The organism is Paraburkholderia sp. BR14320, assembly GCF_040948665.1.
Taxonomy (GTDB): Bacteria; Pseudomonadota; Gammaproteobacteria; order Burkholderiales; family Burkholderiaceae; genus Paraburkholderia; species Paraburkholderia youngii.
Map to the genome: position 1 here is coordinate 172,256 of NZ_JBFPKG010000003.1, position 115,343 is coordinate 287,598.

Consider the following 115,343-nt stretch of genomic DNA (forward strand, 5'->3'; position numbering starts at 1 on the left):
ACGGGCGCCGACTGCACCGGTGTGGTGGTGTGCGCAATCGTTGGCTGCGGCGGCGCTTGAACCGGCACTTCGGGCGGCGGCACAAAGGGCGGCGGTGGCGGCGCAAACTTCGGCGGCGGCAGCTTCACCTCGGGCAGCGGCGGCGGAGGCGGCGGCTTGACCGGCTCGATGATCTTCGTTTCGATGGGATGCTGAATGACTTGTACGACCTTCGTCGCGAGGCCGTTGAGCAGCGCATAGACCAGCACGATGTGCAGGACGATGACGACAGCAATGCCGCCGAAGCGGCGAGCCGGATTTTGCTGCTTGCGCCCGAATGCGCGCGGGCGCCCGGGCCTCGCGACCCCGCCCGCGTTCACGGATGATGTCGGAGTCACACGTGCTTCTACTTTCATACCTTCGATCCTCGCAGCGTGATTCGCCTGTTCCATGTTCGAGGCGCTGTCGCGACTCGAACGGCGGATGAGGCTGTTCACAAGGGATTACTTGCCACTGCCATTACTCGCGGGCCGGCGCATCACCGTGCGTCGCACGGTCGGGCGCCGGCCTGCCGCGATCAGAAACGATAAGTCGCACCCACCTGGAAGAAGCGGCCCAGGTTCGTGTACAGCGATTGGTCGTAACCCGTGATGTCAGGAGTCGACTGCCATTCGACGTCGAACGGCGGCTTCCTGTCGAACAGGTTCTGGATACCGCCATAAACGGTCCAGTGCTTGAAGCCGCGATAGGTGGCCACGAGGTTGAACTGGCTGTACGAGGCAACCGACAGCGTGCCGCCATCGCCGAACTCGGCCGCAACCGCGTTCGTGTAGGGGCCCGTGTACTGCCACGTGAGCGTGGTGGTCAGTTGGCGGTAATCCCAGCTCAGGCTCGTATTGCCCTTCCAGCGCGGGTTGCTCGCGCCGAACGGCTGCAGCAGCGCCAGGTTGTTGCCCGCGAAGTCTTGAGTCTCGCCGCCGCCCTTCAGCTTGAAGTGCCAGACGTAGGCCCAGTCTCCGGACAGCGTGAACGTGCCGTACTTCGTGCCCACGCTCTTGCGGAAATCGAGGTCGAAGCCGTCCGTATCGAGCGAGCCCAGGTTCTGGAACGGCATTTTGATGTAGCGAATGGTGCCGTCGGAGTTACGCACGACGAAATTCGGATCGTTCGCCTGCAGAATCGCGTTCGGATCCGGCGTGCCGATGACGCTGTCGATGTGCACCTTGTAGAAGGCCGCGCCGAAGTCCGTCGTCGCGTCCGGCGAGAGCGTAAAGCCGATGTTGTAGTTCTTCGTGTGCTCAGGCTGCAGGTTCGGATTGCCGGTCGTCTGCTCCGTCGTGAAATGCTTCGTGGGCGTACCGCTCGGATCGTTCGGGTCCACGAGGTTCTGGTGGCCCAGATAAACCGATTGCGAGTTCTCGACCGCCGTCGGCGCGCGGAATCCCCGGCCGTACGATGCGTACGCCGTCAGCATGCGAACCGGCTGGAAGCGGAGCGCGAAGCTCGGCGAGAAGGCGCCGCCGAAATCGCTGTAGTGGTCGTAACGGCCCGACTGCGTGAACGTCAGGTTGCGGATGATCGGAATGTCGATCTGATAGAAGGCGGCCGCGACATTGCGCTCGCCGTCCACGGTCTGGACGTTGGCGGGTGCCGTGATGCCTTGCGTCGCATAGGTCTGCGAGTTGATGACGGTCGACTCGTGACGGAACTCACTGCCGACACCCAGACCCACGCCGCCGGCCGGCAGCGTGAAGAGGTTGGTCGTCGAGGCCTTCGCCAGCACCTGGTCGAGCTTCGTGATCGACAGCTGGTTGTCGTCCTGGAACACGCCGTTCAGACCATTCGGCGTCGAGCCCGGGTTCGAGAAGTTATAGGTACCGTTCGCGAGCATGTTCTCGAGGCCCGCCACATTGAGCGTGTTCCCGAAGGTGCTTGCGACGGTACTTTGCGAATGGCCGTACTCTGCCGACCAATCCCAGTTGCCGAACTTCGCCGTGTCGAACGAACCTTTGATGCCTGTGTTGGCCATCAGGAACGTCGAGGTTGTATCGGTGACTCGTGTGTTGTTCGGGAACGTCAGGTTGATCAGCGTCGGAACGCCGTACGGGTTGAACGGGTTCGAAGCCGAGACGGTGCGCGGGACAGGCGAGACCGTACCCGTCGACGGGTCGAACACGTTCGTCGTGCTGCTGAGCGACGCCGGACCGTTTAACTGCACGGTTTCATTGCGGCTCGCCCAGAAACCTGCATAGGCTTGCGTGGTGTCGTCGATCTTGAATGTGGCGCGCACCTTCGCGTTCAGCCGCGTCGTCGCCGGAATGAGCGACGTGGTGTTCGCAACGTTGTAAGTACACGACTGGCCACCCGTCGCCGTCGCGTTGCTGCCCGGCGGACAGGGGCTGAGCGCCTGATGGGTGCCGTCCGCGAGTTGCCAGTACGACTGCTGGTTCGGACCCAACGGCGCCGCGTTGCCGCCCGGAAACTGCGTAAAGTCCTGGTTTTTCGTCATGTCACGGTCGGCGAGCGTCGAACCGCTGTCACGATAGTAGCTGGCGGCCGCCGTGATGTTCCAGCGGTCGGAAGCCAGGTTGCCGACACCGCCTAAAACGCTGAAGCTGCCCTCGGCATTGCCGGGATGCTGCGCCTTGCCGAGCATGGCGTCGAGCTGCAAGCCCTCGAAGTTCTTCTTCGTGATGATGTTCACGACACCCGCGATCGCGTCGGAACCATACACAGACACAGCGCCCGTCTTCACGATTTCAATGCGGTCCACGATGTTCATCGGGATCGTGTTGATGTCGAAGAACGTGTCGGTGAAGTTGACGGCCTGCGCGTAGTTGGCCACGCGCTGCCCGTCGACGAGCACGAGCGTGTACTTTTCGCTGAGGCCGCGCAGTGCGAGGCCTGCACCGCCCGGGGCCGAGCTCGAAGCCGTCGATTGCGACCAGCTGCTTGCGGAGTTGACCGCTGTGCCGCGCAGGAAGTCGGCCACGGTTGTGTAGCCGCTTTGCTGAATTTCTTTCGCGGTGATGACTTGAACCTCAGTGCGGCCTTGTTTGTCTGCGCTGCGGATCAGAGAACCCGTCACCTCGAACTTCTGCAACTGCTTCACCGACGTCGTTCCCGCCGCGGCGCCCGATGTTATGGTCGGTGCGGCCCCCGCCGCATTCGCGTCTTGCCCATCGGGTTGAGCAGAGGCCGTGTCAGTTTTCGCCGCTGCGGTGCTCGGCGATTGAACCTGTGCAAACGCCGTGGTTCCAAGCGCAGCCGTCAGCGCAATCTCTGCCCACACTATTTTCCTTATGGTAGATCCCAAAGCCGTGAGTTTCATTTTTCCCTTCGTGTGTCATTGACCCAAATCGACATGCCAGAGAACACCTTTGGCACTTTCCCCCGAGCGGTACCCGTCCGAGACCGCCCCGTTACTTCATGACCTCCGCCCACCACCGACTATGCGAACGCCAAAGTCATCCCTTATCCATTTCGGTGATCAACGAGGATGACAAAATGTCCTGATTCTTGTCACAAGAAGTTTCAGGCAAAGCGAATCCCCAGCCATCGTTCGCACGGATACGATGGATCCTTTTGTATTCACACATATTCATACACTTAGGAGAATCGAATGTATGAAACGAAGATGCGCCGCGAATGCGGCAAAACCAACAATGGTTAAAACAATCTCGGCGAACCTACCCAGACAATCACGGTTTCTTCGGTAGCCGCATTGGCCCAGCCGTGTGGGACCGTCGACTCGAAGTGCGCGCTGTCACCCGGATCAAGCATAAAGGTACGACCCTCCAGGCTCAGCGAAACCCGACCGCTGAGTACATAGAGAAACTCCTCTCCAGCATGTGTCGTCACTTCCGACGGCGGCTGACCGGCAGGCATTCGGACGAGAATCGCGTCAAGCTGCCTGCCGACCGCTGCATTGGTGAGGCGAGCAAACCGATTCGCCGAGTCGGCAAAGCTGAAGTACTGCCCTTCGGCTGCGCGGCGCACGGACTTCGCCTCGGTCGGCGTTTCGACGAAGTACTGCATTGTTACTCCAAGCGCTTGCGCAATACCGGCCAATGACGAAATGGACGGTGTCGCCTGCCCCCGCTCGACCTGGGAAAGGAACGGCTTCGAGATTCCGGCCGCCGTTGCAGTTTCGTCCAAGGTACGCTCGAGTCGCTTGCGCAGCGCTCTTATCTTGCTGCCCATCAATGGAGGGGCGTTGCTTTTTCTGTCATCACGTTTCATATCTGTAACCAAAGATATCAGTAAAAAAACAGTGTCAAAATTTGTTTGACGACAGCAAAATTTTTTTCCTTTAGGCCACGCTACGCCAATGCGCCGTATTGGTGCTTGCACTCGTTTCACTTCAGCGCGTCGCTCGGACTGTGAAAGGTAAAGCGGCATTGCGCCACCGCTGATGAAGATTGCTTTGTTTATCAAATGACTAGCGTCGACGGGCGGCAACCGATATAAAAACGTTGGCCGAGAAAATGTAAAGTTCCGGCTTTCGGAAATTCGCCGCCTTGGCGCAACGACCTTATACACAATTCCCCTAAATGCATCGCATTGGGGATTTCGCACCAAAAATGTCATGGCGTTCTCTATGCACAGAACGTCGCTTTAGATTACTGCCTCTAGTCAGCCCTTCTTGCTAGTTCTGGCATTTAGATGGCTAGCACCCTCCGTTCGAGCCAAACGGAGGCTTAGAGTCATGGTGCGAACACCGCCGGCATGGACAAGTTTAGTGGAATGGAGCTTCGCCCAAAAAAAACAGGAGCGGGATCCTGCATAGCTTGTCGTTGAGGAATTGAAGTGGCTAGCGTAAGAGCCCTTAACAAAGTGAATGAACGAGCTATGCAACGGCATCGCTCATGATCACTCCAGTCGTTGTTGACCGGAAGTCATGGTTGTTCGCCGACACCGTTGCCGGGGCGCAAGCCAGTGCTGATCTTTACTCGCTCGTCGAAAGACGCCGACGACTATGCCGCGCTCATGGCATAAGCACTCCCCGGCTGCGCCTGGCCTCCGAGAGACGTCGTCAAAAGACCGCTTACGATCTATCGTCGCAGCAGGAACTTCCGGGCTGTGCAGTTACTGCGTGGCCACACAAACTGGAAAGTACGGTCCGCTGCCTCGGCATCGAGGTAGACGACGCCCCTGAAATGGCAGAACAGACTGAGCAGTAGGATGATGGCCCGTCAGCGAGGGGACGCTGACCGGCTAGTTGCAGAGATTCACGACGCCCCGCGGGTTGTTGATCAGTTGCAAATCGACATTGACGACATTTTCTTCGAAAGGCAACATGCTTCAATGAACTCCGACGCGCTCAATTTCATCCTGTGCACCATGACCGCCAGTGGCGAGGCGTGGGGATCGCGACGTCCATACACTGTACACAGCTTTTTCCAACGGCCCCGCGAATCATGACGGGGCCGCGTCTTTTATGCCGCTCCGAATTGCGTTGGCGCAAATAGGAATGATTGCATGCATGACAGAGTACGTGTTTCCGTTCTCGGTGACGTTGCCGACGTGCCGTTGTGGCCGCTCGAATCAAGGAGCGTTGCGTGCTGACGATACGAAAAGCGAATCGCGATGACGCGTTCGACGCGTGGGATATCCGTAAAACATCGGTGCATGCTGCGTGCGCTGAGCATTATCCCAGAGCGGCCCTGTCGGCGGATTCAACCAGTCGATGCATGTTTCTAATTCGTCGACATATGAACAAACCTCGACGGAAGCCTGAGATGCTGCAGCGGCCGACAGAAATCCAGATTGAATCAACCCGGCTCCTGATTAAACCGTTCACGGCCAGCGACGCCGATGCCACGTTCGCATGCATCACCCCTTCGCTCACCCGTCACATGGCCTGGGAGACGCCGGCATCCCGGCAAGACTTCGACGAGGTCTGGCAATCGTGGATACCGTCGATAGACGACGGGTCAGACTATGTATTCGCGATACGGCACCGCGCAGACGGGAGTTTTCTTGGGTTGGCCGGACTGCACCGCGTACGCATGGAGAGCCCGGAACTCGGCATATGGATTCGTGAAGATCGTCATCGAAATGGCTTCGGCCGCGAGGCCGTAACTGCCGTTGCGCAATGGGCAACGCGAACCATTGGCTGTGCAAGCTTCACCTATCCGGTCGCAGAAGAGAACCGCTCGAGCCGGCACATTGCCGAATCGTTAGGCGGCGTCATCGTGGAAAGCCGCGTGACGCCAAAGTACACATCCTGCGTTTACCGAATTCCACGCCGGCCAGTCACAAACCAGGTGTAAGCGGTTCGGCCTTCAGATCGACATTCTTCGGCACAGACGTCGCTCGGCTTTGTGTTGCAAACCGATGTTTGATACGTTTTCAACAAGCTCCACGATTCCATTCGATGAAGATGCATCTCAGAGTCGCTCGGCCCGTTTCCGATCTTGCCCGTACTGAACGCATGTATTGCTCAGCGCTTGGTCTGGCCGTGCTCGCCAGATTTCAGGATCATCAGGAATTCGACGGGGTGATGCTTGGAAGTCCCAGCACGGACTATCATTTTGAGTTTACCCATTGCAGCGAACATCCTGTGATGCCTCGCCCAACGAGTGAGGACTTGCTGGTGTTTTACATACCGGATCGACAAGTGTGGAGGGCGATGTGTGATCGCCTTGTCGAAAATGGATTTGTTTGCGTAAAGTCGTTCAATCCTTACTGGGACGTGTCGGGTCGAACATTCGAGGATCCTGACGGCTATCGGCTCGTCTTGCAAAATGCAGCGTGGAGCGCCTGACCCTATCGCGTATCGGTCTTCTTACCGGCGGTCCGCACGTCGCTTGTGGGGTCGCACTGAGGCGACCGCCCCCGAAAATTTCCCTCATCAGGGCTGACGATGACCTATCCGATAAGCTATCGACGCGCGACAATCGAAGACGTTCTGACAATCTGCGAATTGGGTCAAATTTTGAATGCGAGCCACCACTTGGCACGCCCCGACATCTACGCAGATGCCACCACAGAATTCGGCCGAGACGAGCAGCACTGGCTCGCCAGCCTCCAAGGAGAAGATCGAGCGACGTTTCTTGCCGAGTTTGGCAGCAACGCCGTCGGTTTCATTACGATACAGGTGGTGAAGCCGATAAGCCCGCTATTGCAGCCGATGGTCGTCGGTCGCATCGGTTCCGTCGCAGTTTTAGAACAAATCAGAGGACGCGGGGTCGGCAGCTCTCTTATTAAACTCGCAGAAGAGTGGGCGCGGAAGCAGGGTGCCACCGATATCAGACTAGCCGTCTGGGAGTTTAACGAACAGGCGGTCAATCTGTACCGAGAATTGGGCTACGAGATTCGCGCGTTCGAGATGGGAAAGCGGATTCGGACCTCGTTGGATATCCCGTGCGCCTGAGCCGGCGACCGGCGACTGCGGCCCGGACGTGACGAAATGGATCGCTGACGATGAAGATCCGTTGGGCCCGTTTCCGGTAGGCTCAACTTATTTCCGCCCTTCCGACGGCGCCGCCAGCTTTAAGTCCGCGAAGATAGAAAGGTAGAAGCGAAAGCTGCCAGACTGGTTCAACGTTCTCGAATGTGGTTGATGAGCGATGTGAGAACGTGGTCGACCCATACCCCATTGATCCTCAGATAGGAACGAGCCAAGCCTTCACGCTCAAACCCTAGCCGCTTCAATAGTTGTTCGCTACGAACATTTTCAGGTCTAAAATTCGCCATTATTCTGTGCAAGCCGATTTCGTCAAAGATATAGGTGATCGCAGAGGTCAATGCTTCGCGCATCAAACCTTGTCCCTCAAACCGTTTGGCAAGCGAAAACCCAAGATGACATGCCTGAAACGGGCCACGCACGATGTTGGTGAAGTTGCATTCACCGACTATTTCGCCGGTTTCAAGCGAAAATAGGAGTAGATGCACTGCGACTCCCGAGTTGTTGTTGTGCGCCATCATGAACAGCCGTCGGCGAACTGATTTTTTTTCAAAGAAACTTTCGGCTCTAAGCGGATCCCAAGGCTGCAGGTGAGCGCGATTTTCAATGGAGTATTCGTGCAACTCATGCGTGAATTGCTCACATGCCGGTACAAGGTTCAGGCGTGCCGTTAAAATTTCACGCGGTAGTACATCGATGTGAACCCTCGTCACGTCGTCCTCCATTGAAAGCACGGTGAAGTAGTGTAATCAGAAATTGTTCGTCAACAAATCGGCCGGCGACATATTGATTCAATGTCCGCGGTCGAAAATCCACGAGACGGCCTCCGGTCGTGTCATACCGTTTGTATGGACTGCGGACCCGATGTGATCGCCGCACTCGGCCATCGGGCGCTAGTCGACCACAGTCCGTCGTCCGCATCGCCGCCAAAATCCGCGACCATCGTGACATCACCAACATGTGCCGGTTGAAAATGAAATTGCCTTTCGGAACACCGATGACCGCCAGCACGTCGCGTCGCGATGAAATGGTCTGTTCCTCGTTCTATTCGTACACACATCGAATGACGAAGCGGATCGCAGTTGGATCAGGATCATCGGCGGGCGAGTACTTTTTCAGCAGAACGGACTTGGCGACAAGGTTCTTGATGGTGTGAAGGCGCTCTTTGACGCAGGACCTGACGATGTGCCAATCCCGAAATTAGAAGTAAGAAAAATCTGGGCAGAGAAGATGCTTGAGCGAGCAGCCAAAGGGGACGTGGAGGGCAACTTCCGTCTCCACTGGCTTTTATTCGTTTTGCTCGAGGACTACTTTCCCTCGTCGCGGGAGCGAAGTATCGCGGCGAATTCGAAGAGCGTGTCAAACAGATTATGGCCGAAATCGTTGCTAACCGCGACGACCTGTTGATTTTCATCGGCGAAGTGCACACGATTGTCGGCGCGGGACAAGTTGGCAACGAAGGCGGGCTCGACATAGCGAACACCTTCAAGCCCGCGATGGCCCGCGGGGAACTGAATCTGATCGGCGCGACGACGCTCGCGGAATACCAGAAGTACATTGAGAAGGATGCCGCACTGGAGCGGCGCTTCCAGCCTGTTCTGGTGCCCGAGCCGAGTGTCGACCAGACGGTGAACATCTTGCGTGGACTACGCGACCGGTTGGAAGCGCATCACAAGGTCACGATTCAGGATATGGCGCTTGTCGCGGCGGCCGAGTTGTCAGATCGCTATATCAGCGGTCGGTTTTTGCCCGACAAGGCCATCGATTTGATTGATCAGGCCGCCGCGCGCGTACATCTGTCGACGACCTCGCGTCCCATCGAGATTCATGAGCGCGAGGCTGAGATCGAACAGTTAAAGCGCGAACAGAGCTATGCGGCGTCACGAAAGATCGCGCGAAAGAGATCGAGACGAAAACCCACGAACTGGAGATGGCGCTCGCGCAGACGTCGGCCCATCCAAGCGCGGTTCCTCGCGCGTCAAGACCGATGATCAGCACGCCCTGCCGGTTCTGAATCGCATATGTCGGAAGCCGCCACATGGCCTCAAGTACGAGCGGGAGATTGTCAGCCCGCTGATAGGCCCTTCGACCTTTCAGCGTTCCTTATCAGAATTTCCAAAAATGGACTTGTAATACGAAACACCTGTTTCGAGGTGAGGGCGAAATGCGAATTCCTGATCGAGCATTGACTGCATGTCAGGATACTCGATTCGCATCACGTAACTGCGGGCGTTGGTAACAAGCCTGCAGCCATCTGCAGGCACATTGGCTGCCCTGAACCACTTGCCCGGGTCTGCGTGACCGCTCGGATACGTCTCGCCCTTGAACTCAATCTGCCATCCTCCGTCGAGCAGGATCCAGTACGGAGCGCCATGGTCCGCCATACCCTCGCATTTCGCGATGACCGCCCCGCTGTCCGCTTCCCACTCGCGCGAGTGATCAATGACCCATTGCAGTTGACTCTTTGTCAGTGCGGTAAAAAACGGCGTGTGCTTCAGGAGGTGCAAGTATGTAATGGATGGTCTCATCGTCATGTTCCCGTTTGCATCCGGTTCACGCTTGCCGCTGCACGAAGCGATGCCAAGCACGGAGATGATCGCCAGCAAACGGACCGGAACGCGTCTACACCACCGTGCCAGTCGATCCGGTTCGTCTTTACATCGCTCGTTGCGATCGGTCATCAAATTGGCGCCGGGATCACGCGACGATTGCGCCGCTCGTTCGCCGCGTCACCATCAGTTGCAGCGGTGACGACCGGAACGCGAGACTGATTCTTTGAACTCATCGAGCACCCATTGTTCGGCGTGGATTACAGACAGCATGATGGCCCAATTGGCGGTCGAGATAATTAGCAGCGCCCCGCCATCACAATTCCATTCTCATCAACGATCGTGACAGTCCCCTCGTGAGTCGTCTTTCCGAAATGCACGGTTTTCCGTATCGCCACGCGCAGCGTCTCCCAGCTTCCGACGACCTCTATATCCTTGCATCCGTAACCCCATATAGGGCGAATGCTTATGCAAAGAAGCGCTTGGTTTGATAATAATGAAATAGATTTGTAGTTCATATTCTCTTATTCGCAGAGCTACCGAACATGAAACATTTCGCTACAGTCTGCACGGCCACAGTCCCGTCCGAGGGACAAGCGTCAGAATGGTCGCGGGCGATTGGTGAGTGCTTCAGCGAACGTTTTGGCGGGGGGCATTCCTACCCGGAGCTCGGCAAGGCATTTGCGGGCAAGATCGAATATGCCGACGTAGGCCAGATCCAGCTATGCCGGCTTGCGGCGCAGGGGCACCGAGTAGAGAACACGCCCGGTAACAAGGTGAGTGCCAGCAGGTACAAGCTTACGATCCAGCTGGAGGGCACCGCCGAATTCGAACAGGACGGTCTAAGGGCGAGACTTTCACCCGGACACTGGGCGATCTATGACACCGCGCGCCCCTACCTGATGAACGCACCTCATGCGATTCAGGTAGCCATCGCGACGATTCCAAAGGAATTGATGCATCTCACGCTTACCGAGCGTTGCGCACTGGTTCATCCGCTGACATCGCATAGCGGTGCCGGCCTGACGCTGTCCCGGTACATCATTGATCGTCTGCGGGCGCTCGAACATTCGCCAGAGCTTGCTACCGATGCATCAGCAGTCACTGTTCAGCAAGAACTTGCCTCACAGATCAGGATCGCGCTGCAGGATCAGGTTTCAGAAACAAGACGGCATCTTCACCCGAGGATGCTACGCGCCCGCATCATCGAATACATCGAGCAGAACCTGTCGGACCCCGACCTATCTGTGGACAGGATTGCGCATGACCTCAACTGCTCGAAGCGTTACCTTCACACGGTATTCGATAACGGAAGCCACACCCTCGCCCGGTATATCCTGCGGCTGAGGCTCACGCATGTCTGTCGTGATCTCGCGAACCCTGCGCTGCAGGAATGCTCGATTACAGGGCTGGCGATGAAATGGGGCTTCGTGAGCCCCGGCCATTTCAGCCGAACCTTCAAGGAAGCCTTCTACGTTACGCCCCGCGACTATCGGGACGGCATTGCTCAGAGCAAACCGCTCGACTGACACAATATATTTGCGGCCATCCCGCCATCGCACGGAATATTCACACCGCGCAACCATCGGCTGCCGTCCCCACATAGGAACGCCACGAGTGGCGCAACGTCGTCGGGCCGCCCTGCACGCTCGACGAGCAGCATATCTTCCTCGGCACGCTTGCCCAGCGTCTGCAGAAAGTCCTGATGAATTGGCGTTTCCACTGGCCCAGGGCTCACCGAATTCATGCGGATGCCGCGATCACGCCATTTCCAGCGCATCTGGAGAGTCCATGCGACCAGCGCCTCCTTCGACAGAAAGTACGCGCGCGCGTCGTCGACGCCATGCTGTTCGCAGAACGCATCGACGTCCTCCAGGCTATCGACGGCGAGTAGCGCGCGGACCTGATCGATCTGATCGGCCCAGCCGAAGCCCGTCAGCGACGCCAGATTAACGATCGAGGCGCGGTCATTCAGTACTGGCAGCAAGTTCAGCGTCAACTGGCGCAACCCGATGAAATTCACCTGCAACACGGGTGTACGACCTCTCGTCGGCGGCAGTCCAGCGATGTTACACAGCGCATCCAACCGTCTGCCGATCTGTCCTGCAACGGAATCGATGGAATCGTTTTGCGAAAGATCGGCTCGAATGAACTGATCGAATAGAACTTCGGGCGGCTCGTTCCGGTCGACCGCGATTACATACGCACCCTGCTCCCGGATAGTCGCAGCGCACGCGGCGCCGATGCCCGAAGCGGCCCCGGTGATCAGGACGGTTTTGCCTTCCAGCGACATATGCATGTCTCCTTGATTTTATCTCGATGGCACCTGAGGTCCGGTGCCGACCAGCCGACTCTAATCCCCTACTGACTACGCGTCTTGCCTGAGAGTGCAGTGTCGGCACGACTCTCTCATGCGAACCGGCAACGAAATTGCACTGTCAGGCAAGTGAAGCAATGCCTGTTCTCCTACATTCGAGTTCACGCAGTCCAGTCCTAACAAAACGGAGACACCTCTTGAGAGCTGTTCAGTTGCTCATCGCAGGATGCCGGCAACCGGCCGTAGCCGGCATGACGTTTGATCGCGCCAATCCCCAATCGAACCAGGTCGTCACCCGCGCCGCCTCCGCCGGCATCGAGGACGCCCGGCGGGCAGCCGATGCCGCACAAACCGCATTTGCAGATTGGTCCAAGACCGGACCCTCCATCAGACGGGCGGTTCTTCTGCGCGCCGCGGAACTGATGAAGCAGAAGAAGGACATGTTCGTCGAAACAATGCAGAGCGAAACCGGTGCGACGCGCATCTGGGCAGAGCACAACGTCATTGCGGCGGTCGCGATTCTCCAGGAGGCCGCGAGCATGACGACACAGATCTCTGGCGAAGTCGTTCCGTCAGACGAGGGGCGTCTGTCGTTTGCAGTACGGCAGCCTGCCGGAGTCGTGCTCGGCATCGCGCCCTGGAACGCTCCGATCGTACTTGGCGCCCGGGCGATTGCGATGCCACTCGCCTGCGGCAACACCGTCATCCTGAAAGCGTCGGAAGTATGTCCTGCGACCCATGCGCTGATCGGGGACGTCCTCGTCGAGGCCGGACTTGGAAATGGCGAGGTCAATGTCATCCTGCATACGCAGGAAGCGGCCGGTGAGGTGGTCGGGACACTGATTGCGCATCCTGCCGTGCGACGTATCAATTTCACCGGTTCGACCCGAGTCGGCCAATTGGTCGCCGAGCAGGCGGCGCGTGTGCTCAAGCCCGTGCTGCTTGAACTGGGCGGCAAATCCCCGCTGATCGTTCTAGACGATGCAGATGTCGAACGCGCCGTCGACGCCGCCGCGTTCGGTGCGTTTTTCAATCAAGGGCAGATCTGCATGTCGACCGAGCGCATTGTCGTTACGCCCGGAATTGCGCAGGATTTCGTGGCGCGCCTCGCCGACAAGGCTAGGCGTCTGACCGTGGGCGATCCGGGCGCGGGACAACCGCCCCTGGGCGCGCTCGCAAGCGCCGGCTCTGGACTGCGAATCAACGAACTGATCGACGACGCGCTCGCGCAGGGCGCAACGCTGCTCGCAGGCGGGAAGGCCAAAGGCGTATTCATGCCGGCTACGGTGCTCGACGGCGTCACGCACGACATGTCGATCTACCACGAGGAAACGTTCGGCCCTGTCGTCTGCGTCATGCGCGCGACCGACGACGATCATGCGATCGAGATCGCCAACGATACGGAATTCGGTCTGTCCGCCGCGGTATTCAGCAACAGCATCGAACGTGCCTTCGCGGTGACGAAACAGATTCGCTCAGGCATTTGCCACATCAACGGCGCGACGGTCAGCGATGAGCCGCAGATGCCGTTCGGCGGCACCGGCCGCAGCGGCTACGGACGCTTTGGCGGCAACGCTGGCATCGCTGAGTTCACGGAACTGCGGTGGATCACCGTTGCCTCGACGGCCCCCTGTTTTCCGATCTGAGCGGGCGGGACATCAAACCCGGCACGCCCTACATGCCGGCAATCAATCCATTGAGGAGATGACACATGGCCATACACCCGACGAACGATCGCGCGCATGCTCTGCAGGCGGGCTGGACCCGCTTCGATCTCGGCAGCTTTCAATGCACGGTCGTCACCGACGGCCTGCTACACCTGGGCCCACCGCGCGACACTTTTCCGAAAGCGGACGTCGATGAAATCGACGATCTGCTGCTTCAGGCCTTTCTCCCGACCGAGACGATCGCACTCGATCAGAACGTGCTGCTGGTCAACACCGGTGACCATCTGGTGCTGTTTGACACTGGGGCGGGCATCAACTCCGCTCTGGGCGTCAAGACGTTCGGCCCCAATACCGGTCGCGCCATAATCAACATGCGTGCCGCAGGGATCGAGCCGGAAGACATCGATATCGTCGCCCTAACGCATACCCATCCGGACCACTGCTGGGGGCTCGTCGACGACGACGACCGCAAGCTGTTCCCGCACGCACGCATCGCAGTTAGCCGGGCCGACGTCGACTACTGGACGAATCTCGACAACATCCGCGATTCGATGTCCGAGCATATGAAAGACCACTTCTACGGCGCACACAAGAACCTCACACCGTATCGGGGGCTCATTACGTATGTCGAGGACGGTCAGGAAATTGTGCCCGGCATCCGCGCCCACGCGACGCCCGGACACAGCCCAGGCCACACGATCTATGAGATCGCAAGCGGGGGGCATACGCTGGTGTGCTGGGGCGACCTGTGCCATCACCAGGTACTGCTGCTTCGCCGGCCGGAATGGGCGTTTCTTTTCGACTACGACAGTTCCACTGCCGCAGCCACCCGAATAAAGGTTCTGGACTGGATCGAGAAGCAAGAACATCAGGTGCTCTCATATCATTTTCCGTTTCCCGGACGTGGGCATCTGCGCCGCAATGGCGATGGTTACGATTGGCTTCCTTCACCGATCCAGCTCGAGCGAGCTTGATTGCACACCTCATCACGACGCCCATTCAATCATGAACACCGCTTACCGCTGCACGTGTGGTCTCATCGACGTCCACGCACACTGCCTGCCTGCGGCATACCGCAAGGCGCTCGACGACGCCGGCCTCGCCACGCTCGACGGCGGATACCCCATTCCTGCATAGAGTCCGGAAAAGGCCACCGCAATCATGGAGCAGAACGGCATCGACACAATGATACTTTCCGTTTCCTCTCCAAGCGTGAGCTTCCTCCCTGAGCGCGAAGCACGCGTGCGGCTTGCCCGCACCATCAACGAAGACATTGCGCAATTCCGGCGTGACTACCCGGGACGCTTTGGTGGCTTCATGACGCTGCCGCTGCCGCACGTTGCCGAGTCCCTGGTCGAAATCGACCATGCATTCGACCAGTTGGGTCTCGACGGCGTGATCATCGAGACTAACAGCGACGGCAAGTACCTCGGCGACCCCGCGCTCGCACCGATATTCGGCCGGCTCAACGAACGGCATGCAACGATCTTTCTGCATCCGACCGCGCCGGCCTGTTTTTCGGCAGTCGGACTCGGACGCTTTGCGCCACTGTTCGAGTTCCCGTGCGACACGGCACGCACAGTAATTGACATCGTGTTCTCGGACACGTTAAAGCGCTGCGCGAATCTCAAGCTTATCCTGCCGCACGCGGGCGGTGTGCTTCCGGCGATCGCACAGCGAATCGCGTTGCTCTCGCCGATGCCGGCTATGAAGCCGGCGCCCAAGTCATCGGCCGAGGTCATCACGGAATTGAAGGGGCTGTATTACGACCTCGCGATGTCAGCCAACCAGCCAACCTTTGACGTGCTCCGCACGCTCGCCCCCTTGTCGCAAATCATGGTCGGCACTGACTTTCCGTTCCAGCCCGCGGCAAACGTCGCACGCAACATCGCGGATTTCCGCGCTCTCGGCGGCCTCAGCCCGGAAGAACATCGAGGTATCGCGCGTGAGAACGCCCTGCGGCTCTTTCCGCACTTCGCACGTGTAGATGGGGAGGCTGGCTGACCAGCAAGATAAGTCGTCCGGAATCCGTCGCGCGGCACGCGACGTCAGTTCGCGCCGCCGTAGCAGCGCACGTTTCGTGTGCCCAGCAAGCTCGCGCTGATGAAACAGGCGCCCATCCGGAATAGAACACATCACATAACATCAAGGAGACAAGCATGAAAACCGTGCTCGTAGACGATCTCATCGATGAGCGCCCATTCGGCCTCTTCCAGGCGTCGATCTTCGCGATCTGTTTTCTGATCGCATTGATGGACGGCGCCAACGTACAGGTCATGGGCCTGAGCGCGCCATTGCTGGCAAGCGACCTGAAGCTCACACCCGGTCAACTCGGTCCCGTCTTCGCCGGCTCCGAACTCGGTTTCATGATCGGTGCGCTTTTGCTCGGTCCGGTTGCCGACCGCGTCGGTCGCAAGACCGTGCTGATCGCCTGCGCGTGTCTGTTCGGCCTGGCGTCGCTAGCCATGGTCACGGCACCAGGGTTCGTCGCGCTACTCGCGCTGCGCATCGTAACGGGTGTCGGACTCGGGGGCGCGGCGCCCTGCCTTGTCAGCTTGACAACAGAATACGTCGCGCAGCGCCATCGTGGCCGGGTAGCCTCGCTGTTGTGGGCCGCCATGCCAGCCGGTGGCGTCATTGCCGGCTTCGCAGCTAGCATCGTGATTCCGCAATACGGCTGGAAGGCAATGTTCTATCTAAGCGGCATCGTGCCGATAGCCGCCGCGGTGCTGGTCTGCATCTTCGTGCCCGAATCGGTGCGCCTGCTGATCCTGTCCGGCGCGCAGCACGATCGCATCGAGCGGATCGTCGGGCGGCTCGCCCCCTCTTCGAGGACCGTTGAGCCGAAGCGTTATGCCACCCACGAGCGTCAAGAGAAAGGGCTGCCGGTCAAGCAGCTATTCATTGATGGACGTGCGTCGCTCACGGCCCTGCTGTGGCTCGCATTCTTCCTCAATTTCCTCGCGCTGATCGCTACACTGGCCTGGACCAGCACGCTGCTGCGCAGCACAGCCATGTCGGTCGCAGCCGCTTCAACCGTCCTTGCCTGGAACAACATCGGGGGAACGCTAGGCGTAGCCATCGCCGGCGCGGTAATGGAACGCTTCGGCACCTGCCGTTTTCTCGCTGTCATCTATGCGCTCGGCGCACTCGTTCTTGCCGTCACAGGCATCAGCGCACCCAACACCGCACTGGTTTCGGCTTGCTCCGGGCTAACGGGCCTGTTTGTCGGCGGTGCCACGTCGGGCCTGATCGCCATTGCGTCGATGACCTATCCGACCGCAATCCGTTCAACCGGCGTTGGCTGGGCGCTGGCTGCCGGGCGCCTCGGGGGGGCGGTCGGCCCCGTAACCGTCGGCGTCCTGGTTGCCGCAGGACTGCCCGTCACACATATCTTCGTCGCTGCGGCGGCCCCGGTTCTGGGTGCATCAATTGTGATGCTTACGATGAGCCGCCTTGGCGCCGCTCACACGGTCGATCGGGAGGCATTTGCCACACATTGAACGAGGGGCTGTCCAGCTTCACGCCGCTCTGGTCCTGTGCCTCTGCCACCGATGACGACCGCGGCGGCTGGCCCCATAGCCAGACGCGCCGCGCCCCCACCGTTAGTGCCCTGCATAGATCGAACGCTCGCCAGCGTACGCCACCACCGGCGCGCCGGAATCCGAACTGCCGTTCATCGACACGCCGCCCACCGCGGCACTTCCCGGCAGCGCCGCTTGAGCCTGCTGGTGCGCGACGATCGCCTCGGCATGCTGGATGTCGGCGGGATAGTTCGGATCCGAAGCCACGGGCCGATAACCCGCCTGCTCCAGACGCACCAGGTCGGCCACCACCTGGGCGTGTGTGACCGGTGCCTCGGCGGTCTGTGCGAACGCCGCAACCGGTGCAGCCAGCGCGCAGGCAACGAGCATTGCGGAAACGAGTGCTTTCATGATGTTCACCTCTTAATGAATGGCCGCCGCATCGGAAGCGATGCCGCTTCAGCCGCCCTCGGCGATGTCGCGAAGGTTGACTGCATTCTGGTCGCGCCGCGCTGACCTAAAGCTGACCTGTTGATTACGAGTTCGTTATCTGGGCGGCACATCCATAGATGACGAATCCGTAATGTCGAGGTCAGCAACGGGTAAGCGCGCAATCCCGATACTTGCGTCCATCTCGCCGCGTCGAGCGCGGCTCTTCCTGCCTCAAACCGGACAAGTCATGTGGATCGTCAAACTAGCTCTCAAGCGGCCCTACACGTTCATCGTCCTCGCCGTGCTGCTTTTCATCGTCGGCCCGCTCGCGATCATGCGCACGCCCACGGACATCTTTCCGAACATCAACATCCCGGTGGTCAGCATCGTCTGGAGCTATAACGGCTTCTCGGCCGAAGACATGGCTCATCGCATCACCTCCAACTACGAGCGCGCGCTGACTTCGGACGTAGACGACATCGAGCACATCGAATCGCAGTCGCTAAACGGCGTTGCCGTCGTGAAGGTGTTCTTTCATCCGGGCGCGGACATCAACCGCGCGATTGCCGAGGCGGCATCGAATGCCGCGTCGATACTGCGCATCCTGCCGCCGGGCACCTTGCCGCCGAACATCATCACGTACAACGCATCGACGGTGCCGGTGCTGCAATTGGGTCTGTCGAGCACGACCTTGCCCGAGCAGACGCTTTACGATCTCGGCAACAGCTTCATTCGAACGCAGCTTGCGACGGTGCAAGGCGCGGCCGTGCCGCTGCCCTATGGCGGCAAGATCCGGCAGATCATGGTGCAACTCGACCCGAAGGCGCTTCAGGCGAAGGGGCTCGCGCCCATCGACGTCGTCAACGCGGTGAACGCGCAGAATCTGATCCTGCCAGGCGGCACCGCGAAGATCGGTTCGCGCGAGTACAACGTCGAAATGAATGGCAGCACGCAAACGGTGGCCGTGCTCAACGATCTGCCAATCAAGACCGTCAACGGCGGTGTGGTGTACGTGCGCGATGTCGCACACGTGATCGACGGTTACGCGCCGCAAACCAATATCGTGCGCGCCGACGGCAAGCGCGCGGCGCTTCTTACCGTGGAGAAAACCGGCAGCGCCTCGACGCTCACGATCATCGGCCAGGTCAAGGCCATGCTGCCGAAGATCGCGGCGGGTCTGCCTCATGCGTTGAAGATCGCGCCGCTCGGCGATCAGTCGGTGTTCGTCAAATCCGCGATCACGGGTGTCGTGCGCGAGGCGCTCATTGCGGCGGGCCTGACCGCCGCGATGATCCTGCTGTTTCTCGGCAGCTGGCGCGCCACGCTCATCATTGCCGTGACGATTCCGCTTGCCGTGCTCACTTCGCTCATCGCGCTTGCGGCGCTCGGCGAAACGATTAACATCATGACGCTCGGCGGCCTCGCGCTTGCCGTCGGCATCCTCGTCGACGACGCCACGGTCGCGATCGAGAACATCACGCACCATCTCGAACGCGGTGCCCCGCTGCACGACGCGATCCTCAACGGCTCAGGCGAGATCGCGGTGCCGACCTTCGTCTCGACGCTGTCGATCTGCATCGTGTTCGTGCCGATGTTTCTGCTTTCCGGCGTCGCGCGTTATCTGTTCGTGCCGCTGGCCGAAGCCGTGGTGTTCGCGATGTGCGCCTCGTACTTCTTCTCGCGCACGCTGATTCCCACGCTCGCAATGTATCTGCTGCGTGCGCGCTCACGGAACACCGTACCCGCGCGCGGCATAGGCGGTGCGTTGACGCGCTTCCAGGCGGGCTTCGAAAAGCGCTTCGAGGCCATGCGCAGCCGCTATCGCGCGGTCTTGCAGGCAGCCATCGCGCAGCGCTGGCGGTTCGTCGTGCTATGGCTCGGGCTCTGTGTGGGCTCGCTCGCGTTGTTGCCTTTCACCGGGCGCGATTTCTTCCCGGCAGTCGATACCGGCGAGATCCGCCTGCATGTGCGCGCGCCCACGGGCACCCGCATCGAGGAAACGGCCCGCATCACCGATGAGGTCGAAGCGAAAATCCGCAGCGTCATTCCGCCAGCGGAACAGGCCGCGGTGCTCGATAACATCGGCGTGCCGGTCAGTGGCATCAACCTCACTTACGATTCGTCGGACCCCATCGGCCCCGAAGACTCGGACATCCTCGTCACCCTCGAGCCGAAGCACAAGCCCACCGCGCAATACGTGGCGAAGCTGCGCAATGTGCTCGACACCGCGTTTCCGGGCGTGACCTTCGCGTTCCTGCCCGCCGACATCGTGAGCCAGATCCTGAACTTCGGCCTGCCCGCGCCGATCGACGTGCAGATCGTCGGCAACAAGCTCGCGCAGAACCGGCAGGTTGCCAACCGCCTGCTCGATCAGATGCGCGGCGTGCGCGGGCTCGTCGATGCGCGCATCCAGCAGCCCGGCGACGAGCCGACGATCAACGTGAACGTCGATCGCACCAAGGCCATGCAAGCCGGCCTCACGCAGCACGACGTTGCCCAGAACCTGCTGATCGCGCTGTCCGGCAGCTCGCAGACCTCGCCAAACTTCTGGCTCGATCCGAACAACGGCGTCAGCTATCCGCTGATTGCGGAGGTGCCGCAATACGACATCAATTCGCTGCAAACACTCGCCAATGTTCCGTTGACCACGCCATCGGCGTCGGTCAATCCGCAGAACCAGTTGGGCTTGCTGGGAACCGTCTCGCGAAGTTCGCAGCAGGCCGTCGTCTCGCACTACAACGTGCAGCCCGTGCTCGACATCTTTGCGTCAACGCAAGGGCGCGACCTCGGCGGCGTCGCCTCGGACGTGAACCGCCTCGTCGATGCCGCGCGCACGCAGTTGCCGCCCGGCTCGTCGATCGTGGTGCGCGGCCAGGTGCAGTCGATGAACACGTCGTTCAGCGGCCTCGCCGCGGGCCTCGTGTTCGCGATTGCGCTCGTCTATCTGCTGATGGTCGTGAACTTCCAGTCGTGGCTCGATCCGCTGATCATCGTCAGCGGCCTGCCGGGCTCGCTGGCCGGTATTGCGTGGATGTTGTTCGTCACGCAAACCACGCTCAGCGTGCCAGCGCTGACAGGCACGATCCTGTGCATGGGCATCGCGACGGCCAACAGCATTCTCGTCATCAATACGGCGCGCGAGTCGCTCGCCGCCGGTATGGCGCCGCTCGCCGCCGCGCTGGACGCGGGCTTCAATCGCTTTCGCCCGGTGCTGATGACGGCGCTCGCGATGCTGATCGGCATGTTGCCGATGGCGCTCGGCCTCGGTGACGGCGGCGAGCAGAACGCACCGCTCGGGCGCGCAGTGATCGGCGGCCTCGCCATCGGCACGCTGTCGACGCTCGTGTTCGTGCCGGTGATCTTCGGCATGGTGCACAGCTGGCTCGCGAAGCGCCGCGCCACGCGCGACGCCAGCGACGATGCACGCGCCTGCGCTACCACCTTCGTTGAATAAGGACCGAATATGAATCCGCAACTTCCGCCCGAGCCTCGCGACGCCGAAGCACAGCACCCCGCCCGCGCCAGTTTCGCCGCACGGGGAACCACGATCGCCATCGGCCTCGCCTGTGTTGCCGGCGTGTTACTCACCGCCGGCATCGCGCCGCGCCTCGAAGCCCGCACGGCGCAGAAGCATCAGGTCGCAGCGCAACGTGAGCTGGTGGTGTCGACCGTCACCGCGACGCGCGCGCCGTCGACGCAAGACCTGTTGCTGCCCGGCTCGGTCACTTCCTGGGCCGACGCATCGGTCTACGCGCGCACGAGTGGTTACGTCCAGCACTGGTACACGGACATCGGCGCGCACGTCAAAGCCGGCCAGACGCTCGCCCAGATCGACACGCCGGAACTCGACGCGCAACTCCAGCAGGCGCGTGCCGACGAAGCGACGGCCGAGGCGAACTATCGCTTTGCGAGCACCACCGCACAGCGCTGGCAAACGATGCTGCAGACGCAATCGGTTTCGCAGCAGGACGCGCAGGCAAAATCCAGCGACGCCGCGGCCAAGCTCGCCACGTTGCAGGCGGCGCAGGCCAACGTGGCGCGGCTGCAGGAGCTCGTTTCATACCAGAAGGTGACGGCACCCTTCGATGGCGTGATCACTGCGCGCAACGTGCAGGTGGGTGCGCTCGTCACGGCGGGTGGCACACCCGGCCTCGCCACGATGCCGGGCGAGCTGTTCCACATCGCCCAGACCGACCGGCTGCGCATCTACGTCGACGCTCCCCAGGACGACGCTAGCCTCGTCGGCGCCGGAACAGCGGTGTCGGTGACGACGCAACAGTATCCGGGCCGCCGCTTCGAGGCGAGCGTCGCGCGCAGCTCGAACGTGATCGACCCGGTGAGCCGCACGTTGCGCGTGGAAGTCGATATTGATGACCGCGACGGCGCGTTGATGCCCGGCGCCTATGCGCAGGTGCATCTGTCGCTCACCACGGCGACGCCCGCGCTCGAACTGCCCGTGAGCGCGCTGCTGTTTCGCCCGGACGGCGTCACGGTCGCGGTGGTGGACGCCCACGACAAGGTGCAGCTTCGCAAGGTCACCATCGGCCGCGACTTCGGCACCTACGTCGAGGTCGCAACGGGGCTCACGGCGACCGATCGCGTGATCAACAACCCCGGCGACGCGATCGCCGACGGCCAAAGCGTGCGCGTGGCGGCAACGGCCGCTCCGGGCGGCAAAGCTTAGACGGAGAGATCCATCATGTTCGACAGCCCTCTCACGTCACTGCGCAGAATCGTCGCTGCATGCACGGTGGCCTCGCTCGCGGCATGCACCACGTTGCCGCATTACCACGCGCCGTCGTTCGAGGTGCCCGCGCACTTTGCGGCGCAATCGGCAGCCTCCGGCTGGACGGTCGCCTCCGATGCCAACCCGCGCGGCGCGTGGTGGACGCTTTTCGGCGACAGCGAACTCGACGCGCTTGAAGCGCGCGTCGACGTGTCGAACCAGACCGTGCGCGAGGCCGTCGCCAACCTGCAGGCCGCGCGTGCCATGATCGATTACCAGCGCGCGGGCTATACACCTACCATCACGGCCGGTGTGGCGGCGCAGCGTTACCGCACCTCGCAGAATCTGGTCGACCATTCGCTCGCTGGCAAGACGGTGCCCGATTATTCGACGGGCGTTGCGGCTAGCTGGGAGCCGGATCTGTTCGGACGTGTGAAGGACGCCACCGTCGAGGCCCACGCCAACGCGCAGGCAAGCGCCGCGGATGTCGAGTCGGTGCGCCTGTCGGTCGCGACCCAGCTTGCCGCGGACTACTTCGCGTTGCGCACGCTGGATCGCGAGAAAAGACTCCTCGACGGCACCGTCACGGCATACGCCGCCGCGCTGCGCATTGTGCAACAGCAGCTCGCCGACGGCGCGATCGACGCCTCGGCTGTCGCACAGGCGCAAACGCAACTCGAAAGCGCACGCACGGCGGACAGCGACGTCGACGTGCAACGCGCGCAGCGCCAGCACGCTATCGCCACGCTGATCGGCGTGCCCGCCTCGTCGTTCGCGCTGCCAGCGCAAGTCGAACCGGTCGTCGTGCCGTCGATTCCCGCCGGCCTGCCCTCGGCGCTGCTCGAACGGCGCCCCGACATTGCCGCCGCCGAGCGGCGCGTGGCGGCCGCGAATGCGAGAATCGGCGAGGCGCATGCTGCGTTCTATCCGGACCTCACGCTGTCCGCCTCGGCCGGCCTGGAAAGCACCTTCTTCGCGCCGTGGCTTACGGCGCCCAGTCTCTTCTGGTCGCTCGGCTCGCAACTCGCGGGCACGATCTTCGACGGCGGCCGTCACAATGCCACGCTCAAAGGCGCGAACGCGCAATACGACGCGGCGGTGGCCGGCTACCGGCAAACCGTGCTGACGGCGTTCCAGCAGGTCGAAGACAGCCTGAGCGCGCTGAACACGCTAGCCAACGAAGCCGACAGCCAGCAGCGCGCAACGGCTGCCGCGCAACTGTCGCTCAAGCTGACGACCAATCGCTATCAGGCCGGCGCGGTGGACTATCTCGACGTGGTGACGGCCCAGACCATCGCGCTCGCGAATGAGCGCAACGAAGAGCAAATCGCCGGGCGACGGCTCGATGCGAGCGTGCATCTGCTCGAGGCACTGGGTGGCGGATGGGACCGCGCGTCTTTGGCCAACCTGGGCGCAAAGGCTATGGCCGCGCAAACATCAAAATGAATCGCGTGCCTGCCTGATCGCTTTCCGCGCGTGCCGAGCCACCGTGCAGGCCCATGATCGTGCGAACGATGGCGAGCCCGAGCCCTGCCGAAGCGCCCGTGCCCGGTTCGTTGCGCCGCGAGGCGTCGGCGCGATAGAAGCGGTCGAAAATGCGCTCCAATAACTCAGCGTCGATCGGCGCGCCCGGATTCGTCACCGTCACCTCGACCGCGGTTGGCGTCTCGCGCACGCCCAGCGTGATCTCACCGCCGCGCGGCGTGTAGCGCAGCGCATTGGCGAGCAGATTGCCAACGGCGCGCCTGAACAACTCCTTATCCGCACGCAGGCGCCCCCGGCCCTCAACGCGAACCCGGACGCCCGCGTCATCGGCGAGACCTTCGAAATAGTCGGCGATCTGCGCGAGCGCCTCCTCGGCGTCGAACTCCGCGAGCGTCGTCATGAACTGCGGGTGCTCCGCGCGCGCGAGGAATATCACGCTCTCGATCATGCGCGAAAGCCGGTCGCACTCTTCCAGATTCGATTCGAGCAGCGCCTCGTATTCGGCCGTGCTGCGCGGGCGCGTCAGCGCGACTTCGGTCGCGCCCCGCAGGTTGCCGAGCGGCGTGCGCATGTCGTGCGCGAGGTCGGCCGTGTATTGCGACATGCGCTCGAAGCCGCCGTGCAGACGGTCGAGCATCGCGTTCAGCGATTTCGCCAGCGCTTGCAGCTCGCTAGGCGCGTGCTCGACTTCGATAGGCGTATCGAGCCGGTCGACCGTGACCGTGGCAGCGCGTGCCGCCATTTCGCGCAGAGGACGCAGCGACTCGCGCACGAGCAGCCAGCTCATCAGGAAGGCGAGCGCCATGCCCGCGAAGCCGAACACGTAAAGCCGCTCGCGATAACGATCGAGCAGCAGCCAGCGATCGGTCATGTCGCGCGCGATGACGATCGTCACTGGCGTCCCGTCGGTGAGCGCCGCTTGCGCGGCGAGTCCACGCACCGGAACGCCGCGCGCGTTGCGCCAATCCACGATGTCGCCTTCGGTAATCCGTTGTGCCGAGCCCAGACGCCGTGCGAGGATGGCCTGCGGAAAACCGGCATCGGCGATGCCTTGCATGTTGTGCTCCACCAGCTTCGCGCCCGCCGCGTCGAGTATTTTCATGGATAGCGCGGCATCGCCCAGCACCTGACTCGTCAGCCGGTCGGCGTGCTCGCGCACCTCCTGCGCGCTGTGCAGCTCCTGTGCGAGGCGGCGCGTATGCCGCGCGATCAGGACGATGTCCAGATCGTCCTGCCGCTTGACCTCGCGGCCGAGCGTGAAATAGAGCGTGCTGCCCACTAGCGCGAACACCGCCAGCGTCGTGCCCGCGAAACACAGCGCAAGCGTGGCGGTCAGCGAACGAGCGGCCATCAGGCGGACTCTCTGATTTCGGCCACGTAGCCTACGCCGCGCACCGTGTGAATCAGCTTGACCGGATATTCGTCGTCCACTTTGCCGCGCAGGCGGCGAATGGCCACTTCGACGACGTTGGTGTCGCTATCGAAGTTCATGTCCCACACGTACGACGCAATCTGCGTGCGAGTGAGCACTTCACCCTGGCGGCGCACTAGCAGTTGCAGCAGTGAGAACTCCTTCGGCGTGAGGTCGATGCGCTTGCCGCCGCGCTTCACCCGCCGGCGCGTAACGTCGACTTCGAGATCGCCGAGCGTCAGCACGTCGTTCTCTCGCGGCGGACCGCGTCTTGCGAGGGTGCGCACTCGCGCGAGCAGTTCGACGAACGCGAACGGCTTCACCAGGTAGTCATCGGCGCCCAGCTCCAGGCCCTTTACTCTGTCGCTTACGTCGTCGCGCGCTGTGAGGAACAGCACGGGCGTGGTTTGCGTGGCGCGTAGTGTCTTGAGCACCGTCCAGCCGTCGATGGAAGGCAGCATCACGTCGAGCACGATCACGTCGTACTCCGATTCCTTTGCGAGAATCAGGCCTTCCGCGCCGTCCGCGGCAATGTCGACCGCATAGCCGGATTCCTCTAAGCCCTTCTTCAGGTAGGCGCCAGTTTTCGCCTCGTCTTCAATTACGAGAATTCGCATCGCCGTCGAAGTTTCAGTGTGTTGGGTGGATTGTAAGCGCTCGATTGTTCCTGATGCACGAGTGCCCTGGCTCACTTGATTCCACGCCCGCCTACTATCGTTTTTGTCCCGAATCTGCCGAGTCTTCATTGCCCGTGCAATTAACGAAAATTGTACTCACGGTGCAATCGTGCTTTGGACAGAATGTTGAGAATAGCCCTCGATTCGCCTCCGCCGGTCCGGGAAGTCACGTCGTTGGGCGACTCGGAACTTGCTCAGGCAGCGCAATCGCACGCTTCCGCGCCCGGTCGGATGCGGCACAACTTGTCTAACATCGCCGTGGAGGCACACCGTGAATGGATACCCGAAGACCGCGCGCAGAACCTTGCTCAACCCTGCAACAGTCGCGATTGGAATGTGCATTGCCATTGCCGGTTCGATAGCGGTCGGACCGGGGCTCAGGTCGGTGGCATTGCAGATCGGCCTCCAAACACAACTTCCTCTGGAGGAAGTCGCGCTGGGTGCCGGTGCTCCGTCAGCGGCGACCACCTCAACAATCGCGATGCCGTCTTCAAGGATCGTGCCCTCATCGACGATCGCGCATAAGCGCTTCCTTCGCCTGCAACACTCGCCCGCGGTTCGGCATCTGCGCGGGGACTTTAAAGACTGGACCTGAATCGTAAGGGGGCTCTCGCTAGTGCCGGGATGCCGGCGCACGAGAAGACCTCACGGATAAAACGCCGATCGCCGGCTCGCCCAGGTCCAGACGCAGGACGTCGCAGAGCGCCAGTAGCACGGATGAAGCGGTCGCATACGGGGCCGCTCCGGTGCGGCCGTCTCCCCCAACCCATTTCAAACACGTCTATTCCGACCGAACCGTTACGCAGGCCTCGGACGTCTGAAGCAGGAACGTGAAGCTCTCCTGTAAATAGAGGTGCACGGTTTGGTCATCATGGCTCAAATAACCAATCGACACATCCTGCCCAAGGTGGAGCGCGAAATCGCCACCGCGTGTGCTGAGGATACAGCCCCCAGCGATGGCCGGTGCCCAGATGATCTCGCCGCTGACGAAGCGACGAATATGCTCGAGCAGAGGATAGCCTTGCTCGTTAGCCTCGCTCACGGTTGTATAGGCGTTCGTGCCAAGGACCAACGCATACGGTCCATCCACGCCCTGAAGGCGCAGTTCTTCGAGCGCCTTCGCGATCACGCCCGGATAGCCTGCGGCGTCAGTGGGCAGAAGCAGCGCCTGGTTCGACGCAGCTTCGCGGATGCCTGTGATCTGCGCGGCCCGGTAGCCGTCGAAGATCGCGCGGTCTTCCGCAAACGCGAGCCGCGTGGCCGCGTCCTTAGCGGGCTGCCAGTCGGAGCCTTCAGCGCCGCGTTCGACGTCGTCGACAGCGTGGCGTGACAGCGCGAAAGGCACCCGCAGCTCGACGAGCGGTTTGACTTCGCGTTGGCTCGCGCGAATTCCTTCGAGCGGCGCCTCGATGCCGTTCTGATGCCCCGTGCCGACGCCTGCCAGATCGGCGCCGCCCAATCCCGTAACGTCTACGACTCGGCGGCCTGCGACCAGGCGCTTGAACGTGCGCGCGACTTCATCTTCGATCTGCGACCAGGCCGCGCTGGAGATGGGCGCCAGCTCGCGGTGGAGATTATTCATACCTTGGTGCTCCTTTGAGTGATCTGATGGCAAGGGAGCCGTCGCCGGACGGCATGTTCTGGGTTGTCTGCGCGTCCGCAGTGTCCCGGGAGGATGCGGACGCAACGGTGATGGTGTGAGCGATTCCTGGTTCGCGCTCGGCAAGCGCCTTGAGCAGAGGCTCGGACGGCACGAAGAACAGTCCGCCCGTCACGGCGCGGCTGAAGTCGAGCAGGCGGTCGTAGTTGCCAGCCGGTCGGCCGACGAACATGTTTTCCAGCATCTGTTCGATGGGCTGCGGCGAGCGTGCATAGCCGATGAAATACGTGCCGAATTCGCCAAAGCCGGGCCTGCCGAACGGCATGTTGTCCCGGAGAATCTTGATCTCGTCCCCGTTGGCGTCTTCGAGCGTCGTCAGGGAACTATGCGACCAGCTCGGCTTCACCGAATCGTTCAGCTCGATGTCCCGGAGCTTCGTGCGGCCGATGATGTGCTCCTGCGCTTCTACTGACAGCGCACCCCAGCGTCTCATGTCGTGGAGGTACTTCTGCACGAGCACGTAGCTGCCGCCCACGAAGTTCGGGTCTGTGTCGCCGATCACCGTGAAATGCACGGCCTCTTCACCGACCGGATTTTCCGTGCCGTCGACGAAGCCGATCATTGCGCGCATATCGAAGTTGCGAAAGCCATGGACTTCATCCACGGTCGTCGCCGCTCTTTCGAGGCGGGCCATCAATTCTGTGGCGAGTTCGAAGCAGAGGTCCATGTGGTTGGCACGAATGTGCAGGAGCAGGTCCCCCGGTGTCGCCATCGCTACACGCCCACCGGCGCCGAATTCGCGGAACGGGTGGAGTTCAGCCGGACGAGGCGCACCGAAAAGCGCGTCCCACGCATGCGAGCCGAACCCAACGACGCATGTGAGATTGCCTGATGGCACACGCTTGCCGATGGCGCGCGTGAGAGTCGCGACATCGGCGCACCAGGCGCGCACGTTGGCCCGGCTCACGGCGTCATCGTTGATGGTCGCGACGATGAAAATTGCGTTGCGCGCGACCGGCGAGAAGACGGCTTGCGGAAACGGCGGTACTGAGGATCGCGTCATTTTCTGATGTACTGTTCAGTGGACGAAGACACCGGACGACCGGTGCGCCTGGGACTGGCTTCAGCAATTTTGCAAGAGCCCCTCATCGCGCGGTTCCGCTGAGTGCGCCGTTCATCGCGGCCGCACCCCCACTCTCCTCTGGTCCGGTATATAGCGGCAGCGTGATGCGGAAGACAGCGCCCACTACGGACGCAACGTCGGCGCCGATGTTCCCGCCGTGAGCTTCCACGATTGAACGGCAAATGGAAAGACCCATGCCCATACCGTTCGCCTTGGTCGTGAAGAACGGACGGAAAAGCTGTTCGCGGTCTTCAAAAGCGATCCCGGGACCGCTGTCCTGAATGCTGAGCCGAACCTCGCGTCCCTCCAGCACCTCTGTACAGATGCGGATCAGCCGAGGTCCGTTCTCAAGCCCTGACATTGCTTGCATGGCGTTCATCAGCAGATTGATGACGACCTGCTGTAGTTGCACTTCGTCAGCGAGCAAGCGCGGTCTTTCGATCGGACGGTGAACCTCGCATTGCACGCCCTGACGCTGAAACTCCGGCGCCATCAACTGCACCATCCCGTCCACCGCATCGTCCAAAAATACTTCGCGACGCGGTGCCGGTCGTTTTTGTGCCATCGCGCGAATCTGCCGCACGATCTCGTTGGCGCGTTTTACCGATTTGATCATCTGACCGACCGAGCGCTCCACCTCGTCTAGCTTTGGCCGATCGCGCCGGAGCCATCGCAAAGCCGCATCGCCTGAAGTGACCACAGCGGCAATGGGCTGTGTCACTTCGTGCGCTATCGAAGCCGCGAGCTCGCCGAGCGTAGTCATACGCGTGACATGCGCAAGCTCCGCCATAGAGCGCGCAAGTGCTTCCTGGGTCTGACGTCCGTCGGTGATATCCATCAGTGCACCGACATAAGCAAGATCGGTTGAGGCGGGTGGTCCGAGATGAGCTACGTAGTGCACGTACTTGAGCAAGCCGCCTGGCAACAGTAAGCGATATTCGATGTCGATGAGCGGTGCGATTGCATCGCTGTATTGGTGGGCGGCTTCGACTTTTGCGCGGTCGTCAGGATGAGTACGCGCGAGGATCAGTTCCAGACTCGGTTCGATCTCGGGGCGCTGCTCATACCCGAAGATGCGATAGGCCTCGCTTGACCAGAGCATCTCGCCGTTCACCGGCGAAATGCCAATGCTGCCTGTTTTGCTCAAGCGCTGAGCATCGACGAGGAATGCCTCACTGCGCATCAAGGCCTCCTCAGCAATCTTGCGCGCCTCGATATCAGTGTTCACGCCATACCAGCGTCGCACGGCACCGCCAGCGTCGTATTGGGGCTCTGCCGCGATATGCATCCAGCGATAGTCTCCATCGCGTTGCCGCACGCGCGAAACGTTGTCGAGAGCGCGCCCAGAAGCCACGGATATTTGCCAGTCCCAACGCATGCGATCCAGATCGTCGGGATGCACGATTGCCTGCCATAGGTCCGCGCCTTGAGTTCCCGTGTCCATACCCGACTCCTCCCAACGTCGGTTGACGAACACTACTTCCCCTTCGTTTGATGCGCTCCAAACCATTCCCGGAATCGTGTCGATCGCCGCACGCAACTCCTGTTGTCGTTGGCTGAGGGCCATTTCCATACGTTTATGCAGCGTTACATCGTTATTCGTCGCAAGGATCGCCCTTGGCTTTCCCTTCGCGTCGCGCCAAAGTGCGATACGGCTCACAACGGTAACGTGGCGGCCATCACGGCACACGCGTTGCAATTCGCCGGCCCAATGTCCGCGATCTACCAGTGCAGCGTAGATCTCGGTCTCTGAATTTGGGAAACGCGTTTGCGTCAGTTTGTCGATGTGCTGGCCGATTGCATGCTCCGCGGGCCAGCCATAAAGCGTCTCGGCGCCGTGATTCCAAAACGTGATCGATCCGCTCAGGTCGTAGACGAATATGGCGTCGTGCGTCAGGTTGAGCAAGTCGATCAGTTCACGCAGCTGTGCCGTGTTCGTAAGATTGCGAAGCGAAAGGAGCGATGTCGTGCCGATAGCAACCAAGCTAACGACGCAGCGTGCAACTGCATCCCAGGAATAATCGGTATCGTGCGAAAATCCGAACCCAGCCAGCGTAAGGATCGCGACCGCTGCCCCCGTGCTGAGCACGGCCGCGCGCGAACCAGTAGATGCAACGAGCAGTAGGACCACCACATAGAACACCGCCACTGCAATATCGAGCGCCGTAAATGCGTCGATCATGAATACCGCGACCGCCACCAATGCCGCGATCAGCAGAATACATACGTCCATGTGTCGATACGGCCGTGAGGCGTGCTCACTGTCAAAAACATTCATGGGCAGAGATGTTGCCGACAGATAAGTCCAGTTAAAGAAAATCTGCTCCAGGCGATCGCGACAGGCAATCGTGAATCGCGCAAATGGATATTGATATTCAACGAGTGTGGCCTAGCCCTTCGAGGCATGCCAGCACCGCATCACCATTCAGTGGCTTGTCGAGAAAGCACAGTGCCCCGTTGTCGAGCGCCTCTGTACGTGTGGCATGTGAATCAAACGCGCTAAAAAAGATAATCGGTAACGCGGCGTTCATTTCGTTTAGCTTGCGCTGCATTTCTATACCACCCATTCCGGGCATTTGTACGTCAGATATCACGCAACCCACATCGCCAAGACGCCCGGAGTCCAGGAATGCCTCAGCTGAAGAATACGCGCGGACGTCACATCCCAGTGACCTCAAGAGATTGCAGGTGGCAAGCCGTACATGCTCGTCGTCATCGACTATGGAAACAATCATGGGAGTTTGTAAGAAAAATGAACTCGTCCTGAGCACAGTTTCTGGCGGGTCATCTAAATACTGGTCGATCATGTTCGGTCCCCTGGCTGAGTCAATACACGCCGGGGCTGACGATGATGCCGTAAGGTACGTCCGCCTCGCGGCCCGGTTTTCGAAGGCTGGGTTTGGTTCTGCGTTGCACAAGGCGACAATTTGCCTGCACTTACGATCACATGCTTGCGTATTTGCACGGCTACGCAACCTCTGTCCATAAGTCATGCAAGATCTATATCGTTCGAAATTCAGCTCACGGCTCCAGCTCACGCCAGTGCGCAATGGTGCGCCCGTGCCATACATTGCTCTTAAGCGATTTTCGTTCTGTGCACGCCGGCGCCTTCCGTGACAACGATACGGACACCATCCTTGAGCAGATCATTAAAGCTGCGAATGTTCTTCGGATTTCCCTTCTTTACTGCAATTACGGCACGCCTAATGTAGATTGGCGCGACGTCGTCCCATCGGAACGTCGTATATGTTTCAAGCAACGCAGTCATATCCTCTTCTGCGGTGCCCCACAGAATGTCTGCATCAGCCTCCACGAGGTCACTATAAAACCGCGAATGAACTTCTCGCGTGCGTCATCACTTTCCACCACCCATTTTGTGAGTAACGATGGGCGAAGCGCTGCCGATCGTAACGAGTGAGCAGCGAATTTTCTTTCTAAATCGCACGGTGTTTCGCAACCGCAATTGTTCCGGTTTTACAGACGCACGATGCGCAATCGTCGTTCTTATTCGCAAAAAAGAATCACGCGTAAACACCCGCACGTCGCGCGCAGAGGAAGATGTAACCGTCGGTGGACCTTGTAGGCCAACTGTTCTTGCACCACACGTAAGACCGTAGGTAATTTCGACAACACTTGAACCCCACGTCCATCGACCCCTCAACCTAAACAGAACAAGAGGATCTCTCGTGAAGATTCATAAACCCTTGCTGATTGCCGCCGCCATCGTTGCATCGACTACATCTTTTGCTGTTGGTCCAACCACGAGTGCGACACCCGACGCCGCCACAACGCATTTCCTCGACGCACTGAACAGTCAGAAGGGCCCCGGCCTCGAAACGCTCACACCCGAGAAGGCGCGGCAGGTGCTGACTGACGCACAAAACAGCGTGAAAGTCGACCTGTCCGGCATCGACGTATCCGAGCGAACGATCGAGCAGGACGGTATCAGTGTTCCGGTGACCATCGTGCGTCCGCAAGGTGCAATCGGTTCGCTGCCGGTGTTCATGTTCTTCCATGGCGGCGGCTGGATTCTCGGCGATTTCCCGACGCATGAACGGTTGGTTCGCGACCTTGTCGTGCAGTCGGGTGCGGTGGCCGTGTTCGTGAATTACACGCCGTCGCCCGAAGCGCACTACCCGGTTGCAATCAACCAGGCTTATGCAGCGACGAAATGGGTGGCCGCGCATGGCAGCGAAATCGGGGTGGACGGCAGCCGGCTCGCAGTGGTCGGCAACAGCGTCGGCGGCAACATGGCGGCGGTCGTGTCTCTGATGGCGAAGAACAAGGGCGCGCCAGCGATCCGCTTCCAGGGGCTGCTTTGGCCGGTGACCAACCACGACTTTAACGACGGGTCGTACGACGCATATCAGCATGGCTATTTCCTGACACGTCCGATGATGAAATGGTTCTGGGACGCTTACACGAAGGAGGAAGCGCAGCGCAGCGAGATCTATGCTTCGCCGCTTCGGGCAACGATTGACCAGTTGAAGGGGTTGCCGCCGGCGATGATCGAGGTGGCCGAGTTCGACGTGCTGCGCGACGAAGGTGAAGCGTATGGACGCAAGCTCGACGCGGCCGGCGTCGAGGCCGCAACGGTACGCTACGACGGCACGATTCATGACTTCGGGTTGCTGAATGCCCTGGCCAACGACGCAGCGACCAAGGCCGCGATCAAGGCAATGGCCGGCGAGCTGAGGTCGCGGCTCGCGCAGTGATTCCCCACAAAAGTATCAGCCTGGGACGCAGTAGCGAGGTGCGTAGTGAAAACGAACGCGCCTCGCTTCGGCGGGAGGTCGCACCCCGGCTTTCTCAGTCATCCATACTGGAAAACCTCATGACGCTCAACGAATCGCGCCCACCCTTTCCGCCTTTCACGCTTGAAAGCGCAACTCATAAAGTACGGGCGGCCGAGGACGGCTGGAACAGCCGGGACCCGGAGAAGGTCGCCCTCGCCTACACCGTGGACAGTCAGTGGCGCAACCGTGCCGAATTCGTCACCGGCCGAGAGGAGATAGTCCAGTTTCTAGCGCGCAAGTGGAGCCGGGAACTCGAATATCGACTGATCAAGGAGGTGTGGGCGTTTGATGGCAACCGTATCGCAGTGCGCTTCGCCTACGAATGGCGAGACGATGCCAACAACTGGTTCCGATCCTACGGAAACGAGAACTGGGCGTTTAACGACCAAGGCCTGATGCAACGTCGACTAGCTTGCATCAACGACATGCCGATCAAGGAAACCGATCGCAAATTTCACTGGCCGCTGGGGAGGCGTCCCGACGGTCATCCTGGGTTATCCGATTTCGGCTTCTAGATTTGCAACCTCAATCGCGATCTTCCGCTTCCCCGCTTCACTTATTCGGTACGTGAAACAACTGTTTGATTTCCTCTATTAACCACGCGTCAATTACTTTCATGGAACGCCAATGAAAACCGCAATCGCAAAAGCAAAAATGGTCACGGCTCTCGCCGTTTGTGGGGCCGCCCTACTCTCGAGCCAAGCGTCCGCGCAACTGGCCCCGAACCCAGCGACCGATCCGCACATCGATCCACAAGTGCGCCAATTCCTCGACCAGATAAACAAAGACAGCAGCCCGTTTTGGACGCTGCCGCAACCCCAGCCGCAGGACATCCTGACGAAAATCCAGAATCAGACGCCTGTCGATATGTCCGGGGTCACGACGACAGAACAGACGATCAACGAAGATGGACGCTCTGTGAAGATTTACATCATGAAGCCAAACCATGTGGAAGGCAAACCGGGCGTACTTCTGTTTATACACGGCGGCGTCTGGATTGTCGGCAACTTCGAGAATCACAAGCGTTTGTTGCGCGATCTCGTCGTCGGGTCGGGCCAGGTTGGCGTATTCGTCGAATACACGCCGCTTCCCACCGCACGCTTCCCGACGCAACTTGACGAGTCCTACGCCGCCCTCGAGTGGGTATCGCAGCACGCTGCCGACTTCGGCGCCGACGGCTCCCGCATCGCAATCGCCGGCAACTCGGTCGGCGGCGACATGACCGCCGCACTCACGCTGATGGCGAAGGATCGAAATGGCCCCAAGGTCAGCTTCCAGGTGCTGATGATTCCTGCCACAAATGCAAGCGTCAATACAGACTCCTACGAGAAGTACGCGACCGGCCGGTTCCTTGCTCGCGACTTCATGAAATACGGGTGGGACCTGTATGCACCGGATGCGAAGACACGCGAAAATCCGTACGTGTCACCGCTGCGTGCTAGTGCTCAAGAACTCACGGGTCTACCGCCAGCGCTCGTCATCACAGCCGAGAACGACCCGCTGCGCGACGACGGGGAAGCTTATGCGCGTCGCCTCAAGGAATCCGGCGTAAGTGTTACCGCCGTGCGTTACAACGGTACCATCCACGACTTCGTTTTTCTGAATGCGCTGCGCAACGTTCCGTCGACACAAGCTGCATTGCAGCAAATCAGCGAAGAGATCCGCGCACACTTGAGCCAATGACCGCAGGCAAACCACTGTGACAGACCGGCCAGCGTACCGAGGTATCTGGCCGGAATTGGTCTGTTGAAGTGCTAGTCAATAGGTGTTGTTTGATGGATCATCGCCGCCTGACCCCGACACGCGCCCGAATCGTCGATCAATTGCCACACGACCGCGTCTTCGATCCAGAAACGCTTACCAGATTTCGTGACGCGCACGCCACGATATCCGCGGGCGAAGCCGTCGCTCTTCACTTTGTCGAGAAACGCCTCACGTTCACTACGCTCCGAGAACCCAGCTGAAAGCCGCGATGGCAACGCGGTAATCTCGCTCCAGTCGTATCCAAAGATCGTCTGGGCACGCCGGTTTCCGTACATAAAAACTGGATCGGCCTGTGTGCCATGGGCAAGCAGTGCAAAAGGCGCTGTCTCGTAGAGCCATGTTGCGCCTTCTACGCCTGTCAAGCCCGCTGGTACCAGGGATTCGCCGATAAGCCTACTGTAGCTGTTCGACAAAAGGTGAAAGACATCAACATCCACGCCTGAAGACATGAGCGAGCACTCCCTGAATAGTTCGTAAAAGCGCGTCAATCTCTAATCGATAGGATTGGCCGCAGCCTGGGTTACTGACTCCGCAACGCGCCGAACATCATGCCGATTGCGCGATGTTTCGTGTCAGAAGACCGATGAAAAGCGCACCTTTCAACGCGCTCTCGATGAGAGAGAACCAGAATGCGAGTCTGTAAGTTGCGTACTCGGCGGGCAGTGCTGGTACGATCGCGACGACGCTCAGCGCGCAGAGAAAGGCAAATGCGCTGCGTGCGATCCCGCTCCCTCTGAGCGCAAAGAAGGACAGAACGAGCCAAAGCGCTGCGGAAATTCCCAGCGCAAACCGTTCTGCGATATCTTGTGCGCCCCAGTATTCTACGGGCAGTTCGATCAACGCCCAAAGTGCGATCAGTTTGATGAGGCGTCCGCTCCAGCGAGTGCGCAACGAAACGGCAATGCGGCCGGGAACCGGCGCATTCATCATGGTTTCCGCCTTCTCGATTACCGGGAATCCGGGATCTCCATATTCCATGGCCATTCCTCTCGCGGGCCTCCACGCGATCCGCGTGCAGGCGATCCCTGCGTTCGTCAGTCTTTGAGGAATGCGAGCAGATCCGCGTTGACCATCTCCGCGTGCGTCGTGCACATGCCGTGCGGTGCGCCTGGGTACACCTTCAGCACGCCATTCGGCAACCGCTTTACGGACAGGCTTCCGGAGTCTTCAAGCGGCACGATCTGGTCCGCATCGCCCTGGAGAACAAGCGTGGGGATGGTCATCTTTTCGAGGTCGTCGGTGAAATCGGTTTCCGAAAACGCTTTAATGCAATCGTAGGCGCTCTTGATCGAGCACTGCATGCCTGTGTACCAGAATGCGTCTATCGTCCCTTGCGATACCGACGCGCCGTCGCGATTGAATCCATAGAATGGCATCGCCAGATCCTTGAAGTATTGAGAGCGGTTGGCGAGCACAGCATGGCGAATATCGTCAAACACGGCGAGGGGCAGGCCGAGCGGATTCGCTGCGGTCTTGAGCATCAACGGGGGTACGGCGGCAACCAGCACGGCCTTTCTTACGCGATGCGCGCCGTGACGACCGATATAGCGCGCCACTTCCCCTCCGCCGGTCGAGTGTCCGACGAGTACCGCATCCCGCAGATCAAGGTGTTCGATCAATTCAGCGAGATCATCCGCATAGCGGTCCATGTCATTGCCGTCCCACGGTTGGCTTGATCGCCCGTGACCGCGGCGGTCGTGCGCGATCACACGATAGCCCCGCTCCGCAAGATGGATCATCTGCGGGTCCCACGCGTCCGAATTCAGCGGCCAACCGTGCGAAAACACGACCGGTCGGCCCGCGCCCCAATCCTTATAGAAGAGTTCGGTATTGTCCTTCAGCGTCAGCTTCATGTTGAAATTTCCTTATCCAGTTGAAACCATGATTAGTGAATGGCACAGCGCTCGGCGGGCGATGTACCGCAAAAATGCTGCGCATGCGCATTATCGGAGTTCGATCGGGCGTACTGTTCGACGATCAGAAAGCCTGTGTCGGAATTGCACGTCCGCGCACCGCAGCCGGGGATGTGGCATGCCAGCGATCAGCAGTCCGCGCTGTGGTCCAATGCGTCCATGCTGATCATCTCGTCTGCATTGAGTGGCTGTGGCCTCCGAGGCCGTGGCCGATAGACATTCTCGCCGCGCCGGATCTCGCGGCCGCTCACCGCACATACGCCTGAACGGGGGGCGCGAGCCAGATACCACTCCTGATCTCCATACGCGCACCGTAATGGATCTCGCCACGCGAGCGTTACCCGGGTTGCGGTTGACCGCTCCACGACGCGAATGGTGACGCAACGCACTGCATTTCCAGGCGTGCGGTTCAGCCCGGGCGCCACGGCTGGTGCGGCCAGGTAGTCCGCGTCTGTTTCACCTGACATTGATCCGAGCAGGCCGATAGTCATCAGCCACGGGTCGACAGCATTGGAGTGCAATTCCATGATATTGATTCCTTTATGTCTGTTTGACTGCTGAAAAGCGACCACTCCGACTCAAGCATCCGGTTTCCGGGCGCACGTTCCGCCCACGATAAGCCGAACAGATATTCCGCGCTGTGCAAGAGGAACTGCCGCACGTTGCTATCAATGCTCATGAACTCTCTTTCTCCATGCAAGCGGTGCCGCCCCGACGAAGCGCTTGAAGACCGTGGTGAAATGCGCCTGTGAGCGAAAGCCGCAATTCAGCGCAATGTCTAGCATGTTCTGTCGCGTCTCGAGCAATAGAGACTGGGCGTGTTCAATCCGACGACGCAACAGATATTCGTGTGGACGCAGTCCGCAGGCAGCGCGAAATTGCGCCGCGAAGTGCATGCGCGTCAGTCCCGTACTTTGCGCCATTTCCTCGAGACCGATGGGCTCGGCAAGGTTCGCATCGATAAATTCCATCACGCGCGTCATGCGCCATTTTGGCAATTCGGAGCTGGTGCGTTGATTGCGCGGCTGCTTCGCGTATTGGCGGCTCACAAGCCGTGAAACAATCGCGAGACTCACACTTTCCATATAGATCTTGCCCAGGGCTGCGTCGCTACTCTGCGAGACTGCGAGCGCTTGGCCCAGGCGTTCGATCGCCGGATCCCGCAGCAGGCACTCGCCAGCAAGCGTGAGGTCGCCGTTTGGTGCGCGATTGAACAGGTCTTCGTAGCATTCGCCCAGTGCCTTCTGGGATGCATACAGGTGCAGGACGTCACCCTGCATCGAGTAACTAGCCCTTGCGCTCGTCCCAGGGGCAGCCACGTGGGCGACGCCCGCAGGCACGCGCCCGCGAATCACCGGGCGCCCAGCGTATTCAAACGTCAGGGACGTGCACTTCAAGTTCAGCGCGATGCAGTGCAACGCCGGATGCCCGTCGCTCGAGACATCAAGCGGCGCGCTCTCCGTGTGGGTCCATCGCTGGACGAGTACATCGGGGGAGGGCTGAAGCCTTGCCTCGGGATTCCGCCAGCGATCTTCTTGATCGATTCGCCTGCGAGCTCCGAGAGGCAACTCGCTGGTTACAGGTTGAGGACATTCGAGCACGCTACTCATGGTTTATCTCCGTTCCCGGCCGCCTCGGTCTTTCACAGCGGCGCGATGATGAGCAATTTTTCAGGTTCAAAGGTAGCCCACAAGCCCAATCGCCACTAGCCCTACAATCGATTCGCCGATTGGCCATACGGTTTGGTATGGTTAATACCGCCGACAGCAGAGAGGCCGCTTTGCTGGCTTGACGTACTATGCAATTACCGATTGGTTGATTTTTAGGTTCATTTTTCGGGAAGTTTCTGGCTATTTGTATCTCGAACCTATACTTCGGTATTTGTCGCAACATATAAATGTTTTCGCTCGCTTTCTCGAGCCGGGTTCGCGTTCTTCGCGCAAAAAAAAGGCGGTCCAGAGACCGCCATCAAGAACACACGAGTGACCGGTGAGCACCGGCCACGAAGGGATGCATTCACGTCGGATTAGGCAAAGCCTCCATTCACGCGCAGAACCTGTCCGTTCACCCACTCGCCGTCTTTGCCGACCAGAAACGACACGGTGCCGGAGATATCCGCCGGCTCGCCGAGCCGCTGCAGCGGCGCAAGCTGCGCGAGCTGATGAATCTGTTCCACCGTTTTTCCTTTGAGGAATAGCTCCGTGGCAACCGGGCCCGGTGCCACGGCGTTCACGGTAATGCCCTTCCCGCGCATCTCATTAGCCAGTACCCGAACGAGCCCCTCAACACCGGCCTTCGATGCGATATACGCGCCATATCCTGGAAACGACTTGGCGATAACGCTGCTCGTGAAGGCCACGATGCGTCCGCCCGGTCCCAAGTGCTTCGCCGCGTGAGCCATCACAAGATAGCTGCCACGCAGATTCACGTCGATTACGCGATCGAAGATCTCGATCGCATCAGGCTCGATCGGTTTGAGGGGCATGATGCCTGCGCAGTTTACGACCGCGTCCAGACGTCCAAACTCGGAAAGCGTGCGGCTAAAGAGGTCTGCAACTGCGTCGGCATTGGCGAGGTTGGCAGGCACTGCGATCGCACGACTGCCACGGCTAATGATTTCCGTTACCAACTCATCCGCATGGGCTGGGTTACCAGCGTAATTGGCTACGATGGCGAATCCGTCTTCTGCAAGGCGCAGAGCGACTTCCTTACCGATGCCACCGGAAGCGCCGGTCACCAACGCCACTTTGATCGATTCTGTCATGACATGCTCCTGGACTGTGGAAAAGACGCTAACGACGAACAGGCCCGCGCTATCGCCTCGCACCGTTGCTGATGAAATTGCGTCGGACTCGCGTTATTCGCAGTCCGGGAGACCCATGTCGGTTGCGAGCAAACGCGTGCTTCGCTCTGGTCTCCAGCATCCAGTAGTCGGAACGATCTCGAGCGTAGGCGCCGCTCTTTCGTGCCTGAGGAAGTATAGGGACTAGGGTCGACGCGGGCCATCGAGCCGTGGCATAACCGGGCTATACGATGGCGCTAGGGGATGGACCGATGGTGTATGCCACTGGCGTGGCCGAAATTCTCAGCTCTCGTCGGGGCTGATTCCGATTCCAAGTGCCTTGGCCTTCAGTACGAAGTCGGCGAGCGTGCTCGCCTCCATTTTCCGCATCGCCTGCCCGCGATGGATTTTGATGGTGATTTCGCTGAGTCCCATCTCCGCGGCAATCTGCTTGTTACGCAAGCCTGATGCGACGAGCGCCATAACTTCGCGCTCCCGTGGAGTAAGCGATTCGTAGCATCTCCTGAGCGCCGAAGAGGCGCGCTCCATGTTGCGACGCTTTTCGTCGGCTGCCAATGCCTGATCGACGGCGTCGAGCATGTCCTGGTCGCGAAACGGCTTCGCAAGAAAGTCGGTCGCACCTGCCTTCATTGCCTTGACGGTCATGGCAATGTCGCCGTGGGCGGTCATAAAGATGATTGGAATACGGAGGTTGCTCGCAGCGATCTGCTCCTGCACCGCAAGTCCGCTCTGCCCTTTGAGGCGCACGTCGAGAATCAGACAGCTCGGTACTTCTGGCTTCTCGAACGCCAGGAAATCTCGCGCCGACAAGAACGCTGCGACGGGCAGGTCCACGGATCGCAGCAGAGTACTCAGAGCCTCCCGCATCGAATCGTCGTCGTCGACAACGTAGACGATCCGATTCAGCGCTTCCCCCGTTTCGTCATACTGTGAACTCATGCCCCGCTCTCCTGATGCTGCCGTGATTCATGTTTTTTTGCCTATTTTTTCGAGGCACGCGAGTATGTCGGCGCCAGTTACAGGTTTGTCGAGAAAGCACACCGCGCCGTTGGCGAAAGCTTGCTTGCGCATCGCGTCAGAACCGAAAGCGCTGATAAAAATAATAGGAAGCGCAATCTTCTTTTCGATCAGCTTGCGTTGCATTTCGAGGCCATCCATTCCGGGCATCTGCACGTCCGAAATCACGCAATCAATATCACCGAGTCGGCCTGAGTCGAGAAACGCGGCAGCCGACGCGAATAGCAGGACATCACAGTCCAGTGACATCAAGAGCATGCCAGTCGCGAGACGCACGCTTTCGTCATCGTCAACGACCGAGACAATCATGGCGGGAGGCAAGCGAATGGTCCTCGTGCGGGCAGCGTTTTGAGCGGGGCGCTTGCCAGCTATTCTAGACGGCTAACGTCGCAGTCAACACTATATCTCCCGGTGTGGCAACTATATCTACGTATTAGTTTTGATTGCTCCGCATATGCGCACCGGGTACGGCACTGTTTCCACGTCAGTCTGGCAGGCGCGCATTTGGGGCGGCCGGCTGCTCTGCCCCGAAACGGAGCGCGCAAATGTATTTCTGCTGCCGTGCGGATTTCAAAAAAGGACCGTTGACTTCGACAGCGATCGTGGTCTGGTAGTGGCACGCTATCCCCGTCGCCATCGCGTATTGGACGGCTGCTTTCGGTATTCGCCGGGGTCTGCCCGGGTGCCACGAGTACGAACAACGCAAACGCGCCAGATTCCCTCACGACCCACAGGATAAAACCATGTCCCACCATTTGGATTCCCCTATTGCGCGCCAGGATATTCGCCTGGATATCACCGACCTTTACTGCTTCAGAGGGCAGACTGGCACGGTGCTCGTCATCAACGTCTGTCATTCGTTTTTGGGCGAGGTCATGGTTCCCGGCTACCATCCGGAAGGCATGTACGAATTCAAGATTGACACGAACGCGGATGCCGTTGAGGACATTACATATCGCCTGACGTTTGGCGACCGCGAAGCGCAGGGCAAGCAACGCTTTATATTGCGCCGCATTGCCGGCGACAAAGCGGTGGACCCGCACGCACCGGGAGAGGTTGTCGTTGAAGGCGCCACCGAAGCGGTGGTTACCGCTGCGTCCGGGCTGCGGGCGTGGACTGGCAAGGCAGGCGATCCGTTCTGGATCGAGGCCGACGTACTGCACGCGGTAGGCCACGCCTTCCAGGATGGCACACCGCTCGAGCTGGGCGCATGGACGCCGAAAGATGCTCGCAACCTGTTCGCCGGGCATACTGTGTATTCGATCGTCATCGAGATTCCCGATGCAGAACTTCTCGCGCTGGCTGGGCCGGACCATCGCATCGGCGTGTGGGCGGTCGCCTCGCTGGCCACTGACGCGGGCGGCTGGCGCTCGATCAACCGCGTTGGCCTCCCGATGATCCATCCGCTCTTCACGCAGTTCAACGAGGATCTCGGTAACCGGCTGAACGCGGGCAACCCGGCAAACGACTTCGCCACGTACGGCGAAACGATCATCAAGGCCGTCGCAAGCGCGGTCAAGGCCAATGGGACGGCCGAAGACCCGGACGGATACGCTACCGCCGTCGCACATCGCTTCCTCCCGAACATCCTGCCTTATACGGTCGGCACCCGGGCAGTCTTTGGCATGGCCAGTTGGAACGGCCGCTCATTGACTGACAACGCGCCGGACGTCATGTTCACGATCGCGGCGAATACGCCTGTCAGCCAACATATCGGCAAAGAATCCGTATCCCGGAAGCCGAACGCCAGCTTCCCGTATGTGCCCATGATCTGACGCGCGGTGTGAACCCGCCCCGCGCGGGTTCGCACTTTCCGGCCGCTTTGCGAGAGACGTCCATGCCCTCCGATTTCCGACTGAAGCATTCCGAGGCTCGCCCCTCGATAGCATTACTGCCCTCCACGCCGGCCCAAGGCGCAACGCTGCTTGCGCTGCTCGTCTTCATCGCGCTACTTCACGTTGTCGGGTGGGGCACGCTGATCATGCTCGTCGATCCATTGCATCTCAGCATGGGTTCGAAGGCGTTCGGCATCGGCGTTGGCCTAACCGCCTACACGCTAGGCATGCGTCATGCGTTCGACGCGGACCATATCGCCGCGATCGACAACACGACGCGTAAGCTGGCCGGCGAGGGCAAGCCGGCAGTATCGGTCGGCTTCTGGTTTTCGCTCGGTCATTCGACAATAGTGTTCGCGCTGACCCTTCTACTGGCGCTCGGTGTGCATTCCGTTGCCGGATACATCAATCGCGAGAATTCCGCCTTTCATGCGCTCACCAGCGTTGTCGGTACTAGTGTTTCGGGCGCGTTTCTCTATTTGATCGCTGCGTTCAATCTGGTTACGCTGATCGACATCGTGAAGCTGTTCAGGCAACTTCGACATGGACACTTCGACGAAGCATCCCTCGATGCGCTAAGCGAACGGCGTGGTTTCCTGAACCGGCTGCTTGCACCGTTCATGCGAATCGTCAGCAAGTCCGCGCATATGTATATCGTAGGCTTGCTGTTCGGCCTCGGCTTCGATACGGCGACCGAAATCGCGCTTCTCGTGATCACCGGTTCCGGCGCGGCGTCCGGCCTGCCGTGGTACGCCACGTTGTGTCTGCCCGTGCTCTTCGCTGCCGGAATGCTGCTGTTCGACACGATCGACGGCTCGTTCATGAACGTCGCGTATGGGTGGGCGCTCTCGCGCCCCGTGCGCAAGATCTACTACAACATCGTCGTGACCTCGCTCTCGATCGGCGTGGCATTGCTGATTGGCACGCTCGAAATACTCGGCCTGTTTCGGGAGTGGCTCGATCTGCATCACGGCGCATTCGCGTGGCTCGTCGAACTGGACCTGGACAAGATTGGCTTTGCGATCGCCGGCTTGTTCGTCGCGACCTGGCTCGTGTCGATTGCCGTCTGGAAGCTAGGCCGCGTCGAGGAAAAATGGGCACCGCGAGCCCAGCGCGCGGCAGCGTCGCGCGATTGAAGCACACACTACTCATTCACTGTGGAGAACGCAACATGAAAACGCGTACCCTGGGCCGGCATGGCCCGACGGTGTCGGCGCTCGGCCTCGGCTGCATGGGCATGTCCGATTTTTACGGACCGGCCGACCGCACGGAAAGCATCGCCACGTTGCACGCCGCGCTCGAAGCCGGCGTCACGCTGCTCGATACCGGCGACTTCTACGGCATGGGTCACAATGAGTTGCTCATTCGCGACGCACTGTCGAGCATCGCGCCGTCGCGTCGGGACTCGGCCATCATCAGCGTGAAATTCGGTGCGTTGCGCGATCCCGCGCGAGGCTGGCACGGCTACGATGGCCGTCCCGCGGCGGTGCGCAACTTCCTGGCTTATTCACTGCAGCGGCTCGGTGTCGACCATGTGGATATCTATCGGCCCGCGCGACTCGATCCCAGCGTCCCGATTGAGGACACGGTGGGGGCAATCGCGGACCTGGTAAAGGCGGGATATGTGCGCCATATCGGTCTGTCCGAACTCGGTTCCGAATCGATCCGTCGCGCGGCGGCCGTCCATCCCATCAGCGACCTGCAGATCGAATACTCTCTGATTTCGAGGGGCATCGAGGACGAGATCCTGCCGACCTGCCGCGCCTTGGGTATCGGCATTACCGCCTATGGCGTGCTCTCGCGCGGACTCATTAGCGGGCACTGGCACGCGGGCACGCGCACGAACGATTTTCGCGCGATCAGCCCTCGTTTTCAGGGAGAAAATGCGGCACATAACCTTGCACTCGTCGAGGCATTGCGGGCCGTCGCCGATCGTAAGGGCGTGACTGTCGCTCAGCTCGCGATTGCCTGGGTCGCGTCACGAGGCAACGATATCGTGCCGCTCGTCGGCGCCCGCAAGCGCGAGCGGCTGAACGAGGCACTCGGCGCGCTTGACGTCGAACTCGACGCGAACGACATCGCCGACATAGAGCATGCGGTGCCGAAAGGCGCAGCGGCTGGCGAACGTTACGCACCCGCGTTGCTCACTGAGCTGGACAGCGAAAAGCGTAACCGCTGACGCAATGCATTCCTGGCGGTGGCCGGCGCGCGAGGCAGCCGATCACCGCCCGCCGCGTCGACTTCGGTCTCCCGGCGCAGTCGCTGAAGGCCGCATAGCAGCCGTTACAAGCAGTCGGCCACCTTCGGAAGATCAACGGCGCATTCGAGTCGGCTAAACCAGCGTTTAACGCTTTAAGCAAGAGCGAAAGCGGCTTATACCATGGTGTAGTGGCTATCGCGCCCTCGTGCTGTTATTGTCGAAGACAGTACAGGAACCAGCCACAACCTTATCTGTTGGCTGCGCAGAACTTCGAATCGGTTCGAAATCCGTTCAGTCGTATTTCCAGATACAGCGATGATCAAACCTGGACCGCCCGCTTCGCTCGATGGCCCCTCCAGCACGATCGATCCGACCGCTGCGACGACCTCCTCTCAAGCAATGCCGAACCCCGTCAACGCTGCCGGCATTGCGGGAGCCGTGCCTCAGGAGCTGTTCCGTCTCGCCCCAATCCCTGTCCTTGTAGAAGACTGGTCGGAGGTCAAACGGCGAATCGACGCTCTGCGAGAAAGCGGCGTTACGGATCTCGATGCGTACATAGAAGCGAATCCGGGGTTAATCGACGAACTGCGCCGCCTGCATTCGATCGTAGATGCTAACGAAGCCACCCTTTCTCTTTTCGAGGCCGACTCAAAGGAGATATTTCACGCGTGGTCGCGTCAGTTGTTGCCGGCCGATCGATTCAGTAACTCACAGGTCTTGCGCGGGATGCTGCTCGGCCACACGTCGTGCCAGGGCGAGCGCACACTCACGTCGCTGAAAGGACGGAAGGTACCGATCGTCTGGCGCTGCGCATTGCCCGACAAGATCGAGCAATACCGACGGCTTCACTTCTACGCGTTCGACGTCACGGAGTACAAGGAAAACAGCGCTCGGCTCGATGCGCTGCGTGCCGAGATGGCGCACACGCAACGGGTATCGACGGTCGACCAGTTGGTCGCATCGATTACCCACGAGATCGGTCAACCGCTCGCTGCGATCCGCACGGCGATCGAGGCCGCGATTCGCTGGCTTGGCCGCAAGGAACCCCACGTGACGGAGGCGGTAGCCGCGCTGCGCAATGCAGCTCGCTGGACCGACGACACGACCGAGATTTGCCGCCGGCTGCGTGGTTTTCTCGGCAACGCACCGGTACAAGCGCGGCGTCTCGACTGTGCGGAGATCATCGAATCAGCGATGCTCCTCGTTGCGCCGGAAGCGAATGCCAAGTCGATTTCGCTGCGCAAGGAGGTCGAACCCGGGCTAACGGCATTCGCTGATCACATCCATGTCGAGCAGGTTCTGACCAATCTGCTGATCAACAGCGTGCACGCGATCGATGCACGCGGCCGGGATGGCGAGGCCTTTGTGCGAGTCAGGGCTGTAAGTTACAGCGAGATGCACGTGCTGTTCGAAGTCGTCGACTCCGGTTGCGGAATCGACAGTGCCGATCCACAGGCCGTATTTCAGCCTTTCCTCAGCACGAAGCGCGATGGCATGGGGATGGGCCTGCCGATTTCGAAATCGATCGTTGAATCGCACGGTGGCAAGATCTGGGTGGGGTCCACGGGGAAAACCGGGACCCGCTTCTGCTTTACGCTGCCGCGTCCCGAAACAGCCGCCAACGATGCCGTGGATGTCCATGCTAACGATGCGGGAACGCTCATCCGCGATTCCTGATGACAGAGTGCCCAGCATTGCATGGGTCAGCCAACGCCATAGAAATCGACATGCCCACCTTCTGCGAGAATCCCCCAGTTGAGGCCGCACACATGATGACCAAACGGGCTGCGGCGACCGTGGTAATTGCGAACGCACTGGAATTCTTCGATTACTTTTCGTATGCAACGTTTATCGCGTTTATAAACAAGGCGTTTTTCCCGCACTCCGGTAATGCTGTCGGCATGGTCTATTCCTTCGGAATTTTCGCCGCGGGATTCCTGGCCCGTCCGCTCGGCGCGATCTTGATCGGCATGCATGCCGATTCCGCGGGCCGCAAACCGGCTTTGCTTCTGACTTCGCTACTGATCACCGTAGGCACGCTCGGCGTCGCAGCGGTGCCGGGTTATTCGACCATCGGATTGGCCGCTCCGACGCTGGTGCTGCTATGCAGGCTAGTTCAGGGTGTCGCAATCGGCGGGGAAATGGGCGTATCCGCGTCGCTGATGATGGAGTCTTGCCCCCCGCAACGGCAATCCTGGTACGCCGGGTGGCTCATGGCCGGTCAGGGGTTGGCACTGATCGCGTCCGGCCTCTGCGGGATGGCGATTTCCCAGATGCTGCCGCCAGCCGAAGTCGAGCGGTGGGGATGGCGGCTGCCGTTTGCGCTCGCCACCGCGATCGTTCCACTGCAGTATCTTTTGCGTCGCCACATCAAGGAAGATTGGCGCAAACCAACCACGGTTCTTCCAGTGAGGACATACACGTCCGGCCATGGCAAACAATGGTTGATTGCGCTCCTGCTCATCTTTGGCGGCACAGTGCCGACGTACATGGCAGCGTACACCGCTGCTTTCGGCGTCGGCGGCGCAATACCGACCGCGAAACTCACCGCCACTGCGACGATGCTGGTCGGCCTGATCAGCGTCGTGGCGTCGGTGGCCGGCGGCTGGCTCGCGGATCACTTCGGCAACAGCCGCATCATTGCAGTGTCGCGGGTCATGACAATGATCGTCGTATTTCCGGCGTTTCGGTTCGCAGCGTCTGCGGGCAGTGACTCGTCCCTGCTCGCCGCGATCATGCTGTTCGCCGGCCTGTCAATGGCAGGCGGCGGCCCTGCCATCGTCGAAATTCTGAGCATGTTTCCGGAGCGCCAACGGGCGCTGTCGCTGTCGCTGGTGTATTCCGTCGGCGTCGCGCTATTCGGTGGAACAGCACCGTTAATCGTCGCGTCGGTGAGCCTCTGGGCCGGCAGCCACTACGCCCCGACCTGGTACATTCTGCTCGCCTGCGTTGCGAGTCTGTTCGCTCTGCTTCTCCTTGCTGGGTCAAGATCGGAATCCGCTATTCATCCGGCGCAAACGAATTGAACGAGCCTTTGGCATGCATTTGAGGCATCACGTTCGAATTCGAAAGAATCCACTCGATCTCGCAATCGAGGTCGGACCGCCGGCAAGAAAATCACCTGGCTGACCACAACACGGTCATCGATCTACCACTCTGGAGAAATCATGAGCAAGACAGTACTCGTCACCGGGGCATCCAGCGGATTCGGCCGTCTGATCTCCGTCGCACTCGCGCGAGCCGGATACACGGTCTATGCGTCGATGCGCGACATCGCCGAACGCAATGCCGAGGTGGCCGCGCAACTGACCAACCTCGCGCAAAGCGAACAAATCGTTCTCCGCCCAGTCGAGATGAACGTGCAATCCGAGCCCTCTGTAGCAGCGGCCGTCGCGAAGGTCATCGACGACGAGGGCAAGATCGACGTGCTGATTCACAACGCCGGTCACATGGTGTTTGGTCCCGCGGAAGCCTTCACGCCAGAACAGTACGCGGCGCTGTACGACGTGAACGTCGTCAGCACGCAGCGTGTCAACCGTGCGGTTCTGCCACATATGCGTCATCAACGGCAAGGCCTGCTGGTCTGGATTTCGAGCAGCAGCTCTGCCGGCGGCACGCCGCCGTGGCTGGCACCGTACTTCGGCGCAAAGGCCGCCATGGATGCGATCGCCGTTCAGTACGCGCGGGAACTCTCGCGTTGGGGGATCGAGACATCCCTCATCGTGCCCGGCGCGTTCACGAAAGGCACGAACCACTTCGCCCACGCGGGGCTACCTGACGACAAGGACCGTGCCACCGAATACGACAACGGTCCATATACCGGCTTTGGCGAACAGGTGCAGACGGCGTTCTCGGCGATCGTGCCGCCCGATGCAGATGCGGGACTCGTGGCAAGCGCGGTCGTCGATGTCGTGAATGCGCCGTTCGGCAAGCGCCCCTTCCGAGTTCACATCGATCCCACCGAAGACGGCGCGAACGTCGGTTTCACGGTACTCGACCGTCTTCGTTCGGAAATGCTGCGCCGAGTCGGCCTCGCCGACCTGCTCAAGCCGCGGTCGTTCAAGTAAGCATCCGCGCGTGGGACGGAGCGCAGACTCCGTCCCGCACGCTTGCAGATCGCGCGTCCGGCTCGATCGAGCGGGACAGTTACCCGGCTTGATACATCCAATGGTGCGACGCATCAATCGCACTCGAACACTGCATCCACCGGCCGTGCGGCCGTCGGTGGCAACACATCACTGCGCAGCTAGCGTTAGTTCCTCTTTTAGGCTATATAAGGCGATTTCTTGCCATACGTTTTGGCTAGAATGTCGAATGTCGATCGGAACGACCCACGCGGGAATATTCGGGCACCGGTCTCGCCTTTGAGCCTAATGACGGGGAACGCAATGACGAACATGCCGGACGATGCCATCGACTCTATCGTCTATGTGATCGATGACGACAGCGCGATGCGCCAAGCGGTCGAGACATTGTTGGACTCCGTCGACCTGACCGTCAAACTATTTGCCAGCCCAACAGAGTTCCTGGCGATGGATCTTCCTGAGGTGCCCAGCTGCGTTGTTCTGGACGTTCGGCTCAAAGGACAAAACGGGCTCCAGGTGCAAGAGCAGATTGCCCGCCAGCTTGGGCTGCCCGTGATTTTGATGACCGCGCACGGCGACATTCCGATGTCGGTTCGCGCAATGAAGACTGGCGCAGTCGACTTCCTGCCGAAACCTTTTCGCGGTCAGGATATGGTCGAAGCGGTCACTGCCGCTTTGGAGGTGGATCGGGAAAGGCGCGCGAAAGAGCAAACCGCGGTGGCATTGCGCAAGCAGTATGAATCGTTGACCCCGCGTGAACGCAAAATCATGGAATTGGTGGCCGCCGGACTGCTCAACAAGCAGATCGCCACCGAACTGAATCTCAGCGAAATCACGGTCAAGCTCCATCGCGGCCAGGCGATGAAGAAAATGAAATCGGCATCGTTCGCCGATTTCGTATTGAAGGCCGAGGCATTGGGTCTCGTCAAAGGCCCTGCCGGATCTGCCGCGCGCGATTGAAACGGGCCACTGCGAGCCAAATGCGCCCAGCCATGAACAGACCGACGACTCTGCGTTCTTCAATCACTGAGGCCGCGGCCTCGCCGGCAGTCCAATTCACCCAGATCAGTATCGCGGACATTGTTCAGGAGGACGCTGACGTAACCTATTGCACGGCGTCAGCCTCGGGCCCGGATGGAAATCGCAGATGTCTGCTGGTAGCCCGACCGACAAGCGCGGCACCCGATATCGCCACATTCGAGCGCCTGTCGAACGAGTATCGGCTGAGAGATAAGCTCGGCGAGAGCTGGGCCATCCGTCCGCTCGAATTGCAGCGCCAAAACGACCGGCCCATTTTGCTCCTTGACAACAATGGGGCGGAGCCGCTCGAGCATTTGTTGACCGGTGCGCTACCTACCAGTCGGTTCTTGACGCTGGCCATCAGTGCCGCGGCCGCCGTTGGACGCATGCATCACTGCGGTATCGTGCACAAGGACCTGAAGCCTGCTCATCTTTACGTCGACACAGTCAACGCCACGATCAGACTCACCGGCTTCGGAATTGCTTCTGAGATTGCGCGTCACCAAGAGCCAGCCACTCCCCCCGATGTGATCGCAGGCACGATGGCATACATGGCGCCAGAGCAGACAGGCCGCCTGCGGCGCGCCATTGACGCTCGCAGCGATCTTTATAGCCTCGGCGTAGTTTTCTACCGCATGCTGACCGGAACGCTGCCTTTTTCGGCCAATACGCCAATGGAGTGGATTCACAATCACACGTCGAGAAAACCCGTGCCGCCGCACGTGCGATCACCGTGGGTGCCAGTCCAGTTATCGTCGATCGTCACCAAACTGCTGGAGAAGGGTCCCGAGGAGCGCTATCAAAGTGCAGCCGGCCTCGAATGCGACCTTCGCCTTTGCATGAAAGAATGGTCCGCTCACGGTGACATTCGTCCATTCAACGCTGGCGAGGCCGATCTGCCAGACCGGTTCGCTGGACCGGCCAGACTGTACGGCCGAGAGCGAGAATTGGCCCGACTGGTGAGTGCATTCGAGCGGGTGCTGCTTGGCGGTTCCGCCGAAGTAGTACTCGTTTCCGGGTACTCTGGCGTCGGCAAGTCCTCCGTGGTATGGGAACTGCGGCGGTCCTTCGTCGTCTCGCAACGGACATTCGCCGCTGGAAAATGCGACCAGCACAATAGCGACGTGCCCTATGGGGCCCTCAGGCTAGCGCTGAAAGATCTGGTCAAGCAGTTGCTCACGAGACAGGAAGACGAAGTAAGCCACTGGCGCAACGCCATTCGCGAAGCGCTAGGGCCCAATGGGAAACTCGTTACCGACCTCGTTCCTGAGCTGGCACTGCTCATCGGCGAACAGCCTGCTGCGCCTGAGCTACCGCTTCAACAGGCTCAAAGCCGGTTCCAGCTTGTGCTGCGCCGCTTCATCAACGCTTTTGCACGCGAGAACACCCCGCTCATACTGTTCATCGACGATCTACAGTGGGCAGACGCCGCTACGCTCGATCTGTTGGGCGACATCGCCGGGCAAGCCGATATGGGCCATCTGCTGCTAATTGGCGCCTATCGCGATAACGAGGTCGACGAGTCCCACCTCCTCGCGCAGAAAATTGCCGCGACCAGGGCAATCGGTGCTGACATCGAGGAAGTAAAGCTCGCGCCACTGGAGCCCGGACAAGTCGTGTCGCTGGTTGGCGACGTGCTGCGTTCCAACGACGAGCTCGTTGAACCGTTGGCAAATATCATTCATACGAAAACTGCCGGCAACCCGTTCTTCGTCATTCAGTTTCTTCACACGCTTGCCGATGAGCAATTGATTGTCAGAGACAACGCCGCGGGTCGCTGGTCATGGGACATTCAGCCCATTCAGAGCGCCGGCTACACCGACAATGTGGCCGACTTGATGAGCGCCCGACTCCAGCGCTTACCGCGTGATTGTCTTGACATTCTTCGCGACCTCGCATGCCTCGGCAACACTGCAACGGCTCACAGCCTGGCAATCGTCCGGCAAGCTACCGAAGATGCAATCCATCTCAGCCTGCGAAGTGCTGTGCAACAGGAACTCATTGAAAGGATCGGCAACGCATATCGGTTCTCGCACGACCGCGTTCAGGAGGCAGCCTATTGCCTCACACCCGACTGCGCACGCACTGAAACTCATCTCATGCTTGCCCGGCGATTGTCGAGCCATCTCTCAGACGAGAACGACGACGGACTCTTTGAAATCGCCAGCCAGTTCAATCGTGCCCTGGACGGTGTCACATCCAATGAAGAGCGAGGCAGTTGCGGAGATTAATCTTCGTGCCGGCATACGTGCCAAGAGTACTGCAGCCTACGACGCTGCGCTGCGTTACCTGAACGCCGGCGCGGCACTCTTCGCCCACGGCCAAACCGAGCGGCAGTCCGATATCCGCTTTCGGTTTGAACTGGAGATCGCGGAGTGCGAATTTCTTACCGGCAAGCTCTCGGACGCAGAACGCCGCTTGACGGTCCTGTCAACGAAACCCATGAGTCTGCCTGATCAAGGCCGAGTTACAGTGAGCCGAATGGATGTCTGCACCACCCTGGACCAAAACGATCGTGTCGTCTCCATAGCCCTCGAATTTTTGCAGAATGCAGGCATATCATGCTCGGCCCACCCCGCCGACGATGAGGTCAAACAAGAGTACGAAGAGCTTCAGAGAAGAATGGCCGGTCTTTCAGTCGCGGATATCGTCAAACTCCCGCCGATGACCGACCCGACTACGCTAGTGACGGTGGAAGTGTTGACGCGCCTTTTGTCTGCGGCCTGTTTCACCGACTTCAATCTCAATTCGTTTATCACGTGCAAGGCGATCAACCTGAGCCTCGCGAACGGAAACTGTGAGGCCTCCTGCGTCGCTTACGGAACACTGAGCAGAATCGCCGGCCCCCGTTTTGGTGATTTCGAAATTGGAGTTCGTCTCAGCCAGGCTGGCTACCAGATCGCCGAGCTCAATGCGCATCACCGTTTTCATGCGAGCACTTGTCTCGTGTTCGCAGCTTTCACATTGAATTGGATAGAACACGTCCGCCTTTCAGAACCTTTATTTAGACGGACTTTCGCGTCTGCGAATCAAGCCGGAGACCTTCTGTACGCGTCGTTTTCCCGCAATCACCTCAATACGAATCTACTGTTTTCGGGCGAAGCGCTGCAAAATGTCCAAAGCCACGCCGAAGACGGCCTGATCTTCGCCGAAAAGGCGCAATATGCGCTTGTCGTCGACATCGTCTCGACGCAGCTCGCTTTTATCCGCTCGATGCGTGGCCAAACTCGCCTCCTCGGATCGTTCGATTACGAGCATTTCGAAGAACAGGCGTTCGAATCGCGTCTGGCTCAGAACCCTGGTCTAGCCATTGCGGAATGCTGGTACTGGACGCGAAAAATGCAGGCGCGCTATCTTGCCGGCGACTACGAGACGGCGATTGCGGCGCTATCAAAAGCCCAATCGTTGTTGTGGACCTCGTCGATGTTCATCGAAGAGGCGGAATTTCATTTCTATGCCGCGCTTACGTTGGCCGCACGCGCCGAACATGTATCCGTTGGAGAACGTGATGAGCATTTGAAGCGGATCGTTCATCACCATACCCTTTTGAAGCGTTGGGCGAGCAACTGGCCCAAGAATTTCGAGGATCGTGCAGCGTTGGTCAACGCGGAGGTTGCGCGTCTCGAAGGCGCGATCATCGAGGCGGAGCAATCCTACGAACACGCGATCCGGTCAGCCCGCCGCAGCGACTTTCCGCATCAGGAAGCAATCGCGAGCGAACTCGCGGCAAGTTTTTATCGCGCGCGCGGCTTCGAAATCATCTCGGATGCCTATCTTCGCAACGCACGCTACTGTTATCTGCGTTGGGGTGCGACGGGCAAGGTCCAACAGTTCGACAAGACATATCCGCAGCTTGCCGCCGGCGAACACCGCAGCCTCGCCCGCGACACGATAAAGTCGCAGGCGGGCGACCTCGATTTCGGTCTGTTGATTGAGGTGTCGCAACACATCTCGTCCGAAATCGTGCTGGAAAATGTGATCGACACATTCATGAAAGCGGTCCTGACGCACGCGGGCGCCGACCGTGGCGTGTTGATCCTCACCTCGCCGCCAGGCGGACCACGAATAGAGGCGGAAGCGACCGTTCGTCAAGACACGGTCATCGTCGAGCAGGAAAGCGTCGCCGTTGGCGAGCGCCACCTTGCGATGCAAATCGTGAACTACGTGTTGCGAACGCGGGAAACTGCCATCGTTAGCGATAGTGCTGCCGACCCTATATTCGGGGCGGACCCATATCTCGCTGCGCACAGTGTCCGTGCGGCGCTATGCATTCCTCTTTTGCGCCAAGGCCAGTTGGCGGGAGTTCTGTACCTCGAGAACAGACTCGCCGCTGGCGGCTTCGTCGACTCTCGCATCGCGGCACTCAATGTTCTGGCATCGCAAGTGACAATTGCGCTGGAAAACGCACGCCTCTACAGGGAATTGTCCGACCGCGAGGCGAGAATCCGGCGCCTCGTCGATGCAAATATCATCGGCATTTCGATCTTTTCGCTCGATGGAACATTGCTCGATGCTAATGCCGCCTTCCTTGACTTGCTCGGATACAGTCGAGAGGAACTACAGCGTGGGGAACTGAACTGGAAAGTTCTGACTCCCGTCGAATGGCTGGAGCGAGACCTTTCCGTTCACGAGCCGATACTTCGCAAAGACGGCGTGCTGCCGCCACTCGAGAAGGAATACTTCCGGAAGAACGGCAGCCGCGTTCCGGTTCTGGTTGGCGCCGCAATGTTTCCGCCATTGCACGAGGAAGGGGTAGCGTTTGTTCTCGATTTGGGCGCGAGCAAACTCGCGGAGGCGGAGGCGCGAGAAAGCGAAATCCGCTTTCGCGAAGTGCAGCGTGAACTGGCCCATGCGAATCGGCTGTCCACGATCGGGCAACTGACTGCAACGATCAGCCACGAGGTGAAGCAACCCATCGCGGCGATGGCTGCGAACGGCGACGCAGCATTGCGCTGGCTATCCGCGACTCCCGCAAATGTCGACAGGGCTCGCGACGCACTGAACCTGATTGTCCGAGACGCGATGCGAGCGGGCGATATCATCGATCGCATACGAAATCTGGTCCGCAAGGCACCAGCCCGCGAGGAGACGGTTGATATCAATTCGGCCATCAACGAAGTTCTGTTCATTACTCGACGTGATTCGGAAAAGAACGGCGTTACTATCAAAACAAAACTGGCTGCCCCTGCACCGTTCGTTAGTGGAGATCGGGTTCAACTTCAGCAAGTCGTGCTCAACCTGATTGTCAACGCGATTGAAGCAATGAGCGCGGTCAATGAAGGCAGACGAACGCTGGACATCGAGACATCTGTGATCGACGGGGGCGACGTCCAAATACGCGTATCGGATTCGGGACCAGGTCTTCCCGCAGCGCACGTCGATCGGCTTTTCGAGCCATTCTTCACAACGAAGGAAACAGGGATGGGCATCGGCCTATCCGTTGCACATTCCATCGTTCACGCCCACGGCGGAAGTGTGCTTGCAGTTCCCAATCAATCCTGCGGCACCACTTTTCGGGTCACGCTCCCGTCTGCGGACAATGAGCCACGGTTGCAGTCGTGACACACGCAGTCATCCTCGCCAATCCGACATGACCGACTAGCGTCGCCAGACGATATATCAGCCGCCATGCGATTGCACAAAATCTGATCTGGCGACGCAACGAAACGCACCGAACCGCCCCTAAGCTGCGGGTAGCGCATCACTAATGGCGCTATACACAAGTTAGGAGAAAAACGGTGGCAAAGATCCTGTGTGCGCTCTTCCCTGATCCCGTAACTGGCTATCCGCCGAGTTACGCCCGCACAGACCTTCCGTCGATTACATCGTACCCGGGCGGGCAACGTCCACCCTCGCCTCAGGGGCCGTTGGGGTTCAAGCCCGGGGAATTGGTCGGCTCCGTGTCGGGAGAACTAGGTCTGCGTCATTATCTCGAAAGTCAAGGTCACGAACTGATCGTGACGAGCGACAAGGACGGGCCGGACTCAGTCTTCGAACGCCATCTCTGCGACGCGGAGATCGTTATCTCACAGCCCTTCTGGCCGGCCTATCTGACCCGCGAACGCATTGCGAAAGCAAAGAAGCTGAAGCTCGCGCTAACTGCAGGCATTGGATCAGATCACGTCGACCTTCAGGCAGCGGCAGAACGGGACATTACTGTCGCCGAAGTGACGTTTTCAAACAGCATCAGCGTAGCGGAGCATGTCGTGATGACGGTGTTAGCGTTGGTGCGCAACTACTTGCCCTCCCATCAGTATGCAGTGAATGGCGGCTGGAACATCGCCGACTGCGTCGCTCGCAGCTACGACCTCGAAGGGATGCACTTCGGTACGATCGGAGCCGGCCGCATCGGGCTTGCCGTGTTGAGACGGCTCAAACCGTTCGACGTGCACCTGCACTACTACGATCCGCATCGACTCTCCCCGGAACTCGAGAGGCAGTTGAACGTCACCTTTCATTCGAGCGCTGAGTCGTTGGTCCGGGTATGCGACGTGATCAATCTTCAGAGCCCCCTGTATCCATCGACCGAACACATGTTCAACGAAGCAATGCTGGCGCAAATCAAGCCGGGGGCTTATCTGATCAATTGCGCGCGAGGAAAGCTGTGCGACGCCGATGCGGTCGCGCGCGCACTCGAGTCCGGCCGTCTCGCCGGCTACGGTGGGGATGTCTGGTTCCCGCAACCGGCTCCGGCCGAACATCCATGGCGCAGTATGCCGAACGAGGGGATGACGCCGCACATTTCAGGGGCGTCGCTGTCGGCACAAGCGCGGTACGCGGCCGGTACGCGCGAGATCCTCGAGTGTTTCCTCGAAGGGAGGCCCATCCGTCCGGAGTACCTGATCGTCAACGGCGGAAAACTCGCGGGCACTGGAGCGGCCTCCTACAAGCTGGGTTGATTTCTGTATTGCGCCATCGCTGACCTCGTTCCGATCCGGTAACTCGCTACTGAGCTCCCAGGATCGGCAACGATACGGTCGCAGGTATTGCTGAGAATTCCTCGATGGAACTTCACATGACGACGCGACGAAACGTGCCGGGCATCCGCCCTTATAACGGATCCGCCGGCGGCTGGGGTGCGCTGAAAGCCACCGCACAGGCCATCCGCCGGCAGATGGACAACATATCAGCCCCGATCACGCTGATGAGGGTGAACCAGCCCGCCGGCTTCGATTGTCCTGGCTGTGCATGGCCTGACAAGGAACACCGTTCAACTTTCCAATTCTGTGAGAACGGAGCAAAGGCGGTCACATGGGAAGCGACAACCAGGCGTGTTTCGCCGGAGTTCTTTGCGCGCAACACCGTGACGTCCCTACTGCAAAAAAGTGACTTCGAGTTGGAGGATCTGGGCCGTCTCACCCATCCCCTCGTCTACGACCGCGCGACCGACACGTACCGTGCGGTGGAATGGGAGGACGCGTTTGCGCGCGTCGGCGAAATTTTGCGGGGACTCTCGCCGAACGAGGTGGAATTCTATACGTCAGGTCGCGCGTCGAACGAAGCTGCGTACCTGTACCAACTATTCGCCCGTGAGTACGGCTCGAACAATTTTCCGGATTGTTCCAATATGTGCCACGAGGCAACCAGCGTGGGGCTGCCACACTCGATCGGCATCGGCAAAGGGACCGTGTCGCTGGACGATTTTGAATCGACTGAACTCATCATTTCGATTGGCCACAACCCGGGCACGAATCACCCGCGCATGATGGGAACGCTACACGAAGCGTCACGCCGCAACGTCCCCATCATCGTCTTCAATCCGTTGCGCGAGCGAGCGCTTGAACGATTCACGGATCCGCAGAACCTGGTCGAAATGGCAACCTATGGTTCGACGCGCATCGCATCGACCTACTATCAGGTCGCTGCCGGCGGCGACGCGGCGGCACTGAAAGGTATCATGAAGGCACTGCTGACGATGGAGCGCGAACAAGGCCAGGTACTTGATCGTGCGTTCATCGCCACACACACGCAGGGATTCGATGCATTCGCCTCCAGTATCGAAGCGGCCCCGTGGGACCGGATAGAGAAGGAAAGTGGCCTCTCGCGCGCGGATCTCGAAGAGGTCGCGCTCGCCTACGCCAAATCCAATGCCACGATCGTCACATATGGAATGGGGATCACTCAGCATTGCAACGGCACAGCAAATGTACGTCTGATTGCTGACCTTTTGCTATTGCGCGGTAACTTTGGCAAGCCGGGTGCCGGCATCTGTCCTCTACGTGGACATTCAAATGTCCAGGGGAATCGCACTGTCGGCATCACCGAGAAGCCATCCGCAGAATTTCTTCGGCTGATTGAAGAGACGTGTGGGTTCACCCCGCCGTCGGCTCACGGTCATGACGCAGTTCAAGCGGTTCAAGCGATGATCGACGGCAAGGCAAAGGCGCTGATCGCTCTCGGCGGAAACTTCGCAGTCGCATTGCCCGATGCGCAGAGGTCGTTCCCCGCCATAACGGGACTCGACCTGAGTGTACACATCGGCACAAAACTCAATCGCACCCACCTGCTCGTCTCGAAGGAGGCGTACCTGTTCCCATGCCTTGGCCGCACCGAAGTCGACGTGCAGGCAGGAGGCCATCAGTCAATCACCGTCGAAGACTCCATGTCGATGGTCCACGCGTCTGCTGGCAAGCTCACTCCGGCGTCGGAGCACCTGCGCTCCGAGCCCGCCATCGTTGCTGGCATCGCACGCGCGACGTTGCCCGACAGCAAGGTAGCGTGGACGGATCTGATCGCCAACTACGACAACATCCGCGATCTGATCGAACGCACCGTACCTGGATTCGAAGCGTTCAACGAGCGGATCAGGCACCCGGGCGGATTTCGTCTCCCGATACCCCCAACCGAACGGCAGTGGCATACATCTTCCGGGAAGGCCGAGTTCTCCGTCTACGAAGGTATCGGGCGTGGCACAGACGCTCCGGATGACATCAAGGCGCTTCGCCTCATCACCATTCGCAGCCATGACCAATACAACACCACGATTTATGCGCTGGATGACCGGTATCGCGGCGTATTCGGCCGACGCGACGTATTGTTCATGAATGAGACCGATCTTCAGGAGCACGGACTCGAGCACGGCGATCTCGTCGATATCGAGACGGTCACTTCGGGCCGGCAACTTCGACTGAAAAACATCACCGCGATCGCGTACGCGATCGCGAAGGGCTCAGTCGCTGCGTACTATCCGGAAGCCAATGTTCTGGTGCCGCTCGACCACATCGACAAGGAATGCGGCACGCCCGCTTACAAGTCGGTGCCAGTCCGGGTGATACCTGCCGCCCGCTGAATACCAGTAGAAGTGTCATCAAGGACGGCCGTGAGACCGTGGCGCCCGCCGCTTCGCGTTGCCACGGGACTCCGTCCATTACCCGGAAGCACTAGCTCATCATGGAAATCTTCGACGCCTATCACCTTGCGAGAATGCAGTTTGCGTTCACGGTCTCGTTTCATATCGTCTTTCCAGCGATTAGCATCGGCATCGCGAACTTTCTCGTTGTGCTCGAATGGCGCTGGCTATCCACGGGCGATACTTCGTACAGGGATATGTTCCAGTTCTGGTCGAAAATCTTCGCCGTTGGCTTCGGGTTGGGAGTCGTCTCCGGCGTCGTGATGGCTTATGAATTCGGGACTAACTGGGCCGGGTTCGCGAACGTGGTGGGTAACATCACGGGACCGCTCCTTACCTATGAAGTGTTGACGGCGTTCTTTCTCGAGGCCGGCTTTCTCGGTGTGATGTTGTTCGGTTGGGATCGCGTCAGTCCGCGCGCACATTTCTTCGCGACGCTAATGGTAGCGGCCGGCACCCTCATTTCCACGTTCTGGATTCTGGCCTCGAACAGCTTCATGCAAACGCCGCAAGGATTCGCGGTCGTAAGCGGTCGCATCGTGCCCGTCGACTGGTTAAAGGTGATCTTCAACCCTTCGTTTCCGTATCGCCTCGCGCATATGACGATAGCCGCCTTCGTGGTGGCCGCGTTCATCGTCGCAGCCTGCGGGGCGTGGCATTTGTTGCACGGCAGACGCGATAAACCCATCACACGTAGCTTCTCGATGGCGTTATGGATACTACTTTTGCTGACACCGATACAGATCGTCATTGGTGACGCACATGGCATCAACACTCGCAAATATCAGCCGGCGAAGATCGCGGCCATCGAGGGACTCTGGGATACCGAAACAAACGGTACTGCGCTGAATCTTGTCGGACTACCCGACATGAATGCCCAGGTGACACGATACGCGCTTCAGGTACCGCATCTCGGCAGCCTCATCCTGACGCATAGCTGGAACGGGACAGTTCGGGGCCTCAAGGAATTTCCCCCTCAGGACCGCCCATACTCGCCAGTCGTCTTCTGGTCGTTCAGACTCATGGCCGGCCTCGGTTTTCTGATGCTGCTTACCGCGCTGGCAGGTCTGCTGCTAAGGATACGCGGTCAACTCTTCGAGGCACGCTGGTATCAGCGTTTGGTGTTCGTCATGGGGCCTTCGGGAATCGTGGCGCTGTTGGCGGGGTGGATCACTACAGAAGTCGGCCGTCAGCCCTGGACGGTGTATGGCGTGTTGCGAACGGTTGACTCCCTGTCGCCGGTCGATGCACAGCAGGTGGGCGTTTCGCTGCTGATCGTTGTTCTCGTGTATTTCCTCGTGTTCGGCGCCGGCATTTACTACATGTTGATGTTGATGAGACGTGGGCCAGAAGAGCACCGCGCGAATCTCGAACGACAGAGCCCGTCCGTGATGAGCAAGCGTGTAACCGAAGCACTGCAAGGAGAATGACGTGATGGAAATCGATCTCCCGGCCTTGTGGGCGGTGATAATCGCGCTCGGCGTCTTTATCTATGTCATGCTGGATGGATTCGATCTTGGCATCGGACTGCTGTTCCCGTTCTTCGAAGCGAAGGGTGATCGCGAGGCGCTGCTAAACACGGTCGCGCCGGTCTGGGACGGCAACGAAACCTTCCTCGTGCTCGGCGGCGCTGGCTTATATGGCGCCTTCCCGGTCGTCTATTCCACGCTGCTGCCGGCAAACTACCTACCGCTGATCCTGATGGTCGTGGGCCTGATCTTTCGTGGAGCCGCCTTTGAACTGCGCGCAAAGGCGAACCGCACGCAGCACGCGTGGGACCTCGCGTTTATTGGTGGTTCGGGCATCGCGACGCTTTGTCAGGGCATCGTATTGGGATCGCTGCTACAGGGCACCCGGATCGTCGATGGGCGTTTCGTTGGAGGCGCGTTCGACTGGCTTTCTCCCTTCAGTCTGTTCTGCGGCATTGGCCTGCTCGTCACGTACGCCTCGCTAGCTTGCGGCTGGCTCATTCTCAAAACGGACGGTGAGCTGCAACTCAAGATGCGTTTGTTGATGCGGCCGTTGGTGTACGTGCTGCTTGGTGTAATCGCCGTCGTGAGCCTATGGGCGGTGGTCGGTTTGCCAATGGTCGCGCATCGCTGGTTTGGCGGCGGCAACCTCATATATTTCCTGCCCGTGCCGATCCTCGTGATTGCATGTGTGTTGGGGATCGTGCGGTCGCTCCGGTCGTACGCTGAGGCCATGCCTTTCATTTTGACGCTTGCGCTGTGCTTCCTCGGATACAGCGGCTTGCTGATCAGCATCTGGCCGAACATTGTTCCGCCATCGCTGACGATCTGGCAGGCGTCGTCAAGCCACTCGAGCCAGCTTTTCTCGCTGGTGGGTACGGTGATCATTCTCCCCGTCATCCTTACCTATCACGCGATGCAATATCGAGTATTCCGGGGCAAAGTGAGCGCGGGAGATACCGGCTATCACTGACCGCACGCGCCGCGGCTCGGGATATGCCAATGCATGTTGCTCGGGCCCGCCGTTCTCTTTCGTGAATCGCTCGCGCCACAGGAAGACCAACGACATGATTTTGATGCCAAAACAGGACTGGTTCCGCCTGCTGTTCGTTTGGAACGACGGCTCTGTATTGCGGTCGATTTCTCCCCAGCTCTTTCTGATGGCGATTGTTAGCAGCGTGGCTGTCGCAACGCACGGACGCATCTTCGGCGCAAAGATCCCGCTAAATACGACGCCATTTACGCTGTTCGGTCTCACACTCGCCATCTTTCTTGCATTCCGTAATAATGCGAGTTATCAGCGATTCGACGAGGCCCGTCGCCTTTGGGGCAATATGCTGATCTCCGCGCGTGAGCTGACATCACAGATTATCTGTTACGTCCCGGCGAGTACTGACAAGATCGCCCTTGCGCATTCACTCATTGCATTCGTCTATTCATTGAAGCATCAGTTGCGCGGAACGGATTCGAGCGCGGACCTCATTCGCCTCCTTGGGCGTGCTCGATCAGAGCCGCTGCGAAAGAGGCGCTACCAGCCCGTCGCGCTTCTCAACGCAATTCGTTGCGAACTCGCCGACCTGCAGGGTCGGGGGCTCGCTTCCGGCACACAGCTCTGGATGTTCGACCTGCAACTCAATGAACTGGGAAAAAGCGTCGGTGGATGCGAGCGCATTGCTTCCACGCCGATCCCTTTTGCATACAACGTACTGCTTCACCGTACCGTGTACACGTATTGCGTTTTGCTGCCGTTCGGCCTTGTCGACTCAACAGAGTTTTTTACTCCGCTGCTTTGCGTGTTCATTTCATACACGCTGATTGCCCTCGAAGCAATCGCCAGCGAAGTTGCTGAGCCGTTTAGCTTCGCGCAGAATGCACTCGCGCTCGATGCGATAACGCGTGACATAGAACGGTCGGTACTCGAACTGTGCGATCGTGAGCTGCCAGACGAAATCGAGCCAATTCGGCCTTACCTATTTACATAGCGCGCAGGTGTACGGACGGTAGTTCCATCTCCGCCCGGTGACACGGCTAGGCCATTGATAAAGGTCGCCGCGCCGTTTCACTCAGCGACAGCGCGGTCACCAAAGAAAGGAGCGCGGCGATCGTCAGCATCCAGGCGGGTGCCTTTGCATCGCCCGTTGCCGAGATCAGCCATGTTGCCAGATACGGCGCAGTGCCCCCCGCCAAAACCGACGCGAGGTTGTACCCGAGATTGAAGCCACTTGCGCGCACGCGCGCCGGGAACTGCTCGCAGTATGTAGCGAGCATCACGCCCATGTAAATTGCCTCGAACTGTCCGAGTATGATCTGGACGATGACCGCAGCAGCAACGGAATGCGACATCGCCTCGAATGCTGGATATGCAAGCAGCAGGTTCGCGACGCAAACCGAAATCAACAGCGGGCGCCGTCCCACACGGTCCGACACGCGCCCCCAGAACGGGATCACGAGCATTCCCAATGATAGAGCGCCAGTCGTGGACCATGCGGCTGCCATGCCGGACATCACTCCCTGACGTTGGAAATAGGTCGACAGGTAGGTGAACGTCAGATAGAACGACATGAGCGAAGTTAGCGATAGGCCAAAAACCGTGAAAACGCCTCGCGGACTCGCGGTCAACGCCTCGAGTGCCGGAACATCCGCAATACTTCCCGTTTGTTGAAGTTGCTCGAACTGCTGTGACTCTTCCATACGCGTGCGAAGCACGAGCGCGATAACACCCTGCGGAAAAGAGACGAGCGTCAGGATCACAAGGCTAAGCGCGAACCCGACCATTGACACCAGCAACCTCCATCCGGGCAGTTTGCCCGCTTCTATGCCTTGGCTCGTGTTTTCCGTGGTAAGTACTGGTGCTTAGCTTCGACGCTTTGCAGTGCGTTGGGGCCCTCTCCGACGACCTTACCTTCTTCCCGGCGAGAGAGACAAGCAGTTGCGGATTCCAGGAACCGCGGGCCGTTCATGTATCGGTGCTGCGTTACCATCAGAGCGCCCGCGTACTTGCCGCGCCGAACAACGGACAACGAGTTGCCGCTGGTCACGTAACGCTGGGGGTCACCCGCCGACGGCACCGCGTGAATCGCTGAGGACGTCGTACATGGCGCCGTCATGAAGTAGACCATCGCCCCGTCCGGCGAAAAGAGAGGATAGCCTCCCGAACTCGGTGGCAAGTTGATTCTTTCCCTGCGGCGTTATAAGACGCACCGGGACGCCATGATCGATGCTCATGGTTAAACGTGAGCAGCCATGCCCGGCCCCTCCGATGCAAGGCTTTGTACACGCCCGGATTGTTGCGCGCCGATAAGGGTATCTGCGCACATCAAAGTCTGCGACGAAAATTCCCGCTGAGGCGCATTCCACCGTCGCACGACGCGCTACCAAACAACAACAAAGTCTGATGCAACCGGTTGCCGCCGCGAAACCAATGGATTTTCGATATATGCTGCATCGCGACGAGATAGGGATCCACATCAAGCGTGGGCCTCCCGGCGGATGGAAACGGATCATCTTGCGGCGCCGAGGCTGCCAGGCGGGATTCGCGTGACGTACATTCATATCGTGGAAGCCGACGGGGACTACGCCCCTCACATGCCGCTCAAGTTCAAGCACAAGTTGCGCGCTGCTTATCCAGGCGTGCTGATCTACACCGGCAAATACACAGGCGAACGCGCGCGGCGCCGTCGAGTCGGACTGGCCCGACCTCATCGCCTCCGGCCGACCGTTCGTCGTCAGTCCCGAACTCGTGCAGCGTTTGCGCGTCGGCGCGCCGCTCGCGCAACATCATCGGGAGACGCTGTTCGGCGGCGGCGCGAACGGTCTCACGGATTACCCGGTGCTTGAGAACCTGGCGGCTTGAGCTTCCGCGGGAGCGCGCTCACGCCCGCTCAGCGTGTCATGGCAGAACAGCGGCGGCGAAATGCGATTGCACAGCAATGCGGCCAGACACAGCGCCCTAATTGCACATTCCGTGAGCAACAGCCAGAAGAGCGGTCTGGATATCGAAAAGACAGAAGGGAGCGCTGGCCCGACCGCGAGCACGCTTGCGCAGCAGAGAAACGCGAAGACACCTCGACAGCTTCGCTTTCCCGAGATTGCGAGACTCCCAATGCAGATCCATATCAGTTTCGCAACGACGACCGCACACATTGCGGACGAACTGGGGCTCGCTGCATCCAGTTCGATCCGCGTTTGTGCAAGTGACAATATGCCGACGGCGAGGATGAGCAGTCCGGTTACGTAGTTCCAATTTTCCGCGCGTTTTTTGCGAACCGGGTTTGGAGTAGCTGCCAGATAGCTCCCGAAATCCGATATGCTGGCATCACCCGTGAACCTCGGCGGCGTGTCTTCGATCCTCATGACTATGCTCCGTTCCAGGCGATGCCGCCCGCTTTCGAAATCGCGCGTATTTGAACGACTGGCGCGCTGGCGCGACGCAGTAGTAGCATGTGGCCATTATTCGCGGCGGCGCCTTAAAAGTCGTCAATGGCGGACTTAAGCGATCTGACGAATGCTGAGTAACGGTGGCCCTCAAATACTCGACCGAACCTTTAGGAAGGCAACAGGAATGGAAGGCGTGAACGTCTCGCGCTCGCCGGATGGCTCTATCGCCAATGCGAGCACCTCCATCGTCTATGTGGTGGACGACGACGAACTACTTCGGCGCTCGCTGGGCTCGCTGCTGCGCTCCGTTGGCCTGCAGGTCGAATTGTTTGCGTCGTCGCGCGAGTTCCTCGAGTTTGAGCGCCCTCACGTCCCCAGCTGCCTGGTTCTCGACGTTCGTCTACGAGGCGAGAGCGGCCTCGCGTTCCAGGAGCAAGCCGACCGCTCCGGCATCGCGATCCCGATCCTCTTCATGACTGGCCATGGCGATGTGCAGATGTCGGTCAAGGCGATGAAACGCGGCGCCGTCAATTTCCTCATGAAGCCGTACCACGATCAGGAGATGATCGACGCCGTCACCGAGGCGCTGCAGGTCGACGCGCGGCGTCTCGATGCGCAACGTGAGCTTGCTGCACTCAAGGCAACGTTTGAATTGCTAACCGCCAGGGAACGCGAGGTCATGGGATTCGTCATCGCCGGCATGATGAACAAGCAGATCGCGGCGGCCATGAACATTCATGAAGTCACCGTGAAAGTGCACCGCGCTCAAGTGATGCGAAAAATGGAAGCACGCTCGGTCCCCGACCTCGTTCGCAAGGCCGAAGCGCTGGGTATCAAGCCGCACGACACGCGAATCAGCGGCTGATCGCGCCAATCGCCCCGGAGCCTCATGCATGCCTGTGCCGCGCGTCGTGCCCGCTAGCCGGAAGATGCGAGCGGCAGCTTGAACACGAATGACGAACCGCCCGAAGCACGGCCGTGAGCGTGAAGCGAGCCGCCGTGTGCTTCCATGATCGATCTGCAGATGGCGAGCCCCATCCCCATGCCGCGCTCCTTGGTCGTAAAGAAGGGCTCGAAAATGCGTTCGGCGATGTCCTCGGCGATGCCGGTTCCTGTATCGGCAATGGTCACGATCACCCAGTTGCCGTCCCGCTGTGACGCCACCGTGAGCTCACGCGCATGTTTCGCGCCGTCCATCGCGTCCAGCGCATTCGTAATCAGATTCAGCACTACCTGCTGAACCTGGGTTCGATCGGCGAGCACCTCTACGCTGCCGGCATCGAACTCGGCGTGCAGCACGACACCCTTCGTGTCGATTTCCATCCCGGTCAGCTTCAGCATCTCGCGCAGCACGTCGTCAATCGCGACAGGCGCAAGGGTCGCCGGCTCCTGCTTTGCCAGCGATCGCAGGGAGCGCACGATGTCGGCCGCTCGCAGACCAGCAGCCCGGACGTCCTCGAGGCTTGCGAGCACCGCCTCCTTGAAATCGGGACTACTGCCATTGAGCCAGCGAACGCCAGCACCGACGCTCGAGATAATGCTGGTGAGCGGCTGATTGATTTCGTGCGCAACCGAGGCCGCCATTTCTCCCAGCACCGTCAAATGCGCGGCCCGCGCCAAGTCCGCCCGAGTGCGGCCCAACGCAGCCTCGGTCTCCTGCCGGCGCGCATTCTCTTCCACGAGTTCCGCATACAACCGTGCCGCTTCGAGCGAATTCGCCGCTTGTGGCGCCAGCACTTCGAGCATGGCGATCTTGCCGGGCGTGAATACGCTATGCATCAGGGAATTCTCGAGATACAGCACACCGATCAGGATTCCTTGCTTCATGAGCGGCTGACAGAATACCGAGCGGGCCGGATGAATGCTGAAGCTTTCCGAGTGTGCACCCGCCCCCTCCTGCGGTGCGTCGTCGAACACCAGCGGCTTTTTCGTGTGCACTACGGTGTTCAGTATCGAGAGCGGAATGTGCTGATCGGTCGGTGTCGCGGAGCCGATATCGACGAGAACTTCGCTTTCCACTACCCGGCCCGTCGCTTCGATTTGCAGTTTGCCGTGGCGCATGAGCAGCAGCAGGCCGTATCGGGCTCCCGCATGCACGATCATGTTCTTCATCAGATTCTGAATCAGCCGTTCGAGAATGATCTCTTCTGAAAGCGACTGGGCCGTGCGCATCGCGACCATGAAATCGAGGTCGTCCTTGCCGTGAGCGGGAAGCAAACGCGGCGTGGTGACGTCGTCGATGGCGAGAAATGCGTAGTCCTTCTCGAGTTGGGCGGCTTTTGCCAGGGCCCCCCAGCGTCTGTAGCACGCGTACGCAATCCGCAGATGATGCCGTGCCACGCCAAACAGTTCGAGGCCTGCGGCATGGCGTCCCGCAAGCTCGTGCGCAAGCGCCTGTTCGTGAACGAAACCCGCCGCCGCGGCGGCGCTGGCCGACGCTTCGTAGCGCCTCATGGCCTCTACGTGATTGCCCGCGATGCGTTCACGCTCCGCTTCGAGCAGCGCGAGCTTGTTCTGAAACGTGCCGGGGTTCAACGCGGCCCAGACGGAGAACTGATCGAGATGGTCCTTGAGTGCAGCTTGTAACGACGCGTCGCCGGTTTGCCGCGAGTTCCCATAGACGAGCGTGAGCGCGCCATAGAGCCTGAAGTCCGAGAGCAGGATATGCGCCGGGGACGACCACGCAAACGCCGCCGCGTCACGCAAAGCGTCCCCGGCCGCCTGCAGGTCTCCAAGCAGAAACCCGGATTGGCCCCGCAACACGAGCGTCCAGAAGGTCAGCACCGGCATGCGCGGCGGCTTATCGGCCGCGGTAGCCGGACCGGCGCCGTCTGGCGCCAGCCATGAGCCGATTCGCGGGCCATTGCCGTGCCACAGCGAGATGACGAATTCCGCCTGCGTCGCCAGCAGATCGACGATGTCCCGATAGGCCGTGCCGCGCGCCGCCGCCAGCAGCGGCGCCAGCTCTTCGTGAATCTTCGGTAGCGCTTCGCCGATGGCGATCAGGTCCGCCACGATGTGGTTGCAGCTGTAGCACATCCAGCGCAACTCGGCACTCAGGTTGCCCGCCGCCTTGGCTTCGCGGGCCCGCGCCAGCACCCACGACAGCGGCTGGGTCCAGACCGCCACCTGATCGAGCGCGATCAATGCCGGGGCCCGGTAGCGTTCGAAGCCATGGTGATTCACCAGGGCGAGCGCGACCTTCGCGTATTCGAGACCCTCGTCATAGTCTCCCCAGGTCTGCGCGACGTAGACGCCATACCACGCCAAGCCCTGCACGGAAGCGCCCGTCACGCCGTGGCGCAACGTCAGTTGCACCACGGTCGCGCAATACAGCAGCGCGAGGCCGCTCGGCTCGAACATCGCGGCTTCCAGCGCCGTCAGCAAGGCCATCACGGCCTCGATGCGTGGGTCTTCCATTCTGGGCAGACGCACGAGATCGCCAATCTGCCGCTCACCGAGTTCTGCCCTGAGCGCATCTCGCGCTGCGTTCAGATCATCGTCCGATGGACGCACCGGCAGATGCACGCCCAGGCGCGCGAGGCCTGCAAGCGCGACGTTCACTGCGCCCGCGTAGTCCGAGCGCACCGTGAGCAAAGCCGCCTTGAGGCGATGCGCCTGCGCATGATCCACGTTCGAGCGCGTCTGCGCCATCAGCACGTCGATCTCCTGCGCAGCGGCGTCGAGACGCCCAAGCGCGAGCAGGCTCTCGCAGCGCAGCACCGCGATCCTCAGCGCCAGTTCGTAACGGTTGGTCCAGCGCGTCTCGCCAAGCAGCTCGGCGGCGCGCGAGAGATACGCCAGCGCGCGATCGCGCGCCGCCGCCACAATCGCCCGCATGGCGGCCTCGACGAGCACGCCCGCAAATGCGTCGGCCTGCGCGCCGCTCAGCGATGCGTCGCGGGCAAGCTCGATCTGCGTGGCGATGTCGAGTGCGATCTGATCGACGCGATCGCTATGCAGACCGATCATCGCCATCCCGATGGCCGCATGTCGCCCGGGCCGCGCGCGAAGATCCAGCAAGGCATACGAAGCTTCGTGCACGCGGTCGTGCACGAAGGACCAGCCGTCATCGCGCGCTTCGACGAGTCCCGCGCGGCGAGCCACATCGAGCCGCCGGCGAAGCTCCGCCAGGGGTAGACCGCACACGCGCCCTAGCAGTGCTTCATCGCTCTGGATGCCCATGCAGGCAAGCCACTCCAGAACCTTCCGTACCTCAGGCGACAGACGTTCAAGCCTGGCCGTCACCAGTTCGATGATGCTGTCCGTTTGCCGCAGCGCCTCGATGCTTCCTTCGTCCCAGATCCATTCGCGTTTCGTGCCGTCGAACCTGACGAGCCGCTCGTCAAAGAGCGCCCGCATGATCTGGCGGACATGGAATGGATTTCCCCCCGTCTTCGCCCGGACGATGCGTGCGAGACGCTCGACGCGCGCAGGCGGCTCGTCGATGAGCACGCCGATGAGTTGCGCCACGTCCTTTGCCGACATTGGCCCGAGTGTGATGGCGAGCGAGCTTCGAGCTTTGACACGCTCGACGAAATCGCCGAACGGGCTGTTCCGGGCAGGGTCTTCGCTACGCCACGCAAGGACGAGAAGCATATTCGCGGGCCGTTCGGCGGCGACGGTCTCGACGAACGCAAGCGTTGCTTCGTCGGCCCATTGCAGGTCATCGAGCAACAGCACCAACGGAGCCCCTACCGACGCGAACGCGCCAAATGCATGCACGAGCGCAAGCTGAATGCGCCGAGCCGGCGTGTCCGCGCCTGGCTCGGTGTCGGCGCTGCCCGGCCCCGCCACGAGTTCCACCTCGGGGACGAGCCGCACTAGCACATCCAGGTAATCGCCCGCGCAAGCGTTCAATCGTGCGCTCCACTCCGCGAGCGCGGCGCCACCCTTGCCGATCACGTTCATGCACAACGACTTCAAAGCCTGCACGACCGGGCCATACGGAGGTGGAGACTGATACTGGCTCGCCTTGCCCGAAGACCAGAACGACGACGGCAGCAGACGCTTCCTGAGATCCGCAGTGAGCATGGTTTTGCCTACGCCAGGCGCCCCTTCGATCAGCACGATCCGCGCCTCTGCTGATTGCAACACCGCGCCATAGGCATGGGCAAGCTGCGAGGCCTCGGTTTGTCTGCCGACGAGCGACGTCTCGCTCTCGATGTGCATGAGCCGCTCGCCACGGGCGATCTCGAAGCGGGCGATCGCGCGAGACGCGTCCCACTCCGCCTGCATGTGAATCAGATCCTGGCACAGCGATTCTGCCGTCTGATACCGGTCGCCAGCTTCCTTGGCAAGCAGCCTTGCAATCAGCTCGTCGAACATGGCCGGAGCGTCGGCGCGAAACTGCCACGAAGGCGCCGGCTGCATGGCGACGTGCGCGTGAAGCCACTCCTCCGCGGAACTCGCGTTGAAAGGGAACGTTCCTGTGAGCAGGCGGAAGATCGCGACTCCGAGCGAGTAGAGGTCGCTGCGCTCGTCAGCGAATCTTTTCTCGGCACGCGTACACTCGGGCGCGGCATACGGCGCTGCAACGGTACCGAGATGCTCGTCGAGCGGCAGGTTCTCGTGGGGCGAGCGCGTGGTCAGAAACGAACGGATCCGAACGCGGCCATCCACGGTCCGCACGAAATTAACGAGTTGCACGTCACCATGCACGAGCGCGCGGGCGTGCAGTTGCGCAAGAGCCTGAGCCATGCCGCGAGCGATTTGCAGTACCTCTGAAATCGACAGGCTACCGTTCGCGAATTGGTCGAGCGTGATACCGAAGGGCTCGGGGTAGAGCAGCACCGGCCCGTCGCCGGCGCGGATCAGCGCGCTCGGCGTCACGGCCCACTCCGGTGCGAGCCGGCTTCGCAGATCGTACTCGTGTTCGAACTGACGACACCGCTCGCCGAACGCCCAGGTGGTTTGGCGTGCTCGCCACTGCGTCCCGGTGCGAGCCTCGAGAAGACTGAACTCCGCTATGTTCCCAGACGATCCGAGGAAGCACGGTTTTGTCTGCGCATATTGGACTTCGTCCCAAACGATGCCGTCATCAGAAGGATACTGTTCGCTTTCCGCCATCATCGCCCACCTATCGCCTGCTCAATTTCTCCCGGCCGCCGGCGAGCTGAACGCGCGGGACGGGTGCAGGCGATCCAGCATGCATGCCAGTCTCAACGTTTGCAAATGCGATTGGCTTAATTGTGGTTAAACGTTCTGAAGCGCGTGATGGAGGATTCACTTCATACGCGCTCCACCAGGAGCGGATGCGAGCCCTACCACCCGTATTTGAGTTCCACACCGGCGTAGTCGGCGTTATGTCCACCCGCTTGGCGTATCGTGTTGCCGACCTGGAAGTGCACTGCTTCGATCGAACCGATCAGGTTGGCCGCTATCGTCCAGTCAGCGCGCAACTGCACGTACATGCCCGTCCACAGGCTGCCTTTGCCCGCAGTGCCAGGCACGATCTGGCTAGCCTGCTGATACACGGCGTCGCCGGTCGTCTCGCGCCACTGGAAGCCCAGCGCGCCGAGTAGTGCGAGATTCGCGGTCGGTTTGAGCGTGATGGACGGCTTGACGTGAATCAGGTTCGTGTATCCGGTGTAGCCGGCGAGCGTGAAGTAATACCCGTTCGGAAACAGCGGATTGAACGTTTCGACCCGGCCATCGTGCGGATGCCGGTCGCCCGAAGCCGCGTCGACCTGCAGTCCGATGCGGGGCGACCATGGCATGTCGAGCTTGTAGCCCGCAATCGAACCGATCGCCCACGCGCCGATCGTGCTGTTGCCGACCGTTCCCGTTTGCAGCATGCCTTCGATATCCCAGTCGAAGCGGCCGTGCGTGCCGGTATAGCGCAGGTCCCAAACGTCACGATGCTCGGGGCCGCTCGCGTCGAGGTATCGCGCGTTGGTACGGTTATAGCGCGACCAGTAGCCGGACAGATCGCCCGGACCCACCGACTGGCGTTCGAAGCGCACGCCGCTGAACGTGAGATCGCGATTCGATATGTCGTCGAAGACCGTCGCGTTGCGATTCTGCACGGGCTGTGTCGCGTAAGCAATGAAGCGCCACTTCTGGTATTCGTAGTCGGCCCACACTGCATCGAAAGCCTGGCGCACGTTCGGACCATCGCGTACTGAAACGAAACGCTGCAAGTCGAACGCCATTTCCTGCCGGCCAACACGGAACTTGAACGTGCCGCCGCCGAGTGCGCCCGTGTAGGTCACGAACGCCTGCTCGAGATCCAGCGGATTCTTGTCCACGGGCGTCACCACGTTCTTGCCAAATGCGCGCGCGTCCACGAGTTGCACGAAGAATTGCCAGTGATCGGCAAGATGCGCGTCGGCATGAACCTGGATGCGCTGGATCAGATACGTGTCCGACTGAGTGCCGATGCCGAACAGCGGCGCGTTATTGCTTTCGAGGCGCTCGCGCAGGTTCACGCCGAGCGACAGATACGACGACGGATTGCCACCGAGCGGAATGTATTTGAGGCTGTCGAGCGGCTCGCGCTGAACACAGGGATTCGCGAGCACCGACCAGTCTTCCTGCCAGCGATTGAACAGGACGATGGGACGTTTGGCGTTGCACGCAGCCGCCGTGGCGCCGCTGGCCGCATTGGCAGAATCAGCCGCGAGGCTCACATCTGCAACGGGCGCGGCAACCGAATCCGCGAACGCAGAGTTGCCGCCCGTCAGCAATAGCCCAGCGAGAGCAGTCAAGCTTGCGGTCTTGTCGAATCGACGCGCGCGCTTCGTAGTCGATGCCATGAGTTTCCTTGCCATTACCGGCTTGTGGTTGTAATCGTGCGCGCCACTCAGGTGCGCCCCGGTAACGCGGCGCGCTCGTGCTCGCCAGTGGTCAAGGCGAGCACAGCTAGTGCGCACGCCGGCGCGAGCAGCGCCCAGAAGCCCGTGTACCGGTAGCCCAAAGCTCCGGCTATCGCCCCGACCGCGAATGCGACGATGGCTGGCATCATCGTCGCGAATCGTGCGTGCGCGGCTTCGCGGACGCTCTCGGCGGTGTCCGCCGAAAGCATGTCAACCATGTCGAGGATGGCTTGCGTGACGTTGCCCGTCATCACCGTATTCGGCACGCCGGGGCGCTTGATGAGCTTCGGGTGCGCATTCTGCACGCCCATCGCAAACGCGCCGACGATACCCGCCACCGTGACCGCGAGGCTTTCTGGCTGGGTGATGGGCGTCGCCCAGACGCCGGCGAGGCAATAGCCGAACATGAACACGGCCTGCACCGCATGAAGCAGACGCGCGCCCTGGCGCTCATACCGTTCGGAGAGCGATCGCACCAGCAGGCTGCTCACGACCACCCCGCCCACGAATGCGGGAAACACGATGAGCTTGAGCAGCACGCCCCGGCCGAAGCCCGCGACGCCGGCGCCGATCAGCACGAAGTTGCCCGTGACGTGCGCGGTGAACAACCCGAACAGCGCGACGAAGCTCAACGTATCGACGAAGCCGGCGACCGCGGCAAGGATCGTGTCCTCGGATTTCATTTCGACACGCTGGCGTGGATCTCGGCGACGTAGCCGCCAGGGAACTGGACCAGCGCGGCTTCGCGTCCGTCCGATGAGAACGGCGGCACGAGCACGGTCACACCAGCGGCCTTCGCCTTCTGCAGCGTCTCGTCGAGCTTCGAGACTTCATAGCCCGTGGTTTCCCGGCCGAACGGATAAGGCAGATGGCCATCCGTCACGAGCACGGTCATCTTGCCGAAGCCCGACTCGATGCGAATGCGGCGATAGGTGTCGTTCGGCCGGCCGATTTCGACGCCGGGCGCCTTGAGGTCATCGGACACCACCTTGCCGTGCGAGAACTTGACGAAATCGTGCACGAGCTTGTGCACGCTTTGCGGGGACACGTAGACGCGGTTCTCGGGAACGCTCTGCAGCGCATCGTAGTGCGGTGCCTGCGTATGCCAATACAGTTGCATGTTCAGGCCGCCCGGCCACTGGATGACCACGTCGCGACCGATCGGGTCGGGGAACGTGTCGACGATCACGTCCGCGCCGTGGGCGCGCGCAGCGTTCACGGCCGCGTCCATGTCGGTCACGAGGTAGCCCGTTCGCTCCTCGCCGAAGGGGTATGGCGTGGGCGTCTTGAAGCCGAATACGGAGATCGTGCCCACCGGCGTAAACACGAGTTGCGACATCGTCTGGCTGGGCGTGGGCGTTACCTGGAAAACGCCCTGCTTCGACTTGCTGCCACCGAACGTCGCAACGAAGCTGTCGGTGAAGCGGTCATAGTCCTCCGGCGCGACATATACGTGCGTCGTGTCGTACTGCGGTGCGACGGCTACGGCCGGGGTCTCCGCCGCCATGACCGGCGGCTTGGCGAACGACACCGGCGCGGCGGCGAGACCGCCGGCAATCATCAAGGCGAGCAACGCCGAGCGAATGGTTTTCATCACGATATTCCCTTGTTGTTTCGTCATACTGTTGAAGCCATCAGGCGCGATCGCTGCCCGCGGCATTTCCTGAATCGCCGGAGATGGTCGCGAGCACGAGTGCCGCGACGAGACCGAGGTGCTCGAAAAAACTGTTGAGCGCCATGAAGCGCGCGTTGCCGGTCTGGTTCCAGAAGTCGTTGGCAACCAGCATCGCGACCACGGTCAGCACGGCGAGTCCGCCGGCGCCGATCCATGTGTAGCGTCGCAACACCACGCACAGCGAACCGACGATCTCCACCACGACCGCGAGGCTTGCCCAAAGGGCGGGCGGATGCAGGCCGAAATGCGCCTGCTCGGCAATCGCCGCGTCGAAGTTCAACGCCTTGTCGATGCCGCCGATCAGGAACGCCGACACGAGCGCGAGGCGCACGAGCGGCCCTACCCACGGCTGCGAAAGCAGCGCGCGAACCCACGCGGGATTGCTTCGGGCAGTCATGGTCGCCATCTCAGAACGCCCAGCAGGAGCAGCCGAACGCGCCCCAGAAGCCCTTCGCGTCAGAGGTCGGCAACGCGCTGCTCCATGCGCGTGCGTGTGCATGGCCGTGCATGTTGCAGGCACTCGCGCAGCCGCACAGCGCCGCCGCGGCGGCTCCTTGCAGCGGTGCGCCGCTGCGCTGCGTAGCGCCCCAGCCGCCGTAGCCGCCATACTCGCGCACCGGCGACCAGTCGGGCATCGCCGGGGGAATCGGCAGGTCATACTGCGAGAACGGGCCCGCACCCCAGACGATCCTGCCTCCGACCACCGTCAGCAATGCGGTCGTATCGGCAATATCGTCCTCGGCGCACTTGAAGAAGTCGCGGTCCGGCACCATCAGGTCGGCGAGTTGTCCGACCGCGATGCGGCCTTTCTTGCCCTGTTCGTTCGAGAACCACGTGACGTACTCCGTCCACATGCGCAGAGCCGTTTCACGATCGAGCAGATTGCGTTGCGGATACATGCGCAAGCCCCCAACGGTCTTGCCGCTCACGAGCCACGCAAGCGACACCCACGGGTTGTACGACGCCACTCGCGTCGCGTCGGTGCCGGCGGATACCTTCAGGCCCTTCTCCAGCATCCTCGCGACCGGCGGGGTCGCTTCGGCTGCGCGCGCGCCATATTGCTCGACGAAGTATTCGCCCTGGTAGGCCATGCGGTGCTGGACCGCGATGCCGCCACCCAGCGCCGCGATGCGGTCCATTGAACGTTCGGAGACAGTTTCAGCATGATCGAAGAACCAGTTGATGCCCTCGAGCGGAATGTCCTTGTTGACCTTCTCGAACACGTCGAGCGCGCGGCTGATGGTTTCGTCGTAGGTGGCATGCAGCCGCCACGGCCAGCGATTCTGCGCAAGCACGCGCACCACGCCTTCGAGTTCGTCCTCCATCTCGGGCGCCAGCTCTGGGCGCGCCACGCGGAAGTCCTCGAAGTCCGCCGCCGAAAACACGAGCATCTCGCCCGCGCCGTTGTGGCGGAAATAGTCCGTTCCGTCGTGATACTTGACCGAGCTGGTCCAGTTCACGAAGTCCTCTTTCTCGGCCTTCGGCTTTTGCGTGAAGAGGTTGTACGCGATGCGAATGGTCATCTCGCCCGCGTCGTGCAGCTTGCGAATGACTTCGTAATCGTCGGGGTAGTTCTGTGATCCGCCGCCAGCGTCAATTGCACCGGTCACGCCAAGTCGGTTCAGATCGCGCATGAAATGGCGCGTCGAGTTGTATTGATACTCGGCCGGCAGCTTGGGGCCTTTCGCGAGCGTGGCATAGAGGATCGCGGCATTCGGATTGGCGAGCAGAAGCCCGGTCGGATTGCCCGCGCCGTCGCGCAGGATCTTGCCTCCCGGCGGCTCCGGCGTGTCCTTCGTATAGCCGACCACACGCAGCGCGGCTGCATTGAGCAGTGCGCGGTCGTACAGATGCAGGATGAACACCGGGGTATCCGGCGCCGCCGCGTTGAGCTCCTCGAGCGTTGGCAGGCGCTTTTCCACGAACTGGTGCTCGGTGAAGCCGCCGACCACGCGCACCCATTGCGGCGCGGGCGTGATCGCAACCTGCTGCTTGAGCATCTCCATGGCGACGGCGAGCGAGCGCACGCCGTCCCAGCGCAGCTCCATGTTGTAGTTGAGGCCACCGCGGATCAGATGCAGGTGGTTGTCGATCAGGCCGGGTAGCGCGGGCCGGCCAGCGAGATCGATGACTCTCGTCGCGCTGCCCGCGAGCGGCACGACCTCGGTATCGCTGCCGACCGCGACGAAGCGGCCGTCGGCAATCGCCACCGCGGTGGCGACCGGATTCGAACGGTCCAGTGTAGTGAACTGTCCGTTATGAAGAATGAGATCGGGTTGGGTACTGGTGGCACTCATGTGCGTTTCCTCGCTTGACTCAATACGTTTAAAAGCCGAACAACGACTTGAGGGATGGAACGGCTTGGGCGCCGATCAACATGCCCAACAGTCCGATGAGGGCGATCATCGGCGGCGCCGGCGAGCGGACCTTGATCACGCTGTAGATCACGCCAATCAGCACGCCCGCACCCAGTGACACCAGATACGATTCCATACGCTCACTCTCACTGTCAGATCGGAATGCAAGCCATCACATTCCGGTTAAAGCCGCCGGGTCAGGCTCGCTATTTCCCGGTAGTATTTGGCGGTCCTTATCTCAAGAAGAGATATGTCATACCTTCTTCGATTCGACTGCCGACATGAAAAACCTACCCGACCTCGAAGCCTGGGCCATCTTCGCGCGTGTTGCCGAGACCGGCTCGTTCGCGAAAGCCGCCGAACTGCTTGGCATCTCGAAACCGACAGTCTCCAAAGCGATCGCCCGGCTCGAGCAACGCCTCGGCGCAATGCTGCTGTACCGCACGACGCGCAAACTGTCGCTCACGGCGACAGGCGAGTCGCTGCGTGACCGGGCGATCCAGCTGCTTACGGACGCCGCCATATTCGAGAGCGAAACGTCCGCTCTCGCGCTCGAGCCGCACGGGCTCGTACGCATGGCCGCCCCTGCGTCGTTCGGCTTGCGCTATCTGGCACCCTTGCTCCCTGGCTTTCTCGAGCGCTACCCGAGCGTCGACGTCGATCTCGTGCTCAGCGACGAGCTGGTCGACATCGTGTCCGCCGGTATCGATATCGCGATCCGGATTGCCGATCTGGGTGATTCCTCGTTGCGGACAAGGCGACTCTGCGCGGTGCGCAGGCCGGTCGTCGCAGCGCCTGCCTATCTCGAGCAGCACGGGCGCCCGACGCACCCGCGCGACTTCGAGCGCCATCAGAGCCTCGTCTACACGAACCTGCAAATGCCGGAATACTGGCGCTTTCGCAACACGGTATCGGGCGACGAGTACACGGTGCCGCTGCACGCGCGCATTCGCACCAACAATGCCGAAGCGATCGTGCCGGCGTTGATCGCGGGGCGTGGCCTCGCGGTCCAGCCCGAGTATCTGGTGTGGGACGCGCTGCAGCGTGGCGAGCTCGAGCATGTTATGTGCGACTGGAAAGTCGCCGACGTCGACGTCAACCTGATGACGCCGCCTGGCATGCTTCGAACCACACGCGTTACCGTGTTGATCAACTTTCTCGTTGAACATCTGGCACACGCTCCCTGGGCCATGTCCGAGCCTTTGACGCGGGAGTGAGCGACGCCTTCGAACGGAACGCGACGCGACAGCTCCCGCAATCGTGACGAACGCGTTTATTTCGCAGGCACCGCTGCGAGCAACTCATGCTGCACGCTCGTGCGCTGCGGGGACTTGTGGACCATCGTGTACGCATAGTCGACGCCCATGCCGTATGCACCCGAGTGTTCCTTGGCGATCGCCATGACCGCGTCGTAGGTTTCGCGGTGCGCCCAGTCGCGCTGCCATTCGAGCATCACCTGTTGCCACGTGACGGGCACGACACCGGCCTGCACCATGCGTTGCATCGAATAGTCGTGCGCGTCCTTGGACGTGCCGCCCGATGCATCAGCCACCATGTAGATCTCGTAGTCGCCTTCGAGCATTGCACAGAGCGCGAAAGTCGTATTGCAGACCTCCGTCCACAGGCCCGCCACGACCACTTTCTTGCGGCCGTTTGCGGCGAGCGCATCGCGGACCTTCTGGTCGTCCCACGAATTCATCGAAGTGCGCTCGAGCAGCTTGTGATCAGGAAATACGTCAAGCAGCTCGGGATACGTGAAACCCGAGAAGCTTTGCGTTTCGACCGTCGTGATCGTGGTCGGAATCTTGAAGACCTTGGCCGCCTTGGCGAGCGCGACCACGTTGTTCTTCAGCACCTGACGGTCGATCGACTGCACGCCGAAAGCCATTTGCGGTTGCTGATCGATGATGATCAGCTGACTGTTCTGCGGGGTCAGCACTTCAAGTTTCGGATTACTCATGATTTAAATGTCCTTTGAACCGGTGGGAGAAAAATCCACCTCGCCGCAATGATCGGGAGGATTCCAATGTGCGCTGAGCTGGTAGGGTGTCGTCCAGCTGCATGCATTTGACATGAAAAGGCGGGAAACCAACAACTAAAAAATCGAATTAATCTAATTCAAAAAATTTACCCTTAATAAACCTTAATCGGCCTTCTCTTAGGCTCTGGAAGCCGATACGCTTTCAACGACTTTTCCACGCAGAGCCTGCGCAACCCGATGCTAGTCAACGAGATCCGCAACATGAAACCCTACTTCCTTTCGCTGTGCGCCGGCTTGCTCGCCGGTATCGTTTACGCTGCGATCGGCGTGCAGTCGCCGGCCCCGCCCACGATCGCGCTGCTCGGCCTGCTCGGCATGCTGGCAGGCGAGCAGATACTTCCGCTCGCACGACAGGTGCTATCGGGCCTGCATCTGGGCGCGGCATGGCGCGAAGCCAAATGCAGCCAGCACATGTTCGGGCGGCTGCCAGGCGCTCACGCATCCGACGCGGCCCCAAGAGACCAGCGATCATCGTGATGGGCTGCCACTCACACTCGTGCACGCTGCGTGATCCGCCGGTACACGAATGAACAACGTCGAGCTCTTTCAATACCTGCTGCTCCTGATCTGCGGCGCGGGCGCGCTGACCTGGCTCGCCGCTCGTGCCGCCATCCCGCCTGCGGTCGTGCTACTGACGGGCGGCTGCGTGATTGCAGTCGCCGGCAAGCGCGTGCCCGACATGGACCCCGACCTGCTGCTCGCGGCCGTGATGCCGCCACTGCTGATGTCGAGCTCGTTCTACACGGCGTGGAAGGAATTCCGGCAGTCAATCGGCACGATCGTCTCGCTCGTGCTCGGGGCTGTAACGTTCACGACGGTCGCGGTCGCCGCCACCGTGCACGCTTTCAATCCTGGCCTGCCATGGGCCGCGTGCTTCACGCTGGGTGCGATCGTCTCGCCTCCCGACGCCGTTGCCGCGAAGGCGATCCTGCAGCGCAACCCGCTGCCCGCACGACTCGTAGCGGTGCTCGAAGGAGAAAGCCTCGTCAATGACGCCTCGGGCCTGCTGCTCTACCAGATAGCGGTCTCGGCGGCGCTGGCGGCCACGGTCACCGTTGCGGGTGGAACGGGCCTGTTCTTCATGCTGACGCTAATCGGCATCGCTGTCGGTCTGGTCTGTGGCCAGGCGATGTGCTGGGTGCTGCCGCGTCTGCACGATCCCATGCTCGGCATCGTCGTGACCTTCATGGCGGCATGGGCGAGCTATGGCGTCGCCGAGGCCGTGCACGGATCAGGCGTGCTTTCCGTCGTGACCTGTGGCCTCGTGCTCGGCATCCGCCAGCATCGGGTCTTTGACGCCGACATGCGCATCAAGGCCAAGGCGACCTGGCAGGCGATCGTGTTCGTGCTGGACGCGCTCGTCTTCATCCTGATTGGGCTCGCACTGCACGGCATACTCGCGCGCGTGAATCACGAAGGCGCTGTATTGATGGCGGGCCTGCGCGTCGCGTTGCCGGCGACCGCGGCGGCGATCGTCGCTCGCCTCCTGTGGGTATTCGCGGCGCTTTGGCTGCCGGGCCGCATCCGTGCGGGGACAGCGGGCGGCCAGCCGTGGTCGTTCGCCGAGGCGGTCGTGCTCGGCTGGGCCGGCATGCGCGGCGTCGTCAGCCTCGCGGCCGCGCTTGCGCTGCCGGGTAATTTTCCGGGCCGAGACCTGATCGTCTTCAGTACTTTCCTGCTCATCATCGCGACGCTCGTCGTGCAAGGCGCGAGCCTGGCACCGCTCATCCGCTTGCTGAAATTGCGCCCGAGCGCACGTCATACCATGTCCGAGCATGAGGCGCGAGCGCATACGTTCGGCGCGGCGCTCGCCGCGCTCGAAGAGACCGGCAAGCGCACCTCCGGCTTGGACCGCGCGACGCTCGATCGCCTGCTCGCCGAGTACCGGGTCCGCGTCGCGGCGAACGAAGACGCGCACGCCTCGGGCGCGGAGCGGGTCGCGCACCGCGCAGGCTTTCTGCGCGCCGAACTCGATCTGGTAGGCGTGTCGCGCGAGGCGTTGCTCGATCTCCATCGTGACGGCAAGGTGGACGACGCCGTGCTGCATCGCATCGAGTCCGAACTCGATCTCGAGGAGCTGCGCCTCTTGCGCCTGCTCGAACCGTAGCGAGGCGCTCCCCGTACCGTTCAGGAAACCTCGCTCTCCTCTGCATCTCGACTGAGCCACGCATGAATCTGGCTCACGACCGCCGCGCCGTCTCCTACCGCCGCGGCCACCCGTTTCGGCGCGCCAGAGCGCACGTCGCCGATCGCGAAAAGGCCCGGCACGTTCGTCTCCAGTGGGAGACACGCCGACCCGTTGTTGGCCTCGGTGCGCCCGGTCAGGACGAATCCACGCTCGTCCAGTCGAACGCCGAGCGACGCCAGCCAGTCGGTTTTCGGGTCGGCGCCGATGAACAGAAACAGATACCGCGTCTCGATGATCTCGGCTCCTGATTGCCGATGGCGAACCCGAATGCGCGCGAGACGCCCATCGTTCGCTTCCAGTGATTCAAGCGTGCATCCCGTGCAAATGGAGACATTCGAGAGCGCGCCGATTCGATCGATCAGGTAGCGCGACATGGTCGCTTCGAGACTATGGCCGCGTATCAGGACGCGTATGCTCTTGGCGAAGTTGGCGAGGAATACGACCGCCTGGCCCGCCGAGTTTCCGCCACCGATCAGCACGACGTCATGGCCTCTCACGAGACGCGCCTCGATCGGCGATGCCCAGTAGTAGAGCCCGGCACCCTCGAAGCGGTCGAATCCGGGCATAGCAGGCTTTCGATAGGCGGCGCCGCTCGCAATGACGACCGTGCGCGCCCGAACGCACTGGCGATCGGACAGCCCGAGCATGAAGCGGCCTCGCGAGCGCTCGATACGCGTGACCGCGCTCGGAATGGCCACGTGCACGCCGAATTTCAGCGCCTGCTGGAACGCGCGCGCCGCGAGCGCCTGCCCCGATATTCCAGTGGGAAAGCCGAGATAGTTCTCGATACGCGCGCTCGCTCCGGCCTGGCCGCCGGGGGCGCGCTGGTCGAAGACCACGACGCAAAGGCCTTCCGTAGCCGCATAGACCGCAGCCGCGAGACCAGCCGGCCCGGCCCCGATGATTGCGATGTCATAGCATTGCGAAGCACAGAAGGTCGGCACGAGTCCGAGCCGTGTGGCGAGTTCCACTTCGTCCGGTGCTCTCAGGACCGATCCGTCCGGACAAAAGACGAGCGGGAAGTCGTCCGGAGTCGAGGTGAGGCCGGCAAGCAGCCCCACGGCGTCCGCATCGTTGCGTGCATCGAGCACCGCGGCCGGATAGGCGTTGCGCCGCAGAAAGCCTTGCAGACGAAGCAGCCGCGTGTCGTCGCCATGACCGACGATGACGGGACCCAGCCCCTGCTCGATGAGCCCGAGACGCCTCAGGATCAACGCGCGCATGATGTGCTCGCCGAGCTGGGCATCCGCGATGATCAGCGCCCGTAGCTGATCGGGCCTCAGCACGAGCGTATCGCAGTCGGTCAACGCGACCGCGTCCACGAGCGAAGGCTTGCCGGTGAGCTGGGCCATTTCAGCCATGAAATGCCCTTCGTCGTGCTCCGTTACGAGCGTGGCATGTCCTTGCGGGTCGCGCGAAGAGATCCGCACGCGTCCGCGCAACAGGATGAACAGCCCATCGGCGACGTGTCCCATCTGGAAAATCGAATCACCGGCGTTGAACGACCTGGGGCGGGCAAAGCGGCTCGCACTAAGAATCTCGGTACCGGAAAGACGCGGAAACATCTGGTGCGCCCGATGTTCCAGAGACGAAAACGGAAGTTCAGGTTCGAGCGGGTTGATGCTCGTGTCGTCTGCGACAATCATGTGCGCCTCGCCTGTTCCACCCATGCTCATGCCTCGCCGGCGTCGCGGCGGCTGCCAGCCTTGGGCACGCGGCGCGGGGTGAAACGATCGATCAGCTCGAGTATCTCTTCGGACGAAAAGGGTTTGTGCAAGAACGCACGCGCGCCCTGTTCCAGCGCCCGCCCAACGGACGCGTCGTCGCCGAGCGACGAGATGAATATCACCGGAGCATCGACGCCCCGTTCGAGCAGTTGCCGCTGAATTTCGAGCCCATTCGCGCCCTTCAGCTTCAGGTCCAGCAGAATGCACTCAGAGTGGCGGGCATGAGGGGAAGCGAGGAACGCCTCTCCGGAAGCAAACGGCGCGGCGGTATGACCGGCCGACTTCAGCAGACTCGTCAGACTCTTGCGTATCAATGCGTCGTCATCGATGATGCAGACAATAGCCATTTAATCTAGACCATATAGGTGTCGCGATACGGCGACCGCGCGGCGACCGTCAGCGCCATCGGTGAAGCTCGACGGGTGGCGGCCAGCGACGTTTCGGCTCCCGCATTCGAAAGGTAACGATCGCAAACATGTGCGCGCTCACCACCCTGCTCGAGTTTTTCGAGCGCATAGAGGCGCACCCACTCCAGCAATGAATAGCATTTCGACTCGCCCGTCGCGTGTACTACGAGCAACGACCTGGACGCGAGGCTGACCACGCAGTCAAGCACGGCGTCGCGGCCTAGTTGCTCGCAGCAAGCGAGCGCGCAGGCAGCTTCGAGCCTGAACGTACCCGGGAACACGGCGAGGCGCCGCAATACGGTACGCTCGACCTCGCTGAGAAGCTCGTAGCTCCACTCTATGGTCGCCCGCAGCGTCCGTTGCCTCGGATGCGCGGTGCGCAAACCGCCCGAGAGCGACAGCAGCGATCGGTCCAGATCCGCGACGAGCCCCTTGACGCCGAGCGACGCAGCACGTGCGGCCGCAAGCTCCAGCCCCAGGGGCAAGCCGTTGAGCCTTTGGCATACGCTCGCAATGGCCCTTAGCGTTTTCGAGTCCTCGACGAACTCCGCCCCAACCGCACGCGCGCGCGCGATGAACATCCTGACGGCGCCGCACGTCGCAAGATCGCTGTCGCTCGCCCCCGCATCGGGGACGGCGAGCGGGCCGACCCGATAAATGCGTTCGCAGGCGACCCGCAAGGGCTCCCGGCTCGTTACGAGCATCGACGCCCCCGAGTTCGACGCGGCGATCGCCTCGCAAATGCCCGCAAGATCATCCGCGCATCGCTCGGCGTTGTCGAACACGAGCACGAACTTGCGAGCGGCGATTTCGCGCAATACGTCACCCATGCCGCCCTCGCAGGCTTGCGCTGAACCACGCAGCGCACCCAGTACCGCGGCCACGAGCGCTTCACGTCCGGCGAGGTTGGCAAGCTCGATGTGACACGCCCTGGTGCCGCGCGAACACGCGAGAGCTGCAGCGGCTTCCAGAGCGAGGTGCGACTTGCCGACCCCGCCCGTGCCCACCACCGTCACGAGCAATTCCCGCTCGATCAGGCTCCGAAGCTCCGCGGTTTCGCTTTCGCGGCCAATCAACGGCAATTTGCGCGGCACGGAAGCGGGCACGGGCACGGGCACGGCATCCCATGCCGATGCGCGCGTGCCGTCGGCGGGCGGCGCGAACCGGTATCCCCTGCCCGCCTCGGTCCGGATCCAGCCGTACTTGCCGCCGAACAGCTTGCGCAGCGTCGAAACGTGGACCTGAATGTTATTCTCGACGACGATCGTGTTCGGCCACACGGTACGCATGATCTCGTCCTTTGTGACCAACCCTCCCTCGGCACCGATGAGAAGTTCCAGGATCTCGAACGCCCGCACGCCGATATGCACAGGCTGGCCATCGGCGAACACTTGACGGCATTCGAGAGAGACCGTCACTCGACCAAAATTGAGCATTTCGCACTCTCTCCACACGTCCGCCGGTGCCTTGCGGCACGGCCAACCTGCCAGATTCAACTGCCGCGTTCATGATTCGGCGGCAGTGCGGCAGGGCTTGAACGTATGCTAGTGTGCGAACGCAATCCGAACCATTATCCATAGGTCTAAGATCCCTTCGACCCATGTCGTCGAGCCGCGCCGGCCGGGCGCAGCCCGACCCTTCACGCGGCGCGCTGGCCTCAGCGCGCTAGCGTCAACTTTACGGTCAGCCCAGGATGGCAGTCCTCGAGTCGAAGTTCGCCGCGATGCAACGTCGCGACTCCTTTGACGAGGGCCAGCCCCAACCCCACGCCAGGGGTCCCGCGGCTGGCGTCACCGCGGTAGAACCGTTCGGTTACCTTGTCTTTTTCGGCATCGGGAACGCCTGGCCCGTCGTCGCTCACGCTCGCCTCGATCACGCCGTCATAGTCGCGTACCGCGACATCGACGCGTGTGCGCGCAAACTTCAGTGCGTTGTCGATCAGATTGCCGATCGCCTGCGCGACCAGCAAAGGGTCCACCAACGCGGGCAGACTGTCCGGGCAATGCAGCGACAGGGTGAGAGAGCGCAGTTCCGCCAGCGGCTGATAGAACTCCACGGCTTCCGAAACGATATGGGCCACGTCGCTGGGCAAAAATCCGGAGTTACGCAGTCCCGCATCGATTTCAGCGAGCCGCAAAAGCGCGTTGAAGATGCCGATGACACGATCGATGTCAGCCAATGCGCTTTCAAACCGCTCCAGCGTTTCGACATCGACCTTCTTCTTCAGGTCGAGGATCATCACCTCCATCCTCGAACGGAACTCGGTCAACGGGGTCCGCAAATCGTGAGCGATGGCATTCGACGTGTTGCGAACGCTATGGATCATCTCGATCAGCGCTTCCTGCGCGGCTTCGCGGCTGCGCACTTCTTCCTGGAGGCGCGCGTTCTGCTCTTTGAGGGCTTTTTGCAGCCGCCCCAGCTTCAGGTGTGTTTTTACCCTTGCGAGCAATTCCGCCATTTGCAGCGGCTTGGTTACATAGTCGACTGCGCCGACGTCGAAGCCGGACGTCTTGTCCTCCGTCTGGGAAAGCGACGTCATGAAAATGACCGGAATCTCACTGGTTTGCGGATTTGCCTTCAATCTCCGACACACCTCGAAGCCATCCACGCCGGGCATCATGACATCGAGCAAGATCAGATCCGGGCACACGAGTTCGGCCCGCCTGAGCGCTTCTTCTCCATCACGGGCAATCGAGACCCACAGGTCGTTGCTTTCCAGAAAGTCAACCACGAGGCCCAGATTCGACGCCATATCGTCGACCACCAGCACGAGCGGCGGATTGTTATTGGATCTATATGGCATGACCACTATTTCCCGTTCAAATGCCGCTCGATGAACGCAAGCAATTCCCGCGATTCGAAGCTTTCCGCGAGCTTGCGCACCCTTAGGGCAAATGCCTGATAACGTCTATCGATTTCCAGCAGTGAGTCGGCGTGCCTCATGATGTCGCGCATCTGGCCTCGCAACGCCATGCGATGCAGAACCTCGATGGCCTCCTGCGCTGGAACGATCAGCGTAGCGGACGCGTCGGGATGACCAGGACACGCCGCGACCGGCGCCGAATCACCCGGCCCGCACGCGGCCTCCGCGAACGGGTTCCCCGGTAGCACCGACGCGAGCGCACGATTTCCGCTGTTGCGCGCCATCGTTTCGACCGCAGCGTCGATGTCTTGCCGTGTGGTGCCGCTCGTGTCATCGGCGTCGCACGCCATTGCATTTGAGTCTCGCACGGCAAGATCGAACCAGAACCGGCTTCCTCTTCCGTGTTCACTTTCCACATGAATCTCGCTGCCCATGAGTCGAACCAGATGCTGGCTGATGGCCAGCCCCAGGCCCACACCCGCGCTGCGCCGCTCGCTATCGCCGGCCTGCTCGAACGGTTGAAAGATGCGCTCGATATGATCGGGTTTGATGCCGATTCCGGTGTCCCGTACCTCGAAGCGCACGTTATCGGCGCGCCCCTGTCCGACCATGAATGCAACTTCTCCGTGGTCCGTAAATTTCACCGCGTTCGAAAGCAGGTTGAGCAATACCTGGCGCAAGCGCTTTTCGTCAGCGCGGATCACCTTCGGCAGGCGAGGCGCAATCATGCAGGTCTGCGTGAGGCCTTTCTCGCGGGCAGGCACGCTAATCAGCTCGGCAAGCATTTCCAGAAACGGTGCAAGCAACACGTCACCCGGCTGCAGTTCGATTCTGCCGGCGCCAATGCGGGCGAACTCCAGCAGGTCGTTGATCAGCGTCAGCAGGTGAGTCCCGCTTTGCTCGATGACCAACACACGCGATCTCTGCTGCGTTCCGAGCGCCTCGTCGCGGCGCAGGATCTGCGCGTAGCCGAGGATGCCGTTCAGCGGCGTTCTGAGTTCGTGGCTGATGTTGGCGAGGAATTGATCCTTTGCCTTGTTCGCCGCTTCGGCCTCGTCTCGTGCGATCAGCACCGTCGCCTCGAGCGCCTTGCGCTCGGTAATGTCGATCAGCGTGCCGCTCAGGCAGAGCGAACAGCTTGCCGAATTGCGCTGTGTGCCGCGCGTGAGCACCCAACGGCATGAGCCATCGCGATGAAGCAGGCGGTGCTCGATCTCGATCGCATCGCTGGAATCCCTGTTCTGACTGGTGAACATCTCGGCAACCCGGCGCCGGTCGTCAGGGTGAACGATCGCCATGAATCCGTTGAAACTGTCGGGGCAGGTATCGTCGCCATAGCCCAACCACTCCCGGATATTCCAGCTGCGCAATGACCAGTGACGCTCATCAACGCCCGCCAGTTCGAGTTCCCATGCGCCGACGTTCGAACCGCGCATGGCCGCGCCAAGACGCTCGTTGGTTTCGCGCAGGATCTCCGCCTGGGCCGCGCGCCGTGTCTCGGTCACGTCGCGAATCACCAGCACCACGCCGACGACCTGACCGGCATCGTCGACAATGGGCGTGCGCCGGTTTTCAACCGGCACTTCACGCCCGTGTCTGCCAATCAGTCTGGTTCGTGCCGGCAGATCGACCGGCGCCCCCTTGCGCAGCACCGCGGTGCCGACATCGCTCAATGGCGTGTTCGTATCCTCGTCGACCAGCACCAGAATATTCGCGAGAGGTTGCCCCTGCGCCTGTTCTCGCGACCATCCGGTCAACGCTTCGGCCACGGGATTGAACAGCGTAATGAGCGAATCGCAGTCCGTCGCGATCACGCCGTCACCGATACTGGCAAGCGTGACCGCGTAACGCTGCTCGCTCTCGCGCAGGCGGCGCTCAGCGGCATGCTTGTACAGCGCCATTTCGACGACGGTGCGCAGTTGCTGGTCGTCGAATGGCTTCAGGACATAACCGAACGGCTCGGTCACCGTCGCGCGCCGCACCGTCTCTTCGTCTGCGTACGCCGTGAGGAACACCACCGGCAGATTGAGCGCTTCGCGCAAGCGTCGGGCCGTATCGATACCGTCCAGCTCTCCCTCGAGCTGAACATCCATGAGTACGAGGTCCAGCGGCGTTTGCATGGCGACCGCTAGCGCCTCCTCGCCGCTCGCGCAGTTGCCTGCAACCGCATGACCGCAGCGCGTCAACTGTTGCGCGATGTCGCGTGCGACCACCCGATCGTCTTCCACAATGAGGATGCGCGCCGGCGCCATGATCAAGCCCGCCTGTTAGAGAGTGAAGTGAATGACGAAGCTCGTGCCCGTATCGCGACCGATCTGTAGCGAGGCATGCAGCTGGCGCGAAAGGTCGGAAACGAGCTGCAACCCGAGAGAATCCGCCTCTTCGATCGAAAAATCGGGCGACAGCCCAATGCCGTCGTCCGACACGCTGAGCCGGCACCTGCGCTCATCGTCCGACGCCAGCTCGACGCGCAAGCGCCCGTGCCGTCCGTCCGGAAAGGCGTGCTTGAGTGCGTTCGACACCAGCTCGTTGACGATCATCCCGCAAGCCACGGCCCGATTCATGTCGAGTTGCACGTCGTCGACGAGCACGTCGAGCGAGACGTTCAACCGGCTCAATTCATAGGCGCGCGAGAGATGCGCGCACAGATTGCGGATGTGCGACGCCATATCGATGCGCGCAAAATTGCCGGCCCGATAGAGATTCTCGTGAACCATCGCCATCGAGCGTACCCGGTTCCTGCTGTCCAGCAGGAGTTCCGCTGTCGAGCGGTCGTCCGTGCGTCCGGCCTGAAGGTTGAGCAGGCTGCTGATCAACTGCAGGTTGTTTTTGACCCGGTGATGCACCTCGTGCAGCAGAGCGTCTTTTTCGTCGAGCAGCGCTTCGATTTCCTCCAGGCTGGCATTTTCGATCGATATCGCCGCCTGCGAAGCGAGCAGCCTGAGCACAGCCATGCGCGAGGGCGTAAAAGCGCCGGGCGCGAGTTCGTTCTCGAGGTACAGAGCGCCGATCACCCGGGCCTGCTTGACGAGCGGCAGGGACAGCACCGAGCGAGCCTGCCGGCCGTCGAAGTACTCATCCGACGCGAACGGATTCTCCACTGCGGCATCATCCACCAGCACCGGTTCGCGCGTACGAAGGCTGTGATGGAGCATCGCGAGCGGCACCTCCTTGAAAGATGCGGCCCGGCGCTCTACGTTGACCGTGCTGCCCTCCCGGATTGCCGTGGCCTCCGCTTCGACGCAAAGCTGCTCCGCGTGCGGCAGGATCAACAACGCGCGCCTCGCGCCCGCGTGCTCGAGCACGATCGACATCAGCGTATGCATCAGACGCTCCAGGGCCCGCTCGCTCGAAATCGCCTGCGACGCCTTGACGACCGTCTCCACCTCCAGTTGATTCGCCACCGCTCCGCTCTGTGGACTCCCGATGCCCTGCGCCGCGAGCTCGGGGTATCGAGCCTCGAGCGACCTGACTTTCGCCATTGCCCCCCAGTTCAACCAGGCCAGCCTCGCGTTGCGCAAGTAGACCGCGCCGATCGCTGCAAACCCGCGTTCCATGTAGAACCGGCCAGCGACTTCATTGGCGAGGCCTTCGACATGCGGCAGGCGTTGCTCGCGAGCACTCTCGATCGCACGCTCGTACAAGCGCATTGCCTCGAACTCGCGGGCCTCCGTACGAGCGATTTCGGCCTCGACCAGCGCGGCGCGCGAAGCGAAGTTCGAGGGACTGTGACTGGCCCAGTCGCGCAACTTGTCGACATGGTCGGCGAGAGCCGCCAGGTTGGCAGCCCGCTCGCCGGGCGCCAAGGTGTCGTGCGATTGCAGACGCGCCAGCGCGGAAAAGAAATGGTATTCCGCCAGTTCGAAGTGGCCCGACGAAGTCCACAGCAGTGGCGAGGCCCTGTTTGCCGCCGCGAGCGCACCTGCGATATCGCCCGCGAAATAACGTGCCTCCAGCTGCCGTATCCAGTACCAGCACGCCGCTATGGCGAGCGCCGGATCGTCTTCGAGATGCTGCTCGAGGCTCGCCTCGTCCGCATAGTCCGCTTCGGCCGAGCCGAGCCAGGGCGCCGATCCACGCAGCCCGCGAATCAGGGACAACTGCGCGGTCATGATGTCGACGATCAGCCCGAACCCGGCCGCGCGAACGATGCGCAGACGCTCGACGGCCTGATCCTCGACCTCGGCCAGCGCGTCGCCGGCCGCAAGCAGACTCGTGACGAGACAGCAGCTGCTGAAGCCGACGTACGTGAGGTCGCCGCTTTGCGTTGCGGCTTCAAAGGCACGCCGCAGCAGCGGGAGTCCCGCGCGCATGGGTTGCGTCCATGGCATCACGTGATAGGCGAAGCACATGTACACGCGCGCCCTGAACCGGCCAAGGCCCCTCTCGTCGACGAGCGAAAGTCCCAGTCTGCCGAACTCGAAGCCCGCGCGGTAATCGCCGAAAATCGGGCCCGCCACCATGCCAAGATAGGCAAAGCCCAGCGACGAAGCGTCGGCGTTCCCATGACGGATGCTCAGGTTCGCCATGCGGCACAGCACCAGACAAACCAGGTTCTCGTCAGTAAAGAACGCGGGGGGCAAGACCGCGGTCAACACATCGAGTGTCGCCTCCAACGCCTCGTCCTCGAGCAAAGGGAGGTCGATCAGGGCCGAAATCGGTCTTTGCCCGATCTGGCCGAGCAGCGTCGCAAACTCCGCTTTGGCCGCCTCGCGGGCAGGATGCGCGACCCAATCGATGCCGACATCACGCAGATAGTCGAGGCAGATATCGATGGCGGCCGGCATCCGATCGAGCGCCGTATGCAGCGTGACGCGCAGAAACGCCACCGCAGCCTTGTGGGGCACGTTATTCGCCTGGGCAGCAAGAGCGCACAGGCGCGCGTCGGCACCCTCGGCGTTTCCGGTCAGGAATTCGCATTCTGCGCGAAGCAGCTCGAGCGAAAATTTTTCGCCATAGTGCGTGTCCCACGCTCCGCTACCGAAAATATCGCTGCCAAGCGCCAGATACGTGAGCGCGGAACCGTAGGCAGCCGACGCCCTCGCACGGCGTCCGGCGCGCAGATTAAGTCCGGCCACGCGGGTGCGCACCTCGACATCGTCGATCGCATCGATCGCGCGATTGTATTGATTGACGATTTCGAAAATATTCCGTTCTACGTCAGGGTCACTGTCGCCGCCATCCAGCATCGCGCCGATGCGCAGATGCGCCCTCGCTCTATCCGCCTCCGCAATGAGCGCGTAGGCGGTCTCCTGAATCCTGTCGTGTACGAAAGCGTAGCCATCGGTCAATCGATAGACGATACCCTGTGAGGCAGCTTCCGCCAGCACGGCCTCGACTGTCTCGCTCGACTCGCCACTCACGCGTGCGAGAACCGAAGTGGAAACACTGGCGCCGAGACAGGCGAAGTCGGCAAGCGCTCGTCGAGTCGAGCTGGACAGACGACCCAGTCTATCGACCATCAGGTCAACGACGCTGTCGGGAAACCCTCTGCTTGCGATTTGATCCGCATTCCACGCCCACTCGCGACGTGCCCGGTCGAAGCTGAGAAAGCCTTCGTCTGCCAGAACACGAAGGAACTGGACGGCGAAGAACGGATTTCCCCCCGTCTTTTCAAACATGACTTGCGCGAGTTGCGCCGTGTGTGGCGTGCTGCTGTGGGTCGCGTCGCGCACGAGACGCGCCACCTCGCTCACACCAAGAGGGGCCAATAACAATTCATGAACAGGAACCCGCCCCGCGCGAATGGTCCTGACAACATCCGCCAAGGCATGCGTGGGCCCTACTTCGTTGTCACGAAAGGCCCCAATGAGCATCAGGTGCTGGATGTCCGGTGCCTTGCCCAGTGCCTCGAGCACCGAGATCGTGCCGGAATCGAGCCATTGGAGATCGTCGAGGAACAGCACCAGCGGTTGTGCCGGAAAGGCGAAGGCACCGATGAATCGCGTCAACACCGCGACGAACCGCTTCTGGGCGTCCTGTGGCGGAAGCTCCGCCACGGCGGGCTGAGGACCGACGACACGTTCGAGCTCGGGGATCAGATCGAGGATCAGTTGCCCGTGAGAACCGAGCGCATCCTGAAGATGCTTTCGCCACCTGGCGATGTCGGGCTCCCCCTCCTCCAGGACCTGTTCTACGAGCACCTGCATGCACCGCGCGATCGTCGCGTACGGAATGTCCCGCTTGAACTGATCGAATTTGCCCGAGGCAAACCGGCTGCCCGAACAGACAATCATCTGATGGAATTCTTCGACCAACGACGATTTGCCGATCCCCGAATAGCCGGATATGAGAACGAATTCCGTGAGACGACTGTGAGCGACCCGGTCCAAAACGGCGCGCAACGCTCGTATTTCCCTTTCTCGCCCATACAGGCGCTCAGGAATCAGCAATCTGTTGTCCGCCGCGCCAGGTAAGAATGGTTCGATGCGCCCACCGCGCCGCAATTGCTCGACACATAGCCGCAAGTCGTGCTCCGCCCCGCGCGCTGTCTGGTAGCGGTCCTCGGCGGCTTTTGCGAGCAGGCGCTCGACGATCGCGGCTAGCGGAGCGGGAATGTCGGCGGCACATTCCTTGAGCGAAATGGGTGTTCTCGCGGTATGGCAGTGCAGCCATTCGGCCGGTGAACTCGCCACATAAGGATATTTGCCCGTGAGCATCCAAAAGATCAGAACGCCCAGCGAATACAGATCCGAACGGCCATCGGCCCGCCGATTCACGAGGCCGGTACGCTCGGGCGCGACGTAGGGCAACGCGTCCGCATACAGCACCGGCTGGCTGATTTCCTGGCCTTCAGGAGCGGCGGCGGCAGTCATTCCAAAGCCCGTGAGCGCGACCGCCCCAGTGTTTGGGTTCACGAGCAGGTGCGCGGGGCGAAGATCGCTATGGACGAGGTCGCGTTGATGCAAGGCTTCGAGCGCGGCCGCGACATTCGCTGCGATAGAAAGAACGTGACCCAGCGCCAGGGATTGCGTTTGCATCGACGCCAGCACGCTGCCGCCTGGATCGTCGAGGAACAGCGTGATGCGTTGACGCTCCCGCAACAGGACGTCCGGTTGCGCAAAGCGGGGACTATCGAGGCGCGCGCGCAGTCCATAGGCGTTCTCGAGCAACGCCAGCGTTTGCGCGGAGGGTTGTCCAGCCGATGGCCTCACGGCCAGCCGGGTTTGCGCGGCGCCTCGCGTCCTGATGCGCGAGAGGACGAGGACACCATCGTCCCACAGCGTTTGCGTTTTCGATTCTTCGAGGTTCATGGCGGCTGCCGTATCGATACGCAGCTTCACGGAGCTTTGGAAGTCATGCGTCGGCCGACAGCATGTACCCGGCATTTCGCACGGTGCGCAAAAGAGAACGCTCAAACCCCGCATCGATCTTCTGCCGGAGCTTGCTCACATGCACGTCGATCACATTGGTCTGTGGGTCGAAGTGGTATTCCCAGATATTTTCCAGCAGCATCGTGCGCGTGACGACCTGATCGGCATGTCGCATCAGGTATTCAAGCAATTTGAACTCTCGCGGCTTCAGAGTGATCGCCTTGCCGGCCCGCGTCACCCTTCGCGAAAGCAGATCGATGCACAGGTCTCCCACCTTGAGCGTGGTCTCGAATACGTCGCTCTGCGAGCGGCGCATCAGTACCTCGAGCCTCGCCAGCACCTCGCCGAAAGCGAATGGCTTGACGACATAGTCGTCGCCGCCGGCCTTCAGGCCGCGAATGCGCTCGTCCACGGCGTCGAGGGCGCTCAGGATCAGTACCGGCACCTTGCTCCCGGTGGCCCGCAGCGCGGTCACGATACCAAGCCCATCGACTCCGCCCGGCAACATGCGGTCGAGGACGATCGCATCGTACGCGCCCTGCATGGCGAAGAACATGCCGTCGCGGCCGTTATCTGCAAAGTCGACCACGTGCCCTGCCTCCGCAAGCCCCTTCTTCAGAAAGCCGGCAACTTGCACATTGTCTTCCACTAACAAAATCTTCATCCCAGCCACTCGCGTTTCCAGTGGGTCGCAGCGCAATAGGGCACACGCAAAGCCTGGTCTTCCTTTGCATTGATCGTTTGCCTCAATTATCCGTCGAGAGCGGAGCATTGCTCTTTTGGACACCCCTTAAATTTCGTTAACGCTCCCTTAAGCGTTGAATGCATACGCGATGCGGCATTGACATTCGCTATCGAAATGCTCTCGCGCGGCCGTAGATTAACAAAAGTTAATTTAACAATCACCGGGAGGAAAACACCGCTCACCTATCATCCGTCTCGACACTGCCGGCGCGCCAACAGTCCAGCAACGACCAACCGGCATGTGGCGCCCGGCCTCACCCCAATCAACGTCGGACGATTTAGCCATGAATCACGCGATAGCCGACTTTCGAACATTCGCTCCCCGCCCGCCAGTCATCCAGATCGGCGAATGCGACGTCGATCTCGGCGTCCGGGCGCTGCGCCGCGGCGGCAGAGTGGTGGAACTCGGTTCGCGCGCGTTCGAGTTGCTCGCTACCATCGCCTTGGCGGGTGGTCGAATCGTGTCGAAGGACGAACTCATGGATGCGGTCTGGCCCGATACGATCGTCGAGGAAAACAATATCCACGTGCAGCTTTCGGCAATCCGCAAGGCGCTGGGCCCGGATAGAAAACTGATCGTGACGGTGCCGGGGCGCGGCTATCAGCTCGTCTCGCCAGTGTCCGGCGGCACGATCGTGCATTTGCCACGCCGTCAGTGCACGCTCGCGCCTGAGCCCTATCACGCGCGGACGAGCGAAGCGCTGCTCGGTCGGGAATCCGCGATCGCCGAAATACGCTCGATGATGGCCTCGGCACCGGTCCTGACGCTCATTGGCGCGGGCGGCATCGGTAAGACAGCTATTGCCCGGGAAATCGCGCACCAGTTCGCCAGCGAGCAGGCCGTCGATGTCCACTTTGTCGAACTCGCCGCGCACAGAACGCGCCATGCGGTGATCCGTGTGTTCGTCGAGGCCTGCGGACTCCGACTGCACGACGATGAACCCGACATCCAGAGCGTCGCCAATGTGCTGGCAAGAATGCGCGGGTTGCTCGTTATCGACAACGCGGAGCACGTCGTGGAACACGTGGCCGAGATCGTCGGACTGATCGGCCAGGCCGGTCACCAGGCCATGATCCTCGTCACCAGCAGGTTCCGTCTGCGCGTATCGAGCGAAGTCGTCTATCGTGTCGGCCCGCTGGCGCTAGCTGACTCCCGCGACGACCCGCAAGCCATACTCCGCTCCCCGGCTGTCCGTCTGTTCCTGAACCGGCTCAGTTCGAACGGCGTGAACGTCGATATGAATCACGATCGCCTCCGGCTCGTCGAAGAAATATGCCGCCGTCTGGAAGGCATCCCACTGGCGCTCGAACTGGCGGCGGGGCGTGCGTGTGCACTAGGCCTGCACGGCATCTGCGCAGGGCTCGACGAACCTCTGCTGTACCTCGCGGGCGGGTATCGGACCGCTCAGCCCAGACATCGGACCCTGCGGGCAGCGCTCGACTGGAGCTTCGACATGCTCGACATCAGCGAGCAGACGGTGTTCAGGCGTCTGAGCGTCTTCGGCCACGCTTTCTGCGCCGAAGCGGCGTCCCGGATCGCACGCGACGCCACTCTCCCGGCTGAAGCCGTGATGGATTGTGTCGGCGAGCTTATCGACAAGTCGCTCATCGAAGTCCAGTTCGATGGCGCGGAGGCGCGGTACTACCTGTCGGCCGCAGCTCGCGCGTATGGTCGTGAAAAGCTGCTCGCGGCGGGAGAAAGCCGCACGATTTTCGAGCGGCATACCCGCCACATCGGCGAACACTATCCTGCACTTGTCCCCGACGGCGCCGCGTTGCAGGCATTTTCTGTCGGGGCTTATGCGAGTGACGCAATGCCCGCCGTCTGACGGGCCGGCGCGACCTCAGCCGCGCCATCCTCGACTTGTTCCGCATGACGAGCACCCAAGGCATCGATCAGTTCGAACAGTGCCTGGACATCTGCGCTTGCGCTGCCGCGATCGAAGCCGCCTGAAAGATCTTGCAGCAGGACCAGTGCATCTGCCAATTTCCCGTCCTCGTCCAGCAGCCGCGCCATCGCGGCTGTAGCACGCAGCTCCAACATCCGGGCGCCCTGCTGTTGCGATAACTGCATCGCCTCCAGGAAGCAGCCTCTTGCCTCGACGAGTGCGTCGCACCACGCATCGCCTCCCTTCGGCTCGAGCTTGGCTCGCGCTTGCGCGACGAGACCAAGCGCCCGCCATACTTCAGGCAGAAAGAACAGCTTGCCGTGGCGTCCGCAGAATGCCAACGTATCGTGCAGTCGCGCGGAAGCCTCGGCGAAGCGGCCGCGCGCGATCAGCCCCTCCGCGCACGCAACGACGAAGGGTGCAATCAGGCGCCTGAAGCCTCGTGCAATCAGCGCATCCAGCGACGCCTCGAGCACCGGCAAGCCACTTTCAATCTTTCCTTCGAGAAGATCGCAATAGCCGCCGAGACAATTGCCGTACTCACGCCAGATCGTGAAACCGTGCAGTGCCGTCTGCGAGCGCATGATCTCCAGATAGCGGCGGCCGCGCCCCAAATCGCCCGAGAGCAATGCGATCGGCACGGCGACCACGCCGAGCACATGCGTGAGCCAGGGCTCCATCGTCTCCGGCCTGATCAGGTTGACGCCCTTGTCGACGTACTCCAACGCCTCTTCGGCATCGCCCTGCAACCAGACGATGCGCGCCAGCGTGCCGTAGCAGATGGCAAGAGGATCGACGGCGAAGCTCGTGATCTGCTCCGCTTCGTCCGGGTGAACCGCGAGATGCCGCATGGCCGCTTCGATCCGGGACTTCGCAAGATCGTGCTGCCCGGAGCAGTGCTGCGCGACTGCGGCAAGCAGGCTTGTCAGCGTCTCCTGCCATGCATGACCGCGGTCCCGCGCGAAGGTCTGAAAACGCAGCGCATAATCAATTGCGTCGTGCACGTTGCCGCCGTATAGCGCGGCATTCCAGAGCCCCCAGTACGCACGAGCCTGAAAATCGTCGTTAGCGGACGAGATGGCCAGATCGAGAACCTCGTTCCAAAGTTGCGCGCAACGCCCGATCGGACCACACAGATTCGGCAACGTCGCAGCCAACGCCGCTCGAACACGCATCTCGTTCACGGCATCTATCGCTCGGGCCGGCAACTCGCTGAGCGCAGACACCGCACGTTCCGCTCGCGCGGCGCATTCCTCGATCAGGCAGCAACGCAGCAGGACGCCCGTCAACGTCGACGTCAGCTCGACGGCGAGATGCAGATCGCCAGCGGAAAATGCCCACTCGGACGCGGCACGCGCATCGTCGAGCGTCTGCCGCAGCTCGGAGGAGCCGTCCGCCAGTTGCAGCGAATACGTACGGCCCACCCCCGCGTCGAAACGCGACGCGAAATAGCGCGCGATACGCGATGCGATTTCCTGTGTTTCGTTGTTTGCCTGAAGCATCTCGAGCGCATACGCTCGAGTCGATTCATTCATCCTGTACTCTGCGACCGGACCCTCGAGGCCGACGCTTACCATCGACTTTGCCACGAGTTCGCAGATCCCATCGATCGCGGCACCGATAGTCAAGCCCGAATCGCACGCGACGGCGCACATCGCTTCGAGCGTGAACGCACCCCCGAACATCGCGAGTCGCCGGAACAGAGCCTGAGCGCCTGGATCGAGCAGCGCGAAACTCCAGTCGAATGTGGCACGAAGCGTCTGATGGCGTGGCAACGCGGTGCGATAGCCGCCCGTCAGGATCGACATCTGGTCGTCGAGGCGCTGATAGACGCCTTTGATACCGAACGAAAAGACGCGACCTGCCGCCAGTTCGATTGCCAGCGGCATACCGTCGAGCCGACGGCATATGTCGCCAGCCATCAACGTTTCTGTTTTGTCCAAGCTGGGCTTTCCCCCTAGCGCCCTTACGCGCGCGAGGAAAAGGTGGACTGCAGACTGCGCAAGGACCTCCTGTTCGGAGGCGTCGCGCGCGGGCACGCTGAGAGGTTCGATGCGAATGGTCCTTTCCCGTGGAATATGCAATGGCTCCCGACTCGTGACCAGAACGCGCAACGCAGGGTTACCGTCCGTCAGCGCTTCGACGATCTCGGCCACGTGAGCAATCGCGTGCTCGGCGTTGTCGAGAACCAGCGTCCGGGGATGGTCCGCGAGCATCGCCGCGATCATGTCGACGCAAGGAACGTCGCCGTCGGAAGACAGGTGACAGCTTTGCGCGATGGACGCGAGGATCGACTGCCTTTCCGTCAGTCCCGCCAGTTCGACGAAACAGACAAGCTCGGAGTGCACTTCGGCAATCTGGTGCGCGACAGCGATCGACAGCGTCGTCTTTCCGATACCGCCAGCGCCAGTCAGCGTCAGAACGGGTGCCGAATCGAAGGCTGCGCGAATCCGCGCGATGTCCGCATCGCGGCCGATCAATCCTGTTGCCAACGGCGGCAACGTGCACAGTGTGTCGCCTGGCGCAGCGCTTTCGGACGGCAGCGATGCAGCCGGATGCTGGATCAGCCGATAACCTCGGCCCGGCACAGTGACGATGCAGTCACGATCTTCACCGAGCGCTTTGCGCAGCGCCGAAAGGTGCACCTTGAGGTTGTTCTCCTCGACGACCGTATCCGGCCAGACGGCGCTCATCAGTTCGTCTTTCGCGACGAGCCGTCCGTTGGAGCAGGCTAGGAACGCGAGAATTTCGAATGCGCGTGACCCGACGTGCAGGACCTCGTCGCCCTTGCGTACCATGCGCCTACTTATGTCGACTTCAACGTGGCCGAATTTGATCATGATGCTGCGACGTCAATGGATATCAATAGCGACGCACGTGCCGATGGCGGGCTCGACATACCCTCAAAGCTCCGCCACACGAATAAATCTGACTCTCGTCAGTCAGACCGCATTGCTCGCGGTCACGCGCTTGAATGATGCCCCGCCCGCGAAACGATTTCTTGAAGATTCTTACCCAGTGTTGCACAGATTAGCTCGGTTCGCGGGGTGATGCATTAGACGCGCACGCGTTCTGCCGCATTGGATGCAATCGGTACCTGGCAGCCCTCGCGACTAGCGACGGAATATATAACTAAAACGAAACATAAACGAAAGCTATACGAAATTATTTGATTTACTTGCCCTTCGGTGGATGCGTGTCATCCGGCCTGACATCACGCAACGCATCAAAGCAGGCCGCCATGGCCGTTGCGTGTGCGCTACCGCGTCCGACGTCAAAACTCGATGTATCGCATGTCGAGGATTGATCTTTCCCGACTCGCATCGCAGGCAGCAGCGTCGCTTGCCCAACTCCCGAGGGACCACGGAGCATGGGAGCCGGATTCCACATACGGGCGCAATCTCGAGATTCTGATCGAGCGATTGTCGAACGGCGACGCGGTTTCGACGCAGTTCGGCACGCTGCTGCGCGATGCGCTCGCCCGTCCGCACGAGCTGGCCTCCATTCTGGCTGAGACCGGTCTGTTGCTCACCACGATTTCGCCCGCAAACTACTCAAGCTGGCCAGGTCGCAATTGACAGCCTCGATGGCCGCGCTTGAACGAGTGAGAGACGTTGGCACTGTTGCGACGATCGGCCGATACCGGTCGTGAGTGCGCGTTGGCGACCGGCCGCTGTCGGGAGGCGAAATACCAATGACCGGTTTACGGCGATGAGTTCGAAGCGCGGATGGACTCAGCCCGACCCGGAGCGGCCTCTCATCACATGGTCATCGAGCGACCGTTGAGCGCGGCACCTTGGTCATTCGGCCGAGTGCGGATGATCTTGCGCTGTCCATCGCATACAATCCCACGTCCAAACCGCAAACAAATATGATGCGCAGGCCATCTGTCATCGCAGGAATCGCGTACGTCCAGTTGTTGACTGCTGTACACATACTCAAGGCATTCGATAGCCCGTATATCAATCGAGTCCCGTTATACATTGGTTCGCCGCTCTCTGTGCATGCGCAATGGACCTACATGGCCAGTCTGTTGCCGGTCGCTGTCGTTGTTGGTGTGGGCTTGGTCCACGGCAAGTCTTGGGTACGCTGGATTCTCGCGGCGACTATTCTCGCCACTGCGGCTATCACCATCCCCGTACAAAATGCTCAAGGCATCTATTCATACGTACTCGCCCTACTGATAGGTTCCACAATTCTGGCGCTGTTTTTCCTTGCTCCTTCGGCAAGGACATATTTTGCTCATCCACGAGCCGCGAAGCGATCGCTCTCGATGCGAGACCTCTTCGCGCGAGCGATGTTTGCCTTTTGCGCCGTGAACACGTCCTTCATCCTCGCAGATCGCTTCGCCGGTAAGGTTGAACTTGCAACAGCCATTGCCGTGCTCGCCACTCTTTCATTGCCGGCCCTCGTGCTGGGAATTGTCGCCCGTTGGCATGTCACGACGGCTTGCCATGAAGCTGCAACGGTCCTGCTATCGACGGCACTGTTCCTTGCTTGCCGGTTTTTGCTTGTCGCTACTTACGTTCACGTTAGTAATCTGACGGCTTTTCCGGAAGCTATGCGGATAGACAGTGTAATTCTCACATCCGTGATTGCTGTGCTGGGGCTATTGCTTTCGAGGTTGTCAGTACATCGGGCGTCTCGGCCGCAGCCGCTCACCGCCGGCGAGTCGTGAGTGGAACTCTCGGGCGACGAAGTTGGCGGAGAGGCGGCATAACGGCGTGTAGCATTTCAAACAGAATGGCGATGAATACGCTTCCTCTTCCAGCTGAAGCGTGCGTGTGGCGCCGATAAAGCCGTTGGCCAGGTGGCGCGCTATATGGGCTGGGTGACAACATGTATCGCAGCTGGCAAACTGGTTCATGGCGTGATAGTTGCGCGTGAGATTGGCCAGAACCTGCGATATGCGATGCTGGCGGTCCCTAGGCTTATGGTCTACGAGTACAAGGTGGCATTTAGTCTGGACCTGGTAGCTGGGCCCGATGTTAGTGCGCGGACTGTGTGATCGGTTGGCCGACTGGCCATGTTGCTTGACGCTATCTAGTAGGGCGACCACCACCGATTGGAATCGGCAACGGCTAATCAACTGGGCCGTCGACATTGGACCGCATACCGCAGCGGTCATCGAACATCTCCTTGGCGGCGGTCTGGCGATCGAATTGCAGTGGCAGGTCAAGCGAATAGGTTTGCTCCTCGTGGCAGCTTCGCGATTTGGTGAATGGGATGCCTGCAGCGTTGGTAATCAACGAGCGCTGGAACGAAAGACGTGGCTTACGTGAGAAAACGAATGGGTCATATCGACCCGTTGCGGCCCTTCCGCCTGACGCCGGGCTAAGGGCCGCTTTCGACGTGCACCGGTCATAGTCACACGCGCCTCCAGAACCGGGGATACGGCCCAGGCATTTTCTGCCTTTCGGCGTCGCGTCCTCAACGGCTCGACCCTGCCCTCGCTTTGAGCAAATGCGAGTTATGGCTTAAAGGCGAGCTGTGGCCAGGCAGCCGCGAATGCGTCTATTCCTCGCTGCCGCCGCTGTCCGATGACGTTGGCGACAATCCTGTCGTTGCATACGGGCGCTCAGCCATTAGACGATGCATCGTTCCCCTTCCTCTAGTTAAACATTTCCGGCCGCAAGTCGCTTACCTCGATGATCACATCGGCCGGCAGATTGGCCCGGCGCGCTGCGGCGCGGATGGCGTCGGCGCTGGGCGCCTCATACAGGCAATAAGTCTTCTTCTTGTCCGCGCTGAGAAACGAAAAGAGCCACTCGACGCCTTCCTCGTCGTTGATTCTCTTCACGGTTGCAGCACTTTCGCCCGTGACCTCGAGTTGTTCTGCAAAATTACGTTCAATCATAAACCGCGGCATATGATTCTCCTTGAGTAGCGACTGCACATTGCCCGTCAAACTGTGCGATAGCCTGTGCTAACTTTTGAGCCCTGTTCTTGCCTGCGCGCCACGAATACGCTCGACGAGTGCGAACATCTTAAGTTTTTTGGCTGCGGCGGCTGCCATCGAGAGCAGATCTTGCGCACGTGCTCTATCTCTAATGCCATTGCGTGCCGCCAGCATGAGCGCGTATTCGTGCCGGCTGTGCGCGAGCCAAGGCCATGCTCGCAAGCGCTCGTCCATGCGCAACGCGTATTCGAAATGCTGTTCGGCGGCTGACCAGTCGCCCAGAGCACGGGCCAATATGCCCAGAAACCGTGCCGCAGAGCCGCAGCAGAGCGTAAAGACTGGAACCGTGACGACCTGATCCTGGAACGGCAGAAGAAGGGCATAAATATGTTTGGCATGTTCGACGTCCCGCAGGCGGGCAGCAACCTCCGCCAGATATGTCAATGTGACGAGTCGCTTGCTGTCCACGGGGATGCTGTATTCGGATTGCGCAAGCCGGACGAGATTGTCGCGGGCCTGCGCCTTGAAGCCGAGATCACTGCAGATCAACATGAATCCCGGCCGCCACGTAGCGTCCTCGGAATGCTCGTCGACAAACCGCTTGAATATGGGCGCGACCTCGGCGAGCCGGCCCTGTTCGCGACGTATCGCGAACATCTGCATGCCGTAGACACCCGTAGCGAGATTCGCGTCGGCGTTCTGCGCCATCCGCAACGAGTCCCGCGTCTTTTGCTCCGCCTCGGCGAAGTCACCGACGAGTATGGCCCGCATCGCCTGCGCCCCCGTCACGCACCACTTGTCGACGAAGTGCTGTCCGCTGGCGGCGATCTGCCGATACCGTTCCAGCGCGCTCTCGAAACGGTCCACCTCGCCAATTTCCAGGTAGCCGGCAAGACATCGGGCGCATGCATGACCGATGGTTTGCGCATCGCCGAGATCTTCCGCCATCTGCCTCAACTCCAGCAACACGCTTTCACGCTCCAGAAACCTGTTCGCGGGTAAGGGGAGAGCCCCGACATGCATCAACTCGCACGCCAATGCATCGAACAGGCTTGGCAGATCGTTCAGGCGTCTGGCGAGGGCGACGGCCTCTTGGGCAAATTCACTACTTTGTTCGCGTGCACCCGTCATATGAACGGTGCGAACGAGGCGACTCAACAGGCGGCAACGCTCGACCGATTCCTCGGTGCCGACCAGGGCGAGGGCCTCTTCCAGCAACGAAAGCGATGCATCGCCGGAACCTTCGAGGAAGGTCTCGGCGGTGTCGAACTCCAACGCTGCCTGCACGAGATACGATGTGAGCTTCCGTTCGCGCGCAATTCGCGCGGCCTCGCGGAAGGTCGCAATCGCCTCGCGTTGGGCCAGTCTGAACTCTGCCCTGCCTCTTGTCAGCAGGAGAGGCAGCAGGTGAGCGGCCCGATCCGGCTCGCTGTAGGAGCATCGGTTGACCAGTTCAAGTCCGCGCTGCACATGGGCGATCGCCTCATCGTAGGCGGCACCCGCAAGCGCCCGTTCTCCGGCACGCTGCCAATAGCCAATCGCGCGATCCGGCAGGTCGGCCGCGGAGAAGTTCTGAGCGATCAATTCGGGTTGCCGCTCGACGATGTCCGGATAGTGTTCTTCGAGAGCAGCGCCGATTAGCGCGTGGAAGTGGCGGCGACGCGCAAGCAAAAGGGATTGGTATGCGATCTCCTGGATCAATGCATGCCGGAACAAAAAGGCGTCTCCTTCACCGAGTTTCCCTGAAGCAGGAACAATGATTTCGGCTGCAATCAGGCGGTCGAGCGACTCCTGCAGTTCGTCCTCTGACCTCGAAGCAATCAGGCCAAGCAACGTCCTGCCGAACTCACGTCCCACGGTGGCCGCGACCTGCGCAGTTTCCTTGACGGCTGGCTCCAGTCGGTCGAGCCTCGACAGCAGCGAGCCCTGCAGCGTGTCCGGAATTGCGATCGTCTGCGGCGTGCCTTTCAACTCGTAGCTGACGCCGGCATCCAGCAACAGATCGCCCTGGAGAACGGCCTTGGTCAGTTCCTCGACAAATAGCGGCACGCCGTCCGTCTTGGAGACGATCTGATCGAGCATGATATCCGGCAGCCGCTTGCCACCCGTCAGCCGCTCGACCATCGCAACGCAATCGCGACGCGATAACCGATCGAGACTGAGTTGTACGAGATGAGGGTAAGTCCACCCCGGTTCAAACTCGGGCCGCGCCGTGATAAGTACCATTAACCGGGCGGCCAGCAGCCGTTCAACCACGAGCCGAACGAACTCGAGGGATGACGGATCGATCCAGTGCGCGTCTTCAACAACGAAAAGAACCGGCTGAACGCGCGTCATCGTTTCGAGTACGGCCACCAGCACGTCCAGCGTCCGGCGCTTGAAGGAGGGAGAAGATGTGTCAATTGGCGGATGGCGCGCGCCTGTCTGAATCCCAAGCAAGTTCGTAAGTACCAGGAGTGCCTCGTCGACATCGACCCCAAGTCTTGCGATTCCGGCCTCTATCCGTTCCGTTTCCGACGCATCTGACGTGTCGGCCCCGACGCCAAAAGTACGCTGTAGCCAGCGCTGTACCGGCCAAAATGGGCTGTTGCGATAGTACGTGGAACAGTGAAGCGAAACGATCACATGCGAGTCGTCACTGATGCCGGCGCAGAGCGCGCGCAGCACACGAGATTTTCCGATTCCCGGCTCGCCGGTCAGCAGCACGCAGCGCATTTCGCCATCGACGCTTTGCTTCCAGCGCCGCCAGATCATCTCGAGTTCCGCAGCCCGACCAATGAGCGGCGTCATCCCATGGACGGCTCTGATTTCGAAGCGGTCGATCATGTCCGCTTGCGCCAGCACACGTTGGACCCTGACCGGATTAGTGACCCCTTTCAGTTCGCGCCAGCCAAGGTCTTCAAGCTTGAATGACCCATCGATCAGATGTTGGGCGGCCGGACCCACGACGACCGCATCGGGCGGAGCGAGCGATTGCAGCCTTGCAGCGATGATTGGCGCCTCCCCGACGATTGCCTGGTGATCCAGCGAAGATCCAGCGCCAATCGCGCCGGCGACGACAAGTCCCGTTTCGATCCCGATCCGCATATGCAGACGCACGCCATACTCGGTTTCGATGAGATCGTTGGCATCGCGAAGCGCCGTGGTGGCAGCGAGCGCGGCGAGTACCGCACGTATGGCATCGTCTTCGTGCGCACCCGGATAGCCGAAATAGACGAGCAGCCCGTCGCCGATATAAAGCGCGATGTGACCTTCATGAGCTTCGATTGCCCGCGCACAGGCTTGATGGTAGACCCCTAGCAAACGTCGCATATCCTCTGGATCGAAGCGCTCCGCCAGCGCTGTCGAATCGATGAGGTCGATGAACATTACTGTGATTTGACGCCTCTCGGCCTCGATGGCTGGGGATGCAGGCGACGATGGCGGGTCTCGGCATTCCCGTACCCGCTCAAGCGAATGTGCGTGGGCTTCGTTTAGCGCTGCAAGTCCTTTTGCGAGCCGCTTGCGGTCGCCAAGCGTAAGGCCTAGTTCCTTCAGGTCACCGTCGGAAAGATCGCTGAGCACATCCCAGTCGATTCCTTGGGAGGTGAACTTCGCAGTGTGGGCGCCGAGGCCAATCTGCGCTAACCATGTCGTCAGATCGTCGGTCATTGCTGGATCTCTGGAGGCCCCATCCACCGTCATCATCGGCGTGGTAGCCTGTCCACGCCGCTTCGCGCCTCTTTCCCATGAGTGTCGGGACAGGCGCATGCGATGGGTTTTATTAAGTAGGCGCGACGAACATTGCGGGTTGATGAGCCGGTATCGAGGACTCACATGTCCGGTCCGCGACCGACTTCCTGCATGCGTAACCGCTCTATTGTTATAGTGCTTCTTCGTGTTAAGACAATCGAATGCCCGGTGACTTGGGCAGAGCCGACGTCTGAACGTCCAAGTGTCCGGACAAGCGATTGATGCTACGTGGCCGAACACGGAAGTTCACAGCCGGCCGATGCTTGGATCGGCCCACTTGGTCGGTGAACGTCCATATCCGACCCGAGGCGGTCCGCGGAGTCCGCTCTGCATCAATGGCAAGTTTCGAGGGGCGGACATTCATCGGACGATGTCCTTATACGAGCAATCAGCCTTAAACCTGCGAATCTGGATGCAGAGAGCAGTCGGGAGAGATTTTTTGTTCAAGGTTTACGCAAGATGCCGGTCGATACTTCGTTGGATGGCGCGCTCGGGAGACATGCACTTCTCAAGCAATGAGCAAGTGATTTGGCCACCTAGACAAAGCGACAACTTCGCCTCGGGCGTGGCGCCCGCCACCAATGCACTCTGCGCACGTGGATCGAGCTGGTCCAACCTGTCTCGCCATCACATTGAAATCAACGTTAGTAACCTACCAGTGCCTCGACGCTTCAGAGACAAAACTTCTAAATGGGTCTATTGCTTACGTGATGCACTTCGTACGACGTCCCGTGAGCGAGGATCGCCCAGGCAGTTCGTGCCATTTCGTTTGCCAAGGCTACCGCCACTACATTTGCTGGGCGTCTCATCTGCATCGCCTTTTTCCAAGCGGTTGGTACCTTGGTGTGACACAGCACAGACCGCGCCCCATGTATCAACAACGTACGCAGGTACGGGTCGCCACGCCTCGATTCACCGCATGGAGCAACCGGGATCGGCTTCTGCGCCGGCCCCGACGATCGTGCCGGAAAGCTCCAGGCCGAGAATGCGCGGCGCGCCAGCGGGCGGTGGATATTGGCCGAGGCGCTGAATCACGTCCGGACGATTGATGCCGGCCGCAGCGGATCACCCCTTTACCGCACCCACGGCGATGCCGGACACGATGCGCCGCTGGAACACGACGTAAAGCACGACGATCGGCGCCGCGGCCAGCACAAGACCCGCGCACAACAGCGGAACATTCGTCGTATATTCACCGCGCAATGCGGCGATACCGACCATTAGCGTGCGCTTGTCCTGAAGCACGAGCAGCGAAATCAGTACATCGTTCCAGCAATACAGCGTGTTCAGAATGCCGAGCGTGACGAGCGCAGGCTTGCCCATCGGCAGCATCACGTACCACCACGCCTGCAGAATGCTCGCGCCATCGATCCGCGCGGCCTCGAGCAGCTCACGCGGCAAACTCGAATAAAACGCGGTCATCAGATACACGCTAAACGGAAGAAAGAAGGCCGTATAGGAAATGATCAGGCCCACGCGGGTATTCAATAGGCCCAACGCAATAATCGTCTGATAGAACGGCACGAGCACCACCTGCACCGGAATCATCAGCGACGCGAGAATGACCACGAAAATCAGCTTGCGATGCGGGAACCGCAGAAATGCGAACGTAAAGCCCGCGAGCGATGAAACGAACAGCAAGCACGCGACCGCGCCGACCGTCACGAGTATCGAGTTGATGTAGTACTCGCCAAGATTGGCCTGCACGCAAGCTTGAATGAAGTTCTCGAACGTCGGATGACCCGCGATGCCGAAACGATCAAGGATATAGTCACGCGTCGACTTGAACGCGTTGTTGAGTGCAAACGCCAGCGGATAGACGCACGACACGGCGAGCACGGCCATCGGAACGGACAGCGTCCAGAGCACTCGCCGGTCCTGCTTGACGGTAATCGCCATGCCATGAGCCCTCAGAGGTTCGCGTTACGGGTCATGATCCGGATCTGCAGCCATGCAATGCCGCCCATCAGCGCAAATAGCACGACGGAGATCGCCGCCGCATACGATGGGCGATTCATCTTGCCCTGCTCGATCCAGATCAGGAATTCCGGCAAGGTCGTCGATGTTCCGGGCCCCCCATCGGTCAACACGTAGATGAGTCCGAACATCGACGTCAGCACGCCGACCGTCGTGACGACGGCCACGAATTCGATGATCGGCCGCAGCATCGGGATGATGATGTAGATCCACGTCTGCCAGAAATTGGCGCCGTCAAGCCGCGCGGCTTCGATCATCTCATCGGGCACCGTCGACAGGCCCGCCATGAAGATCAGCACGCCCATGCCGAAGGTCGACCACATCTGCACGCCGATCAGGCTCATGAGCGCGGTCGAACCGTTGCCAAGCCAGTCGACCGCATCGATGCCAAACGTATCCAGCATCGCATTGAGGTTGCCGTCGTATCGCAGGACCACATTGAAGATCGAGCCGATGATCACGCTCGACAACACGGCCGGGAAGAAATAGACCGCACGAAACACCTTGCCGCCCGGCACCCCCTGATGAATCAGGATCGCCAGCACCATCGGCAGCATGACCCAGACTGGCAGCGTGGCCAGCAGGATCAGTGTGTTGACCATCGAATCGCGGAACGACGGATCGTGCGCGAGCGCGACGTAGTTCGACACACCGACAAAGCCGACCGCACCCGACGACGTCACGCCGAGGAACGACAGCACTGCGCCCCATCCGAGCGGAAAGATGCGGAAGACGATGACGAGCAGCAACGCGGGAAGCAACAGCACGAACGCCATGCGCTGCTCCGAACGGTCACCGCCCGGCCTGGCCACCGCAGGCGACGCCTTTGATGCGGGCGCCGCGCTGCTCGTCATAGATGCAGAAGGTTTCGACATGTCTGGGTCGTAGTTCAACGTGCCTTCGAGTGCCACACAATCGTCAAGGGCTGGCCTGATTTGCTTCACTATCGGGTGGCGTTGCCCCTCGAGTCGCACCACGTGGAGTGCTGCGATGGCTTCACCTTGCAACAATCCGGCGCGCCCAACAAGCTACCCATCACCGCTTTGCCGACGCCTGGACTTCATCCATACGCGCAGCGGCCTTGTCGACCGTCGTATCGCCATTAAGCAACAGCTGGCTCTGACGGTGCCACTCCTCCATCTCGGCCGCCGATGCGCCGAGCAGCGTCGTCGTCACGGCGGAGTCCTTGAGCCATCCGAGAATGATCTTGACGGTCGGGCCCTTGAACGAAGCGAGGTCGACACTGCTGTTCGCCGGCAGCGCGCCCGCATCGTTGGCGAAGACCTGGAGGGCCGCCGGGCTCGCCAGCTCTTGCACGAGTTGCCTGGCCAGCGCGACATTCTTCGACGCCTTGTTCACGCCGTAGCCGATACCGCCGGACACGGGCACACGCGGATTGTCGGGCGGATCGCCGGCCGCAACGGTCGGCGACGGCATCTTGTAGACACCGAGCTTTTCGGGCGTGAGGAAATTCTCGAACTGCTTCCAGTGCGCGACATCGGAAATCAGGCCGATCGTGTTGCCCGCATCGCCGCGCATGAATTGCTCGTATTCATCCATGAACTTCGTCGTCGAGTTCGCGCCCTTCGGATACCAGCCATCCTTTTGCGTATCGACCCACGCCTGGAGAATCCCCTTGACCTGCGGGCTCGACCACTTGAGCTTGCCCGCCGCGAATTGCGCCTGTTCGTCGGGTGTCATCGACGTCGCGGCCAGCGAGGAGAAGACGAATTCGGCACCGTAGCCTTCCTTGTTGCCGAGCGCAAAGCACGGGATCTTGCCGCCCTTGGCCTTGAAGGCCGCGCAAACGCGCTTGAGATCGTCCCAGTTCTTCGGCGGCTTGTTCGGATCGAGTCCGACCTGCGTGTAGAGGGCCTTGTTGTAATACACGACAAATCCCTGAAGCGTCAGCGGCAATGCATAGGTCTTCCCGCTCGCGTCCTGAAACTCCTTCACCCCGAGCATGCCTTTGTCGAGCCCGCTGAGGTCGACGAGGTCCGACATCCGTGCACGTGCCTGCGCGCCGCCGTTCATCAGGAACACGTCGGGCCCGGCGTTAGCCGACAGCGAGGTGCCGAGGATCGTGTAGTACTGCTCGATCGGCTGGCCGACGAACTTCACCGTGACGCCCGGATGCGAGGCTTCAAAGTCTTTCTTGACCTTCTTGAAATACGTCGACGTAACGGGATCGCTCGACTTCCAGTCCCAGACCGTCAGGGTCTGTGCCGCGGCGGCGGCGAAAAATGCGAGTCCGGCAAGACACACCGCGATGCGTGAGATGAATGGGCTTCGCACAGCTGTCTCCAATGGTTTTTATATGAAATCCATGGCTAGCCGGCCGTCGGTACGGCCGCCGGTTTCGAGAGCGGCGGCGGGCCAAGCTCGCTCCGGTCACGCACATCGGGCCGCCGTAGTTCGCGGCGCGCATATTCGCTGAGTTCGAGCCCGTGTCCGGGACGATCGGGTGCCATCGCAATGCCGTCGACAATGGCGATCGGCTCTTCGACGAGCGCGTCGAAGTTCTGGAACGAGTATTCAAGCCATTCGACATCGGGCAGCGCGCATGCGCAGTGCACGCCGACTTCGAGGAAGGTATTGCCCATGCTGACCGGCACACCGAGGTCGGCCGCGAGCCAGCCCACGCGCATGACATCCGTCACCTGCCCGTGCACATTGAGGATATCGACCGCGCCGGCCTCCATCAATGCACGCTTGCCACTGGCATCGAGATACTCACCGGTATTCAGCGCGGTCCACGTGGCGTTGTGCCGGATGTGCCGCAGGCCTTCGAAATCGTCGCGCAACGTCGGATCCTCGACCCAGAGCAAGGCGTGACCGGCGTCGCGGATGCGTTCGAGTTTCACGACGGCTTCCTTGGGTGACCACGCTTCGTTCGCATCGATCATGACGTGCGCGTCGGCCCGCACGGCCTTCTTGAGCAAGTCGAGGCGATGAAGGTCGCGCTCGAAGTCCGGGTGCCCGACCTTTATCTTGAACGCGGTATAGCCGAGTGCGTCGGCACGTCCAAAAAGTTCGGCGAAGTCGGTGTCGCTCAGATGAAAGTCGAGCCCGCTTGCGTACGCCTTGATCCGGTCGCGCCGCGCACCGAGCATCTGCCAAAGCGGCATGCCCGCCTGCTTCGCGGCCAGGTCCCATAGCGCGACCTGGATTGCTTCATGGAAAGGCAACGTCCACGCGCGGTGGTTGCCGCCTCGCGGACGCGCTACACGGTGCACCAGTGCGAGCGGCCGCTCTCCTTCCAGCGTGGGCCAGACTTCGAAGCGGAAAATGCGCTCGATTTCCGCTTCGGGCGGCAACGGTACGAACAATGACTGCGCAAAGCCCAGGCCGGTGAGCCCGTTCTCACCGATCAGCTCGAGCGCCACGACGTGAGCATCGTCGGCCCGGACCTGGCTATCGCCGATCACCCGATCTCGAGCAAACTGGAAACGCGTAATACGGAAGTCAACGATACGCATGATCGAGTGCTCTGATAGATCAGATGCCGTAATTGATATATCATGTTAGTCGTTGCGATCGGAGATCACAAGTGGGTAGAACGAGAAAAGATGCCCTCGCCGAGCCGGCATCCGCTAAAACGGCCGTGGAAAGTTCTCCGGCCACCGAGACTGCAAGCGGCGGCGGGCGGCTCAGCGACATTGCGTACGAGCGGATTCTCGAGGGGCTGTTCGAGCGCAAACTGCCTGCCGGCGCATTCGTTTCGCAGAACGAACTCGTCCAGCTTCTGGGTATACCCGTAGCGCCGCTGCGTGACGCATTGCGCGTGCTCGAAGCGGAAGGGGTACTGACAATTCACCCGCGCTCGGGCATTCAGTTCATCAAGCCGGGGCTCGAACTTACTCGTGCGACGTATCAGTTCCGCAGCATCATCGAGCGCGCGGCGATCCGCGTTTTCGCCGAGACCGCGGATGAAGAGTCGATTGGTTCACTCGAAAAGCGCCATCTCGCGCTGGTGACCGCGATCGAGAAGCAAGGTCTCAATGCGCAGTACCTCACCGAAGTCGAAGCGCTCGAAACCTCGCTGCATCATGCAGTCATCACGTCGCTCGGCAATCCGCTCGTCGAGAACAGTTACCGGCGCATGCACAATTACCTGAAGCTGTTGCGCCTCGAACGCAAGCTCACTGCGCCGTTAGTACTGCGCACGCTCAAGGAACACCTCGCGATTCTCGAGGCTTGCAGGCTGCGTGATCCGGATGCCGCCGAAGCCGCCGTCACGGCGCACTTCGCGGCGGCGTTGCAGCGCAATCTCGGGATGTATTGAGCGAGAAGCGCACGCGCTCGACAACGTCTCGTATCTGAGACGCATCGCAGGGGTACACGCAAATACGCCGGTGCCGATGAGTCGCCGCGATCCGGTATTGATGGACACGCCGGCCGCACGCATCGCACGTCGCGCCAGGTTGCGCAGCACGGCCAGGCCGAGTTCTCATGCGCCCAAAACCAGTATTGCATTGTCGTTCGACATGTACGCTCTCTGTTCTCAAGATAAATGACACATGGGGCTCTCTCCGGATGGACGACGCCGAAGGCAGAACGAGTTCCAACCGGTTCGCAGTGTAGGCGTGCAAACTCGCGCCAACGTCTGTCGCGAAACTACGCCGTCTGGTAATGAGGGGGCTGCCGGCGGCGAGCCCTGTGTTACAGACGTCGCAGCGATCCATTTACCCACTCGCAACGTCACCGCGACTGGGCGGCGAAGACGACCTTATATTTTCAGCTATATTCTCTTGCGCTAACAAACGGCGGTGGCCACCGCACGACGGAGCGATCGCAGGTGTTTCGGCAGCAGCTGATTTAACCTCCATCGGAGAATTTCAATGCGTTTTGAGCAGTACCGCGTTATATGGCAACAGCTTTGCGAGTGCGTAGCGATGTGGGTCGTTCTCGTCACATTGGCGGCATCTAACGGAATCGCCTCGGCAGAAACCACCACGATCACGGTCTGGGATTTTAAATCGGCGGACCCCTCGATCGCTGCATACTTCCAGCAGACGGTCAAAGATTTTGAAGCGGTACATCCGGGCGTCATCGTCAAGCATGTCGCGCAGCCCCACGACCAGTATTATTCGCTGCTGGGTGCCGCGATCGGTGCGAATCAAGGACCGGATATCGTGATGCTTCACGGAGGCACCCCGACCCGCGAGCGGGCCGGTGCGCTCGTGGCGCTGAATCCAGATCTCGGCAGGCTTCGAGACCGGCTTGTCGGATGGGAAGCGTTCTCGGCTGAGAACAATACGATCTACGCAGTTCCGCTCACGCTGCAAGGCCAGGTCGTTTACTACAACAAGGATCTTTATCGTAAGGCCGGACTCGATCCAGACAAGCCTCCGGTCAATTGGGCGGAACTCGAAGCCGACTGCACCCGGCTCATCGCGAGATTGCATGTCGCATGCTTCACGATGGGCAACAAGGATGGCTATGGCTCGATGTTCTTCTTCAATTCTATTGCGGCGAATTCATGGAGCGACGCACAGCGAGCCGCCTGGGCGGACCGAAAGCTCGCGTGGAGCGACCCTGCTGTGAGCAGCATCCTGCGTGTCTGGGTCGAGAAATCAAAAGCAGGCTGGTACACCAAAGGGGTGAACTCGACAGCGACATTCCCAGACCAATACGATCGATTCATGCGCGGAGAAGCCGCAAATGTCATCGGTCTCGTCTCGGACACCGCACACTGGAAGCAATTCGAAGCGGTCGTCGGGCCCGATAAGGTCGGAAGCTATTTGCCCGTCGCGCTCTCGGGCTCAGCGGGTGCCAATGCCCCGGGTGCGAAACTCTCGCTGCCCATTGCCGGCGGCATCGGGTGGGCGATCACGCGTTGGTCTCCGCATAAAGACCTTGCACTCGCTTACGTGAAATCGATGGTCTCGAGCACACACCTCAGGACGCTGTTCGAAACAGGCGGAGCGATGGTGTCCGATGGCCAATTCTCGCGTGATGGCATCGACAGCCCGAATGGAAAGAAAATTCTTGAATGGATTTCCTGCTGTCGCGCTCCGATGCCGCAGAACTCTATCGGGTTGTCCGAAGTTGAAGTCTTGCGTCGAGATACGCAGCGTATGCTTGCCGGATCGATGTCGGTGGAGGCCGCGACGTCGGAACTCGATCAGACTCGCACATCATCCAGGTAGGTCGCGGAGCACTGCTCGAAGCTCGTCGACATACCAAAGGTTGCCCGACAGTTCGCACTCGCCAATGACGTCGGACAGGAAATCGACTGCGCCGGAGGAACGGCCGGCAGTGTGCAACGCGCGCGCGTACTCAACGGCAACCAGCGGATAGACCGCCAGATAGTGTGTCTGCTTGAGTCGTACGATGGCTGTCTCGAAGCTACGGAGCTCGCTCGAATCGAGGCGCGAGTTCATCGCGCGCGCGACCCACATAAACGCATCACAACACTGGAGCCAAATATGGAGTGCGGCTTTTTTGCACTCACGAGCAAGCTCCTCGACCGCATCCACCAGGGCAACGGAATCTCGGGTAAATATGGCGATGGATACGCTCGCTTCAAGCAGGATATAAGCTAACGTCAATTCGTGGCCGAATGTCCTTCCATCGTCCTCGGCCTCACGCGTCATGGCAAGGGCGCCCTCTCGATCGCTCTGAAACCACAACACTCTGGCAAGCGTCGCCTTGGTGACCGCAGCCTGACCTGTTCGTATCCCGGTGATCACCCACTTCTTCGTGTCAAGTTCGTCAGAACTGAGCGCCGCTTTGAGCTCGACCGCAGCCTCGTGGTGACGTCCGAGGTAGTGCAAGGCAATGCCATACAGTCGGTGACTCAGGGTTGCCTGGAAGGTGCTTCCGCGCGTTGAAGCGACCTTGTCGAACTCCTTTACGCGGTTGAGCGCGGTATAGGCGAATCCGCCGTACTGGCTCGCGTTCCAAAGACCCCACATCGCACGTAACTGGTGGCTTAACGCGTCGTGCGCCAAGGCAACAGCAAACGTTTGTTCCCACAACGTGTACACAAGAGGGCTTGGACCTTCAATGTACACAAGCGCAGCTGCATACGCACACAGCAGATTCAGGTGAACCGTCGGCAACTGCTCTTCAAGCGAGGCATCGCGCAGCGCCTGCAGTGCCTTCGAAGACCAATACGTGCACTCGTCCAGGGCCGACAGTTCGAAGAAGTGCGATGCAGACTGCGATGCGAGTTCAATG

General features: G+C 60.7%; 84 protein-coding genes and 6 pseudogenes (2 of these 90 running past the window's edge). 42 read left to right on the forward strand and 48 right to left on the reverse strand.

Translation table 11 applies throughout. The features are described from left to right. The 3 genes from AB3X89_RS04910 to AB3X89_RS04920 form a co-directional block, all read right to left on the reverse strand. Positions 1 to 395 carry the 5' portion of an energy transducer TonB gene (locus AB3X89_RS04910; RefSeq protein WP_368582119.1) on the reverse strand. 325 nt of this gene lie to the left of the window's left edge, so the window shows 395 of its 720 coding nt (coding positions 1-395); its start codon is at positions 393 to 395; its stop codon lies beyond the left edge, outside the window. A 161-nt stretch (positions 396 to 556) separates the two neighbouring features. After that, positions 557 to 3,310, reverse strand: coding sequence for a TonB-dependent receptor plug domain-containing protein (locus AB3X89_RS04915; protein ID WP_368582120.1), 2,754 nt, complete (start codon positions 3,308 to 3,310; stop codon positions 557 to 559). A 338-nt stretch (positions 3,311 to 3,648) separates the two neighbouring features. Continuing rightward, on the reverse strand, positions 3,649 to 4,221 hold the full coding sequence (locus tag AB3X89_RS04920) for a helix-turn-helix domain-containing protein (RefSeq protein WP_368582223.1): 573 nt from the start codon (positions 4,219 to 4,221) through the stop codon (positions 3,649 to 3,651). A gap of 629 nt (positions 4,222 to 4,850) precedes the next feature. Here AB3X89_RS04920 and AB3X89_RS04925 point away from each other — a divergent pair. The 5 genes and pseudogenes from AB3X89_RS04925 to AB3X89_RS04945 form a co-directional block, all read left to right on the forward strand. After that, a pseudogene (locus AB3X89_RS04925) lies at positions 4,851 to 5,162 on the forward strand (hypothetical protein); the annotation flags it as partial. A gap of 378 nt (positions 5,163 to 5,540) precedes the next feature. Then, a pseudogene (locus tag AB3X89_RS04930) lies at positions 5,541 to 5,654 on the forward strand (GNAT family N-acetyltransferase); the annotation flags it as partial. Between the two features lie 66 nt (positions 5,655 to 5,720). Continuing rightward, on the forward strand, positions 5,721 to 6,254 hold the full coding sequence (locus AB3X89_RS04935; RefSeq protein ID WP_368582224.1) for a GNAT family N-acetyltransferase: 534 nt from the start codon (positions 5,721 to 5,723) through the stop codon (positions 6,252 to 6,254). A gap of 104 nt (positions 6,255 to 6,358) precedes the next feature. Then, positions 6,359 to 6,748 carry a VOC family protein gene (locus AB3X89_RS04940; RefSeq protein WP_368582121.1) on the forward strand — a complete coding sequence of 130 codons (390 nt, stop codon included), beginning with the start codon at positions 6,359 to 6,361 and terminating at the stop codon, positions 6,746 to 6,748. Between the two features lie 99 nt (positions 6,749 to 6,847). After that, positions 6,848 to 7,357, forward strand: coding sequence for a GNAT family N-acetyltransferase (locus tag AB3X89_RS04945; protein ID WP_368582122.1), 510 nt, complete (start codon positions 6,848 to 6,850; stop codon positions 7,355 to 7,357). A gap of 167 nt (positions 7,358 to 7,524) precedes the next feature. On the opposite strand, the gene AB3X89_RS04950 is transcribed toward AB3X89_RS04945, so the two are convergent. Beyond that, positions 7,525 to 8,103 (reverse strand): GNAT family N-acetyltransferase, encoded by a 579-nt coding sequence (locus AB3X89_RS04950; protein WP_368582123.1) that lies wholly within the window; start codon positions 8,101 to 8,103, stop codon positions 7,525 to 7,527. Between the two features lie 594 nt (positions 8,104 to 8,697). On the opposite strand from AB3X89_RS04950, the pseudogene AB3X89_RS04955 reads away from it, so the two are divergent. Further along, positions 8,698 to 9,381: pseudogene (locus AB3X89_RS04955) on the forward strand (AAA family ATPase); the annotation flags it as partial. Between the two features lie 102 nt (positions 9,382 to 9,483). Here the strand turns inward: AB3X89_RS04955 and AB3X89_RS04960 are convergent. Then, positions 9,484 to 10,071 carry a hypothetical protein gene (locus AB3X89_RS04960; protein ID WP_368582124.1) on the reverse strand — a complete coding sequence of 196 codons (588 nt, stop codon included), beginning with the start codon at positions 10,069 to 10,071 and terminating at the stop codon, positions 9,484 to 9,486. 413 nt (positions 10,072 to 10,484) lie between these two features. On the opposite strand from AB3X89_RS04960, the gene AB3X89_RS04965 reads away from it, so the two are divergent. Further along, complete coding sequence (locus tag AB3X89_RS04965; RefSeq protein ID WP_368582125.1) at positions 10,485 to 11,468, forward strand: helix-turn-helix domain-containing protein; 984 nt, start codon at positions 10,485 to 10,487, stop codon at positions 11,466 to 11,468. Here the strand turns inward: AB3X89_RS04965 and AB3X89_RS04970 are convergent. Further along, the gene (locus AB3X89_RS04970; protein ID WP_368582126.1) at positions 11,447 to 12,232 is read right to left on the reverse strand and encodes a coniferyl-alcohol dehydrogenase; all 786 of its coding nucleotides are present in this window, start codon (positions 12,230 to 12,232) and stop codon (positions 11,447 to 11,449) included. The genes AB3X89_RS04965 and AB3X89_RS04970 overlap by 22 nt on opposite strands. Before the next feature lie 221 nt (positions 12,233 to 12,453). Between AB3X89_RS04970 and AB3X89_RS04975 the strand changes: the two genes are divergently transcribed. The 4 genes from AB3X89_RS04975 to AB3X89_RS04990 all read left to right on the forward strand — a co-directional run bounded on the left by AB3X89_RS04975 (position 12,454) and on the right by AB3X89_RS04990 (position 17,426). Next, the gene (locus AB3X89_RS04975) at positions 12,454 to 13,902 is read left to right on the forward strand and encodes an aldehyde dehydrogenase (RefSeq protein WP_368582225.1); all 1,449 of its coding nucleotides are present in this window, start codon (positions 12,454 to 12,456) and stop codon (positions 13,900 to 13,902) included. A 65-nt stretch (positions 13,903 to 13,967) separates the two neighbouring features. Next, on the forward strand, positions 13,968 to 14,897 hold the full coding sequence (locus AB3X89_RS04980) for an MBL fold metallo-hydrolase (protein ID WP_368582128.1): 930 nt from the start codon (positions 13,968 to 13,970) through the stop codon (positions 14,895 to 14,897). 187 nt (positions 14,898 to 15,084) lie between these two features. Continuing rightward, positions 15,085 to 15,927 carry an amidohydrolase family protein gene (locus AB3X89_RS04985; RefSeq protein WP_368582129.1) on the forward strand — a complete coding sequence of 281 codons (843 nt, stop codon included), beginning with the start codon at positions 15,085 to 15,087 and terminating at the stop codon, positions 15,925 to 15,927. 155 nt (positions 15,928 to 16,082) lie between these two features. Continuing rightward, positions 16,083 to 17,426 (forward strand): MFS transporter, encoded by a 1,344-nt coding sequence (locus AB3X89_RS04990; RefSeq protein ID WP_368582130.1) that lies wholly within the window; start codon positions 16,083 to 16,085, stop codon positions 17,424 to 17,426. A 102-nt stretch (positions 17,427 to 17,528) separates the two neighbouring features. Here AB3X89_RS04990 and AB3X89_RS04995 read toward each other — a convergent pair whose 3' ends face one another. After that, entirely contained in the window at positions 17,529 to 17,858 is a 330-nt protein-coding gene (locus AB3X89_RS04995) for a DUF4148 domain-containing protein (RefSeq protein ID WP_368582132.1), read from the reverse strand. Positions 17,859 to 18,126: 268 nt separating this feature from the next. On the opposite strand from AB3X89_RS04995, the gene AB3X89_RS05000 reads away from it, so the two are divergent. Genes AB3X89_RS05000 through AB3X89_RS05010 form a run of 3 tightly spaced genes read left to right on the forward strand, consistent with a single transcriptional unit; the run spans position 18,127 to position 24,051 of the window. After that, entirely contained in the window at positions 18,127 to 21,333 is a 3,207-nt protein-coding gene (locus AB3X89_RS05000; protein ID WP_368582134.1) for an efflux RND transporter permease subunit, read from the forward strand. Between the two features lie 9 nt (positions 21,334 to 21,342). Beyond that, on the forward strand, positions 21,343 to 22,563 hold the full coding sequence (locus AB3X89_RS05005; protein WP_368582135.1) for an efflux RND transporter periplasmic adaptor subunit: 1,221 nt from the start codon (positions 21,343 to 21,345) through the stop codon (positions 22,561 to 22,563). A 15-nt stretch (positions 22,564 to 22,578) separates the two neighbouring features. Further along, positions 22,579 to 24,051 carry an efflux transporter outer membrane subunit gene (locus AB3X89_RS05010; RefSeq protein WP_368582137.1) on the forward strand — a complete coding sequence of 491 codons (1,473 nt, stop codon included), beginning with the start codon at positions 22,579 to 22,581 and terminating at the stop codon, positions 24,049 to 24,051. Here AB3X89_RS05010 and AB3X89_RS05015 read toward each other — a convergent pair. Continuing rightward, positions 24,026 to 25,441 carry a heavy metal sensor histidine kinase gene (locus AB3X89_RS05015; RefSeq protein WP_368582139.1) on the reverse strand — a complete coding sequence of 472 codons (1,416 nt, stop codon included), beginning with the start codon at positions 25,439 to 25,441 and terminating at the stop codon, positions 24,026 to 24,028. The two genes, AB3X89_RS05010 and AB3X89_RS05015, sit on opposite strands and share 26 nt — an antisense overlap. Beyond that, the gene (locus AB3X89_RS05020; RefSeq protein WP_368582140.1) at positions 25,441 to 26,118 is read right to left on the reverse strand and encodes a heavy metal response regulator transcription factor; all 678 of its coding nucleotides are present in this window, start codon (positions 26,116 to 26,118) and stop codon (positions 25,441 to 25,443) included. Before AB3X89_RS05020 ends, AB3X89_RS05015 begins: the two co-directional genes overlap by 1 nt. Before the next feature lie 331 nt (positions 26,119 to 26,449). On the opposite strand from AB3X89_RS05020, the gene AB3X89_RS05025 reads away from it, so the two are divergent. Further along, entirely contained in the window at positions 26,450 to 26,773 is a 324-nt protein-coding gene (locus AB3X89_RS05025; RefSeq protein ID WP_368582142.1) for a hypothetical protein, read from the forward strand. A 186-nt stretch (positions 26,774 to 26,959) separates the two neighbouring features. Here the strand turns inward: AB3X89_RS05025 and AB3X89_RS05030 are convergent, their stop codons facing one another. From AB3X89_RS05030 to AB3X89_RS05050, 5 genes are all read right to left on the reverse strand, one after another. Further along, positions 26,960 to 27,760 carry a family 1 encapsulin nanocompartment shell protein gene (locus AB3X89_RS05030; protein WP_368582144.1) on the reverse strand — a complete coding sequence of 267 codons (801 nt, stop codon included), beginning with the start codon at positions 27,758 to 27,760 and terminating at the stop codon, positions 26,960 to 26,962. Continuing rightward, positions 27,753 to 28,841 (reverse strand): Dyp-type peroxidase, encoded by a 1,089-nt coding sequence (locus tag AB3X89_RS05035; RefSeq protein WP_368582146.1) that lies wholly within the window; start codon positions 28,839 to 28,841, stop codon positions 27,753 to 27,755. The genes AB3X89_RS05030 and AB3X89_RS05035 overlap by 8 nt, the downstream gene beginning before the upstream one ends. 82 nt (positions 28,842 to 28,923) lie before the next feature. Next, complete coding sequence (locus tag AB3X89_RS05040) at positions 28,924 to 31,179, reverse strand: PAS domain S-box protein (RefSeq protein ID WP_368582148.1); 2,256 nt, start codon at positions 31,177 to 31,179, stop codon at positions 28,924 to 28,926. 97 nt (positions 31,180 to 31,276) lie between these two features. After that, complete coding sequence (locus tag AB3X89_RS05045; RefSeq protein ID WP_368582149.1) at positions 31,277 to 31,708, reverse strand: response regulator transcription factor; 432 nt, start codon at positions 31,706 to 31,708, stop codon at positions 31,277 to 31,279. 269 nt (positions 31,709 to 31,977) lie between these two features. Beyond that, the gene (locus AB3X89_RS05050; protein ID WP_368582150.1) at positions 31,978 to 32,214 is read right to left on the reverse strand and encodes a substrate-binding domain-containing protein; all 237 of its coding nucleotides are present in this window, start codon (positions 32,212 to 32,214) and stop codon (positions 31,978 to 31,980) included. A 373-nt stretch (positions 32,215 to 32,587) separates the two neighbouring features. On the opposite strand from AB3X89_RS05050, the gene AB3X89_RS05055 reads away from it, so the two are divergent. The 3 genes from AB3X89_RS05055 (at position 32,588) to AB3X89_RS05065 (ending at position 35,380) form a co-directional block, all read left to right on the forward strand. Further along, entirely contained in the window at positions 32,588 to 33,616 is a 1,029-nt protein-coding gene (locus tag AB3X89_RS05055) for an alpha/beta hydrolase (RefSeq protein WP_368582151.1), read from the forward strand. A 119-nt stretch (positions 33,617 to 33,735) separates the two neighbouring features. Further along, positions 33,736 to 34,212 (forward strand): DUF1348 family protein, encoded by a 477-nt coding sequence (locus tag AB3X89_RS05060; protein ID WP_368582152.1) that lies wholly within the window; start codon positions 33,736 to 33,738, stop codon positions 34,210 to 34,212. A gap of 112 nt (positions 34,213 to 34,324) precedes the next feature. Continuing rightward, a complete protein-coding gene (locus tag AB3X89_RS05065; protein ID WP_368582153.1) occupies positions 34,325 to 35,380 on the forward strand; it encodes an alpha/beta hydrolase in 1,056 nt (351 codons plus the stop codon). 71 nt (positions 35,381 to 35,451) lie between these two features. Here the strand turns inward: AB3X89_RS05065 and AB3X89_RS05070 are convergent, their stop codons facing one another. From AB3X89_RS05070 to AB3X89_RS05105, 8 genes are all read right to left on the reverse strand, one after another. Next, positions 35,452 to 35,910 (reverse strand): MEKHLA domain-containing protein, encoded by a 459-nt coding sequence (locus tag AB3X89_RS05070; protein WP_368582154.1) that lies wholly within the window; start codon positions 35,908 to 35,910, stop codon positions 35,452 to 35,454. A gap of 97 nt (positions 35,911 to 36,007) precedes the next feature. Beyond that, entirely contained in the window at positions 36,008 to 36,439 is a 432-nt protein-coding gene (locus AB3X89_RS05075; RefSeq protein WP_368582155.1) for a hypothetical protein, read from the reverse strand. Positions 36,440 to 36,495: 56 nt separating this feature from the next. Beyond that, positions 36,496 to 37,314 carry an alpha/beta fold hydrolase gene (locus AB3X89_RS05080; RefSeq protein ID WP_368582156.1) on the reverse strand — a complete coding sequence of 273 codons (819 nt, stop codon included), beginning with the start codon at positions 37,312 to 37,314 and terminating at the stop codon, positions 36,496 to 36,498. Positions 37,315 to 37,502: 188 nt separating this feature from the next. Then, positions 37,503 to 37,901 carry a DUF3331 domain-containing protein gene (locus AB3X89_RS05085; protein ID WP_368582157.1) on the reverse strand — a complete coding sequence of 133 codons (399 nt, stop codon included), beginning with the start codon at positions 37,899 to 37,901 and terminating at the stop codon, positions 37,503 to 37,505. Between the two features lie 141 nt (positions 37,902 to 38,042). Next, positions 38,043 to 38,984, reverse strand: coding sequence for a helix-turn-helix domain-containing protein (locus AB3X89_RS05090; RefSeq protein ID WP_368582158.1), 942 nt, complete (start codon positions 38,982 to 38,984; stop codon positions 38,043 to 38,045). Positions 38,985 to 39,400: 416 nt separating this feature from the next. Continuing rightward, positions 39,401 to 40,138 (reverse strand): SDR family oxidoreductase, encoded by a 738-nt coding sequence (locus AB3X89_RS05095; RefSeq protein ID WP_368582159.1) that lies wholly within the window; start codon positions 40,136 to 40,138, stop codon positions 39,401 to 39,403. 321 nt (positions 40,139 to 40,459) lie between these two features. Continuing rightward, positions 40,460 to 41,116: a response regulator transcription factor gene (locus AB3X89_RS05100; RefSeq protein WP_368582160.1), complete on the reverse strand. Its 657-nt coding sequence runs from the start codon at positions 41,114 to 41,116 to the stop codon at positions 40,460 to 40,462. Between the two features lie 27 nt (positions 41,117 to 41,143). Next, a complete protein-coding gene (locus tag AB3X89_RS05105) occupies positions 41,144 to 41,503 on the reverse strand; it encodes a response regulator transcription factor (RefSeq protein WP_368582226.1) in 360 nt (119 codons plus the stop codon). 434 nt (positions 41,504 to 41,937) lie between these two features. Between AB3X89_RS05105 and AB3X89_RS05110 the strand changes: the two genes are divergently transcribed. The 14 genes from AB3X89_RS05110 (at position 41,938) to AB3X89_RS05175 (ending at position 63,134) form a co-directional block, all read left to right on the forward strand. Next, positions 41,938 to 42,969 carry a DUF4331 family protein gene (locus tag AB3X89_RS05110; protein ID WP_368582161.1) on the forward strand — a complete coding sequence of 344 codons (1,032 nt, stop codon included), beginning with the start codon at positions 41,938 to 41,940 and terminating at the stop codon, positions 42,967 to 42,969. A gap of 62 nt (positions 42,970 to 43,031) precedes the next feature. After that, the gene (locus AB3X89_RS05115) at positions 43,032 to 44,165 is read left to right on the forward strand and encodes a HoxN/HupN/NixA family nickel/cobalt transporter (protein WP_368582162.1); all 1,134 of its coding nucleotides are present in this window, start codon (positions 43,032 to 43,034) and stop codon (positions 44,163 to 44,165) included. 35 nt (positions 44,166 to 44,200) lie between these two features. Continuing rightward, positions 44,201 to 45,208, forward strand: a complete 1,008-nt coding sequence (locus AB3X89_RS05120; protein WP_368582163.1) for an aldo/keto reductase — start codon at positions 44,201 to 44,203, stop codon at positions 45,206 to 45,208. A gap of 336 nt (positions 45,209 to 45,544) precedes the next feature. Beyond that, the gene (locus AB3X89_RS05125; RefSeq protein ID WP_368582164.1) at positions 45,545 to 46,906 is read left to right on the forward strand and encodes a sensor histidine kinase; all 1,362 of its coding nucleotides are present in this window, start codon (positions 45,545 to 45,547) and stop codon (positions 46,904 to 46,906) included. Between the two features lie 92 nt (positions 46,907 to 46,998). Beyond that, positions 46,999 to 48,255, forward strand: coding sequence for an MFS transporter (locus tag AB3X89_RS05130; RefSeq protein ID WP_368582165.1), 1,257 nt, complete (start codon positions 46,999 to 47,001; stop codon positions 48,253 to 48,255). A 141-nt stretch (positions 48,256 to 48,396) separates the two neighbouring features. Next, complete coding sequence (locus tag AB3X89_RS05135) at positions 48,397 to 49,296, forward strand: SDR family oxidoreductase (protein ID WP_368582166.1); 900 nt, start codon at positions 48,397 to 48,399, stop codon at positions 49,294 to 49,296. Positions 49,297 to 49,617: 321 nt separating this feature from the next. Further along, complete coding sequence (locus AB3X89_RS05140) at positions 49,618 to 50,274, forward strand: response regulator transcription factor (RefSeq protein WP_368582167.1); 657 nt, start codon at positions 49,618 to 49,620, stop codon at positions 50,272 to 50,274. Positions 50,275 to 50,306: 32 nt separating this feature from the next. Beyond that, the gene (locus tag AB3X89_RS05145; protein ID WP_368582168.1) at positions 50,307 to 52,565 is read left to right on the forward strand and encodes an AAA family ATPase; all 2,259 of its coding nucleotides are present in this window, start codon (positions 50,307 to 50,309) and stop codon (positions 52,563 to 52,565) included. Continuing rightward, entirely contained in the window at positions 52,537 to 55,896 is a 3,360-nt protein-coding gene (locus tag AB3X89_RS05150) for an ATP-binding protein (protein ID WP_368582169.1), read from the forward strand. The genes AB3X89_RS05145 and AB3X89_RS05150 overlap by 29 nt, the downstream gene beginning before the upstream one ends. 176 nt (positions 55,897 to 56,072) lie before the next feature. Then, on the forward strand, positions 56,073 to 57,233 hold the full coding sequence (locus AB3X89_RS05155) for an NAD-dependent formate dehydrogenase (RefSeq protein WP_368582170.1): 1,161 nt from the start codon (positions 56,073 to 56,075) through the stop codon (positions 57,231 to 57,233). A gap of 116 nt (positions 57,234 to 57,349) precedes the next feature. After that, positions 57,350 to 59,623, forward strand: a complete 2,274-nt coding sequence (locus AB3X89_RS05160; RefSeq protein WP_368582227.1) for an FdhF/YdeP family oxidoreductase — start codon at positions 57,350 to 57,352, stop codon at positions 59,621 to 59,623. Between the two features lie 101 nt (positions 59,624 to 59,724). Then, a complete protein-coding gene (locus AB3X89_RS05165; protein WP_368582171.1) occupies positions 59,725 to 61,113 on the forward strand; it encodes a cytochrome ubiquinol oxidase subunit I in 1,389 nt (462 codons plus the stop codon). 4 nt (positions 61,114 to 61,117) lie between these two features. Further along, positions 61,118 to 62,125, forward strand: a complete 1,008-nt coding sequence (cydB, locus tag AB3X89_RS05170) for a cytochrome d ubiquinol oxidase subunit II (protein WP_368582172.1) — start codon at positions 61,118 to 61,120, stop codon at positions 62,123 to 62,125. 94 nt (positions 62,126 to 62,219) lie between these two features. Continuing rightward, entirely contained in the window at positions 62,220 to 63,134 is a 915-nt protein-coding gene (locus AB3X89_RS05175; protein ID WP_368582173.1) for a bestrophin family protein, read from the forward strand. A gap of 46 nt (positions 63,135 to 63,180) precedes the next feature. On the opposite strand, the gene AB3X89_RS05180 is transcribed toward AB3X89_RS05175, so the two are convergent. After that, positions 63,181 to 63,927: an MFS transporter gene (locus AB3X89_RS05180; protein ID WP_368582228.1), complete on the reverse strand. Its 747-nt coding sequence runs from the start codon at positions 63,925 to 63,927 to the stop codon at positions 63,181 to 63,183. A 717-nt stretch (positions 63,928 to 64,644) separates the two neighbouring features. On the opposite strand from AB3X89_RS05180, the pseudogene AB3X89_RS05185 reads away from it, so the two are divergent. Continuing rightward, a pseudogene (locus tag AB3X89_RS05185) lies at positions 64,645 to 65,005 on the forward strand (alkene reductase); the annotation flags it as partial. A gap of 708 nt (positions 65,006 to 65,713) precedes the next feature. Beyond that, the gene (locus AB3X89_RS05190; RefSeq protein WP_368582174.1) at positions 65,714 to 66,394 is read left to right on the forward strand and encodes a response regulator transcription factor; all 681 of its coding nucleotides are present in this window, start codon (positions 65,714 to 65,716) and stop codon (positions 66,392 to 66,394) included. Between the two features lie 53 nt (positions 66,395 to 66,447). Here the strand turns inward: AB3X89_RS05190 and AB3X89_RS05195 are convergent, their stop codons facing one another. The 7 genes from AB3X89_RS05195 to AB3X89_RS05225 form a co-directional block, all read right to left on the reverse strand. Beyond that, positions 66,448 to 71,361, reverse strand: a complete 4,914-nt coding sequence (locus AB3X89_RS05195; RefSeq protein ID WP_368582175.1) for an ATP-binding protein — start codon at positions 71,359 to 71,361, stop codon at positions 66,448 to 66,450. A 431-nt stretch (positions 71,362 to 71,792) separates the two neighbouring features. Next, on the reverse strand, positions 71,793 to 73,286 hold the full coding sequence (locus AB3X89_RS05200; RefSeq protein ID WP_368582176.1) for an alginate export family protein: 1,494 nt from the start codon (positions 73,284 to 73,286) through the stop codon (positions 71,793 to 71,795). Between the two features lie 47 nt (positions 73,287 to 73,333). Next, the gene (locus AB3X89_RS05205; protein WP_368582177.1) at positions 73,334 to 74,029 is read right to left on the reverse strand and encodes a YoaK family protein; all 696 of its coding nucleotides are present in this window, start codon (positions 74,027 to 74,029) and stop codon (positions 73,334 to 73,336) included. Beyond that, the gene (locus AB3X89_RS05210; protein ID WP_368582178.1) at positions 74,026 to 74,940 is read right to left on the reverse strand and encodes a glyoxalase; all 915 of its coding nucleotides are present in this window, start codon (positions 74,938 to 74,940) and stop codon (positions 74,026 to 74,028) included. Before AB3X89_RS05210 ends, AB3X89_RS05205 begins: the two co-directional genes overlap by 4 nt. Before the next feature lie 40 nt (positions 74,941 to 74,980). Continuing rightward, positions 74,981 to 75,427: a DoxX family protein gene (locus AB3X89_RS05215; protein ID WP_368582179.1), complete on the reverse strand. Its 447-nt coding sequence runs from the start codon at positions 75,425 to 75,427 to the stop codon at positions 74,981 to 74,983. Between the two features lies 1 nt (position 75,428). Further along, complete coding sequence (locus AB3X89_RS05220; RefSeq protein ID WP_368582180.1) at positions 75,429 to 77,318, reverse strand: amidohydrolase; 1,890 nt, start codon at positions 77,316 to 77,318, stop codon at positions 75,429 to 75,431. A 28-nt stretch (positions 77,319 to 77,346) separates the two neighbouring features. Continuing rightward, positions 77,347 to 77,514, reverse strand: a complete 168-nt coding sequence (locus AB3X89_RS05225) for a DUF1427 family protein (protein WP_368582181.1) — start codon at positions 77,512 to 77,514, stop codon at positions 77,347 to 77,349. Between the two features lie 145 nt (positions 77,515 to 77,659). Here AB3X89_RS05225 and AB3X89_RS05230 point away from each other — a divergent pair, with 145 nt between their 5' ends. Beyond that, complete coding sequence (locus AB3X89_RS05230) at positions 77,660 to 78,595, forward strand: LysR family transcriptional regulator (RefSeq protein WP_368582182.1); 936 nt, start codon at positions 77,660 to 77,662, stop codon at positions 78,593 to 78,595. A gap of 56 nt (positions 78,596 to 78,651) precedes the next feature. Here AB3X89_RS05230 and AB3X89_RS05235 read toward each other — a convergent pair whose 3' ends face one another. Beyond that, positions 78,652 to 79,338, reverse strand: a complete 687-nt coding sequence (locus AB3X89_RS05235) for a hydrolase (protein ID WP_368582183.1) — start codon at positions 79,336 to 79,338, stop codon at positions 78,652 to 78,654. A gap of 282 nt (positions 79,339 to 79,620) precedes the next feature. Between AB3X89_RS05235 and AB3X89_RS05240 the strand changes: the two genes are divergently transcribed. Further along, entirely contained in the window at positions 79,621 to 79,896 is a 276-nt protein-coding gene (locus AB3X89_RS05240; protein ID WP_368582184.1) for a DUF1427 family protein, read from the forward strand. Between the two features lie 49 nt (positions 79,897 to 79,945). After that, positions 79,946 to 81,526 carry a Na+/H+ antiporter gene (locus AB3X89_RS05245; RefSeq protein WP_368582185.1) on the forward strand — a complete coding sequence of 527 codons (1,581 nt, stop codon included), beginning with the start codon at positions 79,946 to 79,948 and terminating at the stop codon, positions 81,524 to 81,526. Positions 81,527 to 81,546: 20 nt separating this feature from the next. On the opposite strand, the gene AB3X89_RS05250 is transcribed toward AB3X89_RS05245, so the two are convergent. The 7 genes from AB3X89_RS05250 to AB3X89_RS05280 form a co-directional block, all read right to left on the reverse strand. Beyond that, positions 81,547 to 83,253, reverse strand: coding sequence for an FAD-dependent oxidoreductase (locus tag AB3X89_RS05250; RefSeq protein ID WP_368582186.1), 1,707 nt, complete (start codon positions 83,251 to 83,253; stop codon positions 81,547 to 81,549). A gap of 26 nt (positions 83,254 to 83,279) precedes the next feature. Beyond that, the gene (locus tag AB3X89_RS05255; protein ID WP_368582187.1) at positions 83,280 to 83,681 is read right to left on the reverse strand and encodes a response regulator transcription factor; all 402 of its coding nucleotides are present in this window, start codon (positions 83,679 to 83,681) and stop codon (positions 83,280 to 83,282) included. Positions 83,682 to 83,686: 5 nt separating this feature from the next. Next, a complete protein-coding gene (locus AB3X89_RS05260; RefSeq protein WP_368582188.1) occupies positions 83,687 to 85,177 on the reverse strand; it encodes a winged helix-turn-helix domain-containing protein in 1,491 nt (496 codons plus the stop codon). A gap of 221 nt (positions 85,178 to 85,398) precedes the next feature. Continuing rightward, positions 85,399 to 86,511, reverse strand: coding sequence for a response regulator (locus AB3X89_RS05265; protein WP_368582189.1), 1,113 nt, complete (start codon positions 86,509 to 86,511; stop codon positions 85,399 to 85,401). Between the two features lie 38 nt (positions 86,512 to 86,549). Next, the gene (locus tag AB3X89_RS05270) at positions 86,550 to 88,856 is read right to left on the reverse strand and encodes an ATP-binding protein (protein WP_368582190.1); all 2,307 of its coding nucleotides are present in this window, start codon (positions 88,854 to 88,856) and stop codon (positions 86,550 to 86,552) included. Positions 88,857 to 88,871: 15 nt separating this feature from the next. Next, complete coding sequence (locus tag AB3X89_RS05275) at positions 88,872 to 93,596, reverse strand: AAA family ATPase (protein ID WP_368582191.1); 4,725 nt, start codon at positions 93,594 to 93,596, stop codon at positions 88,872 to 88,874. 304 nt (positions 93,597 to 93,900) lie between these two features. Then, positions 93,901 to 94,581 carry a winged helix-turn-helix domain-containing protein gene (locus AB3X89_RS05280; protein ID WP_368582192.1) on the reverse strand — a complete coding sequence of 227 codons (681 nt, stop codon included), beginning with the start codon at positions 94,579 to 94,581 and terminating at the stop codon, positions 93,901 to 93,903. 319 nt (positions 94,582 to 94,900) lie between these two features. Between AB3X89_RS05280 and AB3X89_RS05285 the strand changes: the two genes are divergently transcribed. Continuing rightward, a complete protein-coding gene (locus tag AB3X89_RS05285) occupies positions 94,901 to 96,490 on the forward strand; it encodes a winged helix-turn-helix domain-containing protein (RefSeq protein WP_368582193.1) in 1,590 nt (529 codons plus the stop codon). On the opposite strand, the gene AB3X89_RS05290 is transcribed toward AB3X89_RS05285, so the two are convergent. Next, positions 96,460 to 99,348, reverse strand: a complete 2,889-nt coding sequence (locus AB3X89_RS05290) for a winged helix-turn-helix domain-containing protein (RefSeq protein ID WP_368582194.1) — start codon at positions 99,346 to 99,348, stop codon at positions 96,460 to 96,462. The genes AB3X89_RS05285 and AB3X89_RS05290 overlap by 31 nt on opposite strands. A gap of 486 nt (positions 99,349 to 99,834) precedes the next feature. On the opposite strand from AB3X89_RS05290, the gene AB3X89_RS05295 reads away from it, so the two are divergent. Both AB3X89_RS05295 and AB3X89_RS05300 read left to right on the forward strand, forming a co-directional pair. After that, positions 99,835 to 100,128 (forward strand): hypothetical protein, encoded by a 294-nt coding sequence (locus AB3X89_RS05295; RefSeq protein ID WP_368582195.1) that lies wholly within the window; start codon positions 99,835 to 99,837, stop codon positions 100,126 to 100,128. A gap of 293 nt (positions 100,129 to 100,421) precedes the next feature. After that, positions 100,422 to 101,228, forward strand: coding sequence for a hypothetical protein (locus AB3X89_RS05300; protein ID WP_368582196.1), 807 nt, complete (start codon positions 100,422 to 100,424; stop codon positions 101,226 to 101,228). Between the two features lie 933 nt (positions 101,229 to 102,161). On the opposite strand, the gene AB3X89_RS05305 is transcribed toward AB3X89_RS05300, so the two are convergent. From AB3X89_RS05305 to AB3X89_RS05340, 8 genes and pseudogenes are all read right to left on the reverse strand, one after another. After that, positions 102,162 to 102,419 carry a DUF4242 domain-containing protein gene (locus tag AB3X89_RS05305; protein ID WP_176379811.1) on the reverse strand — a complete coding sequence of 86 codons (258 nt, stop codon included), beginning with the start codon at positions 102,417 to 102,419 and terminating at the stop codon, positions 102,162 to 102,164. Between the two features lie 57 nt (positions 102,420 to 102,476). After that, the gene (locus AB3X89_RS05310; protein ID WP_368582197.1) at positions 102,477 to 106,100 is read right to left on the reverse strand and encodes an adenylate/guanylate cyclase domain-containing protein; all 3,624 of its coding nucleotides are present in this window, start codon (positions 106,098 to 106,100) and stop codon (positions 102,477 to 102,479) included. Between the two features lie 767 nt (positions 106,101 to 106,867). Beyond that, positions 106,868 to 107,098, reverse strand: a pseudogene (locus tag AB3X89_RS05315) (IS110 family transposase); the annotation flags it as partial. A gap of 37 nt (positions 107,099 to 107,135) precedes the next feature. Continuing rightward, a pseudogene (locus AB3X89_RS05320) lies at positions 107,136 to 107,240 on the reverse strand (NAD(P)H-quinone oxidoreductase); the annotation flags it as partial. Positions 107,241 to 107,246: 6 nt separating this feature from the next. Beyond that, positions 107,247 to 108,080: a carbohydrate ABC transporter permease gene (locus tag AB3X89_RS05325; protein ID WP_184138932.1), complete on the reverse strand. Its 834-nt coding sequence runs from the start codon at positions 108,078 to 108,080 to the stop codon at positions 107,247 to 107,249. 11 nt (positions 108,081 to 108,091) lie between these two features. Beyond that, entirely contained in the window at positions 108,092 to 109,033 is a 942-nt protein-coding gene (locus AB3X89_RS05330) for a carbohydrate ABC transporter permease (protein ID WP_368582198.1), read from the reverse strand. A gap of 160 nt (positions 109,034 to 109,193) precedes the next feature. Next, positions 109,194 to 110,453 (reverse strand): extracellular solute-binding protein, encoded by a 1,260-nt coding sequence (locus AB3X89_RS05335; RefSeq protein WP_184138931.1) that lies wholly within the window; start codon positions 110,451 to 110,453, stop codon positions 109,194 to 109,196. 35 nt (positions 110,454 to 110,488) lie between these two features. Beyond that, entirely contained in the window at positions 110,489 to 111,637 is a 1,149-nt protein-coding gene (locus AB3X89_RS05340) for a mandelate racemase/muconate lactonizing enzyme family protein (RefSeq protein ID WP_184138930.1), read from the reverse strand. 125 nt (positions 111,638 to 111,762) lie between these two features. Between AB3X89_RS05340 and AB3X89_RS05345 the strand changes: the two genes are divergently transcribed. Together AB3X89_RS05345 and AB3X89_RS05350 are read left to right on the forward strand one after the other, a co-directional pair. After that, positions 111,763 to 112,443: a GntR family transcriptional regulator gene (locus AB3X89_RS05345; protein WP_184138929.1), complete on the forward strand. Its 681-nt coding sequence runs from the start codon at positions 111,763 to 111,765 to the stop codon at positions 112,441 to 112,443. A 556-nt stretch (positions 112,444 to 112,999) separates the two neighbouring features. Further along, positions 113,000 to 114,310: an ABC transporter substrate-binding protein gene (locus tag AB3X89_RS05350; protein ID WP_368582199.1), complete on the forward strand. Its 1,311-nt coding sequence runs from the start codon at positions 113,000 to 113,002 to the stop codon at positions 114,308 to 114,310. Here the strand turns inward: AB3X89_RS05350 and AB3X89_RS05355 are convergent. After that, a protein-coding gene (locus tag AB3X89_RS05355; protein WP_368582200.1) for a winged helix-turn-helix domain-containing protein crosses the window boundary here: on the reverse strand, positions 114,299 to 115,343 show its end. Its footprint extends 1,499 nt past the window's final position; 1,045 of the gene's 2,544 nt are visible here — the last part of the coding sequence; its start codon lies off the right edge, out of view; the stop codon is at positions 114,299 to 114,301. The two genes, AB3X89_RS05350 and AB3X89_RS05355, sit on opposite strands and share 12 nt — an antisense overlap.

What these genes read in the sequence shown, in the direction of transcription:
- AB3X89_RS04915 (WP_368582120.1), bottom strand. Translation starts at nt 3,310, where the DNA reads ATGAAACTCACGGCTTTGGGATCTACCATAAGGAAAATAGTGTGGGCA.
- AB3X89_RS04920 (WP_368582223.1), bottom strand. Translation starts at nt 4,221, where the DNA reads ATGAAACGTGATGACAGAAAAAGCAACGCCCCTCCATTGATGGGCAGC.
- AB3X89_RS04935 (WP_368582224.1), top strand. Translation starts at nt 5,721, where the DNA reads ATGCTGCAGCGGCCGACAGAAATCCAGATTGAATCAACCCGGCTCCTG.
- AB3X89_RS04940 (WP_368582121.1), top strand. Translation starts at nt 6,359, where the DNA reads ATGAAGATGCATCTCAGAGTCGCTCGGCCCGTTTCCGATCTTGCCCGT.
- AB3X89_RS04945 (WP_368582122.1), top strand. Translation starts at nt 6,848, where the DNA reads ATGACCTATCCGATAAGCTATCGACGCGCGACAATCGAAGACGTTCTG.
- AB3X89_RS04960 (WP_368582124.1), bottom strand. Translation starts at nt 10,071, where the DNA reads ATGACCGATCGCAACGAGCGATGTAAAGACGAACCGGATCGACTGGCA.
- AB3X89_RS04965 (WP_368582125.1), top strand. Translation starts at nt 10,485, where the DNA reads ATGAAACATTTCGCTACAGTCTGCACGGCCACAGTCCCGTCCGAGGGA.
- AB3X89_RS04970 (WP_368582126.1), bottom strand. Translation starts at nt 12,232, where the DNA reads ATGTCGCTGGAAGGCAAAACCGTCCTGATCACCGGGGCCGCTTCGGGC.
- AB3X89_RS04980 (WP_368582128.1), top strand. Translation starts at nt 13,968, where the DNA reads ATGGCCATACACCCGACGAACGATCGCGCGCATGCTCTGCAGGCGGGC.
- AB3X89_RS04985 (WP_368582129.1), top strand. Translation starts at nt 15,085, where the DNA reads ATGGAGCAGAACGGCATCGACACAATGATACTTTCCGTTTCCTCTCCA.
- AB3X89_RS04990 (WP_368582130.1), top strand. Translation starts at nt 16,083, where the DNA reads ATGAAAACCGTGCTCGTAGACGATCTCATCGATGAGCGCCCATTCGGC.
- AB3X89_RS04995 (WP_368582132.1), bottom strand. Translation starts at nt 17,858, where the DNA reads ATGAAAGCACTCGTTTCCGCAATGCTCGTTGCCTGCGCGCTGGCTGCA.
- AB3X89_RS05000 (WP_368582134.1), top strand. Translation starts at nt 18,127, where the DNA reads ATGTGGATCGTCAAACTAGCTCTCAAGCGGCCCTACACGTTCATCGTC.
- AB3X89_RS05005 (WP_368582135.1), top strand. Translation starts at nt 21,343, where the DNA reads ATGAATCCGCAACTTCCGCCCGAGCCTCGCGACGCCGAAGCACAGCAC.
- AB3X89_RS05010 (WP_368582137.1), top strand. Translation starts at nt 22,579, where the DNA reads ATGTTCGACAGCCCTCTCACGTCACTGCGCAGAATCGTCGCTGCATGC.
- AB3X89_RS05015 (WP_368582139.1), bottom strand. Translation starts at nt 25,441, where the DNA reads ATGGCCGCTCGTTCGCTGACCGCCACGCTTGCGCTGTGTTTCGCGGGC.
- AB3X89_RS05020 (WP_368582140.1), bottom strand. Translation starts at nt 26,118, where the DNA reads ATGCGAATTCTCGTAATTGAAGACGAGGCGAAAACTGGCGCCTACCTG.
- AB3X89_RS05030 (WP_368582144.1), bottom strand. Translation starts at nt 27,760, where the DNA reads ATGAATAATCTCCACCGCGAGCTGGCGCCCATCTCCAGCGCGGCCTGG.
- AB3X89_RS05035 (WP_368582146.1), bottom strand. Translation starts at nt 28,841, where the DNA reads ATGACGCGATCCTCAGTACCGCCGTTTCCGCAAGCCGTCTTCTCGCCG.
- AB3X89_RS05040 (WP_368582148.1), bottom strand. Translation starts at nt 31,179, where the DNA reads ATGAATGTTTTTGACAGTGAGCACGCCTCACGGCCGTATCGACACATG.
- AB3X89_RS05045 (WP_368582149.1), bottom strand. Translation starts at nt 31,708, where the DNA reads ATGATCGACCAGTATTTAGATGACCCGCCAGAAACTGTGCTCAGGACG.
- AB3X89_RS05060 (WP_368582152.1), top strand. Translation starts at nt 33,736, where the DNA reads ATGACGCTCAACGAATCGCGCCCACCCTTTCCGCCTTTCACGCTTGAA.
- AB3X89_RS05065 (WP_368582153.1), top strand. Translation starts at nt 34,325, where the DNA reads ATGAAAACCGCAATCGCAAAAGCAAAAATGGTCACGGCTCTCGCCGTT.
- AB3X89_RS05070 (WP_368582154.1), bottom strand. Translation starts at nt 35,910, where the DNA reads ATGTCTTCAGGCGTGGATGTTGATGTCTTTCACCTTTTGTCGAACAGC.
- AB3X89_RS05075 (WP_368582155.1), bottom strand. Translation starts at nt 36,439, where the DNA reads ATGGAATATGGAGATCCCGGATTCCCGGTAATCGAGAAGGCGGAAACC.
- AB3X89_RS05080 (WP_368582156.1), bottom strand. Translation starts at nt 37,314, where the DNA reads ATGAAGCTGACGCTGAAGGACAATACCGAACTCTTCTATAAGGATTGG.
- AB3X89_RS05085 (WP_368582157.1), bottom strand. Translation starts at nt 37,901, where the DNA reads ATGGAATTGCACTCCAATGCTGTCGACCCGTGGCTGATGACTATCGGC.
- AB3X89_RS05090 (WP_368582158.1), bottom strand. Translation starts at nt 38,984, where the DNA reads ATGAGTAGCGTGCTCGAATGTCCTCAACCTGTAACCAGCGAGTTGCCT.
- AB3X89_RS05095 (WP_368582159.1), bottom strand. Translation starts at nt 40,138, where the DNA reads ATGACAGAATCGATCAAAGTGGCGTTGGTGACCGGCGCTTCCGGTGGC.
- AB3X89_RS05100 (WP_368582160.1), bottom strand. Translation starts at nt 41,116, where the DNA reads ATGAGTTCACAGTATGACGAAACGGGGGAAGCGCTGAATCGGATCGTC.
- AB3X89_RS05105 (WP_368582226.1), bottom strand. Translation starts at nt 41,503, where the DNA reads ATGATTGTCTCGGTCGTTGACGATGACGAAAGCGTGCGTCTCGCGACT.
- AB3X89_RS05110 (WP_368582161.1), top strand. Translation starts at nt 41,938, where the DNA reads ATGTCCCACCATTTGGATTCCCCTATTGCGCGCCAGGATATTCGCCTG.
- AB3X89_RS05115 (WP_368582162.1), top strand. Translation starts at nt 43,032, where the DNA reads ATGCCCTCCGATTTCCGACTGAAGCATTCCGAGGCTCGCCCCTCGATA.
- AB3X89_RS05120 (WP_368582163.1), top strand. Translation starts at nt 44,201, where the DNA reads ATGAAAACGCGTACCCTGGGCCGGCATGGCCCGACGGTGTCGGCGCTC.
- AB3X89_RS05125 (WP_368582164.1), top strand. Translation starts at nt 45,545, where the DNA reads ATGATCAAACCTGGACCGCCCGCTTCGCTCGATGGCCCCTCCAGCACG.
- AB3X89_RS05130 (WP_368582165.1), top strand. Translation starts at nt 46,999, where the DNA reads ATGATGACCAAACGGGCTGCGGCGACCGTGGTAATTGCGAACGCACTG.
- AB3X89_RS05135 (WP_368582166.1), top strand. Translation starts at nt 48,397, where the DNA reads ATGAGCAAGACAGTACTCGTCACCGGGGCATCCAGCGGATTCGGCCGT.
- AB3X89_RS05140 (WP_368582167.1), top strand. Translation starts at nt 49,618, where the DNA reads ATGACGAACATGCCGGACGATGCCATCGACTCTATCGTCTATGTGATC.
- AB3X89_RS05145 (WP_368582168.1), top strand. Translation starts at nt 50,307, where the DNA reads ATGAACAGACCGACGACTCTGCGTTCTTCAATCACTGAGGCCGCGGCC.
- AB3X89_RS05150 (WP_368582169.1), top strand. Translation starts at nt 52,537, where the DNA reads ATGAAGAGCGAGGCAGTTGCGGAGATTAATCTTCGTGCCGGCATACGT.
- AB3X89_RS05160 (WP_368582227.1), top strand. Translation starts at nt 57,350, where the DNA reads ATGACGACGCGACGAAACGTGCCGGGCATCCGCCCTTATAACGGATCC.
- AB3X89_RS05165 (WP_368582171.1), top strand. Translation starts at nt 59,725, where the DNA reads ATGGAAATCTTCGACGCCTATCACCTTGCGAGAATGCAGTTTGCGTTC.
- cydB (WP_368582172.1), top strand. Translation starts at nt 61,118, where the DNA reads ATGGAAATCGATCTCCCGGCCTTGTGGGCGGTGATAATCGCGCTCGGC.
- AB3X89_RS05175 (WP_368582173.1), top strand. Translation starts at nt 62,220, where the DNA reads ATGATTTTGATGCCAAAACAGGACTGGTTCCGCCTGCTGTTCGTTTGG.
- AB3X89_RS05180 (WP_368582228.1), bottom strand. Translation starts at nt 63,927, where the DNA reads ATGGTCGGGTTCGCGCTTAGCCTTGTGATCCTGACGCTCGTCTCTTTT.
- AB3X89_RS05190 (WP_368582174.1), top strand. Translation starts at nt 65,714, where the DNA reads ATGGAAGGCGTGAACGTCTCGCGCTCGCCGGATGGCTCTATCGCCAAT.
- AB3X89_RS05200 (WP_368582176.1), bottom strand. Translation starts at nt 73,286, where the DNA reads ATGGCATCGACTACGAAGCGCGCGCGTCGATTCGACAAGACCGCAAGC.
- AB3X89_RS05205 (WP_368582177.1), bottom strand. Translation starts at nt 74,029, where the DNA reads ATGAAATCCGAGGACACGATCCTTGCCGCGGTCGCCGGCTTCGTCGAT.
- AB3X89_RS05210 (WP_368582178.1), bottom strand. Translation starts at nt 74,940, where the DNA reads ATGAAAACCATTCGCTCGGCGTTGCTCGCCTTGATGATTGCCGGCGGT.
- AB3X89_RS05215 (WP_368582179.1), bottom strand. Translation starts at nt 75,427, where the DNA reads ATGGCGACCATGACTGCCCGAAGCAATCCCGCGTGGGTTCGCGCGCTG.
- AB3X89_RS05220 (WP_368582180.1), bottom strand. Translation starts at nt 77,318, where the DNA reads ATGAGTGCCACCAGTACCCAACCCGATCTCATTCTTCATAACGGACAG.
- AB3X89_RS05225 (WP_368582181.1), bottom strand. Translation starts at nt 77,514, where the DNA reads ATGGAATCGTATCTGGTGTCACTGGGTGCGGGCGTGCTGATTGGCGTG.
- AB3X89_RS05230 (WP_368582182.1), top strand. Translation starts at nt 77,660, where the DNA reads ATGAAAAACCTACCCGACCTCGAAGCCTGGGCCATCTTCGCGCGTGTT.
- AB3X89_RS05235 (WP_368582183.1), bottom strand. Translation starts at nt 79,338, where the DNA reads ATGAGTAATCCGAAACTTGAAGTGCTGACCCCGCAGAACAGTCAGCTG.
- AB3X89_RS05240 (WP_368582184.1), top strand. Translation starts at nt 79,621, where the DNA reads ATGAAACCCTACTTCCTTTCGCTGTGCGCCGGCTTGCTCGCCGGTATC.
- AB3X89_RS05245 (WP_368582185.1), top strand. Translation starts at nt 79,946, where the DNA reads ATGAACAACGTCGAGCTCTTTCAATACCTGCTGCTCCTGATCTGCGGC.
- AB3X89_RS05250 (WP_368582186.1), bottom strand. Translation starts at nt 83,253, where the DNA reads ATGATTGTCGCAGACGACACGAGCATCAACCCGCTCGAACCTGAACTT.
- AB3X89_RS05255 (WP_368582187.1), bottom strand. Translation starts at nt 83,681, where the DNA reads ATGGCTATTGTCTGCATCATCGATGACGACGCATTGATACGCAAGAGT.
- AB3X89_RS05260 (WP_368582188.1), bottom strand. Translation starts at nt 85,177, where the DNA reads ATGCTCAATTTTGGTCGAGTGACGGTCTCTCTCGAATGCCGTCAAGTG.
- AB3X89_RS05270 (WP_368582190.1), bottom strand. Translation starts at nt 88,856, where the DNA reads ATGGCGCCGGCGCGCATCCTCATTGTGGAAGACGATCGGGTGGTCGCA.
- AB3X89_RS05280 (WP_368582192.1), bottom strand. Translation starts at nt 94,581, where the DNA reads ATGAAGATTTTGTTAGTGGAAGACAATGTGCAAGTTGCCGGCTTTCTG.
- AB3X89_RS05285 (WP_368582193.1), top strand. Translation starts at nt 94,901, where the DNA reads ATGTGGCGCCCGGCCTCACCCCAATCAACGTCGGACGATTTAGCCATG.
- AB3X89_RS05290 (WP_368582194.1), bottom strand. Translation starts at nt 99,348, where the DNA reads ATGGTACGCAAGGGCGACGAGGTCCTGCACGTCGGGTCACGCGCATTC.
- AB3X89_RS05295 (WP_368582195.1), top strand. Translation starts at nt 99,835, where the DNA reads ATGTATCGCATGTCGAGGATTGATCTTTCCCGACTCGCATCGCAGGCA.
- AB3X89_RS05300 (WP_368582196.1), top strand. Translation starts at nt 100,422, where the DNA reads ATGATGCGCAGGCCATCTGTCATCGCAGGAATCGCGTACGTCCAGTTG.
- AB3X89_RS05305 (WP_176379811.1), bottom strand. Translation starts at nt 102,419, where the DNA reads ATGCCGCGGTTTATGATTGAACGTAATTTTGCAGAACAACTCGAGGTC.
- AB3X89_RS05310 (WP_368582197.1), bottom strand. Translation starts at nt 106,100, where the DNA reads ATGACCGACGATCTGACGACATGGTTAGCGCAGATTGGCCTCGGCGCC.
- AB3X89_RS05325 (WP_184138932.1), bottom strand. Translation starts at nt 108,080, where the DNA reads ATGGCGATTACCGTCAAGCAGGACCGGCGAGTGCTCTGGACGCTGTCC.
- AB3X89_RS05330 (WP_368582198.1), bottom strand. Translation starts at nt 109,033, where the DNA reads ATGTCGAAACCTTCTGCATCTATGACGAGCAGCGCGGCGCCCGCATCA.
- AB3X89_RS05340 (WP_184138930.1), bottom strand. Translation starts at nt 111,637, where the DNA reads ATGCGTATCGTTGACTTCCGTATTACGCGTTTCCAGTTTGCTCGAGAT.
- AB3X89_RS05350 (WP_368582199.1), top strand. Translation starts at nt 113,000, where the DNA reads ATGCGTTTTGAGCAGTACCGCGTTATATGGCAACAGCTTTGCGAGTGC.